Origin of the sequence: Deinococcus sp. YIM 77859 (assembly GCF_000745175.1) — a bacterium.
Taxonomy (GTDB): Bacteria; Deinococcota; Deinococci; order Deinococcales; family Deinococcaceae; genus Deinococcus.
Genome location: NZ_JQNI01000002.1, coordinates 2,205,001 through 2,316,829, shown reverse-complemented (window position 1 = coordinate 2,316,829; position 111,829 = coordinate 2,205,001). Strand labels below are relative to the sequence as shown.

The 111,829-nt window shown below is 66.6% G+C and carries 105 protein-coding genes, 6 tRNA genes, 1 other RNA gene and 1 pseudogene (2 of these 113 running past the window's edge); 51 read left to right on the top strand and 62 right to left on the bottom strand.

The features are described from left to right. From pgl to EI73_RS11385, 4 genes are all read left to right on the top strand, one after another. Nucleotides 1-544 carry the 3' portion of a 6-phosphogluconolactonase gene (gene pgl, locus EI73_RS11400; RefSeq protein WP_034386806.1) on the top strand. It extends 131 nt beyond the left edge of the window, so 544 of the gene's 675 nt are visible here — the last part of the coding sequence; the start codon falls outside the window, past its left edge; its stop codon occupies nt 542-544. Between the two features lie 67 nt (nt 545-611). Then, nucleotides 612-1,715, top strand: coding sequence for a tRNA epoxyqueuosine(34) reductase QueG (gene queG / locus EI73_RS11395; RefSeq protein WP_034386804.1), 1,104 nt, complete (start codon nt 612-614; stop codon nt 1,713-1,715). A gap of 59 nt (nt 1,716-1,774) precedes the next feature. Continuing rightward, nucleotides 1,775-2,155 (top strand): nuclear transport factor 2 family protein, encoded by a 381-nt coding sequence (locus tag EI73_RS11390; RefSeq protein ID WP_034386802.1) that lies wholly within the window; start codon nt 1,775-1,777, stop codon nt 2,153-2,155. A 50-nt stretch (nt 2,156-2,205) separates the two neighbouring features. Further along, on the top strand, nt 2,206-3,060 hold the full coding sequence (locus EI73_RS11385) for a glutaminyl-peptide cyclotransferase (protein ID WP_081909018.1): 855 nt from the start codon (nt 2,206-2,208) through the stop codon (nt 3,058-3,060). Between the two features lie 3 nt (nt 3,061-3,063). Here the strand turns inward: EI73_RS11385 and tmk are convergent, their stop codons facing one another. After that, nucleotides 3,064-3,681: a dTMP kinase gene (gene tmk, locus EI73_RS11380; RefSeq protein WP_034386800.1), complete on the bottom strand. Its 618-nt coding sequence runs from the start codon at nt 3,679-3,681 to the stop codon at nt 3,064-3,066. Nucleotides 3,682-3,710: 29 nt separating this feature from the next. After that, on the bottom strand, nt 3,711-4,502 hold the full coding sequence (locus EI73_RS11375; protein WP_034386798.1) for a Nif3-like dinuclear metal center hexameric protein: 792 nt from the start codon (nt 4,500-4,502) through the stop codon (nt 3,711-3,713). Nucleotides 4,503-4,758: 256 nt separating this feature from the next. Between EI73_RS11375 and EI73_RS11370 the strand changes: the two genes are divergently transcribed. From EI73_RS11370 to EI73_RS16335, 3 genes are all read left to right on the top strand, one after another. Continuing rightward, the gene (locus tag EI73_RS11370; RefSeq protein ID WP_051935505.1) at nt 4,759-4,968 is read left to right on the top strand and encodes an integrase core domain-containing protein; all 210 of its coding nucleotides are present in this window, start codon (nt 4,759-4,761) and stop codon (nt 4,966-4,968) included. Nucleotides 4,969-5,010: 42 nt separating this feature from the next. Then, nucleotides 5,011-10,167, top strand: a complete 5,157-nt coding sequence (locus EI73_RS11365) for an AAA domain-containing protein (RefSeq protein ID WP_034386796.1) — start codon at nt 5,011-5,013, stop codon at nt 10,165-10,167. Nucleotides 10,168-10,466: 299 nt separating this feature from the next. Next, nucleotides 10,467-10,880 (top strand): hypothetical protein, encoded by a 414-nt coding sequence (locus tag EI73_RS16335; RefSeq protein ID WP_156103527.1) that lies wholly within the window; start codon nt 10,467-10,469, stop codon nt 10,878-10,880. Between the two features lie 298 nt (nt 10,881-11,178). Here the strand turns inward: EI73_RS16335 and EI73_RS15975 are convergent. The 6 genes from EI73_RS15975 to EI73_RS11325 form a co-directional block, all read right to left on the bottom strand. Continuing rightward, a protein-coding gene (locus EI73_RS15975) for an IS5 family transposase (RefSeq protein WP_156103526.1) occupies nt 11,179-12,038 on the bottom strand; the annotation gives its coding sequence in 2 pieces (ribosomal slippage) (nt 11,179-11,669 and nt 11,669-12,038; 861 coding nt in all). Nucleotides 12,039-12,195: 157 nt separating this feature from the next. Beyond that, on the bottom strand, nt 12,196-13,020 hold the full coding sequence (locus tag EI73_RS11345) for an alpha/beta fold hydrolase (RefSeq protein WP_051935504.1): 825 nt from the start codon (nt 13,018-13,020) through the stop codon (nt 12,196-12,198). Continuing rightward, nucleotides 13,007-15,751, bottom strand: coding sequence for a PAS domain S-box protein (locus EI73_RS15655; protein ID WP_051935503.1), 2,745 nt, complete (start codon nt 15,749-15,751; stop codon nt 13,007-13,009). The genes EI73_RS11345 and EI73_RS15655 overlap by 14 nt, the downstream gene beginning before the upstream one ends. Nucleotides 15,752-15,911: 160 nt before the next feature. Then, a tRNA-Met gene (locus EI73_RS11335) sits at nt 15,912-15,988 on the bottom strand. Between the two features lie 40 nt (nt 15,989-16,028). After that, nucleotides 16,029-16,104, bottom strand: a tRNA-Ala gene (locus EI73_RS11330). 37 nt (nt 16,105-16,141) lie between these two features. Then, complete coding sequence (locus tag EI73_RS11325; RefSeq protein WP_034386789.1) at nt 16,142-16,816, bottom strand: TrmB family transcriptional regulator; 675 nt, start codon at nt 16,814-16,816, stop codon at nt 16,142-16,144. A gap of 170 nt (nt 16,817-16,986) precedes the next feature. Between EI73_RS11325 and EI73_RS11320 the strand changes: the two genes are divergently transcribed. Continuing rightward, nucleotides 16,987-17,808 carry a transporter substrate-binding domain-containing protein gene (locus EI73_RS11320; protein WP_034386787.1) on the top strand — a complete coding sequence of 274 codons (822 nt, stop codon included), beginning with the start codon at nt 16,987-16,989 and terminating at the stop codon, nt 17,806-17,808. Nucleotides 17,809-17,835: 27 nt separating this feature from the next. After that, entirely contained in the window at nt 17,836-18,543 is a 708-nt protein-coding gene (locus tag EI73_RS11315; protein ID WP_051935502.1) for an amino acid ABC transporter permease, read from the top strand. Here EI73_RS11315 and EI73_RS11310 read toward each other — a convergent pair. Together EI73_RS11310 and EI73_RS11305 are read right to left on the bottom strand one after the other, a co-directional pair. After that, nucleotides 18,544-18,618 (bottom strand) — tRNA-Val (locus EI73_RS11310). It lies immediately after the preceding gene. 26 nt (nt 18,619-18,644) lie between these two features. Next, a tRNA-Ile gene (locus EI73_RS11305) sits at nt 18,645-18,720 on the bottom strand. Nucleotides 18,721-18,787: 67 nt separating this feature from the next. Between EI73_RS11305 and EI73_RS11300 the strand changes: the two genes are divergently transcribed. Then, entirely contained in the window at nt 18,788-20,155 is a 1,368-nt protein-coding gene (locus EI73_RS11300) for a glycogen synthase (RefSeq protein WP_034386785.1), read from the top strand. On the opposite strand, the gene EI73_RS11295 is transcribed toward EI73_RS11300, so the two are convergent. Then, nucleotides 20,124-20,834 carry an alpha/beta fold hydrolase gene (locus tag EI73_RS11295; protein WP_034386784.1) on the bottom strand — a complete coding sequence of 237 codons (711 nt, stop codon included), beginning with the start codon at nt 20,832-20,834 and terminating at the stop codon, nt 20,124-20,126. The genes EI73_RS11300 and EI73_RS11295 overlap by 32 nt on opposite strands. Before the next feature lie 86 nt (nt 20,835-20,920). On the opposite strand from EI73_RS11295, the gene EI73_RS11290 reads away from it, so the two are divergent. After that, nucleotides 20,921-21,655 (top strand): RNA methyltransferase, encoded by a 735-nt coding sequence (locus EI73_RS11290; protein ID WP_034386782.1) that lies wholly within the window; start codon nt 20,921-20,923, stop codon nt 21,653-21,655. A gap of 95 nt (nt 21,656-21,750) precedes the next feature. Beyond that, nucleotides 21,751-23,472, top strand: a complete 1,722-nt coding sequence (locus EI73_RS11285) for a GAF domain-containing sensor histidine kinase (RefSeq protein WP_034386780.1) — start codon at nt 21,751-21,753, stop codon at nt 23,470-23,472. Between the two features lie 16 nt (nt 23,473-23,488). On the opposite strand, the gene EI73_RS16330 is transcribed toward EI73_RS11285, so the two are convergent. Both EI73_RS16330 and apaG read right to left on the bottom strand, forming a co-directional pair. Next, the gene (locus EI73_RS16330) at nt 23,489-24,037 is read right to left on the bottom strand and encodes a hypothetical protein (protein ID WP_156103524.1); all 549 of its coding nucleotides are present in this window, start codon (nt 24,035-24,037) and stop codon (nt 23,489-23,491) included. A 94-nt stretch (nt 24,038-24,131) separates the two neighbouring features. Further along, on the bottom strand, nt 24,132-24,524 hold the full coding sequence (gene apaG / locus EI73_RS11280) for a Co2+/Mg2+ efflux protein ApaG (protein WP_034386778.1): 393 nt from the start codon (nt 24,522-24,524) through the stop codon (nt 24,132-24,134). Nucleotides 24,525-24,560: 36 nt separating this feature from the next. On the opposite strand from apaG, the gene EI73_RS11275 reads away from it, so the two are divergent. Continuing rightward, entirely contained in the window at nt 24,561-25,622 is a 1,062-nt protein-coding gene (locus tag EI73_RS11275; protein WP_034386777.1) for a M20/M25/M40 family metallo-hydrolase, read from the top strand. Between the two features lie 32 nt (nt 25,623-25,654). Here EI73_RS11275 and EI73_RS11270 read toward each other — a convergent pair whose 3' ends face one another. From EI73_RS11270 to EI73_RS11250, 5 genes are all read right to left on the bottom strand, one after another. Then, nucleotides 25,655-26,815, bottom strand: a complete 1,161-nt coding sequence (locus EI73_RS11270) for an acyl-CoA dehydrogenase family protein (RefSeq protein WP_034386775.1) — start codon at nt 26,813-26,815, stop codon at nt 25,655-25,657. Between the two features lie 91 nt (nt 26,816-26,906). After that, nucleotides 26,907-28,109: a CaiB/BaiF CoA-transferase family protein gene (locus tag EI73_RS11265; RefSeq protein ID WP_034386774.1), complete on the bottom strand. Its 1,203-nt coding sequence runs from the start codon at nt 28,107-28,109 to the stop codon at nt 26,907-26,909. Between the two features lie 47 nt (nt 28,110-28,156). Next, nucleotides 28,157-29,623 carry an NAD-dependent succinate-semialdehyde dehydrogenase gene (locus EI73_RS11260; RefSeq protein WP_051935501.1) on the bottom strand — a complete coding sequence of 489 codons (1,467 nt, stop codon included), beginning with the start codon at nt 29,621-29,623 and terminating at the stop codon, nt 28,157-28,159. Next, nucleotides 29,620-30,732, bottom strand: coding sequence for a tRNA dihydrouridine(20/20a) synthase DusA (gene dusA / locus EI73_RS11255; RefSeq protein WP_231557326.1), 1,113 nt, complete (start codon nt 30,730-30,732; stop codon nt 29,620-29,622). The genes EI73_RS11260 and dusA overlap by 4 nt, the downstream gene beginning before the upstream one ends. A 66-nt stretch (nt 30,733-30,798) precedes the next feature. Then, nucleotides 30,799-32,055, bottom strand: a complete 1,257-nt coding sequence (locus EI73_RS11250) for a glucose-1-phosphate adenylyltransferase family protein (RefSeq protein WP_034386772.1) — start codon at nt 32,053-32,055, stop codon at nt 30,799-30,801. 422 nt (nt 32,056-32,477) lie between these two features. Here EI73_RS11250 and EI73_RS11240 point away from each other — a divergent pair, with 422 nt between their 5' ends. Further along, a complete protein-coding gene (locus EI73_RS11240; protein ID WP_034388164.1) occupies nt 32,478-32,717 on the top strand; it encodes a hypothetical protein in 240 nt (79 codons plus the stop codon). 41 nt (nt 32,718-32,758) lie between these two features. On the opposite strand, the gene mqnC is transcribed toward EI73_RS11240, so the two are convergent. The 3 genes from mqnC to topA are packed head-to-tail and all read right to left on the bottom strand — an operon-like array spanning nt 32,759 to nt 37,179. Beyond that, nucleotides 32,759-33,940, bottom strand: a complete 1,182-nt coding sequence (gene mqnC, locus EI73_RS11235; protein WP_034386769.1) for a cyclic dehypoxanthinyl futalosine synthase — start codon at nt 33,938-33,940, stop codon at nt 32,759-32,761. Continuing rightward, nucleotides 33,937-34,293 carry a hypothetical protein gene (locus tag EI73_RS11230; RefSeq protein WP_051935500.1) on the bottom strand — a complete coding sequence of 119 codons (357 nt, stop codon included), beginning with the start codon at nt 34,291-34,293 and terminating at the stop codon, nt 33,937-33,939. Before EI73_RS11230 ends, mqnC begins: the two co-directional genes overlap by 4 nt. A 9-nt stretch (nt 34,294-34,302) precedes the next feature. Then, the gene (topA, locus tag EI73_RS11225; protein ID WP_034388160.1) at nt 34,303-37,179 is read right to left on the bottom strand and encodes a type I DNA topoisomerase; all 2,877 of its coding nucleotides are present in this window, start codon (nt 37,177-37,179) and stop codon (nt 34,303-34,305) included. A gap of 137 nt (nt 37,180-37,316) precedes the next feature. Between topA and EI73_RS11220 the strand changes: the two genes are divergently transcribed. Both EI73_RS11220 and EI73_RS11215 read left to right on the top strand, forming a co-directional pair. Beyond that, on the top strand, nt 37,317-37,886 hold the full coding sequence (locus EI73_RS11220) for a YdcF family protein (protein ID WP_034386768.1): 570 nt from the start codon (nt 37,317-37,319) through the stop codon (nt 37,884-37,886). Nucleotides 37,887-38,087: 201 nt separating this feature from the next. Further along, entirely contained in the window at nt 38,088-38,447 is a 360-nt protein-coding gene (locus EI73_RS11215; protein WP_156103523.1) for a hypothetical protein, read from the top strand. A gap of 3 nt (nt 38,448-38,450) precedes the next feature. On the opposite strand, the gene murJ is transcribed toward EI73_RS11215, so the two are convergent. After that, entirely contained in the window at nt 38,451-39,929 is a 1,479-nt protein-coding gene (murJ, locus tag EI73_RS11210; RefSeq protein ID WP_034386766.1) for a murein biosynthesis integral membrane protein MurJ, read from the bottom strand. A gap of 322 nt (nt 39,930-40,251) precedes the next feature. On the opposite strand from murJ, the gene EI73_RS11205 reads away from it, so the two are divergent. Then, nucleotides 40,252-40,341: transfer RNA gene (locus EI73_RS11205), tRNA-Ser, on the top strand. 40 nt (nt 40,342-40,381) lie between these two features. Here EI73_RS11205 and EI73_RS11200 read toward each other — a convergent pair. After that, nucleotides 40,382-40,915, bottom strand: a complete 534-nt coding sequence (locus EI73_RS11200; RefSeq protein WP_197050760.1) for a VUT family protein — start codon at nt 40,913-40,915, stop codon at nt 40,382-40,384. 3 nt (nt 40,916-40,918) lie between these two features. Further along, nucleotides 40,919-41,377, bottom strand: a complete 459-nt coding sequence (gene queF, locus EI73_RS11195) for a preQ(1) synthase (protein ID WP_034386764.1) — start codon at nt 41,375-41,377, stop codon at nt 40,919-40,921. A 342-nt stretch (nt 41,378-41,719) separates the two neighbouring features. Here queF and hflX point away from each other — a divergent pair, with 342 nt between their 5' ends. The 7 genes from hflX (at nt 41,720) to EI73_RS11165 (ending at nt 49,193) form a co-directional block, all read left to right on the top strand. Beyond that, the gene (hflX, locus tag EI73_RS11190; RefSeq protein ID WP_231557325.1) at nt 41,720-43,408 is read left to right on the top strand and encodes a GTPase HflX; all 1,689 of its coding nucleotides are present in this window, start codon (nt 41,720-41,722) and stop codon (nt 43,406-43,408) included. A gap of 80 nt (nt 43,409-43,488) precedes the next feature. Continuing rightward, entirely contained in the window at nt 43,489-44,448 is a 960-nt protein-coding gene (locus EI73_RS11185; RefSeq protein ID WP_051935499.1) for an endonuclease/exonuclease/phosphatase family protein, read from the top strand. Between the two features lie 251 nt (nt 44,449-44,699). Beyond that, nucleotides 44,700-46,871, top strand: coding sequence for a family 1 glycosylhydrolase (locus EI73_RS11180; RefSeq protein ID WP_034386761.1), 2,172 nt, complete (start codon nt 44,700-44,702; stop codon nt 46,869-46,871). 70 nt (nt 46,872-46,941) lie between these two features. Continuing rightward, nucleotides 46,942-47,886 (top strand): diacylglycerol kinase family protein, encoded by a 945-nt coding sequence (locus EI73_RS11175; RefSeq protein ID WP_034386760.1) that lies wholly within the window; start codon nt 46,942-46,944, stop codon nt 47,884-47,886. A gap of 2 nt (nt 47,887-47,888) precedes the next feature. Then, complete coding sequence (locus EI73_RS11170) at nt 47,889-48,614, top strand: PHP domain-containing protein (protein ID WP_034386758.1); 726 nt, start codon at nt 47,889-47,891, stop codon at nt 48,612-48,614. Between the two features lie 97 nt (nt 48,615-48,711). Continuing rightward, nucleotides 48,712-49,059, top strand: a transfer-messenger RNA (tmRNA) gene (ssrA, locus tag EI73_RS15970). Between the two features lie 47 nt (nt 49,060-49,106). After that, nucleotides 49,107-49,193, top strand: a tRNA-Leu gene (locus EI73_RS11165). A gap of 49 nt (nt 49,194-49,242) precedes the next feature. Here EI73_RS11165 and EI73_RS11160 read toward each other — a convergent pair. The 3 genes from EI73_RS11160 to EI73_RS11150 are packed head-to-tail and all read right to left on the bottom strand — an operon-like array spanning nt 49,243 to nt 51,456. Beyond that, the gene (locus tag EI73_RS11160) at nt 49,243-49,641 is read right to left on the bottom strand and encodes a hypothetical protein (RefSeq protein ID WP_231557324.1); all 399 of its coding nucleotides are present in this window, start codon (nt 49,639-49,641) and stop codon (nt 49,243-49,245) included. Nucleotides 49,642-49,677: 36 nt separating this feature from the next. After that, nucleotides 49,678-50,700 carry a cell division protein ZapE gene (zapE, locus tag EI73_RS11155; RefSeq protein ID WP_034386755.1) on the bottom strand — a complete coding sequence of 341 codons (1,023 nt, stop codon included), beginning with the start codon at nt 50,698-50,700 and terminating at the stop codon, nt 49,678-49,680. Nucleotides 50,701-50,754: 54 nt separating this feature from the next. After that, on the bottom strand, nt 50,755-51,456 hold the full coding sequence (locus EI73_RS11150; RefSeq protein WP_034386754.1) for a S4 domain-containing protein: 702 nt from the start codon (nt 51,454-51,456) through the stop codon (nt 50,755-50,757). 38 nt (nt 51,457-51,494) lie between these two features. Between EI73_RS11150 and EI73_RS11145 the strand changes: the two genes are divergently transcribed. From EI73_RS11145 to EI73_RS11135, 3 genes are read left to right on the top strand one after another with little or no spacing between them, the layout of a single operon-like run. Continuing rightward, nucleotides 51,495-51,926 (top strand): DUF3197 domain-containing protein, encoded by a 432-nt coding sequence (locus EI73_RS11145; RefSeq protein WP_034386753.1) that lies wholly within the window; start codon nt 51,495-51,497, stop codon nt 51,924-51,926. A 20-nt stretch (nt 51,927-51,946) separates the two neighbouring features. Further along, nucleotides 51,947-52,663, top strand: a complete 717-nt coding sequence (rlmB, locus tag EI73_RS11140) for a 23S rRNA (guanosine(2251)-2'-O)-methyltransferase RlmB (RefSeq protein WP_034386752.1) — start codon at nt 51,947-51,949, stop codon at nt 52,661-52,663. After that, complete coding sequence (locus EI73_RS11135) at nt 52,660-53,571, top strand: aldose 1-epimerase (protein WP_034386750.1); 912 nt, start codon at nt 52,660-52,662, stop codon at nt 53,569-53,571. The genes rlmB and EI73_RS11135 overlap by 4 nt, the downstream gene beginning before the upstream one ends. A gap of 86 nt (nt 53,572-53,657) precedes the next feature. Here EI73_RS11135 and EI73_RS11130 read toward each other — a convergent pair whose 3' ends face one another. Further along, nucleotides 53,658-54,731 carry a S1C family serine protease gene (locus EI73_RS11130; RefSeq protein ID WP_034386748.1) on the bottom strand — a complete coding sequence of 358 codons (1,074 nt, stop codon included), beginning with the start codon at nt 54,729-54,731 and terminating at the stop codon, nt 53,658-53,660. Between the two features lie 79 nt (nt 54,732-54,810). On the opposite strand from EI73_RS11130, the gene EI73_RS11125 reads away from it, so the two are divergent. The 9 genes from EI73_RS11125 (at nt 54,811) to EI73_RS11085 (ending at nt 63,119) form a co-directional block, all read left to right on the top strand. Beyond that, nucleotides 54,811-55,305 carry an EVE domain-containing protein gene (locus EI73_RS11125; protein WP_034386746.1) on the top strand — a complete coding sequence of 165 codons (495 nt, stop codon included), beginning with the start codon at nt 54,811-54,813 and terminating at the stop codon, nt 55,303-55,305. Between the two features lie 290 nt (nt 55,306-55,595). After that, nucleotides 55,596-56,291 (top strand): FAD-dependent thymidylate synthase, encoded by a 696-nt coding sequence (gene thyX / locus EI73_RS11120; RefSeq protein ID WP_034388153.1) that lies wholly within the window; start codon nt 55,596-55,598, stop codon nt 56,289-56,291. A 150-nt stretch (nt 56,292-56,441) separates the two neighbouring features. Then, nucleotides 56,442-57,200 (top strand): ABC transporter ATP-binding protein, encoded by a 759-nt coding sequence (locus tag EI73_RS11115; protein ID WP_034386745.1) that lies wholly within the window; start codon nt 56,442-56,444, stop codon nt 57,198-57,200. Next, on the top strand, nt 57,197-57,937 hold the full coding sequence (locus EI73_RS11110; RefSeq protein ID WP_051935498.1) for an ABC transporter ATP-binding protein: 741 nt from the start codon (nt 57,197-57,199) through the stop codon (nt 57,935-57,937). Before EI73_RS11115 ends, EI73_RS11110 begins: the two co-directional genes overlap by 4 nt. A gap of 45 nt (nt 57,938-57,982) precedes the next feature. Then, complete coding sequence (locus EI73_RS11105) at nt 57,983-59,212, top strand: ABC transporter substrate-binding protein (RefSeq protein ID WP_231557323.1); 1,230 nt, start codon at nt 57,983-57,985, stop codon at nt 59,210-59,212. A gap of 76 nt (nt 59,213-59,288) precedes the next feature. Next, nucleotides 59,289-60,179, top strand: coding sequence for a branched-chain amino acid ABC transporter permease (locus EI73_RS11100; RefSeq protein WP_034386742.1), 891 nt, complete (start codon nt 59,289-59,291; stop codon nt 60,177-60,179). Beyond that, the gene (locus EI73_RS11095) at nt 60,176-61,132 is read left to right on the top strand and encodes a branched-chain amino acid ABC transporter permease (RefSeq protein ID WP_034386741.1); all 957 of its coding nucleotides are present in this window, start codon (nt 60,176-60,178) and stop codon (nt 61,130-61,132) included. The genes EI73_RS11100 and EI73_RS11095 overlap by 4 nt, the downstream gene beginning before the upstream one ends. Before the next feature lie 83 nt (nt 61,133-61,215). Continuing rightward, the gene (locus EI73_RS11090) at nt 61,216-61,977 is read left to right on the top strand and encodes a 3-hydroxyacyl-CoA dehydrogenase (RefSeq protein WP_034386739.1); all 762 of its coding nucleotides are present in this window, start codon (nt 61,216-61,218) and stop codon (nt 61,975-61,977) included. Beyond that, nucleotides 61,974-63,119: a thiolase family protein gene (locus EI73_RS11085; protein WP_034386737.1), complete on the top strand. Its 1,146-nt coding sequence runs from the start codon at nt 61,974-61,976 to the stop codon at nt 63,117-63,119. Before EI73_RS11090 ends, EI73_RS11085 begins: the two co-directional genes overlap by 4 nt. Before the next feature lie 3 nt (nt 63,120-63,122). Here the strand turns inward: EI73_RS11085 and nrdR are convergent, their stop codons facing one another. The 4 genes from nrdR to dnaB all read right to left on the bottom strand — a co-directional run bounded on the left by nrdR (nt 63,123) and on the right by dnaB (nt 67,792). Further along, the gene (nrdR, locus tag EI73_RS11080) at nt 63,123-63,575 is read right to left on the bottom strand and encodes a transcriptional regulator NrdR (protein WP_034388147.1); all 453 of its coding nucleotides are present in this window, start codon (nt 63,573-63,575) and stop codon (nt 63,123-63,125) included. Nucleotides 63,576-63,585: 10 nt separating this feature from the next. After that, a complete protein-coding gene (locus EI73_RS11075) occupies nt 63,586-64,299 on the bottom strand; it encodes an SDR family NAD(P)-dependent oxidoreductase (protein WP_051935497.1) in 714 nt (237 codons plus the stop codon). A 317-nt stretch (nt 64,300-64,616) separates the two neighbouring features. Continuing rightward, a complete protein-coding gene (locus tag EI73_RS11070; RefSeq protein ID WP_034386735.1) occupies nt 64,617-65,312 on the bottom strand; it encodes an NUDIX hydrolase in 696 nt (231 codons plus the stop codon). Next, nucleotides 65,312-67,792, bottom strand: a complete 2,481-nt coding sequence (gene dnaB, locus EI73_RS11065; RefSeq protein ID WP_034386734.1) for a replicative DNA helicase — start codon at nt 67,790-67,792, stop codon at nt 65,312-65,314. Before dnaB ends, EI73_RS11070 begins: the two co-directional genes overlap by 1 nt. Nucleotides 67,793-68,126: 334 nt before the next feature. Between dnaB and EI73_RS11060 the strand changes: the two genes are divergently transcribed. The 4 genes from EI73_RS11060 to EI73_RS11045 are packed head-to-tail and all read left to right on the top strand — an operon-like array spanning nt 68,127 to nt 70,885. Further along, entirely contained in the window at nt 68,127-68,516 is a 390-nt protein-coding gene (locus EI73_RS11060) for a type IV pilin protein (protein WP_034386733.1), read from the top strand. Nucleotides 68,517-68,575: 59 nt separating this feature from the next. Beyond that, nucleotides 68,576-69,973, top strand: a complete 1,398-nt coding sequence (locus EI73_RS11055; protein ID WP_034386732.1) for an O-antigen ligase — start codon at nt 68,576-68,578, stop codon at nt 69,971-69,973. Beyond that, on the top strand, nt 69,945-70,316 hold the full coding sequence (locus tag EI73_RS11050) for a prepilin-type N-terminal cleavage/methylation domain-containing protein (protein ID WP_034386731.1): 372 nt from the start codon (nt 69,945-69,947) through the stop codon (nt 70,314-70,316). Before EI73_RS11055 ends, EI73_RS11050 begins: the two co-directional genes overlap by 29 nt. Before the next feature lie 17 nt (nt 70,317-70,333). Then, nucleotides 70,334-70,885, top strand: coding sequence for a DUF1802 family protein (locus EI73_RS11045; protein WP_034388142.1), 552 nt, complete (start codon nt 70,334-70,336; stop codon nt 70,883-70,885). A gap of 61 nt (nt 70,886-70,946) precedes the next feature. Here the strand turns inward: EI73_RS11045 and EI73_RS11040 are convergent, their stop codons facing one another. After that, nucleotides 70,947-71,417 (bottom strand): hypothetical protein, encoded by a 471-nt coding sequence (locus tag EI73_RS11040; protein WP_034386729.1) that lies wholly within the window; start codon nt 71,415-71,417, stop codon nt 70,947-70,949. A gap of 164 nt (nt 71,418-71,581) precedes the next feature. On the opposite strand from EI73_RS11040, the gene EI73_RS11035 reads away from it, so the two are divergent. The 5 genes from EI73_RS11035 to EI73_RS11015 are packed head-to-tail and all read left to right on the top strand — an operon-like array spanning nt 71,582 to nt 75,306. After that, complete coding sequence (locus tag EI73_RS11035) at nt 71,582-72,337, top strand: class I SAM-dependent methyltransferase (RefSeq protein ID WP_034386727.1); 756 nt, start codon at nt 71,582-71,584, stop codon at nt 72,335-72,337. Then, entirely contained in the window at nt 72,316-73,299 is a 984-nt protein-coding gene (locus EI73_RS11030; protein WP_231557322.1) for an NAD(P)H-dependent glycerol-3-phosphate dehydrogenase, read from the top strand. The genes EI73_RS11035 and EI73_RS11030 overlap by 22 nt, the downstream gene beginning before the upstream one ends. Next, nucleotides 73,292-73,858, top strand: coding sequence for a phosphohydrolase (locus EI73_RS11025; protein WP_034386724.1), 567 nt, complete (start codon nt 73,292-73,294; stop codon nt 73,856-73,858). The genes EI73_RS11030 and EI73_RS11025 overlap by 8 nt, the downstream gene beginning before the upstream one ends. A 54-nt stretch (nt 73,859-73,912) precedes the next feature. Then, complete coding sequence (locus EI73_RS11020; RefSeq protein ID WP_051935461.1) at nt 73,913-74,386, top strand: helix-turn-helix transcriptional regulator; 474 nt, start codon at nt 73,913-73,915, stop codon at nt 74,384-74,386. A gap of 38 nt (nt 74,387-74,424) precedes the next feature. Continuing rightward, nucleotides 74,425-75,306 (top strand): hypothetical protein, encoded by an 882-nt coding sequence (locus EI73_RS11015; protein WP_156103521.1) that lies wholly within the window; start codon nt 74,425-74,427, stop codon nt 75,304-75,306. Nucleotides 75,307-77,822: 2,516 nt separating this feature from the next. On the opposite strand, the gene EI73_RS11010 is transcribed toward EI73_RS11015, so the two are convergent. The 14 genes from EI73_RS11010 to EI73_RS10945 form a co-directional block, all read right to left on the bottom strand. Beyond that, nucleotides 77,823-78,491 (bottom strand): V-type ATP synthase subunit D, encoded by a 669-nt coding sequence (locus EI73_RS11010; protein WP_034386721.1) that lies wholly within the window; start codon nt 78,489-78,491, stop codon nt 77,823-77,825. 76 nt (nt 78,492-78,567) lie between these two features. Further along, complete coding sequence (locus tag EI73_RS11005) at nt 78,568-79,980, bottom strand: V-type ATP synthase subunit B (protein ID WP_034386719.1); 1,413 nt, start codon at nt 79,978-79,980, stop codon at nt 78,568-78,570. Next, nucleotides 79,977-81,725 (bottom strand): V-type ATP synthase subunit A, encoded by a 1,749-nt coding sequence (locus EI73_RS11000; RefSeq protein ID WP_034386718.1) that lies wholly within the window; start codon nt 81,723-81,725, stop codon nt 79,977-79,979. The genes EI73_RS11005 and EI73_RS11000 overlap by 4 nt, the downstream gene beginning before the upstream one ends. Before the next feature lie 82 nt (nt 81,726-81,807). Then, the gene (locus EI73_RS10995) at nt 81,808-82,155 is read right to left on the bottom strand and encodes a V-type ATP synthase subunit F (RefSeq protein ID WP_034386717.1); all 348 of its coding nucleotides are present in this window, start codon (nt 82,153-82,155) and stop codon (nt 81,808-81,810) included. Continuing rightward, nucleotides 82,152-83,129, bottom strand: a complete 978-nt coding sequence (locus EI73_RS10990) for a V-type ATPase subunit (RefSeq protein ID WP_034386716.1) — start codon at nt 83,127-83,129, stop codon at nt 82,152-82,154. Before EI73_RS10990 ends, EI73_RS10995 begins: the two co-directional genes overlap by 4 nt. An 11-nt stretch (nt 83,130-83,140) precedes the next feature. Continuing rightward, complete coding sequence (locus tag EI73_RS10985) at nt 83,141-83,698, bottom strand: V-type ATP synthase subunit E (protein ID WP_034386715.1); 558 nt, start codon at nt 83,696-83,698, stop codon at nt 83,141-83,143. Between the two features lies 1 nt (nt 83,699). Next, nucleotides 83,700-84,008: an ATP synthase subunit K gene (locus tag EI73_RS10980; RefSeq protein ID WP_034386714.1), complete on the bottom strand. Its 309-nt coding sequence runs from the start codon at nt 84,006-84,008 to the stop codon at nt 83,700-83,702. Between the two features lie 18 nt (nt 84,009-84,026). Continuing rightward, a complete protein-coding gene (locus EI73_RS10975) occupies nt 84,027-86,081 on the bottom strand; it encodes a V-type ATP synthase subunit I (RefSeq protein WP_081909012.1) in 2,055 nt (684 codons plus the stop codon). Next, entirely contained in the window at nt 86,078-86,395 is a 318-nt protein-coding gene (locus tag EI73_RS10970; protein WP_034386712.1) for a V-type ATPase subunit subunit G family protein, read from the bottom strand. The genes EI73_RS10975 and EI73_RS10970 overlap by 4 nt, the downstream gene beginning before the upstream one ends. Nucleotides 86,396-86,643: 248 nt before the next feature. Then, complete coding sequence (locus EI73_RS10965) at nt 86,644-87,942, bottom strand: ammonium transporter (protein WP_034386710.1); 1,299 nt, start codon at nt 87,940-87,942, stop codon at nt 86,644-86,646. Nucleotides 87,943-87,944: 2 nt separating this feature from the next. Beyond that, entirely contained in the window at nt 87,945-88,337 is a 393-nt protein-coding gene (locus tag EI73_RS10960) for a P-II family nitrogen regulator (protein WP_051935495.1), read from the bottom strand. Nucleotides 88,338-88,744: 407 nt separating this feature from the next. After that, entirely contained in the window at nt 88,745-89,791 is a 1,047-nt protein-coding gene (locus EI73_RS10955; RefSeq protein WP_231557321.1) for a M42 family metallopeptidase, read from the bottom strand. Beyond that, nucleotides 89,778-90,431, bottom strand: a complete 654-nt coding sequence (gene pth, locus EI73_RS10950) for an aminoacyl-tRNA hydrolase (RefSeq protein WP_034388136.1) — start codon at nt 90,429-90,431, stop codon at nt 89,778-89,780. The genes EI73_RS10955 and pth overlap by 14 nt, the downstream gene beginning before the upstream one ends. 5 nt (nt 90,432-90,436) lie before the next feature. Next, complete coding sequence (locus EI73_RS10945) at nt 90,437-90,847, bottom strand: hypothetical protein (protein ID WP_034386708.1); 411 nt, start codon at nt 90,845-90,847, stop codon at nt 90,437-90,439. A gap of 77 nt (nt 90,848-90,924) precedes the next feature. Here EI73_RS10945 and EI73_RS10940 point away from each other — a divergent pair, with 77 nt between their 5' ends. Beyond that, nucleotides 90,925-91,707, top strand: coding sequence for an alpha-hydroxy acid oxidase (locus EI73_RS10940; RefSeq protein ID WP_231557320.1), 783 nt, complete (start codon nt 90,925-90,927; stop codon nt 91,705-91,707). 60 nt (nt 91,708-91,767) lie between these two features. On the opposite strand, the pseudogene EI73_RS15960 reads toward EI73_RS10940, so the two are convergent. Next, nucleotides 91,768-92,916 (bottom strand): annotated as a pseudogene (locus EI73_RS15960) (RNA-guided endonuclease InsQ/TnpB family protein); the annotation flags it as partial. A 100-nt stretch (nt 92,917-93,016) separates the two neighbouring features. Here EI73_RS15960 and EI73_RS10935 point away from each other — a divergent pair. Further along, a complete protein-coding gene (locus EI73_RS10935; RefSeq protein WP_369699462.1) occupies nt 93,017-93,487 on the top strand; it encodes an alpha-hydroxy acid oxidase in 471 nt (156 codons plus the stop codon). Between the two features lie 103 nt (nt 93,488-93,590). Here EI73_RS10935 and EI73_RS10930 read toward each other — a convergent pair whose 3' ends face one another. The 12 genes from EI73_RS10930 to EI73_RS10875 all read right to left on the bottom strand — a co-directional run bounded on the left by EI73_RS10930 (nt 93,591) and on the right by EI73_RS10875 (nt 104,378). Next, nucleotides 93,591-94,640, bottom strand: coding sequence for a DNA topoisomerase IB (locus EI73_RS10930; RefSeq protein WP_034386705.1), 1,050 nt, complete (start codon nt 94,638-94,640; stop codon nt 93,591-93,593). Then, nucleotides 94,640-95,308, bottom strand: coding sequence for a uracil-DNA glycosylase (locus EI73_RS10925; protein ID WP_034386704.1), 669 nt, complete (start codon nt 95,306-95,308; stop codon nt 94,640-94,642). The genes EI73_RS10930 and EI73_RS10925 overlap by 1 nt, the downstream gene beginning before the upstream one ends. A 189-nt stretch (nt 95,309-95,497) precedes the next feature. Further along, complete coding sequence (gene carA, locus EI73_RS10920) at nt 95,498-96,682, bottom strand: glutamine-hydrolyzing carbamoyl-phosphate synthase small subunit (protein WP_034386703.1); 1,185 nt, start codon at nt 96,680-96,682, stop codon at nt 95,498-95,500. Nucleotides 96,683-97,033: 351 nt separating this feature from the next. Continuing rightward, entirely contained in the window at nt 97,034-97,579 is a 546-nt protein-coding gene (locus EI73_RS10915; protein WP_034386701.1) for an N-acetyltransferase, read from the bottom strand. Between the two features lie 82 nt (nt 97,580-97,661). Beyond that, on the bottom strand, nt 97,662-98,132 hold the full coding sequence (locus EI73_RS10910; protein ID WP_034386699.1) for a GNAT family N-acetyltransferase: 471 nt from the start codon (nt 98,130-98,132) through the stop codon (nt 97,662-97,664). Nucleotides 98,133-98,248: 116 nt separating this feature from the next. Continuing rightward, entirely contained in the window at nt 98,249-98,740 is a 492-nt protein-coding gene (locus EI73_RS10905) for a GNAT family N-acetyltransferase (RefSeq protein ID WP_034386696.1), read from the bottom strand. 26 nt (nt 98,741-98,766) lie between these two features. Continuing rightward, nucleotides 98,767-99,270 (bottom strand): HIT family protein, encoded by a 504-nt coding sequence (locus tag EI73_RS10900; RefSeq protein ID WP_034386695.1) that lies wholly within the window; start codon nt 99,268-99,270, stop codon nt 98,767-98,769. Further along, entirely contained in the window at nt 99,267-100,676 is a 1,410-nt protein-coding gene (gene argH, locus EI73_RS10895; protein ID WP_034386692.1) for an argininosuccinate lyase, read from the bottom strand. Before argH ends, EI73_RS10900 begins: the two co-directional genes overlap by 4 nt. After that, nucleotides 100,673-101,143, bottom strand: a complete 471-nt coding sequence (locus EI73_RS10890) for a GNAT family N-acetyltransferase (RefSeq protein ID WP_034386690.1) — start codon at nt 101,141-101,143, stop codon at nt 100,673-100,675. Before EI73_RS10890 ends, argH begins: the two co-directional genes overlap by 4 nt. Before the next feature lie 55 nt (nt 101,144-101,198). Then, the gene (locus tag EI73_RS10885; protein ID WP_034386688.1) at nt 101,199-102,443 is read right to left on the bottom strand and encodes an argininosuccinate synthase; all 1,245 of its coding nucleotides are present in this window, start codon (nt 102,441-102,443) and stop codon (nt 101,199-101,201) included. A gap of 256 nt (nt 102,444-102,699) precedes the next feature. Beyond that, on the bottom strand, nt 102,700-103,167 hold the full coding sequence (locus tag EI73_RS10880) for a hypothetical protein (RefSeq protein WP_034386685.1): 468 nt from the start codon (nt 103,165-103,167) through the stop codon (nt 102,700-102,702). 80 nt (nt 103,168-103,247) lie between these two features. Next, on the bottom strand, nt 103,248-104,378 hold the full coding sequence (locus EI73_RS10875) for a pyridoxal phosphate-dependent aminotransferase (protein WP_034386683.1): 1,131 nt from the start codon (nt 104,376-104,378) through the stop codon (nt 103,248-103,250). A 73-nt stretch (nt 104,379-104,451) separates the two neighbouring features. On the opposite strand from EI73_RS10875, the gene EI73_RS10870 reads away from it, so the two are divergent. The 4 genes from EI73_RS10870 (at nt 104,452) to EI73_RS10855 (ending at nt 109,430) form a co-directional block, all read left to right on the top strand. Continuing rightward, nucleotides 104,452-105,066 carry a LysE/ArgO family amino acid transporter gene (locus EI73_RS10870; protein ID WP_034386681.1) on the top strand — a complete coding sequence of 205 codons (615 nt, stop codon included), beginning with the start codon at nt 104,452-104,454 and terminating at the stop codon, nt 105,064-105,066. Between the two features lie 58 nt (nt 105,067-105,124). After that, a complete protein-coding gene (gene carB, locus EI73_RS10865) occupies nt 105,125-108,214 on the top strand; it encodes a carbamoyl-phosphate synthase large subunit (RefSeq protein ID WP_034386679.1) in 3,090 nt (1,029 codons plus the stop codon). A 104-nt stretch (nt 108,215-108,318) separates the two neighbouring features. Further along, the gene (locus EI73_RS10860; protein WP_156103519.1) at nt 108,319-108,537 is read left to right on the top strand and encodes a hypothetical protein; all 219 of its coding nucleotides are present in this window, start codon (nt 108,319-108,321) and stop codon (nt 108,535-108,537) included. Between the two features lie 131 nt (nt 108,538-108,668). Next, nucleotides 108,669-109,430 carry a DsbA family oxidoreductase gene (locus EI73_RS10855; RefSeq protein ID WP_034386674.1) on the top strand — a complete coding sequence of 254 codons (762 nt, stop codon included), beginning with the start codon at nt 108,669-108,671 and terminating at the stop codon, nt 109,428-109,430. Between the two features lie 87 nt (nt 109,431-109,517). Here EI73_RS10855 and EI73_RS10850 read toward each other — a convergent pair whose 3' ends face one another. After that, nucleotides 109,518-110,966: a carboxylesterase/lipase family protein gene (locus EI73_RS10850; RefSeq protein ID WP_051935494.1), complete on the bottom strand. Its 1,449-nt coding sequence runs from the start codon at nt 110,964-110,966 to the stop codon at nt 109,518-109,520. 203 nt (nt 110,967-111,169) lie between these two features. Next, nucleotides 111,170-111,829: the 3' portion of an ATP-dependent zinc metalloprotease FtsH gene (ftsH, locus tag EI73_RS10845; protein WP_034386672.1), read on the bottom strand. Its footprint extends 1,206 nt past the window's final position; only the last 660 of its 1,866 coding nucleotides appear in the window; its start codon lies off the right edge, out of view; the stop codon is at nt 111,170-111,172.

Below are 111,829 nucleotides of genomic sequence, written 5' to 3'. Positions count from 1 at the left end.
CCGGTGGATGTACCGGGCCCTGCGTGAGCTGCCAAACGTTCCCTGGGAACAAGTCCACATCTACTTCAGTGACGAACGCAGCGTGGGGCCGCAAAGCCCCGAGAGCAACTACCGGCTTGCCCATGACGAGCTGCTCACGCACGTTCCCATTCCCGAAGCCCAGGTGCACCGCATGGAGGGCGAGCGCCGCCCGCTCGAGGACGCCGCACGGGCCTACGCGGCCCTCCTTCCCGCGCGGCTCGACGTGGTGTTGCTGGGCATGGGTGACGACGGCCACACCGCCAGCCTCTTTCCCGGGACGCAGGCGCTGACCGCCACTGACAGAGTCGCCGCGAACTGGGTCCCCCAACTCAACACCGCAAGGCTCACCTTGACCTTTCCGGAGATCAATGCGGCCCGAGCACGCTGGCTGCTGGTGACTGGGGCGGGCAAGGCAGAGGTGCTGCGCGCGGTGCAGCTGGGTGAGGAAGAGTACCCCGTCGCGCGGGTGCAGGATCCGGTGTGGTTCCTGGACGCGGCGGCGGCAGCCAAGCTGAGGGACTAGGAGCTGGGGAGGAGGCACTGTTCTCTACCTGCCACAAGGAACGCGCCCCAAGCCCCATACTCCCCCCGTGACCGCTGCCGAAGTCCTTGCTGATCTCGCCGTCTCGCTGGGCGCAGACGCCGTGGGCTGGGCACCCGCGCTCATTCCTACTGCGGCCGTGGACGAGTATGCCGCGTGGCTCGCCGCCGGACGGCACGCGGACATGACGTACCTCGAGCGGCAGCTGCCTGCCCGGACGGACCCGAGCTCGCGGCTGGAGGGGGCAGCGAGCGTTCTCGTGCTGGGGGTATCGCACGCGTTCGCAGACCCCGGCGTTCCCACAGGGGGCGTGCGCGTGGGCCGGGTGGCCCGCTACGCCTGGACACCCGACTACCACGACCAGCTTGGGCCGGTCCTGACCCGACTGGAGGAGGAAGCCGCGCAGCTGGGCGTGCGCGCGCGTGGATACGTCGATCACGGCCCGGTGATGGAACGCCTCTTCGCGGCGGGGGCCTTCCTGGGCTGGCGCGGGCGCAGCGGGATGCTGGTCAGCACGCGGCTGGGGGCCTTTGTCACGCTGGCGGTGCTGCTGACCGACCTGCCCTTCACGGGAACGCCGCCAGCCCATCCTGACCGCTGTGGGCGCTGCTTCCGCTGCGTGACGGCTTGCCCCACCCAGGCCATCGGGGAAGACCGCGCCATCGACGCGCGGCGCTGCATCTCCTACCTGACCATCGAGCACCGGGGGCCGGTGCCGCACCAGCTCAGGGCGAGCGTGGGCGACTGGCTTTTCGGTTGCGACGTCTGCAGCGAGGTCTGTCCCTGGACGGGACGAGCCGGGCCGCTGGCCCGCTTCCTGAAGGCCGACCCCGAACTCGCCCACCCCGACCTAAGCGCCTTTTTTGGCGTCAGCGAGCGGCAGTTCGAGCGCCGTTTTGCGGGCACGGCCTTGTTGCGCCCCCGCCGCAAGGGGATGGCCCGCAATGCCCTCACCGTGCTCGGCAATACCCGCCGCCCGGAAGGGTGGCCGCTGCTGCTTGCCGGAGCACAGGACCCGGCCTGGGAGGTCCGCGAGGCTGCGGCCTGGGCGCTGGGCCAGTGGAACGAGGTCGGGCACGTGCGGTTCCTGCTGAACGACCCGCACGAGGCAGTACGGGAAAGCGCCGCGCGGGCTTTAGGCGTCGCTTCATGATGGCCCAACCTGGGTGCTGGGCCACGCTCTTCCCTGCACCACCCGTGGTGAGGTGAGGTATGGCCAACCTCACAGAGCAGTTTATGCAGGCCCTTCAGACCGCCGAGGCAAGCCGTGACCCCGCCCCCCTCGTGGCGCTGTTCGCAGAGGACGCAACGCTCCAGAACCTCACCACGCACACCTGGCGTGGCCAGGAGGGTGCGCGAACGTTCTGGCAGGCCTACTTGGACAACTTCCAGACCATCCACAGCGAATTCACCCACCACACCGACGATGGCCGAACCGGGCTGATGGAATGGGAGGCGACCGGGCAGCTTCAAAACGGCACCGACATCGCGTATCGGGGTGCCAGCGTGATCGAGCACAACGGTCAACAGGTCAGCGCCTTTCGCACGTACTACGATTCGGCCGCCTTCGTGAAGCCGGCGCTTCAGGAATAAACGTCACCTCAACACACGCACCTGAGGCGGGCCCGCTACCATACGAACCGATGCGCGCCCGCCTTCCGCTGCCTGTCCCCCTCACCACCCTGCTCCTCACGGTTCTCTTGCCCGCCGGAACGGCCCTCGCCCAGGAAACGCCGGTGCTGCGGCCCACCGTCACGGCCCGTTTCCCGCATGACCACGCCGCGTTTACCCAGGGCCTGCAGTACCTGGGACAGAGCACCCTGATCGAGAGCACCGGGCAGGTCGGTTCGTCGGGGGTGCGCCAGGTGGACCTGCGAACGGGCCGCGTGCTCAAAGACGTTCCCACCCCCATCGCCAGCGCCTTTGGCGAAGGCGTGACCGTCCTCAAGGGGGTGGCCTATCACATCACCTGGCAAACGGGCGTAGCCTTTGCCTTTGACGCCGCCACCCTGCGCGAGGTCGGGCGGTACCGCTACCGGGGCGAGGGCTGGGGCCTGACGAACGACGGCAAGCAGCTCATCATGAGTGACGGCTCCAGCACCCTGTTTTGGCGCGATTCCCGGACCTTTGCGGTCACCCGTACCGTCCGCGTGACCGACGGGGGACAGCCGGTGAAGAACCTCAACGAACTGGAGTATGTGCAGGGCAGCATCTACGCGAACATCTGGCTGACGAACCGCATTGCCCGCATTGACCCCAGAACCGGAAAGGTGACTGCCTGGCTGGACGTGCAGCCGCTGATGCAGGAGGCCAGCGCCGAGGCGACCCGCGCCGGGCACCCCCTCACCTTTGACGACGTCCCCAACGGCATCGCCTTTGTTCCCGAACGCGGCACCCTGCTGCTCACCGGCAAGCGCTGGCCGGTGCTTTTTGAGGTGAGGGTACCCGGGGTCAAGCCTGAGGCCAGCGCGACCGGCCGGGCCGCTTCGCCACGCTGAACGCTAGCCCAGCCGCTCCGCGACCGCTCGCCAGATGTCTTCTGCCAGGGCGTCCGCGTCCCGCGCGCCATCAAGCACCAGAAAGCGTTCTGGGTCGCGGGCCGCCAGCGTGAGAAAGCCCTTTCGCACCCGTGCGTGAAAGCCGAGGTCGGCGCGTTCCAGCCGGTCGGGTTGCCCCCGTGCGGCGACCCGGCTGAGCCCCAAGGCGGGATCGAGGTCCAGGAGGACCGTCAGGTCTGGAGTGAGGCCGCCCGTCACCTCCCGCGTGAGGGCCTCCAGAAATGCCCCGTCCAGCCCTCGCCCAAACCCCTGATAGGCGGCGCTGGAATCGGCGTAGCGGTCACAGACGACCACCTTACCGCGTTCCAGGGCGGGCCGGATCACCTCCCGCACGAGCTGTGCCCGGCTCGCGGAGTACAGCAGCAATTCAGGCAGGGGTTCGATGCTCAGCTCCGGATCAAGCAGCACCTCGCGGACCCGCATGCCCAGCGGCGTGCCCCCCGGCTCGCGCGTGACCACATGCGGCACGCCCCGGCCGGCCAGCCGCGCCGCCAGCCGCGCGAGCTGCGTGCTCTTGCCCGCCCCCTCCGGCCCCTCCAGGGTGATGAAAAGGCCGGGCACCTGACCGGGAGACCGGGCGCACGTCTCCCTCACAGCCCGGTCGGGTGATGCAGGAACTGCCACGGGAGTCCGAATTCCTCCTCCAGCCGAGCGGCAAGGGCCCGGACACCGAACACCTCTGTCTCATAGTGCCCGGCATACACGACGTTCACCCCGTACTCAAAGGCGTCGTGGAAGTGCTTGTGTTCCGGCTCGCCGGTCAGCAGGGTATCAAGGCCTGCCGCGGCCGCCTCAGCGATCGCCCCTGCCCCGCTCCCGCTGACGATGCCCAGGCGGCGCACGTTCGGTTGCCCGCCCCCGTGCACCAGACAGATTTCTCCGGTGAGTTTTTGCACGCGGTCAGCGAAGTCCTGCAAGGACTGCTCAAAGGGCAACTCGCCGCAGAGGCCGATCTTGTGGCCCCGCCAGTCGCCGAAGGGACGAAGCCCTTCTAAGCTCAGCGCGCGGGCCATCATCGCGTTGTTGCCCACCTCAGGATGGGCGTCGAGGGGAATGTGGGCGGCATAGAGGTTCAGATCCGCCATCAGCGCGGTGCGCAGGCGCTCACGGTGCGGCCCGGTCACCGCAAGAGGCTGACCCCAAAACAGGCCGTGGTGGACAAGCAGCAGGTCAGCGCCGCTATCAGCGGCGTCCCGTAGGGTCTTGACGCTGGTGTCCACGCTCGCCGCAACCCGCCGGATCACTTCCGTCCCCGCGATCTGCAAGCCATTCAGGCTGGGGTCGGGATAGGCGTCAAGCTTCAGGTACTCATTCAGCCAGCGCACCAGCGTATCGCGGTCCACCTCGCCGCGCCGGGCCTGAGGGGAAACTATCTCGGTCATCCCCGCATTCTAGGTGCCCCGAGCGGTCGGGACCGCACGCCGCGCCCACTGGGCCAGGGCTACCGCAAAGTCAGGAGGTGGAGGAGAGAGCGGGGATCCATGGCGGCGCGGTAGTGCTAGGAACGCAGACTGCCCTTGTACGCGGTATCACAGCGCAGTGTTGCCAGAACCAGGTGACGAAGGGCAATGCTCGTCTGTCCCTTGAGGGTGCGGGGGGGTACTGCTCCAGGAAATCCTTCCAAAATCACCCGCCCACTTGCAAGGGCGAGGCATCCTGGAGAGAACCCATTGGACCTTCAACTATGAGTTCGTCTTCCGTGAGGACTTTGCCAGCCTGATGGAATTGCAGGCAGGCGTGACGACCTTCTACACCTGGTACAACTACGTCCGGCTGCACTCCGCCTTGAGCTACGCCTACCCCTGGGCTAAGCTGCTGGGAACGGCGAAGTCTCGCAACGCCGCCTGAAGGGTTTCCTGGAGCAGTACCCCCTCAGCAAAGGTCACCCGCATGGATAGCACCCTCCAACACGATCAGGCCCGGCGTTTCTTCCAGTACCTCAAGGAGTTCACGGGGCTCAAATACAAGCCCCAGCGCACCAACGAGGGTGACAGCCTGCTGTGGCTGCACAGCCTCCCAGCAGACAAATGGATCGTCAACGCTGCCAGTCAGCGCGCCAACGAGGTAGGGGACGACTGGTTGAGCATCCAGAAGCCCCGCTTTGTGCCTACGCCCGCCCTGCCGGATGAGCTGTCTGCCTGGGTGACCGGGCCCTTCGACAAGCCCGACCGACCCCCAAGCATCCGCTCACAACTTGTGATCGAGAGCGAGGTGCTCGACGACGACCTTCAACCCCAGAAAATTAAGGAGACCCTCTTCCTCGACCAGGAGGAGGGCGTCCGCAGAGCCTGGAGTGCCTACGACACTCGCTGGCAGGCCTGGGCGCAGGAGGAGCGCCGCGCCCTCGAGGTGCAGCGGCACTACTCGCAGCTCTTCGACTTCCACCAGAAACTGAGTGCCGAGAGCGAGAGGTACGAACTGCGGCTTGGGCTGGGCCACCTGACGTGGAAGGCGCCCTCCAGTGGCGAAGTGCGGCGCCACCTGCTGACTGCTCGGGCAGCCCTACACTTCGACCCGCAGCGCGGCATACTGAGCGTCACCGCCGCCGGGGACGGGGCGCGCACGGCTCTCGAGCAGGACATGCTCGATGCCGAAGACCGCGTGATGCCACAGGTCCAGAAAGCCATCCAGGATGCACTGCTTGAAAACGGGGAGGATCTGTGGAGCGGGGAGACGCTCCCCGAGTTGCTCAAGACCTGGGTAAACGCTGCGGGTGACCGAGGGGTGTACGAGGACGACCTGAAACCCGTGCAGAGCGTAGCTGACCATCCCCAGGTGCACTGGGCGCCCGCCCTGATCCTGAGGCGGCGCGACGAGCGGACCTTGGCCGAGGCCTACGAGGGCATCTTGGATCAGCTCGGTGGGATGCCAGAGTTGCCCGACAGCACCCGGCGCTTCCTCGGGGACCGCTCAGTCGTGACCCACCCAGCGGAGCCGGGAAATGGGGATCAGACGGTGTACTTCCCCCTCCCCGCAAACGATGCCCAGCGGGAGATCATCCACCGTATTCGGCGGGAACAGGGCGTGCTGGTACAGGGCCCTCCGGGCACCGGGAAGTCGCACACCATCGTCAACTTGGTCAGTCACCTGCTCGCCACCGATCAGAAGGTGCTCGTCACGAGTCATACCGCCCGCGCCCTGAAGGTGCTGAGGGACAAGTTCCCCCAGGAACTCCGCAGCCTGTGTGTCACGCACCTGCGCGGCGAGGAGGGAGCCCAGGCCGCCCTGCAAGGCTCGGTGGGTGAGATTCTGCACCGCTTCACCAACCGCCGCCCCGAGCAGGAGGACGCCCAGGAAAAGCTGCTCTTCAGCAGCCTGGAGAGTGCCCGGCGGCAGGAGGACCGACTGCTCGACACCCTGCGGACGATCCGTGAGGCGGAGACGGGCCAGCTGAACCTTTACGGCTACCAGGGTTCTGCCCAGCAGATCGGAGCACTCCTTCGGGCACAGGAGGCGGAGTTCGAGTGGCTGAGCGACTACGGTGACCCCAACAGGTCCGTACCGCTCACGAACGCGGAGGCCCTGAGGCTGCTCGCGCTGCTGCGCGAGGTCAGTGCTGAGGAGGCCCGAGACCTGAAGCTCCGCCGTCCCGAGGTGGCTCGCCTGACCAGTCCCGAGGAGTTCCTGCGCTTCGTTCAGGCAGAGCGCAGCGCCGAGGAGCACGCCGCCATCCACGACCAGAGCCGCAAGAGCAGCGTCTACCCGCCTCTTCAGGACAGCACACCGGAAGCCCGGACCAAGCTGGTACAGAGCGTGCAGGCCCTGATCGCTGCTGTGGAAACACAACGCCGCCGCCCTGTTCACTGGATAGCGGGAGCGGTGGATATGCTCCTCAAGGAGCAGTTCGGTCGCTGGCAGGAGGTCTTCCGCCAGAGCGAAGAAGTTCTTCCGGAGCTGCTCCAGCAGGCTGAGTGGCTGGAGCAGAACACACCGAGCGGGCTGGAGGGCCGGGACCTGCCCGTCTTGCGGGGTGACGCGCAGGCTGTCCTCGACCATTTGCGGGGTGGCGGGAACTGGGGCAACTTCCTATTCAAGCCCGCTGCCGTGAAAAACCGCCAGTACCTCCGGACGGATGTGAAGGTCGGGGGTCGCTCCGCGGACACACCGGAGGCGCTGCAAGCACTGCTGGACCACTTCCGCCTGACAGACAGGTTGGAACAGCTCAAGGGGATTTGGACCAGCCAGGGGGTGCAGGTCAGTGGCCCCCTCAGGATGCAGGTCACGGAGCTGGAGGAGCAACACCAAGTTCTGGCACGGGTGTTCGAGCTGCGCTCCCTACTGGACGCGGCCCAGAAAGCCGTGCAGGGCATCCCAGGTCTTCCTCAGCCGCAGTGGTGGGAACTTCAGGAACTGCGTGACCTGGTGGCGGCGGCCCGAGCTGCCGATGCCGCCGTGGACGCCCAGGCGAGCAGGCGGACGCTCGAAGCGCTGCTGCCCTCCCTACAAGGAATGCAGGCCGCCGGGGAGGCGCACGAAGTTGTTCGGCAGCTCATTGAGGCCATTGAGGACAGGAACGCCGAAGCGTATGGGCACGCCTACTCGCAAGCGCAACACCTCGCCGACCGTCAGGCCCTGACCGAGGAGCAGCAGGCCCTCCTGGGTCGGCTGCGGGCGGGCTCGGCGGGACTGGCCGAGGAGTTGCAGCGCTCCTGCTCTGAGGCGGAGTGGGACGCGCGGTTGGCCTCCTTCGAGGCGGCCTGGAACTGGGTGCGGGCCGACGCGCAGATGAAGGAGCTCGCCAACCCCGACACCGAGGTGGACGTGCGGGAACAACTGGCCTCCGTACGGGAAGTGCAGCGCAAGACGCTCGGAGAGCTTGCGGCGACGAAGGCCTGGCGGGGCACCCTGAACCGCATGACTCCCAATGAGCAGGCGGCCCTGGTGCGCTGGCAGAACGCCGTGCGGAAGATCGGCAAGGGCACCGGGAGGCACGCTGGGAAGTGGAGACAGGTGGCGCAGAAGGCCCTGGATGAAGCCCGGACGGCGATCCCAGCCTGGATTATGCCGCTGCACCTCGTCGCCGAGAACTTCGCGCTTAGCCCCGGTATGTTCGACGTGGTGATCGTGGACGAGGCCTCACAGGCTGGCCCGGAGGCTCTATTTCTGACCTTTATCGCCAAGAAGATCATCATCGTTGGGGATGACAAGCAGATTGAGCCCGAGGGCGTCGGCATTCAAATCGCCCAGGTGAATGCGCTGGTGCAGCGTTACCTGTACGACTTCCCTGCCCCGGAGGTGATCGGTGATCCCAAAGCCAGCCTGTTCGGCTTCGGCAGCTACACTTACCCAGCCCGGATTAGCTTGCGGGAGCACTTCCGGTGCATGCCGGAGATCATCAAGTTCTCCAGCGATCTGAGTTACCCCCAGGAGCCCCTAATCGCCCTCCGGCAGTTCGGGGCCGAACGGCTCCAGCCCCTGGTGGCCCGGCAGGTCGAGGGCGGATACACCATGCCCGTGCGGGGCGACAAGGTGAATCCGGTCGAAGTACGGGCTATCGTCGATCAGATCAAGGCCTGCATCGCCAACCCGAAGTACGCCCGGAAGACCTTCGGGGTAATCAGCCTGATCGGGGACTCCCAGGCCGAGGAGATCTCGACCCTGTTGCGGGCCGAGGTCAGCGAGGCCGAGCTGGAGGAGCGCAAGCTGGTGTGCGGGAACGCCTACAGCTTTCAGGGCGACGAGCGGGACGTGATCTTCCTGAGCATGGTCGCCAGCCCGAGTGACGGTCGCCGCGAGCCCAAGGTGGGTCGGGACCACGCCATCTTCCAGCCCCGCTACAACGTGGCGGTCAGCCGTGCCCGCGACCAGCTCTGGCTCTTCCACAGCCTCGACCTAAGCGACCTACACCCTGACGACCTGCGCGCGTCCCTGATCCGGCACGTCCGCAAACCGGAGCTGGAGGGATGGCAGCCGCTGCCGTCCGATGAGATCGTCGTGCTGCGGGAACTGGCGGCGCGGCCAGGACGGGGGAACAGTACCCCACCCGGGAAGTTCGATAGCTGGTTCGAGGTCGATGTGTACTTGGACCTGGTCGCCCGGGGCTACCGCGTGATCCCGCAATACGAGCTGAATGGCTACCGCATTGACCTGGTGGTCGAGGGTCTGCGTGGGCGGCTGGCGGTGGAGTGCGACGGCGACTACTGGCACGGCCCGGAGAAGTACCTGGACGATCTGGCCCGGCAGCAGACCCTGGAGCGCGCCGGGATGGAGTTTTGGCGGGTGCGGGGTAGCACCTACGCCCGTGACCCGGAAGGCGCCCTGGAGGACCTCTGGCATACCCTCGAGCGGCGTGGCGTCTTCCCAGAGGGCGACCCCCGCAACTTCGCCCGCGCTGGGGAGAGCCCCGCACTTGAGGTGCAAAGCGCCGTGATGGTCGATGAGGAAGCCGCCGCGCAGGCCGAGGACGCCGCACAGGAGGAGGTCGTCGAGACGGCCAGCGAGGTCGTGCCGCAGGTCGAGCATTCTGTAGGGGCTCTGCTTCAGCCGTATGTCCGCTGGACGGCCCGCCCCCTGCCCGACCCCCGCACCCTAAGCAGCCTGGAGCCCATCATCGAGGGCCTGCGAGAGATCGTCGAAGCCGAGGGCCCGATGACTGCCCGACAGGCTTACCAGGTGTACTGCCGGGCTGCAGGGGTGCGGTTCGGCCAGACCACCAAGAGCCTACTGAACAAGGCCATGACCCGCGCCCTCCGAACCGGCACGCTGCTCTCGGCGGACGAGGCGGGCACGCCAGGATTGCTGGACAAGATCATCCGTGGATCAGGCAGCCCAGAAGTCAAGCTGCGTGAGGCTGGGCCACGTAAACTCACGGATATCCCGCTGTCCGAAGTTAGTGCGCTGATGGCGAAGCTCATCGAGTCCGAACCCGACCTCGGCGAGGGGCACCCGGAAGCCCTCTACCGGATCGTGCTGTCCACCTACGGAGCGCAGCGACTCACGGAGAGCGCCCGCAGCATGCTGGAACGCGCCCACGCCCTATACCGCCAGCCCAAGCTCCCTGGGGAGGAAGTGACTTTGCCCGTCGGCGGAAGGGAGGCCCGACCCTAGAGAGTTTCAGAAACCTTCGTCCTTCAGGGCCTCGTCGATCCAGGGCTGGTGCTGCTTCTCCTGGCGCGTCTCTGGAGACCAGCGGTGCCTGTCGAACTCCTCAGAGCTCGCTGAGGAGATGATGAGCCAGTTGTACGCTCTCCAAACTGCCGGAGGCAACTGGTGGATGTTGGGATCATGGTCCGGGCGCTCGGACATACACACCAACACCGGCCAGGTGATACCCCGGAAGTCCTCGAGGGCGAAGTCATAGACTCTCTCTTCACCAGCCCGTGACGTGACCCCCATTTTGAGGTCCAGTGCTGATACCCCAGGCAGAACAGGGGGAGCGTATAGGGAAAGAACGACACAGTGAGGAAGAAGTCCTCGAAATCCTGGACCGCATCGAGAACGGCGAGACCACCCTGGGCGGTGAGCCGCTCGAGTGGCATCAGTCGGAAAACCATCCAGGGCTGGAAGGCGACCTACGGTCGCCAACCCAAGACCGACGTGCCAAGCGACTCAAGCAGCTCGAAGAGGAGAACGTCCGGCTCAAGAAGCTGGTGGCTGACCTGGCGCTCGACAACGTTATGCTGAAGGATGTTGTAGGAAAAAAGTGGTCGCGCCCGTGCAGTGCGCTACCTCCAGGACCATCACGGCGTCAGCGAACGTCGAGCCTGCCGGGTCCTTGCCTTTGGTCGCTCATCTCACCACTACAAGGCCTGCAAAGATGATCAACAGTTGGGGGAAAAGCTCAGGCTTTTATCTCAACCCGGTTGAGGCATAAGGAGGCGGAGGGCGGCCAGGGGTTGAGGCGGAGCTGGCGAACAAGTGCGGTGACGTGACGGGTTTGTGAGGTCAGCAGGGCTAGGACCACACCATTGAGAACAGCGCGCCCCTGAGCGCCCTTTCGCAATTGGCAGCGATTGGCAGCGATCCTCGTGCAGCACGGTGTCTCGGCAGTGATGGCTGCGGTTCTCGATCCCCCAGTGGCCTCGCCAATAGTCCTCTAGGGTCTGTCTGGCTGAAGGTTCAGAGCCAGAGAAGAATGCAAGCGACGTGGACACCGGCCAAAAACTGGTGACCACGCTTCTCGTACCGGGTGGCAATGGCTCGAAAATCCTTGAGGCGATTGATGCCCCTTTCGACGACCTGGCGGCCCTGGTCGGCTTGTGCGTCAAATTTCGGGGGTCTCCCCCCCCGCTGGCCCTTCCGCAGCCGAGCCTTGCGGGCATCCTGACGTTCTGGACAGACGCACCTGATCTTGCGTGCCCTGAGGGCACGCCGGTATTGCCGCGCGCCATACGCCCGATCCATCCGCAGGGTTGTGGGACGCTTCCGGGGGCGTCCCCGAGCCGAACGCCCGACCCGCACCGCATCGAGAAGCGGGACGAGGTCGGTTGGGTCGCTCGCCTGTCCAGCGGAGATCAGCACACTGAGGGGCCGACACTTCCCGTCCATCAGGACGTGAATTTTGGTGGTCCGTCCTCCACGACTGATGCCGAGCCACTCGTCTTCGAGTACCCCCTTTTTTCCAGCTTGGCCGGTTCTTTTCGTGCGCCCACCGCACTGCGGTGGGCTTTCACATGCGTGCTGTCGACCGCTGCACCTTCCCAATCCATCTTTCCCCCAGCATCGGCTTTCAGTTGCGGGGCGGCTAGAATCTCGGCCCAGACCCCATTCCGCGACCAGCGGGTGAAGCGGTCATGGCAGGTCTTCCACGACCCGTACCGCTCTGGGATGTCTCGCCACGGCGCCCCCGTCTTCTCACGCCAAATGATGCCGTTCAGGACGGGCTTATAGTCCTTGTAGGCGTGTCCCTTCTTTGGGTTCTTGGGGAGCAGCGGGGCCAGAGTGGCCCACTGCTGCTCCGTCAAATCCGTCCGTCCCATCTCGCCATCCTGCCAAATTCAGCCAGACAGAGCCTAGTCACACCAGTCGAAGATTTGGGTTCAAAAGGGCAGTGGACTAATGGGTGGTCGCACAACTCCCTATCAGCCCTTTTCCTTGTCCTCAGTCAAGAGAAAAGCCTGAGTTCCCAGGGCCACCCTAGGGCTCCTCGGCGGCTGAGGTGCGGGCGAGGAACTGCCGAAGCACCCCGTTGAATGGATCGGGTTCAGTGAAGTGGGGGAGGTGGCCCACACCGGGGAGAAAGACCAGGTCCGCGCGCGGCAGGTTGTCCCGCAGGTACAGGCCCACGCTGACCGGCACGGCGCTGTCCGCCCGCGTCTGGGTCACGAGCACCGGATGACGCACCTGGGCGAGCAGGGGGCGGTAGTCGGACTCGAAGATCGCCCGCGCCACCACACGGGCCACCTCCGGCTTGACGCCCCGGACACTCTGCGCGATCTCCTGAAGCGGCAGGGAGACAGGCTGGTTGAGCAGCAGGCCCGTCAGGGCGCCCTGCCAGTCTCCCTGCTGCTCGATCAGGCGGTAAAAGGCATCGACCTCCGCCCGCTCAAACCCCCCGTGGTACGCGGCGCCGTTCAGATACCGCGGGCTGGCCCCGATAAACACCAGGGCCTCGAAGCGCTCGGGCCGTTGCAACGAGGCCAACACGCCGATCATGGCGCTCATAGAGGCGCCCAGCAGGATGATACGCCGCAGATCGAGTTCGTCGATCAGCCGCACCAGGTCGGCGGCATAGCCGTCGAGTCGGCTGTGACGCTCGGCGTCCCACAGCTCCGGAGCCGACTGCCCGAAGCCCGCGAGGTCGTAGGCCACCACTCGGTGGGTGGCCTGAAACGCCTGCAGCTGGTGCCGGAAGATGCCCTGATGGGAGCAGAACCCGTGGGCACACAGCAGCGTGCGGGAACCGGAACCGGCGAGGGTCACGTTGGACTGCCGGGCAAAGGGAGCGTCAATCCAGGGCACCGCCAACCTCCTCTGGCACAACAGTATGGTCGAGAATCCGGAGAAAGACGTCCACAACACGCGCGTCCAGCAGGACCCCGGCTTCCTTGCGCAGCTGCTCGGCCGCCGCCTCATGGGTCCAGGCCCGCTTGTAGGGCCGCTCGCTGGTCAGGGCGTCGTAGACGTCAACGACTGCAAAGACCCGGGCCGCAAGTGGAATATCCGTGCCGGCCAACCCCTTCGGGTAGCCGCTGCCGTTCCAACGCTCCTGGTGGTACAGGACGATTTCCAGGGCGGTGGGAGGCAGGGAAGGGATGTGCGCGAGCATCTCGTACCCGATGGTCGGGTGACGCTTGATCACGTCCCATTCTTCGGGCGTCAGCCTGCCCGGTTTCAGCAAAATCGCGTCGGGAATCGCCACCTTGCCCGTGTCGTGCAGAAAGGCACCCCAGCGCAGGGCGTCGAGGTCCTTTCCTGAAAAGCCCAGCGCGCGTCCCAAACGCTCGGTCAGGTGAACCACTCGGTCGGTGTGTCCCTTGGTTTCGTAGTCGCGGTATTCCAGGGCCAGCCCCAGGGCACGCAGGGTCTCCTCGCGCGACTGCTGGAGTTCTTCTAGGTGCACGCTGCGCTCGATGGCGCGGCTGGCCTGTTCGCTCACGCCCAGCAGCAGCCGCCGGCTCTCCTCGCTCACCTCCACCCGGTCGTTGGTTCCAAAGGCCATGAATCCCCGCAGGACTCCGTGGGCCACCACCGGCAGCACCGCCAGCGACGTCCACACGGGGCGCGGCAGGGGTTCGGGGGGAGTCAATACCGGCTCATAGGGTCCAGCAAAAAAGGCCGCGTGCCGCCGCAGGGCCCGGCCAATCTCTCCGTTGCGGTGGAGCTGCTCTAGCGGCGCCGTCCAGACAAACAGCTCGTCCGCCGCCTGTCCGGCCCGCAGCGGCTCACCCAGGCAGCCACCCCTGAGCGGAAAGTAGAAGCCGTAGTTATACTCCGTCAGGTCCAGGCAGTGCTCCAGGGCCGCTTGAATGGGCTGCTCAGAAGCCTCTTGCGTCGCGAATTCCGCTGTCAGGTTCACCAGGTGCTGAAAGCGGCAGAGCTGCAGCCTCAGGGCCTCCTCGGTCTCCTGCCGAGCGGTGATATCCCGCGTGGTGGTATGCACCTCTCTCACGGCGCCCGTCTCGTCGGTGATCCAGCGAATGCTGCTTTCCACCCACAGGTACCGGCCGTCACGGTGGCGCAGACGGTAGGGCGGAACAGGTGTATGGGTCACCCAAGCTCTTTGCACCGCAGGTTCGTCTTCCGGGTGAATCAGCTCGTTCATTCGGTAGGTCAGCAGCTCCTCGGGTGTGTACCCGAGCATGCTCTGCGCCGCTGAGGACACGTAGAGGCAGGTTCCGTCGTCACTGAAGATGCGAATCAGGCTTCCGGACTGCGCCTCGAACAGTTGCAGGCGACGTTCACTGAGCCGGCGGGCCTCCTCGGCCTCGATGCGAGCCGTGACGTCGCGCGTGTTGATCACCACGCCGCAGATGTCCGGGTCCTCCAGGGCGTTCGTGCCGGTCGATTCCAGCCAGACCCACCGGCCGTCCTTGTGCTGAAAGCGGTACGTGACCAGCAGCGGCGTCTGAGCGGCAAGCGCCTGCTGAAACACCTGCATCACGCGGTCACGGTCATCCGGGTGGATGCCTTCGAACACATTCACGCCCAGCCGCTCCTCCGGGGTGTAGCCCAACAAGTGCTGCACGGCCGGGCTGATGTAGAGCGTCTCACCGCTCAGCGCCACAAGGGTCACCAGGTCATAGCTGTACTCGGCCAACTTGCGGTAGCGGCGTTCCTGCCGCTGCAGCTGCGCGTTCAGCTCACCGCGTTCCAGCGCCAGCGCACACTGAGCCGCCACCGCACGCAGGTGCTGGCGATCGGTTTCGCTCAGGGCCCGGTCCTCCCGAAAAGAAAGCGTGATGGCGCCGGTCACCTGTCCCCGCAGCCTCAGGGTCAGCACGGCATGACTGCCCGTTGCAGAGCCACGGGCGTGTTGCAGGTGCGGATACAGGGTGGCCCAGTCCTCAGCGGTCAGAAACAGATCACGGCCCTCACGGATGGCGTCCGCGGCGGGAATGCCAGCCATCAGGGAGAAGCTGCGCCAGGGACGCTCGACATCCTCGGGGTATCCGGCGCTCCCCAGAACGTGGACCTCTCCCCCATCCACCCGCAGCACGCCCCCAGCCACCGCCCCCATGGCCGTCAGCCCTTGCAGCAGAATGACCTGCACGACCTCGGCCGTGGTGCTGGCACCGGCCAACGCGGTCGCCAGCCCTTCCAGGGCGCGCGCACGCTGCTCGGCCTGGAGGCGTACCGTCACGTCGCGCACCTGCACCAGCACAGCGCTCACCCGGGGATCATGCCGCAGGTTGACGGCGGTACCCTCCAGCCAGCGCCAGGCGCCACTGACATGCCGTATTCGGTAGGGACACAGGGTCACGGTGACACCGGGCGGCGAATGCAGCACCTGCCGGACCAGGCGTTCGCGGTCCTCCGGGTGCAAGGAGGCGACCTGGCCACAGTCCGAACCGGCGCCGAAGTCGTGGTTACCGCCCAGGCACTGCCGCACCGAGGGGCTTTGGTACAGGACATGGCCCTGCCCATCAAGCAGGATGATCAGGTCCGTGCTGTGTTCGATCAGGGCCTTGAACGGCGTGTCACTGCTGTAGAGCGCACTGAGGGAAAAGGGAGGTGTCGGAAGGTCAGTCACATAAACCTCAATGCGGGCCGCAGCCCGAGCAGAAACCGCTCACAGGATGAAGAATAGATAAAGACGCCTCACAGCGGCCTTACTGGAGGAGTTGGCCTCCAGGTCCCTATGGGAATAAAAGCAAGAGACCCGTTCTGGCGGGTCCCTTGCTGATGCGTTTTGGTGGCGATGGACGGACTTGAACCGTCGACCTAACGATTATGAGTCGTTCGCTCTAACCAGCTGAGCTACATCGCCTTCCGAGAGGAATGCCCCGCGCGCTGGCGGGGCCTCTCTTTGGTGGAGCTGAGGGGATTCGAACCCCTGACCTTCTGAATGCCATTCAGACGCGCTCCCAACTGCGCCACAGCCCCGAAGGCCCGGTCAGATTACCAGCGCCTCCTCTCCTTGTCAACGGTCCGGGGCGGTGCGCGTCGCTGCCAGCTGAACATAGCCCTCAATCAGGTGCACCACAACCGGATTATGGGTATGAACGCCGTGCGCCTCACCGCTTCCTCCCCCCTCGATAAAGTGGGCGATAACCGCAGCCTCCCCGTCACGGGCAAGCAAAAAAGCCCGTTGTCCCTCGGCGGCGATCGAGGGCAGGCCCTCCAGGGAGGCGCGGTGCAGTTCTACGCCGCGGGGCGTGAGGCGTTCGAGGCGGTCAGCAAGCACAGGCTCACCCGCGAGGTACACGCTGCGGCGGGCATTGAGGGTCAGGTCCTCACACAGGCTGCGGATGGCCGCCTCGCCGTAGAGGTGATAGACGGCCTCGGGAGCTGGATCGGGGGCCAAGCGGGAAAGGTCGCGGTCGAGGGCCCCCAGGCGGTCGTCAAAGGACCGGCGGGCACGGGCGAGGTACTCGCGGGCACTGAGGGGAGCGTACTCCAAGGGATTTTGCCCGACCCGCGCGGCCAACCCCCGGCCTTCCAGGCGTTCGAGCGTCTCGTAGATTTTGGGGCGTGGAATGCCGGCCTGCCGTGCGACACGGGCAGGCACGGCTCGTCCCAGGGCCAGCAGGGCAGTGTAGGCGCGGGCTTCGTACTCGGTAAGACCCAGCGCCTGGAGATGAATAACGGCACTCATGATCGTTCAGCATACGGGAAAAGGTCGGCCCGCAGCGGTCTCAGCGGGGCAAGACGCCGGTGGGCAAGCGTTCCCTTCCTTCAGAAACAGTCAAGACGCGCGCTCTTTTGCAGAAGAAAGTTGTTCGAAACTTCTGACGTCGCGCCATACGCGGCAGAAACGAGGTTCCGATGCGTTTCCTGCTCCTGCTCACAACCCTGGCCCTGGCCCTCACGGCCTGCAAGCCCAACGAGTCCACAAGCCCTTCCACGTCGCCGGATACAACAGGCGAGACGAGCACGGCGGTGACTCCTCCACCCACCCTGCGGGCGGGCACCCTGCAGATCGCGATGGAGGGCACCTACCCGCCCTTTACCTTCCGAGATGAGCAGGGCAACCTCACCGGCTTTGATGTGGACATCGCGCGGGCGCTCGCGGAGGAGATGGACCTGCGGCCTGAGTTTGTGCTCACTGAGTGGAGCGGGATTCTGGGCGGGCTCCAGGCGGACAAGTACGACGTCATTCTCAACCAGGTGGGCATCACCCCCGAACGGCAGGAGACCATTGGCTTCAGCGAGCCGTATGCCTATAGCCAGCCGCAGATCATCGTGCGCAAGGGCAGTGACTTTCAGCCCCAGACGCTGGAAGACCTCCGGGGCAAGCGGGTCGGCGTAGGCCTGGGCAGCAACTTCGAGCAGCAGCTGCGGGAGGTGGGCGGCATCGAGGTGGTGACCTACCCCGGCGCGCCGGAGTACCTGGCGGACCTGGCGGCTGGGCGCATCGACGCCGCGTACAACGACCGTCTGCTGGTGGGCTACCTGATCAACAAGGACAACCTGCCCGTCGAGGGGGCCGGAGTGGTCGGCGAGCCCGAGCCCGTCGGGGTGGCCTTTAAGAAGACGAACACGGCGCTGGGCGAGGCGATCAACCGCGCGCTGAAGGAGATCAAGGCGAACGGCACCTACGCCCGGATCAGCGAGCAGTGGTTTGGTGAGGATGTGAGCCAGCCTTGACGCCTCCTGCCCCCAGAGCATCTGCGCATGATCTCGGAAGCTGAGCGCATCCTCCAGAGTGCCTGGGCGGCGCTGCCCACCCTGCTCGCCGCCGCGCCCATCACGCTGGGCTACGCGCTGGCGGCCATGCTGCTGGGGCTCCCGCTGGCGCTGCTCGTCGCCCTGGCCCGGCTCTCGGAAGCCGCACCCTTGCAGGCCGTCAGCGGCGTGTACGTGTCCTTTATGCGCGGTACGCCGCTGCTGGTGCAGATCTTTATGGTGTACTACGGGCTGCCCGCCTTCGGTGTCACGGTCAGCCCGCTGGTGGGCGGCGTGACGGCCCTGACCCTCAACACGGCCGCCTACCTCTCGGAAACGATGCGCGCAGCCATCCTCAGCGTGCCGCGCGGACAGTGGGAGGCGGCCTACAGCCTCGGCCTCACCCCCCGGCAGACGCTGCGGCTGATCGTGCTCCCTCAGGCGGCGCGGGTGGCTCTCCCCAGCCTGGGAAATACGCTGATCGGGCTGGTGAAGGACACATCGCTCGTTTCCGTCATCACGGTGGTCGAGCTGCTGCGCAGCGCTCAACTGGTGATCGCGCGCACCTTCGAGCCCTTTGGGCCGTATCTGGCCGCGGCGCTGATCTACTGGGCGATCAGCAGCCTGCTCGAACTCGTGCAGCGGAGCCTGGAAGCCCGGCTGGCGCGGCGCGGGGAAAAGGCAACAAAAAGCCCCGGCCGAAGCCGGGGTCTTTGATGGTGGGCGGTACAAGATTTGAACTTGTGGCCCCTCGCGTGTGAAGCGAGTGCTCTACCGCTGAGCTAACCGCCCTTACCCTTGCCGCACCCTTGAAGCTGTGGTGGGCCCTGCCGGATTTGAACCGGCAACCAATCGGTTATGAGCCGACTGCTCTGACCGTTGAGCTAAGAGCCCGGGGCCTGGAGCGAGGGGAAGTGTAGCAGTGCATGCCCAGCTTGTCAAACGGGGTAGAGTACGGGTCATGCGGGTCGTGCACGTGGCGTCGGAAGTGTTTCCCTTTGCGCGTTCGGGAGGGCTGGGCGACGTGCTCGCGGCCCTGCCCGCCGAGCAGGCACGGCTGGGCGCGGAGGTGACGGTGCTGTCACCGTGGTACGCGTCCCTCGCCGGCACGCCCGAGGAGGTTTGGCGCGGCGAGGTGTCTGGCCTCGGCCCGGTCAGGGTGGGCGCGCTCCGCGAGAGGGGCGTCCGCTTTCTGTTTGTGCGGCTGCCCGAATTTGAGCGCCCTGGGCTGTACCACCCCGACGACGTGGAACGCTTCTGTGCCTTTGGTCGGGCGGTGCTGCCGGTGCTGGAGGCGCTGGACCTCACGCCGGACCTCCTGCACGGCCACGACTGGCAGGCGGGGCTGGTGGTCGCCCACGCGCACCTTGCGGGCTGGCACACGGCCTTTACCATTCATAACCTTCAGTACCAGGGCCGCTGGAATCTGGGCGAGGCGCGGGCGTGGACAGGACTGCCCGACTGGGCCTTTTCCCCGGAGGGAGTGGAATTCTACGGCGACCTGAACCTGATGAAAGCGGGCCTGGTGTTTGCCGAACAGGTCACCACCGTGAGCCCGACCTATGCCCAGGAGATCACCACCCCGCAGTACGGCGAGGGCCTGGATGGGGTGCTGGTTCGCCTCGCACGGGCGAGCCGCCTCAGCGGGATTCTGAACGGGCTTGACCAGGACCGCTGGAACCCGCGCACTGACCCCGAGATTCAGCCCTATGCGGACCCGGCGGGCAAGGCGGCCAACGGCGCCCGGCTGCGGGCCGAGTTCGAGCTGGACGGGGCGCCCATCCTGGGTGTGGTGAGCCGCCTGGCGGACCAAAAGGGGATGGACCTCCTGATCGAGGCGCTGCCGGAACTCACCGAGCGCTGGAACGTGGTGGTGCTGGGGGGCGGCGATCCCCTGCTGACCGCAGCGCTACGCGGGTGGAGTTATCATCCGCGCGTCGCCTTTGTGGCTGGCCTGAACGAGGCTTTGGCGCACCGCATCTATGCCGGGGCGGACGCTTTTGCCATGCCCAGCCGTTTCGAGCCCTGCGGCCTATCGCAGATGATCGCCCTGCGCTACGGCACCCTGCCCATCGTGCGCGAGACGGGCGGGCTGGTGGACACCGTGCCGAGTGAGGTGGGCTTCCGCTTTGCCCCCGCGACGCCGCAGGCTCTGGCCGCCGCCTGCCAGGAAGCCCGCGCCGCGTTCGAAGACCGTGCTGCCTGGCAGACCCGCATGGCACGCGGCATGGCGCTCGACTTCGGCTGGGAGAACCCTGCTCGGCATTACCTCGCGCTGTATGAGCGCCTGAGTGGAGTCAGCACAGAAAGTCCAGCAGCGCCGCGGTAAAGGCTTGTGGCGCGTCCAGGTTGGCGAGGTGCATCGCCCCGGGAATCACGTGCCGCTCGCCGCGCCCCAGTTCGGCCAGCTCCTGCGCCAGGTCCGGCGGCGTGAGCGTGTCCTCTGCGCCGACAAGGACGAGAAGCGGCACATCCAAACCCCGCAGTGTCTGGCGGTGGTCGGCCCGGTCTGCCATCGCCCGCAGCGCTCCCGCAATGCCCTGCGGCGTCGCGGACTCGATCATGGGACGGATACGGGCGAAGGTTTCGGGCCGGTGTTCCTCGCGGGCGGCCTCGATGATAAAGCCCTGGCCCTCTTGCAGCACGCGCTCCGCCTGCTCGCGGCGGTCCTGCTGCTTCTGCGGGTCATCCGCTCGGGCGGAGGTGTCGGCAAGCACGGCGCGCCCGAAGCGTTCCGGCGCCTGCGCAAGCAGTTCCAGCGCGAGGTAGCCCCCCATGCTGAGGCCCACCACCGCGACGGGCTCCGGCGGCAGGGTCGCCAGCAGGTCACGGGCCGTCGCCGCGAGGGAGGTGATGGCCCCCTTGGCCCCACCGAAGCCGGGCAGGTTCGGAGCCAGGACGTTCAGGCCCGCCCCCTCGAGCGCAGCCTGCTGCTCCTGCCACATGGCGGCGGAGAGGGGGTAGGCGTGAAGGAGGAGGGCGGTGCGGGGGCGATCAGGGGCAGGCATAGGCTCCAGGCTAGGGCTGGCGAGGGCCGGTCGCCTTAAGCGCCTCTTGAGCTCCCTCGCCCCCTGCCCGCGCTAGCATCGGAACCGTGAATCTCGCCGTTGTCCTCGTGTCCCCCAAAACGCCTGGCAACATCGGGGCGGCCGCCCGCGCGATGTTGAATATGGGCGCGCGGGAGCTGCGGCTGGTTGCGCCGCGCTGCGACCCCCTGGACAGTCAGGCGGTGGCGATGGCGGTGCACGCCGCCGACCTGCTGCGGGAAGCGCGCATCTATCCCACCCTGCGCGAGGCGCTCGCCGACCGTGACCTGACTGTAGGCACCTCCGCCCGCGTTCGCGCGGACCTGCCTCCACCCCGGCACCCCGCCCAGGTCAGGGGCCTGGTGCGCGCGGCCTCGGCACCCGCGCTGGTGTTTGGGCCGGAGGAGACCGGACTCGTCAACAGCGACCTGGAGCAGTGTCAGTTCACGGTACGGGTCCCGACCGCCGCGTACGCGAGCCTCAACGTCGCCCAAGCCGTCTTGCTGGTGTGCTACGAGTTTTTGCAGGCACAGGACGAGACGCCTGCCTACGAACGCAAGACCGCCACCCGCGAGGAGATGGAGGCCCTCTACGGCCACCTGCACGCCACGATGGAGCTGATCGGCTACACCGACGCGGTGCGCGCCCGCCACACGCTGCGGCTGTGGCGCGCGATGCTTGACCGCGCCCTGATGAGCAGCGCCGAGAGCCGCCTCTTTCGGGGCTTTCTGCGGCAGGTGGCGTGGAAGGTGGCGGATGCCGCTCGGCGCGGGACGGTGACGGGGCCCGAGACCACGGAGTGATAGAGCGCCGTTTCCGCCTCTCCCGGGGCGAAGGCGGCAGGCGGTCTCCCAACTCCGGTCACGGTTCGTGGGCCCCGCATCCCTAGACTGTCCTCATGACCGACTCGCCCGCCTCCCTGTCCTCGCCGCCACCTGCCCCACGGGGGGTGCCGCTGTCGGACCGGGTGAAGCTGGTGCGGAATGTGCTGCCGCCCCTGATCGTGCTCGTGGTGGCCGTGGTGGAGTTTGGCATCGCGCAGCTTGCCCATCCGGTGCGGGAGATCTGGGCGCACCTGCTGTTCTACGGCCTGGTGGGGCCGTCGGTGACCTTTTTTACGGTGGAATGGATTGCGGAGGGCACCCGGGCCCGGGAGCGTGCCGAGCAGGAATTGCGCCTCACCTACGCCCAGCTCAGCGCCTCGCACGGGCGGCTTCAGGCGGTGCAGGAACTCATGCGCGACCTGACCGACGCCCCTGATATGGGTGCGGTGGTGGAGGTCGCGGCGCGGGGGGCGGTGCGGGCGACCGGGGCAGCCCGCGCCACCCTGACCATTCCTGGCGGGCTCAGCGCCTCGGCCACCCGGGAGGAACCGGAGCGCCCCGGCACCCCGCTCTATCCCCTGCGCGTCGCCATTCCGGGGGGAGGCGCGCTCGCGCTGCATTTCGATACCCCCCCCACGCCGGAAACGGAGGCGCTCGCGCAGGCCCTCGCCGCCGAGGTGGCGACCGGGGTGGAAGCCGCGCGGCAACGCACCCTCGACCTGATGACCCTCCACAGCGTAGACCAGTCCATCCGCGCCGAGCGCAACATGCGCCGGCTGCTCGCACGCGTCACGCACAACATGGCCGAGCGGGTGGGGGCCGGGGCGCGGGCCGTGTACCTGCGGGACCAAGACGGCCTGTTGCGACTGGAGTACTCCGGGCACGCGGGCGGTGAAAGCGGCGGCGGCGCTCCAGCCCCCGCCTTTGTGGCGCGGGTGGCCGAAGCGGGCACCCCGCTGGTGGCCAGCCCCCAGGAGGCGGCCGAGGTGTTTCCCGAGGCCAAAAGTGCTTTGGGCCTTCCCATGCGCGACGAGGAGGGCCTGGTCGGCGTGCTGGTTCTGGGAGACGCCCGCCCAGACGCCTTTGCGGAGGCGCGCCTCCCCCTGCTCGCCCTGCTGGTGGGGCAGGCCACGCTGGCGGTGCGCAATGCCCGCGCCTACCTGTACTCCGAAGAGCTCGCCATCAGTGATGAGCGGGCCCGCATCGCCCGCGAGATTCACGACGGCGTGGCGCAGTCTCTCGCCTTTTGTGCCCTGAAGCTCGACCTGGTCGCTCGGCAACTGCACAGTGATCCGCAGGGGGCGGAGGCGGAGGTGCGGGCCGCCACCGCCCTACTGCGCGAGCAGATCCGCGAGGTTCGCCGCTCGATCTTCGCGCTGCGCCCCATCGACCTCGAACGCTACGGCCTGCTGGAGACCGTGCGGCGCTACGTGGAGGATTTCGGCCAGCAGAACAACCTGCGCACCACACTCAACGTGACCGGCGATATTCACCTTGCGCCGGGGGACGAGGCGATGGTGTTTCGCATCCTGCAAGAAAGCCTCAACAACGTCGCCAAGCACGCCCGTGCCCGTGAGGTCACCGTCACCCTGCACGGTGGCGAGCGTGTCACCCTGCGCGTGCAGGACGACGGCGCGGGGTTTGACCCCGAGCAGATTTCTGGGCGGGTCAGCAGCGCGGGGGGCCTGGGCCTGATGCAGATGCGCGAGCGCGTCGAGAGCCGCGGCGGCCGCTACCGCATCCTCAGCAGCCCCGGCCACGGAACGCTGGTGGAGGCGGAGGTGCCGCAGGCGTGAGAGGCGCGGTTAATCTCTATCCACAGCCACACGCACCACAGGAACATTTTAGCCAACCGCAAGTACTACACTTGGGGAAGACGGGAAAATCAGGGTGTGGCTTCGGTCTTTCATAGCTACTGATAACCCAGTCCTTGTATGAATAAAGAGATTTCCAACACCTCCAGCAATGCGTCCTCCTATCAATGTATTTACGTTCGTACTCTTCTCTCTCTTCCTGATGTCTACGACGCTCCTCTTCTTCAACAGCAGCAGCTTCGGCACGCTGCTTTTGCAATCGTTCAAAGTCTGTCATAGGTCTAGGCTTGGATAGTTTTTCTCGAAGTAAAGCCTTAAGTTCCCAGTTAAAAATATCCTGAGGCTTTAAGAACTTAATATTACAATTGCATGCAGCCTCCAAAAGTACAGTAAGCGGTATTTGCTCAACTCTGCGATGACGACGCACGTAAGTTAAGCAAACGTCATCATCTCTAATTTCGGATAGATCAACGACTGCTCCAATGTCCAGTCCAGGCCAGAAATACCCAACTACTCTGAACTCCGCATTTTCCAACTTCTCAAGCATCCTTCTAGGAAGATAGCTTTCGAGAGGAGGTTTTACGGACGCAAAGCCATATCACCCCAAAAGGGGATTGACAAGAGCCACCAGGCCAACTCCTCTAATTCAACATCCTCTCCCCCGGCACCTCCAGCACGAAGGGCAGAATCGGCACCTGCGCCCGCATTCCCCAGGCGTCTTGCATCACGTAGTGACCCTCCATCCGGCCGGGCGTGTCCTGCACAGTCACAAAGGAGTCGTACACGAAGACGCCGCCGGGCGGGATCACGGGCTGCTCGCCGACCACGCCCTCACCGTCCACGACCGTCTGGCGGCCCCCGGCATCCACGATCTGCCAGTGGCGGGCGAGGAGTTGCCAGGTCTCCTCGCTGTGATTCTCGATACGGATCACGTAGGTAAAGACCTGGCGCCCAGGGGTGGAGTGCGCGGAAAGGTGGAACACGTTCACGTGAACGCGCACGTCGGGCGCTGGGGGGGAGGTGGAATGGCCCATACCGCGAGGATAGCGGCAGGGCGTACACTCGCCCCCGTGAGTTCCCAACAACAGCACATCAACCGCGAGTTCCTGTTCGCCCTGCTGCGCGAGGCAGCACCCAGAGGCTTCGAGCGCCGCGCCGCCGACGTGTGGAAGCGGGAGGCGAGTGGCTTCGCCCGCGTCAGCGAGGACCACTACGGCAACGTCTACGCCGAACTTGGCCCAGAAGACGCGCCCGCCATCGCCCTGCTGGGGCATCTCGACGAGATCGGCCTGATCGTCAGCCACGTGGGTGACGAGGGATTCCTCAGCGTGCTGGGCATCGGCGGCTGGGATCCACAGGTGCTGGTGGGCCAGCGCGTTCGCCTGCTCGCGCCGGATGGGGACATCATCGGGGTGGTGGGCAAAAAGGCGATTCACGTGCTCGACCCCGAGGAACGCAAGCAGGCCAGCAGGCTGGAAGACCTCTGGATTGACGTGGGCTTGAGCCAGGAGGAGGCGCGGGCCCGGATCCCCGTGGGCACACCCGGCGTGATCGAGCAGGAGCCGCTCTGGGTGGGAGACAAGATCGTGAGCCGTGCCCTCGACAACCGAGTGGGCGCGTTTATCGTGCTGGAGGCGCTGCGTGCCCTGGGGGGCGAGGACCTGAAGCACCGCGTCGTCGCTGTCGGCACCAGCCAGGAGGAGATCGGCAGCTACGGCGCGCAGGTGGGGAGTCACCGCCTCAGGCCAGTCGCGGGCGTCGCCGTGGACGTGACCCACGAAACGCGGCAACCCGGTGTCAGCGAGAAGAAGTACGGCGTGGTGCCCTTCGGCTCCGGTGCCAACCTCGCGGTCGGCCCGCTCACCAGCCCGGTCATCCTGCGGCAGATGATCGCCGCCGCACAGGAAAAAGAGATTCCCTACACCCTCAGCGCCAATCCGCGCCTGACGTACACCGACGCAGATACCATGATCCTCTCCCGCTCCGGTGTCCCCGCGGCGGTCGTCAGCGTTCCCAACCGCTACATGCACTCCCCCAACGAGATGGTGGACGCGCGTGACGTGCGGGCCTGCATCGACCTCATCGCCGCGTGGGTGAGGAGCTTGGACGCCGAACCCGACTTTACCCGCTGACCCCCGCAACGGGACGCGGAAGGAGCGCCTCGCTATTCCAGCGCGTTCAGGCCCGTCACGTCCCGGCCCACGATCAGCGTATGGATGTCGTGGGTGCCCTCGTAGGTGTCGACCGTTTCCAGATTGAGCATGTGGCGGATGACCGGGTATTCGGTGGTAATGCCGTTGCCGCCCAGCATCTCGCGGGCAAGACGAGCACCATTGAGGGCCACCCGCACGTTGTTCCGTTTGGCCACAGACACCCGCCCGAAGGTCATCCGCCCGCTGTCTTTGAGGCGGCCCAGCTGTACGGCGAGAAGCAGCCCTGCCGAGTGGTCCGTGACCATCCGCACCAGCTTGTCCTGCACGAGCTGGCGCTGAGCGATGGGCTTGCCGAAGGTGGAGCGGCCCGTCGTGTACGCCAGCGCCGTCTCGTACACGGCCTCCAGCGCCCCCATCGCGCCCCAGGCGATGCCGAAGCGGGCGGAGGTGAGGCAGCCGAGCGGGCTTTTCAGGCCGTCCGAACCGGGCAGCAGGTTCTCGGCGGGAATGCGGCAGTCTTCCAGCACGATCTCGCCCGTCACCGAGGCCCGCAGGCTCATCTTGCGCTGGATCTTGGGCGTGGAGAAGCCCTTCGCGTCCCGGGGGACGATAAAACCGCGCACCACGCCCGCATCATCCTTGGCCCACACGACGGCGAGGTCCGCGACGGGGCTGTTGGTGATCCACATCTTGTTGCCGTTCAGGACGTAGTCACCGCCGTCCCGGCGGGCGCGGGTGCGCATCGCGCCGGGGTCGGAGCCGCCGTCGGGCTCGGTGAGGCCGAAGCAGCCGATCAGCTCGCCGGAGGCCAAGCCGGGAAGGTACTCCCGCTTCTGTTCCTCAGAGCCGTAGACGTGGATGGGATGCATCACCAGGCTGCCCTGCACGCTGGCCGCGCTCCTGAGGCCGCTGTCACAGCGCTCAAGCTCGTACATCATCGCCCCGTAGGCGCTGTAGGTGGCGCCTGCGCCGCCGTACGCCTCGGGAACCGTGGGGCCCAGGAGGCCCATCTGGCCAAACTCGCGCATCACCTCGCGGACGGGCAGCTCCTCGCGGTCCCACCACTCCGCGATCCGGGGCATGAGTTCGCTGTCCACGAACGAGCGGACACTCTGCATGACGAGCTGCTCGTCGGGGCCGAGCAGGCTGCGGGCCTGAAAGTAATCGAGCATGGGGACTCCTTGAAGGGCGAGCGGCCAGCTTCCAACCGCAGGAAGAGATGGGGAAGGTCGCGGTCTTTCTATCAGATGTTCCGGGAGAAGATCAGTCTGCGTTCCCGGCGGGTTCCGCGAGGCCGAGTTCCCGCAGCACCTCCGCCGTGTGCTGGCCCAGCGTGGGCGGGGCGCGGCGCACCGGGGGCCTTGCCCCGCCGATGTCCCAAGGGGGCGCGGTGACGGTGGTGGTGCCCAGCGAGGCGTGCGGGACCGAGACGGCGACGTGACGCGCCCGCACGTGCGGATCTGCAAAAACTTCCGCCAGGTTATTGACCGGGCCGCAGGGCACCCCCGCCGCGTCCAGCCGCGCCATGATCTCCGCGCGTGTGAAGCGCGCCAGCCCGCTCAGCAAGCGGGTATCCAGCTCCTCGCGGTGCCGCACCCGGCCCTCGTTGGTGGCAAAGCGGGGGTCGCGCCCCAGCTCGGTCAGCTCCAGCGCCTGGCAGAACCTGCGCCACAGCGCGTCGTTGCCCACAGCGACATTGATCAAGCCGTCCCCGCACTTCAAGGTGCCGTAGGGGACGATGCTGCGGTGATCATTGCCGATGGGCACCGGCACCTCGCCGGTCGTAAGGTAGCGCCCGACCTGGCTGCTGCCCAGCGCGATCACGCTTTCGAGCAGGTTCACGTCCAGCCGCTGTCCCCGCCCGCTGCGTTCCCGCCCATAGAGGGCCGCCAGGATCGCCTGGGTGAGAAGCGCCCCCGAGAATACGTCCGCCACCGCCACGCCGACCCGAACGGGCGGCCCGCCCACGTCGCCGTTGTAGCTCATCAGGCCGCCCATGCCCTGCGCGATGACGTCGTATCCGGCGCGGTCGCGGTACGGCCCGTCCTGCCCGAAGCCGGAGACGCTGGCGTAGATCAGGCGGGGAAATTCGGCGTGCAGGGCGTCCCAGCCAAAGCCCAGGCGCTCAAAGGTGCCGGGGCGGAAGTTCTCGACCAATACGTCCGCCTGCGCGATCAGGCGCCGCGCGGCCTCCCGGCCCTCCGGCGTCTTGAGGTCGAGGACGACGCTGCGCTTGTTGCGGTTCACACTCAGGAAGTAGCTCGACTCCTTGCCCCCCTCCGAGGTCTGAAAGGGTGGCCCCCAGGCGCGGGTGTCGTCGCCCCCGGGGGGTTCCACCTTGATCACGTCGGCGCCCAGGTCCCCCAGCAGCATGGTGCAGAAGGGGCCGGTCAGTACCCGGGTGAAGTCCGCCACCTTCACCCCGGCAAGCGGCAGGGCGGCCACGTTCGGTTCCTCAGGCAGCATGCTCCAGTCTCCCACGTTCCCAAGGAGGAGCCCGGAGAGAGTGGGCCTCAGTCCAGCCCCATGCTGATGAACTTGGTCTCCAGGTACTCGTCCAGGCCCCAGTGACCGCCCTCGCGGCCCACACCGCTGTTTTTCATGCCGCCAAAGGGCACGTGGGGTGAGGCGGCACTCGGCACACCGTCATTGATGCCCACAATGCCGTACTCCAGCGCCTCGGCCACCCGCCAGGCGCGGCTCAGGTCGCGGGTGTAGGCGTAGGCGGCCAGGCCGTACTCGCTGTCGTTGGCGAGGCGCAGGGCCTCCTCCTCGGTGCCAAACACCACGACGGGCGCCACCGGGCCAAAGGTTTCCTCGCGCAGGATCAGGCTGCCTTCAGCCACATCGGTCAATACCGTGGGCTGAAAGTACAAGCCCTCCTTCACGTGGCCACCGACGGTGACCTTCGCGCCGCGCCGCAGGGCGTCCTCCACCTGCGCCTGAATCTTGTCCAGGCCCGCCTGCTCGACCACTGGGCCGACGTTGGTGGTGTCCAGGAGGGGATCTCCCAGGACGAGCTGGGCCGTCTTCGCGGTGAGAATGTCGGTAAACTCCTGCGCCACCTCGCGCTGCACGTACACCCGGTTGGTGCTGATGCAGGTCTGTCCGGCGTTGCGAAACTTGGAACCGATCACCTCGCGCGCAGCCTTCTCCAGATCGGCGTCCGCGAAGATCAGGAAGGGCGCGTGGCCGCCGAGTTCCAGCGAGACGCGCTTGATCGTCCTCGCGGCCTGCTGGTAGAGCAGCCGTCCGACGGCGGTGCTGCCGGTAAAGGTGAGCTTGCGGACCCGCTCGTCCTCCATGAAGGGGACCGTGAAGGCCGCCGCGTCGCTGGTGGGCAGGACTTGCAGGGTATTTGCCGGGCCGCCCGCCTCCAGCCACAGTTCGGCCAGGTAGAGCGCGGTCATCGGGCTCTGCTCGGCGGGCTTGAGGATCATCACGCACCCGGCAGCCAGGGCGGGGGCGGCCTTGCGGGTGACCATGCCCGCGGGGAAGTTCCAGGGGGTGACGGCGTAGACGATGCCGACGGGCTCTAGGCTCGTCAGGCCGCGCTTGTGGTCAAACCGCATAGTGATGCGCTCGCCGCTGATACGTCCGGCCTCCTCCGCGCACCACTCGATAAAGGAGGCCGCGTAGTGCACCTCGCCGCGCGTCTCGGTGATCGGCTTGCCCATCTCCAGCGTCATCAGGCGGGCAAGCTCCTCCTTGTGCGTCAACATCAGGTCGTGCCAGCGGCGCAGTACCTGGCCGCGCCTGTACGGGTTGACCCGGCGCCATTCCCTCAGGGCAGCCTCGGCGGCGTCGATGGCCCGGCGGGCGTCGTCGGCGGTGCAGTCGGCCACTGCGCCGATGGGTTCCAGGTTGCCGGGGTGAATGACCTCGAAGGTCCTGGGCGTGCTGCGCCACTCGCCAGCGAAGTAGGCCCGGCTGCGGGTCACGGGGTCACTGTTCCGTTCGTTCTGGGTCGGGGTGGTCATACGGGCTCGCTTTCTGCGGGCGCCTGGAAAGGGGCGGGAACGGGGCGCCGCGCACCGGAATCTCCGGCAGGTCTTGAGTCCCAATGTGAGGTCAGCGAGGAAACCACGTCAAGCCGGGCGTCCAGCACGCTGTCCGGCACCCCGCTCAACGCCTCCCGCACCACCTCCAGCCCCGCGCCGGGCCGGTGCCCCCACTCGCTGAGGGTGCGCTTCCAGTGACGAGCGCCGGGCTGACCTGCAAAAAGGCCCAGGGTATGCCGCATCATTCGGTGGAGGGGCTGGCCCTTGGCGAGCTGTGCGGCGACGTAGGGCAAAAAGGCTTCGATGGCCTCACGGCGGGTGGGTGGGGTGGCGTCTTCCCCGAATACGTCGCGGTCGGCGGCGGCGAGAAGGTAGGGGTCCTGGTACGCGGCGCGGCCGATCATCACGCCATCCGCCCAGGTGAGGTGCTCCCGCGCGGCCTCCAGCGTGAGCACGCCGCCGTTGAGCACGACCGTCAGGTGAGGAAAGTCGGCCTTGAGTTGCCGCACCACCTCGTAGCGCAGGGGCGGGATTTCGCGGTTCTCCTTGGGAGAGAGACCCGAGAGCCACGCCTTGCGCGCGTGGACGATAAAGGTCTCGCACCCGGCCTCCGCCACCGTTCGCACGAAGCGCGTGAGGTGCTCGTAGCTGTCCAGATCGTCGATCCCAATGCGGTGCTTCACAGTGACGGGGAGGGACGTGCCGCGGCGCATCGCCTCCACCGCGCGGGCCACCACGTCCGGCGTCCCCATCAGGCAAGCCCCGAAAGAGCCGCTTTGTACACGGTCGCTGGGGCACCCGCAGTTCAGGTTCACTTCACAGTAGCCCCAGTCCTCGGCGATCCGCGCGCATTCGGCGAGTGCCGCCGGGTCGCTCCCGCCCAGCTGCAGGGCGACGGGCTGCTCGGCCGCACCGAAGCCTAGGTGCCGCTCGCGGTCGCCATGCAGAACCGCTCCGGTGGTGACCATCTCGGTGTACAGCAGGGTCCGCCGGGTCAGCGTGCGGTGGAAGGCCCGGCAGTGCCGGTCAGTCCAGTCCAGCATGGGCGCGACCGAAAGCGTGTGGGGGGCGGGGGTGGGGGCCGTCATCAGCCCGCCAGTGTACGGGAAAGGCACGGGGGCAAAAGGGGATACAGGCAGCGTTTTCTGGCGGCTTTATTTCCCGGCTCGGTCATCCCCCTCCGGCTCCTTCGTCACCTGCGCCTCCTCGCCCGCGCGAACGGTCCGGCGTGGCTCGACGATCAGGCCCGCCTCCACCTTGGCCCCGGCCTGAACGGTCGTGCGGGCGCCGATCACGGCGGGCGGGCCGTCCGCACCCCCGCCCCCCACCTCGGCCCCCGCCTCCACGGTCACCTCCTGGTCCAGGATGGCGCGGCGCACCCTTGCCCCGGCCCGCACGGTCGCGCCGGGTTGCACAACGCTGTCCCGCACGACCGCCCCCGCCTCCACCACCGCACCCGGACCGACCACGCTGCGGATGACCTCGCCCCCGATCACCGCCCCCCCGCACACCAAGGCCTGCTCCAGACGGGCGGTCCCCTCGATCCGCGTGGGCGGCCGCGAGATGCTGCTGGTGATAAAGGGCCAGTCCGGCGTGTCGAGCGGAAAGCCGCGTCCGTCCAGGAAGTCCTGGTGGGCTTGCCAGTAGGCCCCCAGTGTACCCACGTCCATCCAGTACCCCTTGAGCGGGAAGGCGTAGGCGTCACCCCTCTTGACCAGGGCGGGCAGAAGCTGCTCGCCGTAGTCTCCGAGCTCGCCCTGGGCCTCGAGTTCGGCCAGGGTCTCCAGCAAAACAGCGGCGTCGTAGGCGAAAATCTCGGCGGTGACGGTGGGGCCCAGCGGCTCGTCCGGCTTGTAGGCGAATTCGGTGACCTTGCCCTGCGTCCCCGCCCGCACGTTGCCGAAGCGGCTGGCCTGCGCCTCCTCGACCTCGGTGGTGACCATCGTGACGCTCGCGCGGCGCTCCACGTGGGCACGGATCACGTCAGAATAGTCGAGCTTGTAGATGTGGTCGGCGCTGAGCACGAGCACCACGTCCGGTCCGAACTCGCGGATCAGCCCCGCATGCTGGGCGAGGGCGTGCGCGTTGCCCTGCGCGAACTCTCCCTCCTCGTTCTGAGGACTGGAAAAGGGCGGCATGACCACCAAGCCGCCGCGTGTGCGGTCCAGGTCCCAGGGCCGCCCGCCCGAGAGGTGGTCGTTCAGGCCGTGGGGGAGGTACTGCTCGATCACCCACACATCCTGAAGGCCGCTATTGACCAGGTTGGAAAGGGTGAAGTCGATCAGCCTGTAGGTGCCCAGGAACGGCACGGCAGGCTTGGCGCGTTCGGTGGTGAGGGGCGAAAGGCGGCTGCCCTTGCCCCCCGCGAGCACGATGGCGAGAACCTTCTGACCAGCGATACGAGGGGCCACGCCTGCGAGTGTGGCGGATCGGGAGGGGAGGTGCGTGAGCGCAGGCTAGGGGGCGCTTCATCACGGGCCCACCGCTGAAGGCGCGCACTTCACACGACGAGGTCAGTCTCCCCTCCCCCCCCTCCCTTCAGGAACACGAAAGGTACCGTTCGGTCTGGCCCCCTAGGCTGGTCCGCAGGAGGCCCGAGATGGTCTGGATGTTCTGGTTTGCCGCAGCGGTCCTGGCGGCCATGACGTACTTCGCAGCGAGACAGGCTCGCCACAATCTCCGGCTGAACGAGGGGGGCTCCCGGCCGAGCCCGGCCCCTCCACTGCAGACGCGGCCCCTTCACTGGGGGCGTGTCTCCCCCCAGTCCCGTGCCCGCTGAGCCCTCATCATTTTGGCGGATGCGCGCCTCACCCCTGGCCCCTACGCTCGTGGCATGAAGGTAACCCGTCACTTCAGCGACACCCGAACCGGAGAGGGCCGCGTCCGGTTCCTGATCGGGGCGGGAGGCGTGCGGCTGGTGGTGGAAGGCCCGGGCTGGCAGCACGGCAGCACGCACGCCACGCTGGAGGATGCGGCCACCTTTCTCGCGGTGGTGCCGGGGCTTTCCCAGGAGCTCTACGAGCAGGCGCTGGATGACCTGGAACAGCGGGCGCAGTTGGGCGGCGCAGCGTAGCCAGGCCAACAGGCCAGCGCGTTCTGCCCCAGCTCCTTTTCCTACCCCGCCGCCCCCACGGCACGTTCCGCCTCGGGGTTCGCCTCGGAGCGGCCCAGGTACGCCGCCACGTCGGGCCACTCGATGATGCCAAAGCGGCTGTTGCGGATGGCGGGCGTAAAGCCGGCGTCGACGGCAATGCGAATCAGCTCGCGCACGGTGGCCTTGTGCCGCCCGTGCCCTCCCGCCGCGCTGACGACGTTCTCCTCCATCATCGTGGAGCCGAGGTCGTTCGCGCCGTAGTACAGCGATGCCTGCGCGACCTTGAAGCCCTGCCCCGGCCAGGACGCTTGGATGTTGGGCACGTTGTCCAGGGCGATGCGGGCAATCGCGAGCTGCTGAAGGTACTCGTGGGCGCTGGCACCGGGGGCTTTGCCGTGCAGGCGGGTGTGCTCGGTCTGAAGGGTCCACATGGCGAAGCCAGAAAAGCCATTCCCGCCGTACAGGGCGTTCGCTCGGTCCTGCTGCTCGCGGAGCTGCACGAGGTGGCGGGTCCGCTGCGCGTACGTCTCCCCAAAGCCGATCACCATCGTGCTGATGGTGTACAGGCCCCTCCGCTGCGCCGCGTCGATGATGCGAAACCAGTCCTCGGAGCGGATGCGGGCCGGAGCTGCTCGCTGGCGCACCTCGTCTTCCAGAATCTCACCGCCCGCCCCAGGCAACCCGTCCAGGCCCGCCTCGATCAGCGTGCTCAGCACGTCGTCCAGCGTGAGACCAAACGCCCTTTCCATAAAGAGCACCTCTTCAGGAGAAAAGGCGTCGATCCTGATGCCGGGGTGACGCGCCTTGATGTGCCGCAGCAGACCCGTGTAGTACTCGAGGCCCAGTGCCGGGTTCACGCCGCCCTGCAGCAGGATGCGGGTACCACCTGCGGCCTCGAGCTCGGTGATCTTGGCACTGATCTGCTCGTAGGTGAGGGTGTAGCTGTCCGGTTGCCGCCGAGTGCGGTAAAAGGCGCAGAAGTTGCAGCCCACGTTGCAGATGTTGGTGTAGTTGATGTTGCGGTCAATCAGGAACGTGACAACGTCCGGGCGGGTGCGCGCCAGGCGCAGCTCGTGAGCCACAGCAGCCACCTCGGGCAGCGGCAGGTGGTACAGCGCTTCGATTTCGGGGGCGCTGAGGCGCTCGCCGGACGCGGCCTTGTGAAGAATCGCGGTTCCCGCAGCAGGCATCGGCGCAGTCATGAGGGCAGGCTAGCACCGGCCGGGGGCGGCAGGCGTCCCGCCGGGGCGTCCGGCACCAGCAGCAGCACCGTGCCGGTTTTGAGGGGAAGCGCCTCCCAGGCTTCGGTCACGGTGAGGAGGTACCCTTCCGCTGCTCGCAACCGCACAAACTCACGGTGCGGCAGGTCCACGAGCGCTTCTCCAGTCAGGCAAGTGAGCCAGCCGGATACGGCCGGGCCGCGCACCTTCCCACTCAGGGCCAGCACGCGCAGCAGACCGCCGGGCAGCGTGATCCACTCCCCCGGTGTGCCCTGGGCCAGCCGCGCCAAGTGCAGCGCCTGTGGGGGCTCCGGCCGTGGCAAGCGCGCAGGCACGTTCCGTTCCTACGCTCCGCGCGCCGCCTGGTTCAGCTTCTTGCTCGCCTGAAGCGCCAGGCCCTTGGCTTTGTTCACGTCCAGACCAAGCGCGGGAGCCACGTCCTCCACTCGGCGGCCCTGTTCGCGGGTGGCGGTCAGCAGCAGGCGCTCAGGCTCGCTCAGCACCCCCAGGTACGGCTTGAGGTCGGCCCAGGTGAAGGCGGGTTTGGAGGCTGTCGGGCGGGAAGCCGTCCGTTGGCTCGCCTGAGCCGCCGTCTTTTTGGGAGCGGCCTTGGTGACCGTCTTGCTGGTCTTCGCCCGAGACGACGCCCGGTTCGTCTTGACCGGCTTCTGTGCGGCCTTTTTCGGCGCCTTGCCGCGTTCTTCCAGAATCTCCAGGGCACGCTCGGCGGTCAGGCTCGCCCCCTCCTCGCTCGGGCGCAGGGTCGCATTCTTCTCTCCGTCCGTCAGATAGGGCCCGTAGCGGCCCGACTTCAGCAGGATGGGCGCGCGCCCCTCATACTCAAAGGTTTTGAGGGGGGCAGCCGCAGTCCCCCGCGCCCGAAAACGCGGTTGCAGAAAGAGCGCTTCGGCCTCGGGCAAGGTGATGGTCAAAAGCTGCTCGTGGTGAGCGAGGCTCCGCGAGTCATTTCCCCGCTTCAGGTACGGCCCGAACTTGCCGTTCATCGCCCAGATTTCTTCGCCCTCCGACACGCCCACCAGGCGCGGGAGACTGAGCAGCTGTAGGGCACGCTCCAGCGTGATGCTGCCCAAGTCGTCGCCCGGAAACAGGCTGGCCGTACGCAGCGGCGGGTTCCCCTCGCCCAACGTGACGTAGGGGCCGTAGCGCCCGGCACGGGCCACCACCGGCTCCCCGCTGGCGGGATCGGTGCCCAGCACGCGGTCACCGGTGGGGCGGCGCAGCAGCTCCTCGGCCTTTTCGGCCGTCAGCTCATCGGGCGCGAGGTCTTCGGGCAGGTTGGCCTTGTGTTCACCGCGCTGGATATAGGGGCCGTAGCGGCCCACCCGGACCTCAATCCCGGTGCCTTCCAGCCTGGGCACCTGGATGGTGGCAATCCCCCGCGCGTCGATCTCCCCCATCTTGGAGTCGATCAGGGGGCGCAGCGCCATCCCCTCGCCGCCCTCACCCAGGTAGAAGCGGCGCAGATACGGCACCCGCCGCGCTCGCCCGCCCGCGATATCGTCGAGGTCTTCTTCCATCCGCGCGGTGAAGTCGTAGTCCACCAGTTGTCCAAAGTGCCCTTCCAGCAGGGCGGAGGTCGCAAAGGCCGTCCAGGTCGGAACGAGCGCCTGGCCCTTTTTGACCGCGTAGCCCCGGTCCTGAATGGTGCCCAGGATCGAGGCGTAGGTGGAGGGCCGCCCGATACCCGCCGCCTCCAGCGCCTGCACCAGGCTGGCTTCGGTGTAGCGGGCGGGAGGCTGCGTCTCATGGCGTTCTGGTTGCACGCCCTCAGCGGTCACGCGCTCGCCCTCCCGCAGGGGCGGCAGCGGCGTCTCACGGTCTTCCAGGGCGGCGGCGGGGTCATCACTCCCTTCCACATAGGCGCGCAGGAAGCCGGGAAAATCGATCGTGCGCCCCGAAGCGCTGAGGCCTACCGTTTCTCCGCCTGCCGTGCCGGTCAAACGCACCCGCAGGCTGCGGCCCCGCGCGTCCGCCATTTGTGAGGCGACCGTTCGCTTCCAAATGAGGTCATAGAGGCGCCACTCGTCACCTGTGAGCTCGCCGCGCAGCGAGTCGGGCGTGCGAAAGCTGCTTCCGGCAGGACGAATCGCCTCGTGCGCCTCCTGCGCGTTCTTGGCTTTTTTCGTGTACACACGCGGCTGCGGGCTCAGGTACTCCGGGCCGTACATCGCCTGAACCTGCGCGCGGGCTGCGTTCACGGCCTCCCCCGAGAGGGTGGTGGAGTCGGTGCGCATGTAGGTGATGTAGCCTCCCTCGTAGAGCCGCTGCGCCGCGCGCATGGTGCGGGTGGCGGCAAAGCCCAGCTTGCGGCTCCCCTCCTGCTGCAGGGTGGAGGTGATAAAGGGTGGATAGGGCCGCTGCGTAAAGGTTTTTTCCTCTGCGCTCGTCACGCTCAGGCGCTCTCCCTGGAGGCTTTCGGCGAGTGCGCGCGCGGCCGCCTCGTCCAGCAGCCGCACCTCCACCCCCGGCCTGAGCTTGCCGGTGAGGGGGTCAAAATCCTTGCCGGTCGCGAGCCGCCGCCCAGCCACGTCGGTGAGGCGGGCGGGAAAGGTCGCGCCCTGCGCCGTACGGGCGGTCACCAGCAGATCCCACCACGTCCCGCTTACAAAGCGCATTCGCTCGCGCTCACGCTCGACAAGCATGCGAGTGGCCACCGACTGCACGCGGCCCGCGCTGAGTCTTGGTGCCACCTTTTTCCACAGCACCGGGCTGACCTCGTAGCCGTACAGCCGGTCGAGCGCCCGGCGGGCCTCCTGCGCCTCGACGAGGTTGATATCGATGTCGCGGGGATGTTTGATCGCCTGCTCGATCGCCTCTTTGGTGATCTCGTGAAAGACCATTCGTTTGACCGGCACCTTGGGCTTGAGTTCCTGGTAGAGGTGCCAGGCGATGCTCTCGCCCTCACGGTCATCGTCGGTCGCGAGGATGATCTCGTCGGCCTCCGCCGCCAGCTTCTTCAGGCGAGCGACGTGCTGGCGTTTTTCAGGCGAGACGACGTACAGGGGCCGGAAGTCGTCCTCGATGTCGAGACCGAGCCGCGCCCAGGCTTTGGCGCGGTACTTCTCAGGGATATCGGCGGCACGCTTGGGCAGGTCGCGGATATGCCCGATAGACGACTCCACCGCGTACCCCTTTCCGAGGTACTTCTCGATGGTTTTGGCCTTGGCGGGCGACTCGACGATGACGAGGGTTTTGGGCATAGGCAAGAACACTCCCCGAGCAGGGACGAGGTGAGCGTAGCACGGTCTTCCAACCGCACAAGGGAAGACCTGTCACGAGGCGTCCCGCCACCGGCTCGGCAGGAGGCTCTGGTTTTCTTCATGCTACGCTCGCCGCGATGCGTGCCCGCGGCTCCACCGCTTCGCTGCTGCCCCTGCTTCTGCTCGCGGCGCTCGCCTTCGGTTTTCTGCTGCTGCCCCGCTCGCCTGCCCCCCGCGCCGCGCACCCGCATCCCACCGTGGTGGTGCTGGGTGCCGCGCAGTACGCAGGACGGCCCAGCCCGGCTTTCCAGCGGCGGCTTGATCAGGCCCTTGCCCTCTACGAAGCAGGCGGCGTGCGCCGCGTGGTGGTGACGGGTGGCCGCAGGCCTGGCGATCCTCACAGCGAGGGTGAAGTTGGCGTGACCTACCTGAATCGGCGGGGCATTCCCCGCAGCGCCCTCATCGCCGAGACGCGCAGCCGCACCACCGCCGAGAACCTGCGGGGGGCCCGGGTACTGCTGCCGCCCGGCACACCCGTCACCCTCGTGACCGACGAGGCCCACGCTCCCCGTGCCCTGGCCCTCGCCCGCGCTCTGGGCCTGGAGGCCAACGCGAGTGCCAGCCCGCTGGAGCACCCGAACCGGCGCTACCTGCTGCGTGAACGGTTGGCGCTGGTGGCCTATGCGCTGCTGGGCGTGCGGCGCTGAGGCGCGGGCCCTTCCCCACTCCCCCCGTTCCCAAACCGTAGACGCCGCGGCAGGTCAGGAGTACCCTAGAGATGTCGCGACGCGCCTTTCTCTGGAAGAGGCCTGGCCTCCCGGGACGCTTTTCCTGTGGCGCGTGTTTCGATCTCGTCAGCGGGGGCTCTACGCCCACCCGGTGCTCCTGGAGGGGCACCCTCGGAGGTCATGATGAAATTCCTGGTGACCGCCACCCCCAGCCAGGTTCCTCTGCTCGACCTAGGAACCCTGAGGCGGGTGGGGGACTGGCATACCGAGCACGCGGCGAGCGGGTGCATGGTCACGGTGCTCGCGACCGGCTGTCTCGCGGGAATTCTGGAGGCCGAGAGCCCGGCGGCGCTGCATCTCCTCCTCGCCTCCTACCCGGACCGGAACTGCTACACCTGGGAGGTGCAGGCGGTTCAGCCCATGGCCGAACGCTGCGCGCAGGAGGTGCGGGCACGCACCACCCTCCGGAAAGGTCGGCCCCTCAAACCCCAGTTGGAAGGCAGCGTGTTCCCCGCCTGGATGAACCTGCCGCCCGCCTAGCCCTTAGCTCGAGCGCCGCAACCGCCGCAGCACTCCCCTGACCTCCGGGAGCCGCAGGGCCACTGCCCCAGCAAGGTACACGCCCAGCCCCACGCTTCCCGCGACCGCCAACCCCAGCACACCGGGCCCGATGGAACCGGGCTCGGGCAGCGGGCGCGAGACGAGCCAGGCGGCCAGGCCCGCCAACGCGGCGAGGGGCAACACCCGGATGAGGTGCCCGGCGACCGCTCGACCAGGAAACCCCAGTGCCCGGCGGTACAGCAGGGCCAGTGTTCCCCCAATCACGATGCCGCTCACGGTGGTGCTCAGGCCGAAGCCAAGGAGACCCAGGCGGGGAACAAGCAGGCGGTAGAGCAGCACTTCGAGGACAAACCCGGCGGCGCTGACCACCACAGCCTCACGGGTGCGCTCGCGGGCATAAAAGGTGCGCAGCAGGATGGTCACGACCGCCCAGGGGACAAGGGCGAGCGCCCAGCCGGTGAGAATCCAGGTACCGGCGGAGAAGCGGGTGACGCTGTAGTCTCCACCCAGGTTAAAGAGGCTCACGGCGTAGGGGGCCAGCGCGACAAGCAGCGCGCTCATGGGTGCAGCAAGGAAGGTGGTGGTGCGCAGGGCCTGCACGGTCAGCGCCCGAAACTCTGGCCAGTTTCCCTCGGCGGCGAACTGCGAGAAGCGGGGAAAGAGGGCCAGGGCAGGCGAGACCACAAAGAGGCCATTGGCCATCGTAAAGAGCGCCTCCGCATTCCCGTATCCGGCGCGCGTGCCCTGCGGGAACTGCTGCGCGTTCGTGAGCAGACTCAGCACGTAGGCATTCAGAAACTGCCGCGCTCCTGCCGTCAGGGTAAAGGGCGCCATCTGCCGCAGCACACGTCTCAGCGCCGGGTGGCTTCCGAGGGCGGGCGTGGGCAGAAGCCCGAAGCGCGCGAGCGCCGGAAGCTGCACAACGAGTTGCGCAGTGCCGCCCACCAGCCAGCCGACCGCCAGCCAGGTGGCGGTCCCCGGCAGCAGCAGCAGGGCGGCGATGGCGGCCAGGTTGAACGCGACGGGAGCAAAGCTACTTTCTCGGAAGTGCTCGTCGGCGTTGAGAAGCCCCATCGCTACCGCCGAGAGGCTAATCAGCATCAGAAACGGCATCACGAGCCGCGTCATGTAGATCGCCAGCCCACGGTCCACGTTCGACGTACCGGCAAGCAGCAGGTCCACGATCCAGGGAGCCGCCAAGACGCCCAGCGCGAGCAGAACCAGGTTGACCGCGATCAGCAGACCGCTAAAGACACGGGCGAGCTGCCGCCGTCCCGCCTCGTCGAGCGTCTTGTAGACCGGAATAAAGGAATTGACAAGCGCCCCCTCTGCGAGGAGCTCGCGCAGCAGGTTGGGGACGGTGACGGCCACCAAAAAGGCGTCCAGCAGGGTATCGCCGAAGCGGTTGATGATCTGCTGGCGCACGATGCCCGAAAGCCGTGATCCCAGCGTACCGGCCATCACAATCAGGGTATTGGCACGCAGCGACCGGCGCGGGACCGGGGCGGGTGAGGCGGGGCCGCGGGGGGCACGCCGGGATCAGGAGCGGGAGGCGGAACGGTCACGCGGCCAACTGTAGTGCGGGAAGCGGCCAGCGGCCAGCCCTGGTCAGTTCCCCGGCCGCACCGGGAGCGGCTCATACACGCTCTTCACGCTGCCATTCCCGAAAGTGACTCTCGCACATGCGGCGCGGGTCGGAAGCCGCAACTCTGCACCCCTCCCCAAGTTCCCGCACCTGTGCTATATTTTCCGGTGCCCACCGGCCAAGGCCGGAGCCACCTGCGGAGAGGTGCCAGAGTGGTTGAATGGGTCGGTCTCGAAAACCGAAGTAGTCGCAAGGCTACCGTGGGTTCGAATCCCACCCTCTTCGCCAAGAACGCCGCCCCTGACCTAGGTCAGGGGCGGCGTTCAGCTCAGGCGACGGCGCTTCGGCGGGTGGAGGCGTGCAGCAGCAGGCTCCAGGCGAAGCCGCCCGCCGCCTTGGCCACGAACTGGAGCAGGATGATGCCCAGCGGAAAGCCGCCAAACGCCAGCACTGGAAACACCAGGCTGTCCACTGCGGCGCCCACCACATTCGAGGCGTTGCTGCGGTCCAGAAAGGGCCGCTGCCGCCGCAGGTGATAGACCAGGGCATCGGCCGTCTCGCTGAGGGCAAAGGCGACCACGCTCGCCAGGGCCACCCGGCCCGCCCCGGCGTTCAGCGCGGAGGAGAGCGCGCCGCCCGTGATGATCAGCAGCAGCATGTTGCGGCCCACCCGGCGGCCCCACAGGTCGTGGAGGCGGTCACGGGTGGCCAGGTTGAGGCCGATGAACAGGAAGGCGACCAGCGGGGCCAGGGCCGCGCCGAACGCGGCAATCACGAGGTTGGCGGCCACCACGGCCGCAAGGTACACCGCCGTGAGCAGGGCGGCCTGGCCGCGCCACCCGCCTAGGGAGGAAGCCCGCACGGGTTACGCGCCCTGCCCGCCCTGGTCGGGGGCCACGTAACGAACGGTGCAGACCGTGTTCAGGCCGCCGCGCATCCCGTAATCACAGCGGATCTCCATCCGCAGCGGGTCGAGGAGCCGCACCAGATCCGCCAGCAGGCGGCGGGTGGCGTGCTCATGGTAGATGCCTACGAACCGGTAGCTGGTCAGGTAATACTTCAGGCTCTTGAGTTCCACGCACTTTTCACGCGGGAGGTAGCGAATACGCAGTTGCCCGAAGTCCGGTAGGCCGCTCCAGGGGCACACCGGGCTAAACTCGTCCGTAGAGATCTCAATCTCCATCGGCTCGCCGGGGTACGCCGCTGGATCGTCTTCGCGCACGTAAGGGAAGGTATCGAGCACGGCCACGTCGATGGCCTCGAGGCCCTGAACGTCGTAGCGGCGGTCGAATCCCGCCTGGGCAGGCTTCTCGGTCGTCTTCATGTCTCCTCCTCGGTTCCGCCGGAAGCAGAACAGACCAACAGAACAGGTCGGTCCAGCGGGCAGGGTAGCGCACCCCGGGGGGCGAGTGTGACCGGAACCTCCGCCAAGCGGCGGATGCGCTTCCCCTCTCCCCATGTCACCCTGACCCCACAATGCTGAAGAATCTCCAGTAAAGGCACACCTTCTGCCGCCCGCACCCGGTTTACCCTGGGTCGATGCCGGAACGTGCCTCAGCCCCGCCGCGCGGACCGTGTCCGGGTGGCGCCGAGCGCGTTCTTTTTCCCTCTCTCACCGCAAAGGAAGTGACCCACCATCGATAAAGTTCACGGCAACACGTCGGGTTTGAAACCGGCACAGCTCAAGGCCCTCGGCAACCTGTACCGCCGCCGCATCGAGCCCGGGCGCATCGGCTCGCCCGAACTCGCGCGCAACCTGGCCGAACTCTCGTCGGAGATCCGGCGCGAGGTCAGCGTGCTCATCGACCGCCGCGGCCGCGTGATCAGCGTCTCGGTCGCGGACGCAAAGGGCGCCGCGCTGCCTGACCTGCGCCTGGGTGAACGCCGCCTGGCAGGCTTTCACCTGCTCCACACCCACCCGCGAGGCGGGGCGCTCAGCAAGGGGGACCTCTCCACCCTATTCCTGAAGCGGCTGGACGCCGTCAGCGCTCTCGAGGTGCGCGAGGGGGGACAGCCCGGCCTGGTCCACACCGCGCACCTCACACCCCCCGGCACGGTGGGCGAGGAAGAGGACTGGCGCATCCTGCCGCCGGTACCTTCCTTCCAGATCGGTGACTTCGACCTGGGGGCACAGGTGTCGGCGCTGGAGGAGGAAATCGCCCGCGCCGCTCGCACGCGCGAGGCGCAAAAGGAGCGCGAGCGCGCCATCCTCGTCCAGATCGACCAGGGCGAGTTCGACGCCGAGGAGCGGCTGGACGAACTCGCGGAGCTGGCCCGAACGGCGGGAGCCGAGGTCGTCCACCAGGAGCTGATCTACCGCCGCAACCTCAAGCCGGGCACCCTGGTCGGGGCAGGCAAGCTGGAGGAACTCACCAGCCGGGCATACCACCTGGACGCCGACCTGCTTATTTTTGGGCAGGAACTCGGCCCGGCCCAGGCGCGCGAGATCGAGGCGGCGACCGGCCTCAAGGTCCTGGACCGCACCCAGCTTATTCTGGATATCTTCGCGCTCCACGCGCAGGGGGTGGAATCGCGGCTTCAGGTGGAACTCGCGCAGCTCCGTTACATGAAGCCCCGGCTGCTGGGCGCAGGGGCGGCCTTATCGCGCATCGGCGGCAGTGCGGGAAGCGCGGCGGGCGGGGCGATCGGCACGCGCGGCCCCGGTGAAACCAAGCTGGAGCTGGACCGCCGCCGCATCAACGACCGCATCTCCTTCCTAGAAAAGCAGCTGGAAGCCGTGGCGGTACGCCGCGAGGAACGCCGCAAGGGCCGCGCGCGCAATGACGTGCCGGTGATCTCGATCGTCGGCTACACCAACGCGGGCAAGTCCACACTGCTGAACGCCTTTACCCACGCCGCCGAGGAACCCCGCCGCGTGTTGGCCGAGAACAAGCTGTTTGCCACCCTGCGCCCAACCAGCCGTCAGGGGTACATCGAGGGCATCGGCCCGGTCGTCTTGACCGACACGGTGGGCTTTATCCGCGACCTGCCCCGTGACCTGGCGCGGGCCTTCCGCGCTACGCTGGAAGAAATCGGGGACGCTGACGTGCTGCTGCACGTGGTGGATGCGGCGAGTCCTGGTGCGGACCTGCGCCAGGCCGCTGTGAACCGCATTCTGGAAGACCTCGGCCTGCGCGAGATGCCCACCGTCATCGCGCTGAACAAGGCGGACGCCGCCGACCCCGAGACGCTGGAACGCGAGGCCAGGCACACCGGGGGCATTCCGGTCAGTGCCCTCAGGAACCTGGGGCTGGCGGACCTCAAGGAAGCTCTGGCCGACGCCATCGCCGGGGTGCAGCGGCAGGAGCTCGCGCAGCGGGAGGAGGCGCGGGAGCGGGCGGCGGAGTACCGCTAAACCGGAACGTGGCCAGCGGGCAGTACCCCCACCTCTACGGACCACCCCAAGCCTCTCACCCTCCCGTGAGAGGCTTTTTTATGCGCCTCGCCTGGACGTACCTTCTTGCCGTCGCAGCCGTCTGGTTCCTGGGCAACTTCGTCGGGGAAGGGGCGGTGCCGACGCTGCTCCTCGCCTACGCACCCCCGCTGCTGTGGCTGCTGCCCGCGCCGTTCGTGCTGGCGTGGGCGCTGTGGCGGCGGCGGGGTGCGGGCGTCGCGCTGGCAGGAATGCTGCTGGCCATGTGGGGCGCGGGGCTTCTCCACTGGCGGCCCCAGCAGGACGGCACGCTGCGGGTGACGACGTTGAACGTCTCACGCGGCAGGCTGGGCACGCCGGAGGGAATCGCGGCGGCCCTGCGAGCGGCGGATGCCGACCTGCTGCTCCTTCAGGAGACGAACTTCACGCGGCCGGAATTCAGGGCGAAACTGCTGGCGGGGTTGCCGGGCTACACCGTCCAGACCGGGCAAGAGGTGATGACGCTCTCACGGCTGCCGGTTGAGGCCGCCCACAGGTACGCCCTGCCGGGGAGCGAGCGGACCATTCTGGAAGTGCGGGTGCGCTGGCGGGGGCAGAGGCTCCGGGTGGTGAACGCGCACCTGGGGACCGTGCTGGTGTCCAGCGTACTGAAGGGCGACTTCGCCAGGGTGCGGCGGACCCGGGACACGCGGACGGGGCAGGTGAGGGTGCTGTCAGGCCTCGCCGGGCAGGAGCCGGGGCCACTGCTGCTGGGCGGCGACCTGAACACGCCGCCACGTGGTCTGCTGTACCGCCAACTTCAGCGGGCGTTCGGCCCCGACGCCTTTGACCGCGCCGGACGCGGCCCGGGCTGGACCTTTCCCAGCCTCCTCCTGCGGATTGACCACGTGATGGCGCGGAACCTCAGCCCCACGCGGGCACAGGTCCTGCCACCAGCGGGCAGTGACCACCGGCCGCTGCTGGTGGAATACCGTGAGGGGAGGCTCTTTTCCTCAGGCTCCCGCTCTCCCTCCTCACCTTGAGCCGAGGCTGAGCAGAGCAAACGTTGGCATCAGAGAACGATTAAGTTTTTTGCACGGCCGTTGGAGCCCTCCACCTCGCCCTACCCGGCAGAATGCTCCGAGGTCTTTCGCTCGCAGAGCCGGGTGACTGCCGCCTTTCCGTTTTGTCTGGGTTCGGTCCTGGAGCCTGCTGAAGGTGTGGATGCCCGAGGCGGTCTCAGCGTCCGGCGGAACGCTGCGGCAGCCAGCACCCGGGAGAGAGGGAGGTTGACTTGCGAAATCTGGAACTGTGGGCAGGCGTCGAACCGACGGTCAGCCGCGTAGGGAATGAGTACCTCGATCAACTGGCCCTCAGTGGCTTTGACCGCCGCCTTTCTGATCTCGACCGACTGGCCGGGCTGGGGATCACCGCCATGCGCTTTCCGTTGCTGTGGGAACGCACCGCGCCGCAGGGCGTAGCGCAGGCCGACTGGCGCTGGGCCGACATGCGCCTCTCCCGTCTCGCACAGCTTGGCGTAGAGCCGGTTGTGGGGCTGGTGCATCACGGGAGCGGGCCGCGGCAAACCCACCTGCTTGATCCCGGCTTTGTGGAGGGCCTGAAGGCCTATGCCCGCGCCGTCGCCGAGCGCTATCCACACGTCACGGCGTATACGCCCGTCAACGAACCGCTCACCACCGCCCGCTTCTCCGCCCTGTACGGCCACTGGTACCCCCATGCGCGGGACGAGCAGAGCTTCTGGAAAGCGCTTATGCACCAGTTGCGCGCCACCGTGCTGGCGATGCGGGAGATTCGCCAGGTGAATCCGCAAGCGCGGCTGATTCAAACGGAAGACCTGGGTCACGTGGCCAGCACGCCGGGCCTACGCTACCAGGCGGACTTCGAAAACGAGCGGCGCTGGCTGAGTTTTGACCTGCTGCTGGGCCGGGTGGACGAGGGGCACCCCCTGTGGAGCTACCTGCGCTGGGCGGGCGCCAGCGAACGCGAAGTGCTGTGGTTTGCCGAGCATCCCTGCCCACCAGACATCCTCGGCCTGAACGCCTACGTCACGAGCGAGCGCTTCCTCGACGAGCGCGTCCACCTCTACCCGCCGCACCTGCATGGCGGCAATGGCCGTGATGTCTACGTGGACGTGGAGGCCGTGCGGGTACAGGGCGAGCCCATCGGTGGGCCAACCGCGCGGCTGCGCGAGGCCCATGCCCGCTACGGCCTCCCCCTGGCGGTTACCGAGGTTCATCTGGGCTGCACCCGCGAGGAGCAGTTGCGCTGGCTGCTGGACACCTGGCAGGGCGCGCAGCGGGTCCGGGCAGAGGGGGCGGACGTGCGCGCCGTCACCGCCTGGGCCGCCTTGGGCGCCTTTGAGTGGAATAGTCTCCTCACCCGGCGGGAGGGCCACTACGAGAGCGGGTTGTGGGACGTGCGCGCACCCCAGCCCCGCCCCACTGCCCTCGCGCACCTTGCCCGCCAATTGGCCAGCGGCCAGCCTCCGAGTCACCCGGTGCTCGCCGGGCCGGGCTGGTGGCGGCGCGAGGAACGCTTTCTCTTCACCCCCTACGGCCCCGTGCAGACGGAACCGGCAGCCGGAAAACCGCTGCTGATCACCGGAGCGACGGGAACGCTGGGGCGCGCGCTGGCCCGTGCCTGCGAACTGCGGGGCTTGCCCTTTCACCTCCTCTCCCGGCAGGAACTCGACATCGCCGATTCGCGGTCGGTCACGGCGGCTCTGCGGGAGTATGACCCCTGGGCCCTCCTCAACACCGCCGGGTATGTGCGTGTGGACGACGCGGAGGACGACCCCCGCAACGACCGTGAGAACGCTCGGGGACCGCAGGTGCTTGCCGAGGCCTGCGCCGCAGCCGGCGTGCAGCTTGTCACCTTCTCCTCTGACCTGGTGTTCGACGGACGCAAGGGCGCACCGTACGTCGAGTCGGATACACCCGGCCCCCTGAACGCCTACGGCCGCAGCAAACGCGCGGCGGAAGAGGCGGTCTTGTCGCTGTTGCCCGGCGCGCTGGTCGTGCGGACGAGCGCCTTTTTCGGTCCCTGGGACCCGTACAACTTCGCGGCGTACGTGGTGCGCGAACTGCGGGCAGGCCGCACGGTGCGGGCCGCCACCGACCAGATCGTGTCGCCAACCTATGTGCCCGACCTGACCTGCGCCGTGCTCGACCTCCTGATCGACGGCGAGGGCGGCGTATGGCACCTGGCCAACCGGGGAGCGGTCAGCTGGGCGGATTTTGCTCGGCAGGTCGCGGCCGTATCGGGCCTGGACCCCGCCCGGGTGGAGGGTGTGCCCACCTCCACCCTGGGGCAGCGGGCGACGCGTCCAGCCTACAGCGCGCTGGGAAGTGAACGGGGCTGGCTTATGCCAGACCTTGAAGACGCGCTGCACCGCTGGAGCCATCAGGCCGAAGTGACCGGCGAAGAGCGGCTGGCGGCGGACTGAAGGCTGAGGGACGCCCCATGTGGTCTCAGAGGTTGTCCTCCGGTGGAGTGAGATCGGGTACTTTGGTTCCATGACCCAAGGCACTGCGGTCGTGGGACCGGGCTCCGGCCCTGATGTCACCAACGCCACGCTGATTTTCAACGCCAAGGCAGGCGGCAGTGCCCGTGCGAGCCCGGATCACCTGGTGGAGGCCCTGCTTGCGATCGGCTACCACCCGGTGTACCGAGCAACCGACGATGAATCGGCTCTGGTGGCGGCCCTCCGTGGCGTGCGGGGTACCGTGTTTGTGGCGGGGGGAGACGGCACCGTTCGGGCCGCTGCCCTGCATCTGGCTGGCCGGGACGGCGTGCGTCTCGCCCTGATCCCGATGGGTACCGCCAACAACGTCGCCCGGACACTGGGGATCGAGGGTGAGCCGCTGGACGTGATTGCCGCCTATGCCGACGCCCGGACACTGCCGCTCGACCTAGGACGCGTGACGGCCCCCTGGGGCAGTGACCTCTTTCTGGAAGCCTGTGGCTGTGGAGTCTTTGCAGACGTCCTTGCCGAGTATGACCCCCAGGAAGGCAAGAGCCCGCTGCGGGCCGTTGGGGCGCTGGCCACAGCCGCAACGAACTTTGAGCCGCTGCCCCTTGCCCTCACGCTGGACGGGAAGGCGCAGCCGGAGGCCCGCTACGCTCTTGTGGAGGTCATGAACACGAAGGCGACCGGCCCCCGGCTCAGCCTCGCGACAAGCGCTGACCCGACGGACGGACAACTCAACGTGATCCGCGTGAACGCCGAGGAACGGGAGGGGCTCTTCCGCTACGCTACCGCCCTCGCTGGGGACACGTTCGAGCAGCTGAGCAGTGTGGTGAATGATTCGGTTCGCTGCGCCGAGCTGCCCTATCTGGGACAAGCTTTTCATGTGGACGGCGAGGTACGGCCCGCACAACCCGGCGTCACCGGCAGCGTACGGATAGAGGTCTGGGCGGGTGCCCTGTCGGTGTTGGTGCCGAATGGGCAGGAGGGCTAGCTATGGCCGTTTGGCCCAACAACATCGTGTTTCGAGAGGGCGTGCAGGTGATGCGCATGGACCTGCATACCCATACCGAGGTCAGCCACGACTGCCGCACGCGGCTCCGCGACATCCCCGGCTGGATGCTGCGGACCAACACCCGCGTGATCGCCGTGACCGACCACGACCAGCAGCGCGGCGGTCCTCTCCTCGCCCAGATCGTGGCTGATCTGGGGCTAGAGAGCCGCCTGAGCATCATCCCCGGCGAGGAGATCACCACCTCGCAGGGCGAACTGATCGGCCTCTTTCTGCACGAGCGCATTCCGCCGGGGCTCACGCCCGAAGCCACCGTTCGCGAGATCAAGGCGCAGGGCGGCCTGGTGATGCTCCAGCACGGCTTCGACCCCCTCAAACGCTACCGCCTCCGGCCCGAAGCAACCGCGCGAATTGCTGATCAGGTCGACATCGTAGAAAGCTTCAACTCGCGCGTCTCGCGCCACCGCTGGAACCTGGTAGCAGCCCAATGGGCCCACGAACGCCGCCTCCCCGTCTGTGCCGGAAGTGACGCCCATACCCTCCACGACATCGGTGAGGCGTGGGTGGAAACCCCTTTCCGCCTGGTTCGCACGCCCGCCGACCTGCTCGCCGCGTTGCGTGAAGGCGTGGTCGCTGGAAGCTGGACCCACCCGGTGTACGCCTACGGGCGCAAGCAGTGGCGGAACCTGCGCGGACGCTGGTCACGCTGACGCCTCTCTGAGAGAACATCGTGCTCAAGATCAGCGTTTGGTCAGCAGTCTTCTGCTACACTTCCTCTTGCCGGAGTGATCCGGCGCTGCAGGCACTGGGGGTGACCCGGTTTCGACAGGGGAACTGAAGGTGATGCCGCGTGTCGAGGTGCCGTTGGCCTCGTAAACAAACGGCAAAGCCATTAACTGGCAACCAGAACTACGCTCTCGCTGCTTAAGTGAGACAGTGACCGCGAAGCCCGGCCTTTGGCGTCGCGCGAGCTGAACCAAAAGAAGGCTAGCCCCGGCGAGGTTCCATAGCCGCAGGCGAAACCACCTGGAACTAAGGTGAGAGGAAACCTGCCCGCTGGTGGCCTCTGACCTGACAATGAAAGAGCGGGCTACACACGTAGACGCACGCTGGAAGGACTCTTGGACGGCGGTTCGACTCCGCCCACCTCCACCACCAGGCCCCGCCCCAGGAGGCGGGGTTTTTTCTATACTGCTGCTTATGCCGGGATGGCGGAATCGGTAGACGCATCCGACTTAAAATCGAACGCCCACCAGGGCATGCGGGTTCAAGTCCCGTTCCCGGCACCAGTTCTAGCCCCGCTGCGGCGGGGTTTTTCTGAAAAGGTCCTCAGCGGGCTCAGTAGGCCAGGCCGCCGCGCCGAAGCTGAAAGCCTGTTTTGGTAAAGGCGACCATCACCGTACGGCCGTCCGCTTGGAAGGTGAGTTCCGAATTCTGAAAGGTGGCGCTGTCTTTGCTGAGGCAGGTCGCCTGCAGGTTGTAGGTCCGGCCCTTTTGAAAGCGGGGAAGAGACGCGTCTTTTCCCCCTAGGGGTTTGACCTGCCCGTCGGGCAAAACGGCGACTTGGGCCGTGAGTTTCCCGCCCTCATACACCTTGACGGCGACACTCAGGCAGGGCGAGGAGCTGTCATACACGGCGAGCAGCCCGTCCAGCTGAAGAGAGGCAGCGCCGGACAGAGCGGCACCGCTCAGGAGGACGGCCAGACCCACCCGCCCAACAGGAAACGGCGTAGACATTTCCCCGAGCATAGGCAGGCGGCTCATGCAACGCTCTTACAGCTCGGCTCGTGCCTCGTGGAGCAGTTCGGAGAGGCGGCTGAGGCAGCGGCTGTACTTCTTGGCGTAGGCGCCGTGGCGGTAGGTTTCGCAAAAGAGGCTTCCCAGCGGGGCCCCCGTAAAGGCAGCGCGCAAGCCTAGATCGTACAGTTTGTCGACGAAGTGCACAAACCGCAGGGCGACATTCTGGTCAGGCATGGGGGAGAGGTCGGTGACGGCCAGGGCCTCGACCCCGGCCAGCAGCTTCGTGAAGCGGCTGGGATGCACCTCCAGCAGATGGCGGTTCAGGTCTCGGTGGCGCACCACCGCCAGGGTGGCTTCGGGCTGACGGGCCAGCCACGCCTGAAACTCCTCGGGAGTCAGGGGCTGGGCCGGAGTTGTGCCGCGCTGGCGGTAGTCGGGGCCATCCACTCGGTGCGTCTCGAAGCGGCGAGCGATGCCCTGGATCTGCCGCTGAAAGTCCGCCGCGTTGAAGCGGCCCTGCCCCAGCGCGCCGGGCTCGGTGTTGCTGGTGGCGACCACACTGGTTCCGGCGGGCATCAGTTGCCCCAGGAAGGTGTTGGCCATGTGGGTGTTGCCGGGGTCGTCCAGCTCAAACTCGTCGATCAGCAGCAGGTCGTGGTCCCGGAAGGCGTCGACCGCGCGGGCCATTCCCAGCGCGCCGATGATGTACATCAACTCCTGAAAGCTCATCAGGGCACGTTTGCCCTCGGCGGCGTGGTAGGCGCTGGCCAGGAGGTGCGTCTTGCCCACACCAAAGCCCCCGTCCAGGTAAAGGCCACGGCCCTCGGTCCGTTCCGAGGAGAACAGCCTGCGGCGAAACAGCCGAAAGCCGCCGGGACGCACCTGCGCGCCCTTCAGGAAGGCCTGGAGGCTCGCGCGGGCCGCTTCCTGGCTGGGAAACTGCGGATTCGGACGGTAGTTCTCGAAGCGCACATGCTGAAAGCGGGCGCTGGGCGCAAGGCCCGCCGTCAGTTCGTCGGGGGTGAGCCCGGGGTTACGGGAGAGAAGATCAATCATGGATGCAACAAGACCTGAAACCGAGCCGCGGTGGCCGCGAAAACGTCTTTCCCCTCAACGGTGAACCTCCAGTTCTACCCTGAAATTCCCGCGCCGCGTCTCGTTGACCACTCGCTTAAAGTCGATGCGGCCGATCCCCTCCGCGCTGAGGCTATCGCCCTCGCGAATCTCGCTGCTCGCGCGGGCCGGTTGGCCGTTGAGCCTGACCTTGCCGCCGTCGATGCCCTGTTGAAAATAGGCGCGGCTGACGCCGAAGCCCTTGGCGCCAACCACGTCCACCCGCATGGAGGGCACCACGACCTCGCGGGTCTTGCTGCCGCGCCCGGCCGTCTCGCCGACCGTCTCCACCGTGACCTCACGGCCACCCAGTTCGGTGAGGTCCGCCAGGGTCTGGGTGGCTTTGCCCGTCGCTGCGATCAGGAAGGCTCCGCCGCGTTCCTCGCGGACGTCCCCAAGCTGGTCTTCGGGTAGGCTCAGGCGGCGCAGCTGCACCGTGAAGTCCTGCACGTCCCAGGGCGGGCCCCCTGCCCCCGGGGTCACGCGCAGGACGGTCACGCCGCTGTCCACCTCAGGAATGTGGGCGGGGTACAGGGTGAGCACCACCCGCCGGGCGTCGGGAAAGCCACCCGCCAGCACATAGCGCACCTCATCATCTTGCAGTGAGCGGCGGTCGATGTCGTCGCCATCCACAAAGGGCGTGCGGACTACGCGCCCACCGCGCGCCTGCGCCACCAGCGTGGGGAGCTTCTGCTTCATACGGGCAGGATAGCGTCAGCAGCTATACACTGGCCCCCATGCACATTCCCGACCCATTCGGCGTGCCGGGCGCGCCGCTGGAGACGCTACAGGCCATGCTCGCCCACCTGGAGGGCCTGGGTGAGGTGGACGGGCAGCTCATCCTGATCACGGACCGGCAGGACGAGCAGCCCCGCGGGCGTTACGCGGCCCTGCTCACCGTGGGGGAAGAAGCCCTGGTGACGGCGCCCGCCTTTGGCCCGGCGTACGGTCCGGCAGGAGCGCAGGCCCTCGCGGACCTGACCCGCTGGGCGCAGGCGCGCGGGTGGCCGGTGCGCGAGACGGTGCTTCCCGGGTCGGACTTCGTGCGGGTGCTGGCCGAGCCCGAAGAGGCAGAGGTGGCCCGCCTGATCGCAGCGAGCAACCCCAGCGACCCCGCCATCTACACCGCGCCCCCCAAGCCGGCCCGGGATGAGGACGAGTGGGAGTAACGCCCCGCTAGACTGCCTCCATGCTGCTGTACGGACGGAACCCGGTGCTCGAAGCCCTCAAGGAAGGGCGCGTGAAGGAGGTACTGGTCGCGCGCGGCGTCGAGGAGGCGTTCGTGCGCGACCTGGGGGCATTTGACGTGCCCCTGCGTTTTGCCCCGCGCATCGAGCTCGACCAGCTCGCGGGCACCACGGCACACCAGGGGGTGATCGCCGAGGTTGAAGACCTTGCCTGGGCGACGGTAGACGACATTCTCGACCGGGCCGAGGCGCGTGGGGAAGACCTCCTGATCGTGCTGCTGGACGGCATCACCGATCCCCGCAACTTCGGCGCGATCATTCGTTCGGCGGAGGTGTTGGGGGCACACGGCGTCGTGGTGGAGGAACGCCGCAGCGCGCCCCTTTCCCCGGTGGTCGCCAAAACGGCGGCGGGTGCCACGAGTTACCTGCCGGTCGCGCAGACCAAAAATCTGCCCCGCTTGATCGATGGGCTCAAGGAGGAAGGCGTGTGGGTCTACGGTGCGGCGGGCGAGGCCGCGCAGGACGTGGGCCAGACCGACCTGAGCGGCAAGGTGGCCCTGGTGATCGGCGCGGAAGGCGAGGGTCTGCGCCGCCTGGTGCGCGAGAAATGTGACGCCCTGGTCCGCATTCCTACCCGCGGACAGGTCAAAAGCCTCAACGCCTCGGTCGCAGCGGGCATCCTGCTGTATGAGGCGGCGCGGGCACGGGGAAAAAAATGACCTGGCAGGTCGAGCGCATCGCCAGCGCACACCTGACGCTGGAGGTGCTCCCCGAGGTCGGCGCGAGCGTCCTAAACCTGCGCGCGGCATCGGGCCGTCCGGTGCTGCGCCACGTGAACCTGGCCGACGTCAACACCAGCAGCCAGTGTGCCAGCTTTACGCTGCTGCCCTACTCCAACCGCATCCGGGACGCCCGCTTCTCCTTTCAGGGCCGCGAGGTGCAGCTTCGCCCCACCACCAAGGACGGCCTCGCCCAGCACGGCGACGTGCGCAACCGGCCCTGGGAGGTCACGCGCGTCTCGGAAACGCACCTCCGCTGTGACTTCGACAGCCGAGCCTTTCCCGACATGAATTGGCCCTGGGCCTTTACGGCGCGTGTCGAATACCTCCTGCACGGCCCGCACCTCGACACCAGCGTGACGCTGACGAATGTGGACACGAGCGAGATGCCCGCTGGAATGGGGCTGCACCCCTACTTTACCCGCTGGCAGGACGGCATAGACCCGCGTCTCGGCTTTGAGGCGGCCCTGACCTACGACACGGACGAACGGCAACTCCCCACCGGGGGCGCGCGCCCGCTGCGCCCGGACGAGGACTACCGAACGCCTGCACCCGTCGGGGACAGGCAGCTCGACCGCGTGTATACCGCCTGGAACGGTGTGGCCCGCCTGGACTGGACCAGCACCAGCGGCGAGCGCCGGGCCCTGAGCCTCACCGCTGACCCGGTGTATTCGCATCTGGTGGTCTTTACGGCGCCTGATGGCAGCCTGGCGCTGGAACCCGTCACGCACGCGACCGACGCCTTTAACCTTGCCGCACGGGGCGTGAGCGGCACCGACCTGCGAACGCTTCTGCCGGGACAGAGCCTGGGGGGCGCGTTCCGAATCACGCTGGAAGGAGCGTGGTAGGGGGCCGGATGCGCGTGAAGGCCATACGGAGTCCTACAGGGATGGCATTCCCGTTCAACCACATCCGCATCAGGCTGTGGGGACACTCAGTTCAGATCAGGGAGGGTGCGCATGCCGACCAGCTCGATGCGGGCCTCCCGTTCCTGTCCGTCCCGCACGTACCCCAGCGTGATGGTGTCCCCGACCTTGGCGCGGCGAATGGCGCTGATCACCTCGTTGGCGTCGCGGGTGCGCTGACCGTTCACGCGGACGATGACGTCCCCGAGGCCCGTCAGGTTTCCATTTCGGTCGAAGGTCGCGCCGCGCAGCCCAGCGCGGGCGGCGGGACTGCCACGGGCGATGCGGTCCACGACGCCGCCGGGCGGGTCTGTGAAGCCGCTGTGACGCATGTCAAAGATTAGTCCGACCACCGGTACGTCCCGCTGCTCACCCCGCCGCAGTGCGGCGATGAGTTCATTCCCTTCGGTGACGGGGACCGCATAGCTGGCGCGGGTCTGACCGCTCCCATCCAGCCGGATATAGCTCACCACGCCGATGGCCTGCCCGTTGCCGTCGATGATCGGCCCGCCGCTGTCGCCCGGCGCGAGGGGAGCGTCCATCTCCAGCGTGCCCTGCGGGAAGTCGGCCCGGCCCGCCTCCGCCCCCAGCCGCAGCAACCTGCCCCGGCGCGGTTGCAAGAAGTCGCCCCCGCTGTTGCCGATGGCAAGGACCGTCTCGCCCACGCGCGGCGGGCGGGTGGCGAGCTTGAGCACTGGAAAAGGCCCCCGCCCCCGCACCTGGAGAAGCGCCACGTCGGCCTGCGCGTCATAGGCAGTCACACGGGCGGGCAGGGTCTGGCCCGAAAGGGTGCGGATCTGAAAGAGCTGCCCGCTGCCCACCACGTGGTACGCAGTGAGGACCTGCCCGTCTTCGGAGATGAAAAAGCCGGTGCCGATCCCACCCTCGCCCGTACGCGCGTTCAGGGACTCCACCCGCACGACCGCCCGGCGCGACCGCGTAAAGAGTTCCCGGGTGTTCTCGGGAAGCGAGTTGGGCAGGGTCTGCTGGACGGCGGGCGGGGAGGCGGTCTCCACCGCACCCGGTGCCGTCCACCGTTCCGGCAACAGGTAGGCTGCCAGCGCGAGCAGCAGCAGCACGGGAAGCCAGGGCAGGGGGCGCACGCCGCCAGTCTAGAGCGGGCCCGGATGAGACAGGGTGCGGGAAGGCACGGAGGCAGGCCGGGGCGCTACCCTCTCCCCTATGTCTCCCACTCCGCCGCGTTTCTGGCTTCTGAAGTCCGAACCCGACGTGTTCGGTTACTCCGATCTTGTGCGGGTGGGGCGCGAACCCTGGAACGGCGTGCGAAATTACCAGGCGCGCAACTTCCTGCGCGCGATGCGGGCAGGAGACCTCTGCCTCTTCTACCACTCGAACGCGCGGCCGAGCGGCGTTGCGGGCGTGGCGCGGGTGGTGCGGGAAGCCTACCCCGACAACCTGCAATTCGACCCTGAGAGCCCGTACTTTGACCCCACCAGCACTCCGGAAGATCCGCGCTGGAGCATGGTGGACGTCGCCCCGGTGCGAGCTTTTCCGGCGGTGCTGCCGCTGGCGGTGCTGCGGACGCTTCCCGAGTGGCAGGACTCGCCGCTGACCCGCCAGGGCAGTCGCCTCAGCGTGCTTCCCGTCACCCCCGAACAGTTCCGGGCAGCGCTGGAGGCAGCAGGCATAGACCTTCCCGCGGTCCATCCCGTTTGAACCGCTCGCCCCCACGCGGCTTGCCTCTCCGCCTTAGGGCCCGTCAACCTTCTGTCAGAGGCGGACTGCAAAACTGATGCATGGAACTGCTCTTTGCCGGACTGGTGATCACCCTGCCCTTGCTGCTGGCCACCCGGCAGGAGCGTCCTGGTCCGCCACGTGCCCCGGTGCGCGTCCGCTCCGGCCACCGCTGAAGTTCTCCTCCTGCCCCTCCACGCCGGGTGAGCCGGGCCGCCTCCCCCCTCATCCGGAACCGCCCCTTGACCCGGGTGGGCGTTAAGCTGGCGCGGATGACCACGCCTCCCTCCCCCATCCTCTACCCCCTCGGGGACCAGATCGGTTCCGTCACCCTCATCCAGCATGTGGGCGACGACAAGATGATCGTGAATGCCGCGCGGGTCTCCTTGGGCGGAGACTCGGACGCACCGCTTTCCGAGCGCGACGAGCGACTCATCCGCTACCTGCTGAAGCATCAGCATGGCAGTCCTTTTGAACATAATCTGCTCACCTTCAAGATCGTGTGTCCGATTTTTGTGGATCGGCAGCTGGTGCGCCACCGCGTCGGCGTCTCCAAAAACGAGATCAGTGGCCGCTATGTCGAGCTCCAGGAGCGGAACTACACCCCGTCCGCCTTTCGCCTGCAAGCCCCCTCCAACCGGCAGGCGAGTGTGGACGACGACGGCACGCTCGACCAACAGGAGGCGGCGCGGGTGTGGGAGGCGGCGTGGCGACACGCCTACGCGGCCTACGAGACCCTGCTGCGGCTCGGCGTGACGCGGGAACAGGCGCGCGGTGTGCTGCCCCTGAGCCTGTACACCGAGTCGTACTACACCTTCAACGTGCGTTCGCTGCTGCACTTTCTGGCGCTGCGCGACCACGAAGGCGCGCAGTGGGAAACCCGGCTGTATGCCCGCGCACTGCTCCAACTCGCCGAGCCCCTCTTTCCGGTGACCTTCCGGGAGTGGCGGGCCCTGCAGCAGCGCTAGCGGGGCGAGCTGGTGCCGTGGGCGGCCCGTGTCACGTCTCTGTGACCAACCCCTGCTAGACTTCTTCCTGCACCACAATTCGGAGAAAGGGGGAAGGATGCCCAAGGAGTTGTCCATTCGTCGGCCGGACAAGCACAGTGGCGACAGGCCATGACGGCCCCTGCCGCCTTAGAAGCTCGCCACCTCGTCAAGGACTTCCGGGGATTTCGCGCCACCAATGACGTGAACCTGACGGTTCAGGCGGGAGAAATTCACGCGATTATCGGCCCGAATGGGGCCGGCAAGACCACCCTCTTCAACCTGCTGTCGGGTTTCCTGCGCCCGACGAGCGGCGAGGTTCTTCTCTTTGGAGAACGCATCGACATGCTCCCGCCCTACGCGATCGTGCGGCGGGGCCTGAGCCGCTCTTTTCAGATCAGCAGCGTCTTTCCCACCCTGACGGTGCGCGAGAATTTGCTCGTCGCCCTGGAGGCCCCAACTCGGCTGCCGGGGCAGTTCTGGACGCCCCTCTCGCGGCTAGAAGCCCTGGGACCGCGCGCCGATCAGATCCTGAGTGACGTGGGGCTAGAAGGCGCCCAGGACCGGCTGGCGGCGGACCTCAGTCACGGCGAGAAGCGGCAGCTGGAGATCGGGATCTCGCTCACGCAGGACCCGCGCGTGCTGCTCCTCGACGAGCCGACCAGCGGCATGGGGTCGGAGGGGGTCAGCCGCGTGATCGCGCTTGTCCGGCAGGTCGCACGGGGCCGCACCATCGTGCTCGTCGAGCACAACATGAGTGTCGTTGCGGAGCTCGCTGACCGCATCACCGTCCTCCAGTACGGCCAGGTGCTCGCCAGCGGCCGCTACGACGAGGTGCGGCAAGACCCGCGCGTGATCGAGGCCTACCTGGGCGAGGAGGCGCACGCATGAGCGCACCTGCCGTCTCCCCCACTCGGCGCGCCTCGCCGCAGGCACCCCTGCTCGAAGTCCGCGACCTGCACGCTTTTTACGGACAGAGCCACGTCCTGCACGGCGTCAACCTCCAGGTGATGCCCGGCGAGGTGGTCAGCCTGATCGGGCGCAACGGCGCGGGCAAGACAACCACCCTCAAAAGCATCATGGGGGTGCTCAGAAGCCGCACCGGGCAGATCACCTTTGAGGGCCAGGACATCACCCGGCTGCCCAGCCACCGCATCGCGGCGCGGGGGCTCGCGTGGGTGCCGGAAGAGCGAGCGATTCTCAGCAGCCTGACCGTGCGCGAAAACCTCGAGCTGCCCCCCGCGCGGCCCGGCGGCTGGAGCACCGAGCGGGCCCTCGAAGCCTTTCCGGTGCTGCGCGAACGCGGTCACCACCCCGGCTCCAAGCTGTCGGGCGGCGAACAGCAGATGCTCGCCATCGTGCGGGTGCTGCGCAGTGGCCCGCGCCTCCTCCTGCTCGACGAACCCAGCGAGGGCCTCGCGCCCGTGATCGTGGGGCGCATCGGGGACATGCTTCAGGAGCTGCGCCGCGAGGGCCTCAGCGTGATCCTGGTCGAACAGAACCTCAAATTTGCTACCCGTCTGGCCGACCGTCACTACGTGCTCGTGGACGGGCAGGTGGTGGACGAGGTGCGCGCCGACGAGGTCGAGGCGCGCCGCGCCGACCTGCTGCGGTACCTGAGTGTGTAGGGGAGCGGGCCCGTCGCCATCAGCACAAAGATCCCACCGGGAGGAATGAATATGCAGAAAAAGACCCTGGCTGTCCTCGGTTCCACCGCCTGTTGCGCCGCCATGACAGTCGCGCTTGCGCAGAACCTCAAGCTCTCGGACAACGTGGTGCGGGTGGGCGTTCTCACCGACCTTTCCGGGGTGTACTCCGAGCTCTCGGGGCAGGGCAGCGTCAAGGCCGCGCAGCTGGCCGCTGCCGATTTCATGGCACAGAACCCCAGCTTCAGGGGCAAGGTGCAGGTGATCGGCGTGGATCACCAGAACAAGGCTGACGTGGCCAGCAACAAGGCCGCCGAGATGATCGACCGCCAGAACGTGGACATGCTGGTGGACCTGCCGACCAGCAGCGCGGCCCTCGCCGCCTCCGAGATCGCCCGGCAAAAGAAGGTCCCCACGCTGGTGGTGACCGGCGGCACCACCGCCCTGACGAACGAGAAGTGCAACAGGTACACGTTCCACTACGCCTACGACAACTACATGCTGGCCAACGGCACCGGGAGCGCCGTGACCAAGCGCGGCGGCAACAGCTGGTACATCATCTATCCCAACTACGCCTTTGGTCAGGACCTCAACCGGCAGATGACGGCGGCCATCCAGGAAAACAAGGGCCGCCTGGTCGCGCCGAGTGACGCCACCCCCTTTCCCAACACCGACTTTTCCTCCTACCTGCTCAAGGCCCAAGGCCTCAAACCCAAGGTGTTTGGCACCATGCAGGCGGGCGCGGACCTGGTGAACGTGGTCAAGCAGTACAACGAGTTCGGCCTGCGGCAGCAGGGGATCGGTCTGGGCATCGGCCTCTTGTTCGAGACGGACGTGGCCGCCCTGGGGCAAGACGCCTTTGCGGGCGCGCTCGCTACGGTGCCGTGGTACTGGAACATGGACCAGCGGGCGCGAACCTGGGCGGCCAAGTTCGAGAAAGCTTTCGGCAAGAAGCCCACCTGGGCACAAGCAGGCGTCTACTCCGCCACCATGAGCTATCTCCAGGCCGTTGCCCGCGCCAAGAGTGACGACGGCGACGCGGTGGTCAAGGCCCTCGAAGGCCACCGCTTCAGCGATTTCTTCGCTCGCAACGCCTACGTACGCCCGCAGGACCACCGCGTGCTGCTCGATGTCTACACCGTACAGGTCAAACCCAAGGCACAAGCCAAGGAATCGGGGGACTACTTCACCAAGATTGCCACCATTCCCGCTGCACGCGCCTTTATGCCGCTGTCCGAGAGCAAGTGCCGGATGTAAGGACGGTCTAACGGTCAAACCGTCTAACGGCCTGAAGAGGTTCCCGACGGTTTGACCTTCGACCTCTAGACCTGCCATGAATACGCAACTTCTCCTGATTCAGGTGTTTAACGGGCTGGTGAACGGCGCCTTTTATGCGCTCCTCAGCCTCGGCCTCGCGGTCATCTTCGGCATGCTCCGGATCGTGAACTTCATGCATGGGGCGCTGTACATGCTGGGCGCCTTTGCGGCTTTTGCGCTCGGGCAGGCCTTTGGGCTGGGATTCTGGCCGTCGCTTATCCTCGCGCCGGTCCTCGTGGGGCTGCTGGGCGTGGTGCTGGAGCGCACCCTGCTCTCGCGGCTGTACGGCCTGGACCCCAGCTATAACCTGCTTCTCACCTTCGGGCTAACCCTCCTCACCCAGGATCTGGTCAAGCAGGTCATGCTTTCGCAGTACGCGGTGTCCAGTGCGCCCTACACGCCGCCCGCCGCCCTCGCGGGGGTGGTGAACCTGGGCTTTGTGGTGTTTCCCAAGTACCGGCTGTTCGTGATTGTGCTCAGCCTGGTGATCTGCCTGCTCACCTGGCTGGTGATCGAAAAGACCCGAGTGGGAGCCATCATCCGTGCCAGCACCGAAAACCCAAGCGTCACCCGGGCCTTTGGCATCGACGTGGGCAAGTGGGTGACGGGCGTGTTTGGCGTGGGCGTGGGTCTGGCGGGCTTGGCCGGGGTGCTGGCCGCGCCGATCTATTCGGTCGAGCCCTACATGGGAGCCGAACTGATCATCACGACCTTTGCGGTGGTGGTGATCGGTGGTATGGGCAGCATTCTGGGAAGCATCGTCACAGGCTTTGCGGTGGGCGTGCTGGCTGCGGTGGGCGCCGCGCTCTATCCGCCCATCGCCAACACGCTGGTCTTTATCCTGATGGCGGCTGTGCTGCTGGTGCGCCCAAGCGGCCTCTTCGGACTGCCGGAGGGGGCAAGATGACCGCTCTTCCCCGTACCACCACCCGCACGGACCGCCAGCGCCTGACCCGCGCCGCCTGGCTGATCGGCCTGGGGACCGTGCTGCTGATCCTGCCCCGGCTGATCTACCCGGTCCTGGCGCTCGATATCCTCGCCTGGGGCCTCTTTGCCGTAGCCTTTGACCTGCTGTTTGGGTTTTCGGGCCTGCTGAGTTTTGGGCACGCCGCCTTTTGGGGCACGAGTGCGTATGTCACGGCCTTTTTGCTGGGGCACGGCCAGAGCGTGCCGGTCGCCATGCTGGGCGGGACGGCCTCGGCGCTGCTGATCGCCGTGCCCATCGCGTTCCTCAGCGTGCGCTCCATCGGCATCTACTTCTCCATGATCACCCTGGCCTTTGCCCAGATGATCTCGTTCCTGGCCCTGCAATGGACGGACGTGACCGGCGGTGAAAACGGCCTCCAGGGCTTCGCGCGGCCGGGTTTCCTGGGGCTCGACTTCAGTGACGCCCTCACCCGCTACTACTTCTGCCTGGTCCTGTTCGCAGTCGGCTTCTCTGTTGCCTACCGCACGGTTCGCAGTCCCTTTGGCCAGGCGCTTCAGGCGGTGCGTGACAATGAGGGGCGGGCACAGAGCATCGGCTACAACCCCCTGCGCTTCAAGTTCACGGCCTTTCTGATCAGCGCGGCCCTGGCGGGCCTGGCCGGAAGCATGTACACCTTTGGACACGGGGTGGTTAGCCTGGAGGTCGTCAACTGGCGCACGTCCGGCGAGGTCGTGATGATGACGCTGCTGGGCGGCACCACCACCCTCTTCGGCCCGGTGATCGGTGCGGGCCTGGTGCTGCTGCTGCGCGACGTGCTGACCACCGCCAATCTGCCGGTCGGCATCGTGACGGGCCTGGTGTTTGTGCTGGTGGTGCTGTTTTTCCGCCGAGGCGTGGTGGGCACGGTGCAGCACTGGCTCAGGCGCAGCTAACCGGCTCCTCTCTCCCCGCCCCGCGCGGGGGTTTTGCTGCGGGGAGGCGCCAGAACGGGCGCAAGTCGATCACAGGAGGACGCATGAACCTGAGCGGCAAGACGGTCCTGATTACGGGCGGCGCGTCCGGGCTGGGCGCGGGCACCGCACGCATGGTGGCGCAGGCGGGTGGGCAGCCCGTCTTGCTCGACCTGAACGCCGAGGCCGGGGAGACGCTTGCCCGCGAGCTGGGCGGCCTCTTCCAGCGCACGGACGTCACCAGTGAAGACGACGTGAAGGCCGCCATCAACACGGCGCGGGAACACTTCGGTGGGCTGCACGGCGCGGTGAACTGCGCGGGCATCGCCCCCGCCGAGGTCACCGCTGGAAAACGCGGTCCCCACCCACTCGACCTGTTCGAACGCGTGATCCGGGTCAATCTGATCGGCACCTTCAACGTGGTGCGCCTCGCCGCCCAGGCCATGCTGGACAACACCCCGAACGAGGATGGTGAGCGCGGCGTGATCGTGAACACAGCTTCTGTCGCGGCCTTTGACGGTCAGATCGGGCAGGTGGCCTACGCGGCGAGCAAGGCGGGAGTGGCCGGGATGACCCTTCCCCTCGCCCGTGATCTCGCGCGGGGCGGCATCCGCGTGATGACCGTTGCGCCGGGGATCTTTGAGACGCCCATGCTCGCCGGGTTGCCCCAGGAGGTGCAGCGCTCGCTGGGCGCGCAGGTGCCCTTCCCGCCCCGGCTGGGCCGTCCGGACGAGTATGCCCGGCTGGTGCGGCAGATCTTCGAAAACCCCATGCTGAATGGCGAGACGATCCGGCTAGACGGGGCGATCAGGATGGCCCCCCGATGAGCGAAGCCGTGATTCTGGAAGCTGTTCGTACCCCCTACGCTCGGCGTGGCGGCGCCTACCGCGAGGTGCGGCCCGACGCGCTGCTGGCCTTGGCCTTAAGGGGGCTTATGGACCGCGCCGGACTCGATCCTGCCCGAGTGGAGGACGTGGTGACCGGGGCCGTCACCCAGACGGGCGAACAGGGCGCGAACATCGGTCGCCTCGCGGTGATGCTGGCGGGCTTTCCGCAGGAGGTTCCGGCGGTCAGCCTCAACCGCATGTGCGGCAGCGGGCAGCAGGCGATTCACTTTGCCGCCCAGGGCGTAGACGCCGGCGATCAGACGTACGCGGTGGGAGCGGGCGTCGAGTCCATGACCCGCACGCCGATGTTCAGCGATATCGGCGGCGGCTTTGAGCGGCTGAACCCCGAGCTGCTGGGCAAGGTCAACCTCATTCACCAGGGCGAGAGCGCGGAACGCATCGCGGAGCGCTGGGGCTTCAGCCGCGCCGACCTTGACGCCTACTCGGCCGAGAGCCACCGCCGCGCCGCAGCCAGCCGCAGCCTCCACGCCGAACTGTTGCCCGCGCCCGGCCTGAATGCGGAGGGTGAAGCTTTCACCCTGACGTATGACGAGGGCGTGCGCGAGCAGGTCTCCCCCGAGAAGATGGCCGCCCTGAAACCCGCCTTCCGCAAAAACGGCGTGATAACCGCCGGAAACGCCAGCCAGATCAGCGACGGGGCGGCAGCGGTGCTGGTGGGAGACCGGGAGGCGGCCCTGGCAGACGGCCTGCGTCCTCGTGCCCGCTTTCGCGCTCGGGTTGCGGTGGGGGATGACCCCACCCTGCAACTGATGGGCGTCTTGCCCGCCACCCGCCGGGCCCTGGCCAAGAGCGGCCTCACCCTCGCGGACCTCGACTGGATCGAGATCAACGAGGCTTTTGCCTCCGTCGTCCTCGCCTGGATGCACGAGCTGGGCGCCGATCCGGCAAAGGTGAATCCCTGGGGCGGCGCCATCGCCCACGGGCACCCGCTGGGCGCAAGCGGCGCAGGGCTCACCGCCAAGATGCTCGCCGGACTAGAGGCCACCGGGGGAACGCTGGGCCTTCAGGTGATGTGCATCGGGCACGGGATGGCCACGGCAACGGTGATCGAGCGGCTATGAGCCTTAGCTCTCGCCCCGGTCCTTGAGGCCCTGAATCTCCTCGATGAACCGTTCCAGGCTGTCAAAGTCGCGGTACACGCTGGCAAAGCGGATATAGGCCACGTCGTCCAGCGGGCGCAGGAAGGTCATCGCACGGCGGCCGATCTCTTCCGAGGCGATCTCAGCGGCCTGCACCTCGTCCTCAAAGCTGTAGGCAAAGGCACGCAAGCGCTCGGGGTCCACCGGGCGTTTCTCGGTGGCGAGGGTGAGGCCGCGCAGCAGCTTGTCGGGGTTAAAGGCCTCGCGCTGGCCGCCGCGTTTGACCACCATCAGCGGTTCGAGCTGCGCGCGTTCGTAGGTGGTGAATCTCCGGTTGCAGCGCAGGCACTCGCGGCGGCGGCGGATGCTGGCCCCGTCGTCACTGGGCCGCGAGTTGACCACCCTGGAATCAGGGGCCGAGCAGTAGGGGCACTTCAAACCCAGCACCTCACCGGCTGTTCACTTCCGTGACCCTGAGTTTGGGCACCGGGGGCAGCGGCACCTCCAACACCGCGCCGCGCAGGTGGCGCAGGGACGGCATAGCGAGGGCCAGCACCGCGTCAGCCAACGGACGGTCCAGGGCCTCGTCACCGCTGCTGGCCCGCGAGGGCAGCACCAGGTTCACGCGCAAGTCCTCGTCGTGGGCATGCTCAACCAGGCCGCGCAGCGCCCCGCGCTGGGGGTGCGCCTGCAGACCCGGCTCGTCCAGGTGCGGCCCCACGAGAGTCAGCCAGGCCCCGGTTTGGCGGCGGCGCACAATCTGGGCGATGGCAACGCTGCTTTTCACGTTGCAGCTAAAGAGATCCATCCACTCGTTCTCACTGAGCAGCGTGAAGTTGGTGTGCGTGCGCTTGTCGGCCAGGTGTACGATGCCGTGCAGGGCGCCAAAAATCTCTAGGATGCGGGTTTGTGCGCTGATCCAGTCCAGGGGCACGCTCACATCCGCCTTGATCGGGATGGCGGTACCGCCCGCCAGTTCCAGGGCGCTGGCTGCACCCGCGAGCGTCTCGCTGTTCCCGCCGATCAAGACGACACTCGCACCCGCGCGGGCCAGCGCGGCGCTGATCGCTCGGCCGTACCCCTGGTCGGCACCCGTCACAGCGATGACCTGCCCGCCGAGCAGCGGGCCGGGGGCAGGGGGAAGGGCAGAGGCATGGGCCATACCTTCAGCATACCGCCCCTACCGAAAGAGGCAGGGGCCGAACCCGCTCAGCCCGCGTGGGGCAGGGGCCTCAGCGCGCCCTCTGGCAGCTCTCCGGCGCGGTGGCCCTTGCCGCAGGGCTCGCACCAGTAGGCCTGGTCGCCGTCGCGCAGGTCGTAGAGGACCAGGGACTGTCCACAGGAAGGGCAGACGTGGGCGTACCCGCGTCCACTGGCAGGAGAAGGCTCTTTTATACGTAATGCCCGCTTCATATTCTGATGATAGCAGAAACAAGAGGGGGAAGCAGCCCCTCCTGCACGCAGTTTTGACGCTGCGGGTCAAAGATCAGCCTCGTCGGTGGGGACATCCGTCAGGTCCGGCTCCACCGCCCCGACGCCGACCCGCCGCCGCTTACGGAGCATCGCGGGCTCCTTGTCGAGGTTAAACACGAAGTGGCGGGGCCGCCGCTCGCGCAACCAGGTTTCCAGTGCCACCAGCCGGGGCCGGAAACGGATGAATTCACGCAGCTGACGAATAGGAACGAAACGCGCCTCCTGTACGTCGCGGTCGGGGTCGCGCGGCCCCAGCATGCCTCCGACCTCGCGCCCGGTGTAGAAAAACTGGAGGTGATGCCCCCAGGTCTGCGCCTGAAACTCCACGATAAAGGCCAGGTCGCGCAGTTCGACCACCAGACCGGTTTCCTCGTAGGTCTCGCGCCGCGCGCCCTCCTGCACAAGTTCTCCGGCCTCCAGCCCTCCCTTGGGCAGGGACCAACGGCCCCGCTCACGCACCAGCAGGATTTCTTCGCCGCGCAGCACGACGCAGCCCACGCCAATGCGCGGCTCGGCAAGCGGCCGCTTGTGCCCCCGCTTGCTGGGTGGAGCGGGAACCGGGACGTTCACTCCTTTGGTCGCTGAAGCCGCCGGGCTCGCCTGACCTGTTCCTCCCTGACCAGCTCCGCGCCCACCCCGACGCCGCCGCCGTCGCCGCTGCCCACCCGCGTTGCCGGGGGTCAGCTTTACGTCCTCCGGCATCAGACACCCTCCGGCGCGAGATCGTTGAAGCGCACGTGCGCGCTATGAAACTGCAGTTTCACCGTTCCCACAGGACCGTTGCGCTGTTTGCCAATGATGATTTCGGCAATCCCCTGCTGATCGGTGTCCTTGTTGTAGTACTCGTCCCGGTAAATAAACATCACAATATCCGCGTCCTGTTCGATGGCACCTGATTCTCTCAAATCCGACAGCATGGGCCTGTGATTTGGCCGCTGCTCCACCGCACGGCTCAGCTGACTGAGGACAATCACCGGCACATTCATCTCACGCGCGATGCCTTTGAGCCCACGCGAAATCGCACTGATCTCCTGTTGGCGGTTGTCGCCGCCGCCGCTGTTCTTGCCGCCCGACATCAGCTGCAGGTAATCGATCACCACCAGGCCCAATTCCCCGTACTGGGCCGCAATCCGCCGCAGCTTACTCCGCAGGGCGTTGAGGGTGAGGTCCGGCTCGTCATCGATCACCATGGGCGCTTCCGCCAGTCGCCCCGCCGCGTGCGCAAGACGCTCGAAATCCCGCTCGTTCAGCTGCCCTGAGCGAATCCGGTTCATATCAACCCGCGCCTCGCTGCACAGCATCCGGAGGGCCAGCTGCACGCTGGGCATCTCCAGGCTGAACACCGCGACGGTCTTCTCAGCGCGGAGGGCGACATTCTGAGCGATGGAGAGAGCAAAGGCCGTGTTGTGCAGGCAGATGTCCGCCGCGATGAAGTTCGCGTCCCCCGGCACGGTGAGGTCGTACACCTGCCGCTCACCCACGTCCTCGATGCTCACGATGTCATCCCAGTACAGGTCGCCGTGACCCAACGGGGTCAGGGGCGGACCGTCCAGCACGGCGGCGGAGCGGGCGGCACAGGCGAGCGCATTCCGCTCTCCCGCCGCATGCCGTACGTAGCCCCACGCCCCGGCACTCAGCGAGATATCCCGCCGGGCCTTTTCACCCAGCCACCCAACCTGCATCTGGTAGTCCGCGACGCTGCGTTCCTCGGTGATCTCCACCCGCCAGGAACGCTCCCCCTGGCGCCACAGCTCGCTCACGATGCCGAAGCGCACCAGGGCGTGGTGAACGTCGCGGGCCAGCGCCTCACTCATCACGGTGAACTCGATGCGGGGCTTGTCGGCCAGGGCAGAGACGGTCCCGTCACAACTCAGAAGCACGCGCAGGAAGGCGGCCAGGGACTCGCGGGTGAGCGTCCAGACGACGTCCGGGAAGCGCTTCTCTTCTGCCCGCCGACCCCATACGCCCAGGTCCCGCAGCCACTCCGTGAGGGGACTGAGCCGGTCCTGGCGCTCGCCCGGCGGCCAGCGACAGCTCAGGCGGTCGTCAGTAGCCGTTGGCGCGTCGGCCACCATCTCCACCTCTGGAAACTCGGCGGCGAGGCAGGCACGGAAATCCTCCACCAATGCCGGGTCCGCGTTCGTCCAGCGGGGGTGACTCTGCGTCAGGCCGCCTTCCGCCAGCAGGTAGGCGAGCAGGCGCACCCGCTGCGGGCTCAGGGCATCCTCCGTACCGAACACGGGCACAGCGCGGGGCACGGCGATGCGGTCTCCCACCCTCAGGTCGTACAGGGGCGTCCAGCCGTCCACACCCAGAAAAGGATGGTGCGGCGTGGTCTCCACCACACGGCCCGTGCGGGTCGTTACCCGGCGCACCGCCTTCACGCCGCTATCGATCCAGGCACCCACCCGGGATTCACGCACGGTTCCCTGCGGCGTCACACTGAGCACCGTCGGCAACCGCCGCCGCACAAACGCCTCCACCGTGATCCGCTCCCCGGTACCCGGCACGTCGATCAGCGTGTCTGCCGTCACGCACTTGCCCATACTCGGCCTGGCCGCCAGCACGTTCAGGCTCCCCTTCTGGAACCCCGAAATCTGCTCGTCGAGGTCGCGAAAACCGCTGCTCACCCCGTCGGGAATGCCCTTGTTCTGATGCAGCAGGGTGATGTACTCGAAGGTGTCGTGGACGATCTCGCCCATCGCCTGATACGACTCGCTCCCCTTCTTCTGCTCAGCCACCTCGAAAATCAGCTTCTCGGCCCGGTCGAGCAGGTCCTCTAGCGGCAGCTGCCCGTCGTAGGCGAGCTGCATCGCCTTGCCCGAGGCGCTGATGAGTTGCCGCAGGGTGTGCTTTTCCTGCACGATGCGGGCGTAGTGCTCTGCGTAGGCAGCAGTCGGCACCTGATCCGAGAGACCAATGAGGTACGTGAGGCCGCCCACCTCATCAAGCTGGCCCTTCACGCGCAGGTCCTCACTCAGGGTCACCAGGTCGACTGGCTCACCCCGTTCTTGCAGAGCGCGCATCGCCGCAAAGATCTTGCGGTGGCCCTCGCGGTAGAACATCTCGGGCGTGAGGGTGTCCCCGAGCTGAATCAGGGTGTCGTTATCGAGCAGGACGCTGCCCAGCACGCTGATTTCTGCTTCATTGCTGTGCGGGGGAACGCGTGGTGTCAGTTCCATGCAGGCCTTTCGGGCACGCGGCAAGAGAACGCGCCGCCCTTAGGAGAGCAGGGCGCGCCGCGCATACAACGGTGAAGTCAGGCTGGGGGCAAGTGGCCCCATTCGCCCAGAACCTCCCCAGCGGGGCAGCTCCCGGGCCGAACTGCCGAGCATCATACCACTGTCCCCCCTCCCCCAACACCCCCACCGCCCGCCCGGAACGTAAGAGTCCTGTTAGGGCCTCCTGAATACCCTCATCTCAGCAAGGACGGGAGATACCCGCACCTGCAACGCCATTCCCGGCCCGAGGGACTTCTCCCGATTCCTTAACCCGAAGGCCCCCAGAGGAGAGACCATGAAGAACGGAACCCAAGGCTTTACCCTGATCGAGCTGCTGATTGTGATCGCGATCATCGGGATTCTGGCGGCGGTGCTGATCCCCAACCTGCTGAACGCCCGCAAGGCAGCGAACGACAGCGCGGCCCAGAGCCTCCTGCGCAACGCCGTGACCGCTGCCGAAGCGAGCCGCGCCAATGGCACGACCATCACCACCGAAACGGACTGCAAAGACGCCAATATCCTGAACATCACCTCCTACCCCACCAGCGTCACGGCCTGCCAGATTAAGCAGACCGCCAACGGCACCTACGGTTACGTCACCTCCAGCACGAACAACAACTACCAGTTCGACGGGACGACCATCAAGAAAGTCTCTTCTGCGGGTATGCCCAGCAGCATGCCCTAAGGCCTCAGCTTCTTCTCCAGCCCCGTCTCAGCGGGGCTTTTTCTTTTCTCGAGGAGTTCATGTCCCTGTTCCGGTTGGCCCTGGCCCTGTTCGTTCCTCTGTTTTGCCTCTCCTTTTGGCCTGCTGCCGTAGCCGTTCCCCAGGCCAGTCTGTACCCCCTCCGCTTCTGGCTGCTGCTGGGCCTGGTGTTTTTGGGAACGCTCGGAGCCGTGGCCTTGCAGGGCAGGGGCATGACGGTGACCGAGTACCTTCGCCGCCACCCGCCACGCCTCGGCCTTCTGGGAGGACTTACCCTGCTATATGCCCTTTGGGTAGCCCTTTCCGCTGCAACCTCGCCTCTTCCCTGGATTGCCTGGCTTGGTCAGCCCTACTCCCAGTTCGGTGCCCTGATGCTGCTGCTCTGTCTGGGGGCAGCGGCCCTGTATGCCCGCTCTGCGCCGGTCGAACTGGTGATTCGCGCGTGTGCCCTCACCACACTCGCTATGTTTGTGCTCGCTCTTGCCGAGGCCGTGGGGTGGCGACCGCTCGCCCACCTGATCTCTTCGCCCCGCATGACCTACCCTGCTGGCACGGTCGGCTTGCGTCAGCACCTGGGCGGATGGTTTGCCATCATGGCGCTTGCCCCCGTGTTTTTCTTTCGCCGGCGGCCACGCACCCTCTGGTTTTGGAGCTGGCTTCTCTCCGGACTCCTGGGGGTCTCGCTCTGCACCAACACGGCTGCCACGCTCGGTGTGGCCCTGGGTCTGGCCCTGTGGTTGCTGCTCGGTATCTTTCGCAGGGCTTGGGTTCTCCCACTGCTGACCGCAAGCCTCTTTGCCGTGAGTACGGTGGCCTTCCCCCCCCTCATCACGGCCCAGAGTAAAGCCCTTGGCCTTTTGCCCCCCCACTTCAAGGACTACGGCTCGACCCAAACCTTCACCACGCGGCTCTACCTCTGGCGAGCCGCCTGGCGCGCGGCGCAGACGAGGCCCCTCCTGGGCTGGGGGGATGAAACCTTTGCCTCCGCCGTCTATGAGCACCTGAGCCCCTCAGAAATCAGCGCACTCCTGAGGTCAGAACTGGGATTGGACAGCAACTACCATGCCGAGCCGGCCTGGCCAGGATTTTATCTGATCAACCCTCTCCAAAAGGACCGGCAGTATGTTCATGTTATCTATGTCCACCCCCACAACATCTGGCTTGATGAGGTGTATGCCCACGGCTTTGTAGGCGCCGCCCTCGCCCTCCTCACAGCGGCTCTCTTCTTGTGGAGGGTGTGGCAACAGGAACCCTCAGCCTTGATCCCCCTGCTTGTTGCCGTTTTGCCCTACACCGTGTTCCTCACCGCCTGGTTCTATGTGGCCACGGTCACGCCCCTCTTTTTTCTTCTCCTCGGAACAGCGCTGGCGGATGTGGTTCCCCTACGCTCTGGCCCGCACAGAAACGCCTATGAAGAGCCAAGGTCTAACCCTGCTTGAGCTACTGGCCGCAGCGACCCTGCTGGGCCTGCTGTCCGCACTGTTCCTGTTAAGCCTCCTCCAGGCTCAACGGGGCGCAGTCTCCACCCAAGCCCAACAACTCGCCCGACACGCGGCCACTCTGGCAGAAATCAAACGGAGCGTGACGAACACGCCGTATTCCTCGCCCACACCCTGTGTCCCCGCGCTTCTTGTCGACCTGCCCGCTTCCGTGCCGCAGTGTGTCTTTCGGCAGGACGAAAACACCACCTACGTCTTGACCCAATCCTCGTCCGGCAAGTTCTTCCTGTTTGATGGGAAAGGCTTGCAAGGCCCCCTTGGGGCACTCCCCGCCTCGTGGTAGGCTATACCCTGCGCGCTATGTCTTCCCGCTACGCCCTCAAGGAATGGGACACCCAGTGTCAGGCCCTGACCTCCGGCTCTTCGGCCCTCCTGATTCGCAAGGGGGGCATCATGGAGACGCACGCGGGCTTCGAGGTGGAGCACCGTGAATTTCTCCTCTACCCGACGTTCCTGCACCAGAATCCCGATGAGCTGAGGCCCGAATTCAGGCCGCTGCTGCGCGACGACCCTCAACCGGGCCAAATCGTCCTTCCGGCGCTGGCAGAGGTGGTGGCGGTCCATCAAGTGGAGTCGCTGGAGCGGGCGCTGGCGCTGGCGCCGTACCAGGCGCTTACGTCAGGAGCCATCGAACGGCGCTTCCACTACCGCAACCGGCCCTGGGTTCACGCGCTGCTGCTGCGGGTGCGCCCACTGCAACAGTCGCTGGTGCTGGAGGAAACGCCCCAGATGCTGGGCTGCGTGAGCTGGGTGCCGCTGCCGGACCTTTCGGTAGAGGCCGGGCCACCCGTGTTGCCCGAGGCCGAACTTGAACGGCTGCGGGCGGCGGTCGAGGCAGCCCTCAGCGCTTAGCCCTCCAGAGGGGCCAAAGAAGAGGGAGGCGAACCCCTCCCCCTTCGTGCGGTGTACTCGACTACTGTGCGCCCACCGCCTGGAGGTCGTAGTTGTTGAGGATGGTCGTCTGCACCTCACGGGTCGCCGTGTTGTAGATGTTCCAGCCGTACTTGGTGCCGCTAAAAAAGTCGTTGTCACGTCCGGCGTACACCAGCAGCTTGCCGTTGTCGCGGCTCAGCACCACGTCGCCGGTGTTGAAGCGGCCATCATTGTTGGCGTCTCGGAAGACAATCACTCGGTAGGTGCCGTAAGGGACATTCCGGGGCAGAGTGAGGGTATAGCCGCCGGTCAGGAACTTGTCGATCAGCTGCGGCTGGGTGCCGTCGGCGGTGTACTGGCCATTGTTAAAGCCCACCACCGCCAGGCCGAGGTTCTGGTTGGGGCTAAAACCCTGCAGCTGACCGGAGACGGCAGCGCTGCGGGTGCCGAAGACGCTGCACGAACTGAGGGCGACGGTCCCGAGAGCGGCAATCGCAAGCATCTTGTTCATGGAGAACCTCCTTACAGAGCATGTTCACCGTACCGGCCAGGGGGAGGGGACGCTACGGGGCATCCTTTCCCGCTGAACTCATGCCGTCCTCATGGAGGAGCACCGTGCCCGAGCAAACCTGATGGAGCCTTTAGGGGAGGAGACACAGGGCTATAGTGACCGCTATGCAAAGGCCGCCTTTCACTGCCCTCGCTGCCGTTTATGACGCGATTATGGCGGACGTGGAGTACGAGCACTGGGCGGACTTCGTGCTGACCTACAGCCGGGATGGAGGGCTGGAGGCGAGCACCGCTCTTGATCTCGCCTGCGGTACGGGGGGCTTTACCCGGGAGCTGCTGCGGGCGGGCCTGCGGGTGCACGGCGTAGACGCCAGCCCCGAGATGGTAGCGGTGGCGCGGGAACGCCTGCCAGCGAGCGTTACCCTGAGCATAGGGGACCTGCGAACCTTTGCGCTCGCCGAGACATTCGACCTGGTCACCTGCGTCTTTGACAGCCTCAACAATCTGTTGACTCCCGCAGAGCTTGGCGCGGCACTGAGGCAAGCACGGGCACACCTGCGACCTGGCGGACTGCTGGCCTGCGACCTCAACACCCGTCTGGGTGTGCGGGAGCTGTGGGAGGGGAACGCCATCGAGGGCCTGGCCAGGACACCAGACGGACGCGAGGTGCACTACCACTGGTCTCACCACTACGACGCGGCCGCGGAGGTCGGGGTGGTCCAGGCGTTTTGCCGAGTGGAGGACCGAGCCGGTGGCTGGGAAGAGTTTACCGAGGAACACCGTGAGCGCGGCTACGACCCGGCGGACCTGGAACCCTTGCTGGCGGCGGCGGGCTTTGCGCGCTGGGAGATCGTGGAGTACCCGGATTACGCGCCGCCGTCGGCGAATACACCGCGGGTATGGGTGTTCGCATGGGCCTGAATGTTCCCGTCCTGGGTGCGGGCGGATGGGGAACTGCCTTGGCTGTGGCGGCGGTGCGAGCTGGCCAGCAGGCGACGCTGTGGGCCCGCCGCGCCGACTTTGCCGCCCAGCTCGCCCGCGAGCGTGAAAACCGCGAGTACCTGCCCGGCGTGGAATTGCCGAGCGGCGTCAAGGTGACGTCAACGCTGAGGGAGGCAGTGATGGGAGCGGACTTCGCCCTGGTCGTGGTGCCCAGTGTGGGCGTACCGGACCTGCTCGCCCAGCTGCCGCGCACGCTGGGCGTGGTGCTGTGCGCCAAGGGCCTCGCGCCGGACGGGGGGCGGCTCACCGACCTGGCGCGGGCATTGGGCTTTACTCGGATTGCCATTCTGAGTGGCCCCAACCACGCCGAGGAGATCGGGCGAGGCCTGCCCGCCGCGACGGTCGTCGCGAGTGCGGACGCGGCCCTGGCGCGGGGGGTCCAGGCAGCCCTTCTCTCCCCCACCCTACGGGTCTACACCAGCGGGGACGAGGTCGGAGTAGAACTGGGCGGCGTGCTGAAGAACGTGATCGCCCTCGCGGCAGGCATGGTGGACGGCCTACATCTGGGGGACAACGCGAAAGCGTCGCTGATGACCCGGGGCCTGCGCGAAATGCGCCGTTACCTCGTCTCGCAGGGCGCGCATGAGGACACGGTCTACGGCCTGAGTGGCCTGGGTGATCTGGTGGCCACCGCCACCAGCCGCCACAGCCGCAACCGCGCGGCGGGCGAGGCCATCGCGCGGGGCCAGAACCCGGCCCAGGGCGGGAAAGTGGTGGAGGGCCTGCGAACGGCGGGCCTCCTTGATGCCTGGGCCACCGCCCACGGCCATGACCTCCCTATCGTGCGAGCGGTGGCACGGGTCGCAAGCGGCGAGTGGACACCCGAGGAGGGGATCGCCAGCCTGATGGAACGGGACGCCAAGGCAGAACTCGATGCCTGACGCAGCCCTTCTTGCCCGTGCCGAAGCATTCGCGCGCCCCTTCTACACGCAGGCCTACCGCGTATACCACACAGCGGCCCACATCGAGGCGGTGCTGAGCGCCCTTCGCTCGCGCCAGGTCCTTACTCCAGCGCTCACCCTCGCTGCCTGGGGTCACGACCTCGTGTACGACCCGCAGAGGCTGGACAACGAGGAACGCAGCGCGGAGGTGTTCGGGGCGTGGCTGCGTGGGCAGGGCATTCAGCCCGAACTGGAGGGGGAGGTCCGGGCCCTCATTCTCGCCACCCGTCACGCGGCTCCTCCGGCGACACGGGGCGAGGCGCTGCTCGTGGACGCCGACCTCAGCATTCTGGGCGCGAATCCCGAGGCCTTCGCCGCCTATGACGCGGCCATCCGCCAGGAATACGCCTTCGTCCCAGAGGAGGCGTACCGAGTCAGGCGGGCGCGGGTTCTCCAGGGCTTCCTCAACCGAGAGCGCATCTTCACCACGCCAGAGTTCGCGGAGTTGGAGGAGCGGGCACGGGTGAATTTGAACACAGCTCTTCAGAACCTGGGATGAAGCCGGTGGGCACATTGGTCCACGCCGTCACACCTGAACAAGTACCATCGCCCCATGCAGCCCCTCCCCCCCATCGTGCTTGACGATCCGCCGGGAAAGGTTCTGCACCTGGACCTCGCGGGACAGGTCGTTCTGACGCGTACCCGGGGGCTGCCCTACCTCTGGGACGTGCTGGAACGCAGCCCCTTGGGCCTCCTCGTTCAGGAGGCCCTTGATCCCCGCCACGTTCACGCCATCCTTGAGCGTCTGGACTTGCAGCAAGGCAAGTTCTTCTACCTGGGGCCAGCACTGGCGTACTTACCGCTGACCCCCTGCGAACGCCGCGCCCTGCGGATGATCGCCTTCGGCCTCAGCAACGCCGAGATCGCCAGCAGGATCGGCACCAAAACCAGCACGGTCCACACCCAGGTCAGTGCAGTGCTCGCCAAACTGGGCGTGAACAGCCGTCACGCGGCCAGGGATCTCTACTGGGGCTACCCGTCTTCCCCCTTATCTAGACAACTAACGACGAGTCCTCCCCAGGGCTGAGGATGCGGCCCAAGTCGGTCTCTCCCTAAGCTGCGGTCATGCAGAAACTTGTGCTTCTGGGCGCATGGCTCGTCAGTAGCTCGGCTCTCGCCCTCAGCGGCACGCCCCGCCTGGACTGGTTAAACAAATCGGTCAAGGCTACTTCCCTCCCCCACAATGGAAGACCCACGGTCTCTGTGTTCGCCCAGCCCGACTGCGCCGCGTGCAGCTTACAACTGGGCGCACTCTCGGCCCTCCAGAAGAGCAACCCCAAGCTCCAGATCACGCTGGTCACCGAGCAGAACAGCGCCGCCCTGCGCGAGTACCTCGCTGGGTTCGCCCTCAAGCCCACCGTCTACGCGGATACAGCGGGCAAGAGCATTCAGGCCCTTGGACTAAAAACTCTTCCGGCGGTGATGTATGTCAACGCTGCTGGGACTGTTGAGGGCTTTTACGAGGGCACGCTGACCAACGCCGAGACACGGGAACTGGGCACGGCACTGCTGGCCGGAAAGCCCGTGCCGAGGTTAACGGTGCCCGGCGGCGTGGGCAGCCCGGCCCCGGCCCTGCCCGGTGTGAACTGGGCGAGCAGCCGGAATCATCTGGTGATCTTCCACTCGGCCAGTTGCCGCTTTTGCACGGACCAACTGCCGCACCTGCTGAAGTACGCGCGGGAGAATCCGAAGGTGGCAGTGTGGATTGTGGCGCCGGGCGAACTGGACGCGGTGAGGAAGCAGTTTGCGGGGGCTTCAAAAAATGTTCGCATTGTAGAGGACAAGACCGACGTGAGCATAGGGGTAAAGCTCGCTAGCGCCTACCGCGCCCAGGGCACGCCTACCCAGATCTTGGTCAACAGCGCCGGGACGATCAAATGGCGCGGCGAGGGCTTCGATGTCCAGCGCGCCAATCCGTTCCAGGCAGGGAAACTACCGTTGGAGTAAATGGCCGGGTGGACAAACTCAAAGGAGAGACCATGAAAGGGATTGGGAGAGCAGGACTACTCGCAGCTATGTTGATGGGTGTGGGAAGTTCATCAGCGAGTTCTTGGGATGATGTTGCACAGGAATCGGGAGTGTGGGCAAGCCTGACTCAAGATCAGTCAGATCAAAAAAGTAACGACGGCGCAGACAGTGTAAGTACTACTTCTCAGGAGTGCATTGATCCAGGAACAGGGGCGCCCGCGTACTGTGGATGTAGTAATAAAGTCCAATACTGTTGAACAGAGAAACAGTATAGTCCTGTTTGTGCATGGACAGTGGCTGCCTGTGCAACTCGTGAATGGGTCTGCTCAGTGTGGGGCAAGACGCCGCAAGGTGCCTCCGTTTGTTTAGTGGGCGCCATGACCTGCGTCGCAGGATTGGTGTACAATTGTACGAATGCCGTAACGGAGGTTACGAAATGTACATGGAAATGCCCTTAAAGAAGGCTCTGTTTTTATCACTCAGCATTACTCTCTTTACCCTAATTTCCTACTATGCAACCGAGCTCCTTCTCTATTCACAAAATATTTCTCCCATTTTAGGCACACTATCTTTAGCAATACTACTTGCAACTTCCCTGAGAAGGTTCTTTGGGAAGGAGCCGTTTTACTTGTCAGCTTACCTTACCGGCATTCTAATATCCTTAATACCATATCTAACAAGATTGATTTAAGATGGTCATGAGAACCCCTACAGGTGGTAAGAAGATGCTCAACAAAATGCCCTTAAGCTCCTTAAAACGCTCCCAGATAGTCGTGCTTATTTTAGGAGTCGTCGGTCTATGCAGCCTGGCAGAAAATGCACCTGTATATCTCTCTACAAAGAACGGCTTCTATCACGGAGTGTTTCATATAATTTGCCTGACCTGTGCAAGTTTTGTATTGATCCGAAGACTAGGTATAGTAGGATGGACAGTACTTGGATTATTCATAATCTTTTTTATCAGCGGGTATCTTAGTTTGGGTTTCCCAGCTGAGTAATTCATTTTTCAAGAACGAATAGGCTAGTCAGGAGCAGACAAAATCAACATCGCCAAGCTCAAACATCTACCATACTCAGGCAACACCTACTCAAATTCTGGTGGGCAGCACAGGAACGATGAGATGGCGCGGCGAGGGGTTCGACGTTCAGCGCGCCAATCCGCTCCAGGCAGGGAAACTACCGTTGGAGTGAATGGCTGGATAGCCATACTCAAAGGAGGAGTTACGTACTTAGGTAGATGGTTACTAATGACGGCCTCCCTCATCTTCTCTCTATCGCCAGCACTGAATAACGCAAAGGCCTCTTCATGGAATGACACAAAGCAGGAGAATGGCGTCTGAGGCAGGTTGCCCGAACAACAGGAGGGCAGTCCAGATACAGAGAGTTCAGAAGGCACCATCCCTTGTTATAGCGATGGCTCGGGGGGAGGGTCGTGCAGATGTACACATGTTACTGTATGTCGTGACAAGGCACCGGTATGTACAGCCATTCAGGGACCATGTACTGCTACTGCCCTGGTGTGCCTTGCCACTCAGACACTTACAGGAGCATGTACGGGGTGGGGATGGGTATGTCTGGCCTACAGCAGTGAACTTCTTTGCAAAAATTCGGGTCAGGAATGCGTGACATACTGTCGATAGCATTCTGTTATGAAAGCCATGAATCTAGTAGTGCCGGTTTTGTTCCTAATATTCCTAGCAGGGCTACTAAAATCATCTCTATCTAATGATGATGTCCTTATGTCGCTTATAGCTTATATAGGAATTTTTACAGCAATATACCGTATAGCGAGTGCAGCTATACACTATATTAAGAACAGATCGAACAAAAATTAACGGCGAGGCGACGGGGTTCGAGCGGGCAGTGCCCAGCGAGGAGGGGACAGAGGCTAAGTCGCTGGTGGCTGCGGTGACGCCCTTCCCAGGAAGGGCACCGAGAGGCGCTTCACCTCCACCACCAGCTACTTTTTGCCTTCTCACTCCGCTCGGGGTGATGCCCCTGTCATCACCCGGCAGCTACTTAGATCGCAGAAAACACCCTACAGGAGCTGACCTCTCCTGTCTTGATCTGCCTTTCGACCCCTCGAGAGGGGTTCGATGCCCAGCGTGCCAATCCGTTCCAAGCAGGCACATTACCGTTGGAGTAAATGGCCGGGTGGACAAACTCAAGGGGAGAGTTATGAAATTATTGCAATTCTACTCCTAGAAATGGAAGGGACACTTGTGACCCAGCTGGATGTACGGAAAATTAGTAGATGGTTGATGGTCTTAATCTCCGTCTCATATGCAATTTATGTTCTTTTTGAAAGAGGTTGGGGAGACTTCTTTACTATTCTAATTACGGGTTCGGTGGCATTCGCTTTTATCACTTATTTCAAGGAAATGAATAAGTAAATTTCCAAGCGCCAACGATTTTGTTGCAGAATCCAGCAGAACACATTTGACAGCAGAAAACCGCCCTACAAGGGGCGGTTTTCTGCTCTTTTGAATCTATTTCTAATCGGCGGCCGTGCCGTGCTGCCCAGCCTGAGCGTTTTGCTCTTCCTTGTCGCGCTCCAGCTTCGCCTTGATCTTCTTCAGGCGGAAGCTCTCTTCGCGCTCGCGCTGGTCCAAGACACCGCGGATAAAGCGGATGTCATCCTGAATGCCGGGAATCACAACCTGCTCCAGGGCGTTCACGCGCCGACTGGTCTTCTTGATTTCCTCGCCGATGCGGCGCAACTTCGTTTCGGTCGCAGCCACCTTCACAATGGCTTCAAGCACGCCGCCGAAGTCCGTCGCGGCCTGGATGGTACGCGCGCCGACATTGATCGGGCTGAAGTTCACCTGCTGCGTACGCTCGGGGATGTTGATGCGGGGCACCTTCACGCCGTAGATGCTCTCGATCTGCATATCCACGGCGTAATCACCCGTGCCTGCCAGGCTGAGGCTCTCGACCGCTTCTGGACTGTCCCACGCTTTTGCGCCGAACAGGCTGGTATAGGCTCCCTTGCTCACGCTCGCAAGCTGCTCGCGCGCCGCAAGAGCATCCCGCACCAGCGCGAAAAACTCCCCGATGAGCGCGTCACGCTTGCGCTTGAGGAGGTCTGCGCCGCTTGTGGCCGTCTTGAGGCTGGCCTTGCTTGCCAGAAGGGCAGAGCGGGTGGGGCTGATCTGTCCTGCCATGATTCCACCTCCTTGGTCGGTGGCGGAAGTGGGAAGTGACGGGTGCAACCGGCAACTTCCCACTCACCAGTGACCGTTAGATCCGATTTCCCCGCCACATCTCGTCGAGCTTGGTGCCGTAGAACTTGTCGATGTGGTCCCTCGAGAGTCGGGTGAGCTGGCTCTGCGGCAGCTTGGAGAGAATCGCCCAGGCAACCGTGAGGCTCTCTTCGATGGAGCGGTCCTGATCGCCCTGACCAATGAAGTACTGCTCGAAGTCATCGGCAAAGCGCAGGTACAGCTTGTCCGTCTCGGTGAGCGCGTCCTCGCCGGTGATGGCGACAAGCTTCCGCAGGTCAAGGCCGTTGGCGTACGCGGCAAAAAGCTGGTCAGAGACGTTCTTGTGGTCTGCCCGAGTCTTGCCCTTGCCGATGCCGTTGCCCTGGAGGCGCGAGAGGCTCGGCAGGGGGTTGATGGGCGGGAAGATGCCCTTGGCATTCAGCGCCCGGTCCACCACGATCTGACCTTCGGTGATGTAGCCGGTCAGGTCGGGAATAGGGTGCGTGATGTCGTCGTCGGGCATGGAAAGAATCGGGATCTGAGTCACCGAGCCAGGCTTGCCCTGCACCACGCCCGCGCGCTCGTACAGTGACGCCAGGTCGGTGTACATGTAGCCGGGGAAGCCGCGGCGACCGGGGATCTCCTCACGCGCCCCACCGATCTCGCGCAGCGCCTCGCAGTAGTTTGTGAGGTCGGTCAGGATCACGAGCACGTGGTAGCCGTGCTCGAACGCCAGGTACTCGGCGGTCGTGAGCGCCATCCGGGGGGTGAGCAGCCGCTCGACCGCGGGGTCGTCCGCGCGGTTGAGGAACAGCACGCTGCGGGCCAGCGCTCCGGTGCGCTCAAACTCCTGGGTGAAAAAGGACACCTCACGCTGGGTCAGGCCCATCGCCGCGAACACGACCGCAAAGTCGCCCTCGTGGCCAGGCACCTTCGCCTGCCGGGCGATCTGCGCAGCGAGTTCGTTGTGCGGCAGACCCGAGCCGGAGAAGATGGGGAGCTTCTGCCCACGGATCAGCGACGTGTTCACGTCGATGGTGCTGATCCCCGTCTGGATGAACTCTTCAGGCTTGGCACGCGCGGCGGGGTTCATGGGCTGCCCGTTGATATTCAGCCGCTTCTCGGCCACCACCTGGGGCAACCCGTCGATGGGGCGGCCCAGGCCGTCGAAGCGGCGACCGATCATGTCCTTGCTGACACCCAGACGCGCGACATCCTCGACCAGGCTCACACTGGCGGTCGCGAGGTCGAGGCCACGGGTCTCCTCGAACACCTGAATAACGGCGTTCTCTTCGCTCACCGAGATGACCTGACCGCCACGGGTCCGGCCCGTACCGTCCTTGATGTCCACGATCGCGCCGTACGCGAGGTCCGAAGCCGCATTCACAAAGAGGAGCGGCCCGGAGATGTAGGCGACATCGTTGTATTCCTTTTTCAGGAGAGTGGTCACGCCTTCACTCCTTTGAAGGTGCGGTCGAGCTCGTCCATCACGCTCTCGGCGTAGGCCATAAACTCAGCCTCAGGCACGTAGCGGGCGCGCGACAGCCGCTCGATCACGGGGTTTTGAATGATCTCATCGATGGTGACGCCCTGACGCAGGGCCGCTTCCGCCTCGTCGTAGAACTTCAGCATCATCTTCATCAGGCCGTAGTTCTTGGGCATAGAGGCGCTGGCATCAACCGGGTCGAAGCCGTTCTGCTGGAGGAAGTCCTGTCTGAGCATGCGGCCCGCCTCGATAATCAGGCGTTCCTGGTCCTGCAGGGCGTCGGGACCCACGAGCTGTACGACTTCCTGCAGGGCCGCTTCCTGCTGAAGGATGTTGCTGATGCGCTGGCGCAGCTCCGGGAAGTCGGGGCCGACGTTCTCGCGGTACCAGCGGTCCAGGATGGGCGTAAAGAGGGAGTACGACCCGTTCCAGTTGATCGCCGGGAAGTGACGGCGCCGCGCGAGGCCCGCGTCGAGACGCCAAAAGGCCCCGGTGATGCGCAGGGTCGCCTGGGTGACCGGCTCGGACATGTCACCGCCCGCCGGAGACACCGCGCCGATGATGCTGACCGCACCGTCCTCACCCGCCAGGGTTTTCACGGCACCCGCACGCTCGTAAAAGGCGGCGAGCTTCGCGCCCAGGTAGGGCGGGTAGCCTTCTTCTGCGGGCATCTCCTCCAATCGAGAAGAAATCTCACGCAGCGCCTCGGCCCAGCGGGAGGTCGAGTCGGCCATGAGGGACACGCTGTAGCCCTGGTCGCGGAAGTATTCGGCGAGGGTAATCCCGGTGTACACCGAAGCTTCACGCGCCGCCACCGGCATGTTGGAGGTGTTGGCGATCAGGATGGTGCGGTGCATGAGAGGCCCGCCGGTCTTGGGGTCTTCCAGTTCCGGGAACTCGACGAGCACGTCCGTCATCTCGTTGCCGCGCTCGCCGCAGCCCACGTACACCACAATGTCCGCGTTGCCGTACTTCGCCACCGACTGCTGCGTCACCGTCTTGCCCGAGCCAAAGGGACCGGGAATCGCCGCCGCGCCGCCCATCACCAGGGGAAACAGCACGTCGAGGATGCGCATCCCGGTGAGGAAGGGCAGGCTAGGGTCGAGCTTCTTGGCGACCGGACGCGGCGCGCGCACCGGCCAGTAGTGGGCCAGACGCAGCTTCGTGCCGTCTTCGAGCGTGGCGATGGTGTCGTCGATGGTGTACTCGCCCGCAGGCGCCACCCAAGTCAGCTTGCCCCCCTTGTCGGGCGGCGTCAGAATCTTGTGGGTGAAGGAGAACTCCGGCACGGTCCCCAGGATGGCGCTGCCACCCACGGTGTCTCCGGCCTGCACGCTGGGGGTAAAGGCCCACTTCTTCGTTCGGTCGAGACTGGACACCTCGATGCCGCGGGCGATGAAGTCCCCCGACGCCTCGCGGATTTTGTCCAGCGGGCGCTGAATCCCGTCGTAGATGCCATTGAGCATGCCTGGCCCCAGCTCCACCGAGAGCGGCAGCCCGGTCGTCTCGACGGGTTCACCCACGGTCAGGCCGCTGGTGTCCTCGTACACCTGCACGAAGGCAGTGTCGCCGTCGAGGCGGATAATCTCACCCACCAGGCGCTCTTTGCCCACGCGCACGATGTCGTACATCTTCGCGCCGTACATGCCCCCCGCGATCACGGCCGGACCGGCGATGTTCTGCACGACGCCTCTTTGCTGTTGCGTCATTTGATCTCCTTGGGAGAGGGATAAGGGGTGAGGCAGGAGGGATTAGGACGGTGCTAACACCCCAAACCTAATCCCCAACACCTTAAAGCTTGATGTCAAACCCGATGGTGTCCCGCACCAGTTTGCCCATGTACGCCTTGGCATCCACCGTATCGGCGGCAAAGGCGTCCCGCAGGCTGGGAATGGGCAGCAGAATGGGGAGGTCGCGGCCACGCATGACGCGTGCCGTCGCCGCGGCGGGGTCAGGGATCAGACCCGTATCCACCGCGACAAGCCCGTAGCGATTTTCCTGAATGATGCGTTCAAGTTCCGCCACAGCATTCTCGGGAGTGGCCTCGATCACCTCGGCGCCCGCCAGGCGGTAGCCCGTCGCGGTTTCGGCGTCCGAGAGGATCACAACGCGCTGCATCTGGTTGCTGCCCTGCGTCATGCCATCACCTCACGGCGAATCTGTTCGGTGGGCAGGTTGTAGTACTTGCCGCGCCCGATCAGCCGGAGCTTGGCGATTTCGATCTCCTTGCGCCGCAGGAAGTCGAGGATGATGCCCACGCCTTCGGGGTCCCCGGCGGCGATGTTGCGCGCCGCGTCATCGAGAATCCTGCGGGCAGCCACCTCGGCCTCCTCCAGGCTGGGGGCGTCCAAAATCGCCGCCACCTCCGGCACGCCGCTCGTATCCCCGCTTGCCAGGCGGCTGTAGCCTGCGGCGTCGAGGCGTCCTCCCGGCACAAACAGCTGGGGGTCCACCGGCTGCCCCCGCGTGCTGCGGGCAATCAGGGCGTTGCGCACATCGATCTCGCGGCCGAGATAGCGGCGCAGGCTGGTGTTGCGCGCCACCTGGAGTGCGTGGCGGTAGTAGCCCTGGTCGAGCGCGACCTCGAGGTCGAGCAGGCGACCCGTCGCGGCGTAGGCTGCAGCTGCCTCGCGCATCGCCCGAGCAAGCGGATGACCACTCACGGCGATGGTCGCGGCCGCGCTCGCCAGATCGGTGCTCTGGGCGGCCGTACGCAGCGTGGCGGGCCGGATGGTGCCACCCGGAATCAGGCTTTCGAGAATCGCCTCGGGACCCCGCCCGCTGACGATGCCACGGGCGATGGTCTTGAGGTTCACCAGATCCCAGCGCATCAGCAGCACCTGAATCTCGCGCCGCGCCTCGCCGTCCGCGAAGCCCAGCACCTTCTGGGTGGTGGCAAAGAGATTTTGCGAGAGGGCGCGGTCAAGTTCGGGAAGGCCTGCCCCCTCGGCCGTCGTCTCGCGCATGTCGGGCGCGAGATCCGTCTCGGTGAGAACGCGCAGGAATTCCTGGTAGCTGCCCGCCGCGAGCGCCGATTCAAGGGCGCGCCCACCCAGCAGCTTGGTCCGCATCACGCGAACGCGCGTGTTGATGTAAGCGTAGTCGTCGGGCATCGCTCCTTACCTTACTCGCTGAGGATGCGGCTGACCTGCGGCGCGAGCTCGCTCCGCAGCCGTTCCAGGCGCCCTGCCAGCGTGTTGGTGATGCCGCTCTTGCCACCGCGCGCGACCACGCGCACGCCGCCCACAATGGCGGGGTTCTCGCGAACGGGCAGGTCGGTAACCACCTCGCGGGCCAGCGCCACCTCGGCAGGATTCACCTCGACGGCTTCCGCATCGGGAACGGCCTGACGGGCCTCGGCCAGCAGGCGGCTGAGAATCTCGCGGTACTCGGGCAGGCGGGTGATGTCGCGCAGGTGCCCCTCAACAAGCCCGTACACCTCGCGCATGCCCTGCTCGCTGGCCGTCAGCCGCGCGGCGCTGAGTTCGAGGTCGGCGGCGGAGCGGGCACGCACCAGCCCGGCCTGCCGCTGCGCCTCCAAGGCGCGGGCGCGGCTTTCGAGGAGGGCTTGCGCGCGTTCGCGGGCCCCCGTCAGGATCTGCTGGACGCGGTCACGGGCCTCGGCGCGGATGCGCTCGATCTCGGCCTGTGCCTCTTGTTCGAGAAGCTTGTCGAGCGCCATATCAGGCCAGGATGAACAGCGCGAGGAAGCCGAAGATCACGAGCGTTTCCGGAATCAGGAAGTACAGCAGCAGGCTACCGGCCTTGCTGGGGTCTTCGGCGACCGCGCCCACCAGGCTGGAGCCGATGCGGGCCTGCGCCACACCGGTGCCCAGCGCGCCAAGGCCAAGGGCGAGGCCCGCGCCAACCGCACGAAGGCCGCGGTACAGCTCATCGGTCGCGGCCTCAGCGCCGGCCGTTTCCTGGGCGAGACCGCTGGTCGCGAGGGCGAGAACGAGGGACGCGAGGACGATCTTGTGGTACTTGGTCATGGGGAACACTCCTTGAAGTTATTTACCCTGCCCACTCACGGGGCTGAGGCGGCGAAGGGGGTTGTAGGCCGGGCTGGTCTCGGCGTTGAAGCCGGTCGGGTTGAGGAACTCGACCATGTGCAGACGCAGCGGCTGGACGATGTGACCGATCAGGGTCAGCGCAAGCACCAGGAAGTGCAGCAGCGCCCCGACCAGAATGCCCAGGATGATGCCGAGGAAACCGATGCGCTCGAAAAGACTCCAGCCCAGGTCGGTGCAGAGGCGGGCCAGGATGGCCGACACCAGGCCGACGGCGAAGATACGGGAATAGCTCATGACGGCCCCGCCCTGCGAGAGCAGTTCGATGGGCAGCATGGGGAATGTGCTGAAGACACGCAGGTACCCGACGATAAAGGCCGCAAAGCCCAGGTACATCAGCAGGATCAGCGGGTTGGCGAAGTTGGTGAACTGGCCGAAGTCCTGCCCGGCGCGGGTGGCAAACGCCATCATGATCAGGGCGAACACGCCGCCGAAAAGGGCGACGCCTTCCCAGGTGTGGACAGCGTCACGGTGCTTGAGGCCCTGCTGAATGCGGATGCCCCAGCCCCACAGGACCTGGAGAATGCCAAAGAGCAGCGAGAACACGAGCGCGATGTTGCTGAAGTAGCTCGTTTCCAGGCGGGGGAACAGGATCGGAATCAGACCGCTGTGCGCTTCCCCTTCCGCCACGTAGCGGGCACCCGTCCAGCCCCACAGGCTGTTGAGCAGTTCCGGGTTGACGTAAAAGACGTGTAGGTGTTCCAGCAGGGTGCCGAAGAACTCGCCGGTCAGGAAGCCCCACACGATGCTCCAGGCGGCCATCACATTCGTGACAAAGCCCAGGTCGCGCAGGGTAGCGGGCGGCACGTACGCGCCGAAGAAGCTGAGGTCCCAGCCCTCGCCCCGCCGGGCCTTGCCCAACAGCCACAGGCCAAACAGCAGGAACAGTAGCCCGTACCCGATGTCCGCGATGATGATCCCGAAGAAGAGGGGGAAGAACACCGCGATCACCCAGGTAGGATCAAAGGTGCCGTACTTGGGGAGGCTCATCAGCCCCATCACGACTTGGAAGGGCCGCACGTAGCTGTTGTTCTTGAGCTGCACCGGCACGGCCTCGTCGTGGTGCTCGTCGACGGGGTGCAGTTCGTAGACGACGGCGTCGCCGAAGCGGTCAAGCGCCGCTTTCAGCGTGGGCACGCGGTCTACCGGGACGTAGCCCTGCAGGGCGAGGCTGTACTTGCCGCGGGCAGACACCGCACGCACGTCGTGAATCGCGACGCGGTCCTTGAGAGCGTCACGCACCGCATACAGGGCCGGACCGTGCGCGCGGGCCAGCTGATCGCGCTGCTCGTTGAGCTGCCGCTGCCGCTCCGGCCCGCTCTGACGGATACGCTCGAGTTCAGCCGCCGCCTCGGAGAGGGGCAGGCCGTCAAAGCGGCCCGGCAAACGCAGCTCGCCCAGGCGGGCGCGGGCAAGTGCCGCACGAGCGGCCTCCCGGTCGCTGCGCAAGACGGCGATCAGGCCAACGCGGTTGGTTCCCACGGCTTCGGTCGCCAGCGCGTAGCGCTCGGGAAGCGCGTTCCGCAGCGCGGCCTCCAGTTCAGCCAGGGTGTCGGTGGGCTGCAGCAAAAAGGGCACCACCGTCAGGCGGCGGCTGCGGTCCAGTCCCCCCGCCAGGCGTGCCAGCGCCCGCACGGCGTCCCCATAGGCCGCCTCGGTCTCCAGGTCCGCCTGAAGTTCCTGACGCTGACGGGCCAGGGTCGAAACCGGCGAGGCCGCGTCCTCCACCACCTGCTCCCACTGGCTCTGCGGCGGAAGGGGCGCGGGGGCGGGACGGTAGGCCCCGAGTTCAGCAATGGTGCTTTCGGCCCGAGCCAGAAGCCGCTCGTCCTCGCGGCGGGACTGGGCATCCTGCCCGGACAGCGAGCCGGTCGAGAGGGGGCCGCCCACGATGGGCTTGAGGTGCAGCACCCCGGCATCTTGCAGCGCCGTGATCACAGCCTCGCTGTCGCGTTTGCGCACGGCGATCACGACCTGCTGCATGGGGTTAATCACGGCAGCACCGCCCTCAGGATGTACTCGGCAGCCTGCTGCACCCGGCTTTGCGCGCGGGCCTGGGTGGCCTGCGCCTCCTGCTCGGCCCGAGCACGGGCCTCCTGGCGGATGCGCTGGGTTTCGGCTTCGAGCTGCGCGTCACTCTCGGCCTGCATCGCCTGTGCCTGTGCCTGCGCCTGCGCCAGGATACGGGCCGCCTCGGCCTCGGCAGCCTCGACTTCCCGCCTGGCCTGCTCGCGGGCCGCCTCAATCTGCGCGTCCAGCGCCGCCTCACGGCTCGCCAGTTCACTCAACACTCGACTTGAGACGTCCAAAATCCCTCCTCCTTTCTTTCCCATAACACAGCCCCTTCGTGACTCAGGGCACCCGTAGGAAAAGCCCCGTCCATGCGGGCGAGGGATCTTCTGGGTGCTGTGAGCTGCTGTGGTGGCCCGACCCTTTGTTGGTATGCGTCAGACTCGTGCAGCATCCTAACACACGCTTCATTCATGCTCGGGAGGGCAAGCGTCCCGCTCCTGGATTCCTGCCAGGAGCGGGACGCTTGCGAGGACGGGGCGCCTGCCTAGTCGCCCCCCACCAGCACCGGCGTGCCCAGGCCGGTCTCGTTCTCGCTGTAGCCCTGCTCGCTGTGGGCACTGACGTCGATGCCGCTGATCTCCTGAGCGGCGGGAATGCGCAGCGGCAGCAGCAGATTGACCAGTTTCAGCAGCACAAAGGAGCCCAGGCCCGCAAAGGCGACCGCCGCCACGACGCTGACCAGCTGGGTCAGCAGCTGTTCAGGGAGGGGTTTGCCCTGGGCCGTCGTCCAGGCCAAAGCTCCAGTCAGCAGCGCGCCAACGATACCCGCGACCCCGTGGCAGGCAAACACGTCAAGCGCGTCATCGGCCCGCAGGGCGCGTTTGGCCTGCACGGTCCAGAAGCTCGCGGTCGCCCCCAACACGCCGACGATGACCGCTGCCCAAGGGGACACAAAGGCACAGGCGGGCGTGATGGCGACCAGACCGACGACCAGGCCGGTCGCGGCACCCACGGCGGTGGGCTTGCCGCCCCGCAGACTCTCCCAGCCCAACCAGGTGAGCAGCGCGGCGGCGGGCGCGACCAGGGTGGTGATCAAGGCCAGGGCCGCCGTCCCATTCGCGGCGAGGGCCGAACCCGCATTAAAGCCCAGCCAGCCAAACCACAGCAGGCCCGCGCCCAACAGCACGAAGGGCACGTTGTGCGGAACGTGCGCCGCCCTAGGGTAGCCGAGCCGCGGCCCGACCAGAAACGCAGCCACAAGCGCGCTCACGCCTGCCGAGATATGAATCACCGTGCCGCCCGCGAAGTCCAGCGCGCCGTCCTTGAAGAGCCAGCCGTCGGGGCTCCACACCCAGTGCGCCAGGGGCGAGTAGATCAACAGGCTCCATAGACCGCCGAAGAGCAGAAACGCACCGAAGCGCATCCGCTCCACAACCGCACCGCTGATCAGGGCCAGCGCGATGATGGCGAACATCGCCTGAAACGCGGCAAAGACGAGGGTGGGAATGGTGCCGGTCACGCTGCCTTGCAGGCCCTCTAGCCCGAGGTGAGACAGCCCGCCGACGAACGCGTTCCCCCCCGGACCAAAGGCGAGGGTATACCCCAGGCCCATCCAGAGAAGGCCGACGAGGCCCATGCTCGCAAAGCTCATCAGCATGGTGTTCAGGACGCTGCGGGCACGTGTGAGGCCACCGTAGAAAAAGGCCAGGCCGGGCGTCATCAGCATCACGAGCGCGGCGGAGATGAGCATCCAGGCGGTGTCACCGCTGCTGAGCGCAGCTTGGGAGTTCTGGGCGAGGGCCACGCCGCCCAGCAGCAGGATGAGGGGAAAGCACCTCTGCATCGTCAGGCCCTCCGCGAACCCGGCAGGCCGGGCGTGAGCTTCGTCTCGGTGACGGGTGTGAGGGCGGCGTGATCCTCCTCGCCGGTGCGAATGCGGACCACCCGTTCCAGGGGCTGGATAAAGATCTTGCCGTCACCCACCTCCCCGGTCCTCGCCCCACGCAGGATCGCGTCGATGGCGGGCTGCACAAAGGGTTCCGAGACGGCCATACGGAATTCCACCTTGTCGCGGAACTCCACCATCACCCGGGTGCCCCGGTAGTACTCCACCACCTCCTGTTCTCCCCCGTGTCCCGACACGCGGCTGAGCGTAAGACCACTGATGCCCGCTTGGAAGAGGGCTTCTTTCACCTGCTGCACCCGCTCGGGGCGCACGACGGCCGTGATCAGCTTCATGGCGTCTCCTTTTTCCCGTTCAAGTTGCAGGCCACCGAGCCCTGCATGGAGGCAGTGTGCAGGGAAAGCTGCGGGATGTCAACGCAAAACTTGCAATTTGTCCATAATCCTCTGGACAAATTGCAGACTTTCTCGAGGCTTTCCCCACCTCGGACACTACAACGTGCGTCTTGTGCAGGAAAGGGACGACATCCAGCAAGAAGGCACAGAGGAAGGGGAGGGCTGCGCCGCCTCTCCCCTCCTCACAGACATGCTTTGCTCAACCGCTCGGCGACCCCGCACCCTTCCCCACAGGCGGGAGGCGAGCCGCAGCACGCCCGACAGGCCCAGCGAGGACAGCAAACCGGACAGCAGTTCCATACGTCCTCGAGGACGCGCCTGCCCGCGCAAAGCCAGCCGGTCCGACCTCAGCGCAGGTACGCGACGAGCAGGTCTACCCCTGCCCGCAGGTCGTCCTCGTGGACGGCCTCGACCACCGTGTGAATGTAGCGGGTGGGCACGCTGAGGGTGACGCTGGGCACGCCCGAACGCGTGCGCTGGATCGCCGCGCCGTCTGTGCCGCCCAGCGGCAGCACCTCCAGTTGGTACGGGATGCCCTCGCGCTCGGCGAGGTCCACCAGTTCGTCCACCAGCCAGCGGGTCGAGATCATGGAGGAATCGAACACCTTGATGCCGATCCCCCCGCCCACCCGCGTGACCGCCTCCTCCGGGCCGACGCCCGGCGTGTCCACCGCCAGGGTCACGTCCAAGCCGATGCCCAGCGTGGGCGCGGCACCGTACGCCGCGACGGTGGCGCCGCGCAGGCCCACCTCCTCCTGCACGCTGAAGACCGCGACCACGTCATGCCGGGGACGGGCCTCACGGAAGTGGCGCAGCACCTCCAGTCCCAGAAACACGCTGGCCCGGTCGTCCATCGCCTTACCGACGGTCAGCCGACCCACCTGCCGGGCCTTCTGGTCCAGGGTGACCATATCGCCCACCCGCACTCGGCTTCGCACCTCGTCGGCCGGGAGGCCCAGGTCCACGAAGAACTCCTTGAGCTCGGGTACCTTCTTACGGTCTTCGGGCGTGGCGAGGTGAACGGGACGTCCCCCCGGCGTCAGCACGCCCGGCAGTGGGCCGCCGCGCGTCTGCACGGTCACGTTCCGCGCAAAGAGATTCCGGGGATCGAAGCCGCCCAACGCCTGCACCCGCAGGAAGCCCCGGTCGTCGATGAAGCTCACCAGAAAGCCAATCTCGTCCATGTGGGCGCTGAGCATGACGCGCTCGCGTTTGCCTTCGCCCTGGCCGTAGCGCAGCGCGATCACGTTGCCCAGCGCGTCGACATGCACCTCGTCGGCCAGGCCCTCCAGTTCGCGCAGCACAAAGTCGCGCACGGCATCCTCGTTGCCGGGCACCCCGTTGAGGTTCGAAAGCTGCCAAAGAAGCTCCAGCCGCAGTTCAGTTGTGGTCACGCGGCTCAGCATACGCCGCGGCGGGCTGATCGGGCGGCTCGTCCCCCCCCGAAGAAGGAGGAGGCCGCAGGTCGGTCCCGTTGAAGCGGCCCTGCGCCTCCGCCAGCCCCGCTGTGGCCCAGACCTCTACCGCGTCGGCTCCCCGGCGCACCAGTTCTGCCAGTGTTCCGGCCTCCTCGTCGCGCCAGCGGCTCAGCACCCAGTCGGCGGGATTCCAGCCCGCCGGGGGCCGCGAGATGCCGATCTTCAGGCGGGGAAACTCCTGGGTGCCCAGGACGCGGATGAGGTCACGCACCCCGTTTTGCCCGCCGTGCCGTCCGCCCAGCCGCAGCTTCAGCAAGCCGAAGGGGCTATCGAGGTCGTCTTGCACAACGAGCAGGGACGCTGGGTCCAGCTTGTAAAAGGCGTAGAGGGGCGCGACCGCCTGGCCGGAGGCATTCATAAAGGTCTGCGGCTTTACCAGCAGCACCCTCGCGCCCGGCGCAGGGCCGACGCGCACCTCCGCGACCTCCGCGTCCTTTTCCCGGCGCCACACCGCTCCCCAGCGGCGGGCCACCTCGTCCACGACGAGCCAGCCCACGTTGTGCCGGGTCCGCGCGTACGAACTGCCCGGATTGCCCAGGCCCACAACCAGCTTCACGGCGCTCAAGCCTCCAGGCTGTCCAGCGTCGCGCGCCAGCGGGCTTCTGTCTCGCGCACGCGGGGATCACCCTGTGCACGGGCATACCCGGCGCGGAACTCGGCGAAGCGGGTGTCGGAGCCAGCAAACAGCAGCCCCAGCGCCTGCCGCACGTCCTGTACATTCCGCTCGGTGAGGGTGGTCTCTTTGGCGTCCAGCACCTCATCCAGGGTCGCCATCAGCCCTGAGAGGGGCCGCAGCCACTGGAAGGCGGGATCATTGACCACCAGGGAGTACAGCGCAAAAGGTCCCTTGACCGGGCCGTGCAGGAACTCGTACTCGCCCCGCGCGAAATCAAGCAGCGCCGAGTGGAAGTGCCGCAGTGCTGCCGCGAGCGCCGTGAGCTTGTGCCGAACCGCGGTGTCTGGAGCCGTCATGGGGAGAGGGTAGCAGGGGAAAGATCGGGGATTGGAAGCTCAGGCGCTCGTCTTCTCCCGGCCTGTTACCCTGACGCATGACCACCAACCTGCCGGAGCTTGACGGCACGGTGAACCTCGCAGACCTCGAGGCCATCGGAAAAAGCCGCCTGGACCAGGGCGCGCTGGAGTACTACGCCAGCGGGGCAAACGACGAGGTGACGCTGCAGGAAAACCGCGCGGGCTTTCGCCGCCTGCGCCTGCGCCCCCGCGTGCTGGTGGACGTCTCGGACGTAGACACCCGGACGGAGGTGCTGGGCCTACCCCTGAGTTTCCCGGTGGGCATCGCGCCAAGCGCCTTTCACGGCCTCGCCCACCCGGACGCCGAACTCGGCACCGCGCGGGCGGCGGCTTCAAAGGGCAGCCTCCTGACGCTCTCGACCTTCAGCAACACGCCCATCGAGGCGGTGGCGGCAGCTGCCCCCGGGCGGTTCTGGTTTCAGCTCTACCTCTACACCGACCGTGAGGCGAGTGCAGACATCATTCGCCGGGCCGAGGCGGCAGGAGCGCGGGCCCTTGTCCTGACGGTGGACACGCCCTTTGTGGGCCGCCGCGAGCCCAACGAACGCCACCGCTTCGCCCTGCCGCCGCACCTGAGCGTGCCGAACGCCGGAAGCCGCGAGCAACTCACGGCCCTGGAATCCGCGTCGGGATCGCAGCTCGTCATGACCCCACGCCTCAAGGCGGGGGCTTGTGTCTGGACTCCACCGCAACTCCGAGTACCTTTGCAGGCGTGCGGCTTTGGTTTCAGCGTCCGACACATCTCGCCCAGCAGACCCAGCGTGCGGGTCTGCGCTTTCGGGGCGACTGGGGGTGCATGACAAACACCCCGTGCTGGCCCAGTCTTGCCGGACCAGCAATGCCCTGAGTCCCACGTTCCTTGCCCCCACCAGGTCGGCATGCAACGAATACCCGCAACTCTCGCAGACGAACATCAGTCCCTTTTGAGGCCGGTTGCCCTGAGAGCAATGGCCGCATTGGGGGCAGGTTTGCGAGGTGTAGTGCGCGTCCACCTTCACCACCACGCTCCCGACAATCGGCGCTTTGTACGCCAGAAAGCCCAGCAACTCGGCGTAACTCCAGCGCGCACGGCGGCGGTTCGCCTTCCTCTGCTTCTCGGAACTGCCCTTCCGGCTGCGCCGTTCGGTGCGTTCACGCGCTCCGGTCAGTTCCTCGATGCCGATCAAAGCCTGGGGGAAGGAACGAAGGATTTGGGCGGAAAGCGAGTGGTTGGTATCAGCAATAAACCGTCTTTCCCGGCCCGACAGCGCCACAAGACGGCGCACGGCGGAACGGGTGCCTTTTTGCTGAAGCGACTTGCGGGCTTTCGCGTACCGCTCCGCTTGGCGAAGCGTCTCCTTGCCCGATTTGAAGAAGGCTTGATTGGAGGTGCTGCTTGCCACGGCGAAATACCGCATCCCCACGTCCACGCCCACCACCTGCTTATGGGTGGAAGGCTCCGGGTCGGAGAGTTCGATACTCAGCGGGACAAGCAAGAAGTATTGCTTCTTGCGCTTGTCGTACCAGAGCTTGCCCGCACCGACTTCAGCACCTTGTGCGATGTATTCCAGGTGCTTGGCGTACCCCTCGTAGGAAAGCACCAAGCGGCCTTGCAGCGTGGAAATGCTCACCCGTTGGCCGCTCTTGAACGAGTAGTCGCGCCCGTACTGGTAGCTGAGGGTGCGAGAGACGAACTTTGGCGGCGCGTCGAGACCCTTATACCCGCGGGCTTTGGGGTTGCGCTCCCGTGCGGCCTTCGCTTGCTTCGCCCGCGTCCAGAGGGTCTTGTACGCCGCCCCAACGGCGCGCGGGACAGAGCAGGCCATCTGAGCGCCCAACCCGAACCGCTCCCGGAGGGTGGCGTACACCTCCTTCTGAATCTTGGCCTGATTGGAGCTTTTGCCCATCTCAAAGGCCACTTGCGACGTGTAGTTCAGCGCGTCCCGATAGCTCAACGTCACCGCGTCCAGGGCGGCTTTCTGCTCCCTGGTGTGGTTCAGCTTGAGCTTGGCGGTCAGCGTCAACTTCACAGAAAGGGTTTAACATGCGAGCTGGTGAAAACCTAGGCCGCTTCGCGGCGCTCCGGTTCCTCCCCAGCCCTAAAGGGCGGGGCTTCCCCGGAGCATTTCGGTGAACTATTTCCAGGGCCTGGTTGACCCGAGTGTCCGCTGGAAAGACCTCGCCTGGCTGCGCGGGCTCACCGCCCTGCCCATCGTGCTGAAGGGCATTCTGACCGCAGAGGACGCTCTGCTCGCCGCCCACCACGGCTGTCACGTCTGGGTCAGCAACCACGGGGGACGGCAGCTGGATACCGCCGTGAGCAGCATCGAGGCGCTGCCGGAGGTGGTCGACGCGGTGGGGGACCAGGTGGAAGTCTACCTCGACGGCGGCGTAACGCGCGGAACAGACGTGCTCAAGGCGCTTGCCCTCGGGGCCCGCTGCGTCTTCCTGGGCCGCGCGGCGCTGTGGGGGCTGGCCGCGGGCGGTGAGGCGGGCGTGCGCCGCACCCTCGACCTGCTGGAAGGAGAGGTGCGGCTGGCCCTGGCGCTGTGCGGCAAGCAGAACCTGAGCCAGGTGGGGCGGGATCTGGTGCGGCGGTAAAGCTCAGCGCGGGGTGACCAGAGCTGCACGCTTTGGCCGGCCCACCCCATTGCGGTGGACCGCAGACAACCCCGACCAGCGGGAGAGGCAAAGCCAGTTGGTCTCAGGCCGCCTCTTTCTCCTTTTTTCGTGTTCGGCGTGTCCGCAGCGCCTTTTCACTCTCCAGCATCCGCTTCAGCGCGGCCTCGCTGCGGCTGAGGCCCTCCAGCTCCGGCTCCTCACGGCCCGCGCGCGGTTCGTAGTCGTCGAGCACCTTGCCTTCCTGGTAGCGGTCGAAGATCACCGGGCAGATGTAGCTGCCCCGCGTGACGGCAGGCGTGTTGCCCAGGTCGGTGGCGACGAACTTCACGCATTCCACGATGGTCTTGCGGGCCTGGCGGTCGGATTCGGGCGCGCCCGCCTCGGCCAGAAACTCGGCGGCAAGCAGCGTGCCTCCCCAGGTGCGAAAGTCCTTGGCGGTGAAGGGGCCGATCACCTCCCGCAGATAGGCGTTGAGGTCCGCAGCACGGACGCGGGTGCGCTCGCCCTCGTCCACACTCTGGAAGAGCCAGGGGCCAGGCAGCGTGAGCAGCCGCTCGATGTTGGTCGCCAGGGTGCGGCTCCGGACCGTCTTCTCCTGAAGGATGGCGTGCTTGCCCCGAAAGCGAAAGGTGATGTCCTGCCCCACGACCTTCACATGCCGCTGCCGCAGGGTGGAGAGGCCGTAGGTCTTGTGCGCGCGGGCATAGGCGTCGCTGCCCACGCGGAAATGCGCGACGTGCAGCAGCCGGGTCATCACGGCGAGCACCTTGCGCCGGGGCAAGCCGGAGAGACGCAGGTCCGCTGCCGTCACCGTGCGCAGGGTGGGCAACACGCCCGCAAAGCGCGCCAGCCGTTGCCACTTTTTGAGCGCGCCCGCCTGCACGAAGTCCGGGTGGTAGCGGTACTGGAGCCTTCCCGCAGCGTCGCGGCCAAAGGCCTGAAGTTCTGCGTCCGGATCGGGCGAGACATACACGTCCGTGTAGGCGGGCGGCACCGCGAGCGAGGCGATGCGGGCCAGGCCCTCCGGGTCGGTGTACTCGGTGCCATCCGGCCAGAAGTAGCGGAACTCGCCGGGTTTATTTCCCTCGCGGCGCAGGTACTCCTCGTGGAGAAGGTCGGTCCGTCCCGCCATCACGCCACCTCCGGCTCGGCGGGGAGCTGCCAGTCGATGGGCGTCTCGCCCGCCTCCTCCAGCGCCGCGTTGATTCGGCTAAAGGGCCGTGTTCCCCGGAATTTCGCCACGCTGAGGGGGCTGGGATGGGCGGACTCAAGGACCACGTGCTGCGGGTTGGTCACCAGTTTGGCCTTTTTGCGGGCATACGCGCCCCACAAGACGAACACCACCCGGGTGGGCTTCTCGTTCACGGCGCGCAAAATCGCGTCGGTAAAGCTTTCCCAGCCCTTCCCGGCGTGGCTGTTCGGCTCACCCTGCCGGACCGTGAGCACGGCGTTGAGCAGCAGCACGCCCTGCCGCGCCCAGGACACCAAAGAGCCGTGTCTGGGCGGCTTGAACCCCACATCCTCCTGCAACTCCCGGTAGATGTTCTGGAGGCTGGGAGGCACGCGCACTCCGGGCCGCACGCTGAAACTCAGGCCGTGCGCCTGCCCCCTTCCGTCTGGTGTGGTCCCGTGGTAGGGATCCTGGCCGAGGATCAGCACCTTCACTCGGGCATAGGGCGTCAGGCGCAGCGCGCTGAACAGGTCTTCGGGCGCCGGATACACCGGGCCGGCTTCCCGCTCGCGCTCCACAAAGGCCCACAGGTCGCGGAAGTAGGGCTTGCTCGTCTCGCCCCGCAGCACCTCGTCCCAGTCGCCGGGGAGGTGAACGGGGGCGGGCCGAAGAGGGGAACAGGGTCACTCATGGGTTCCCTTCAGTCTTCCGCGCCGGGCAGGGAAGGCCCTTTCGGCTCAAGGAACGCTCAAGCGGTCAGCAAGAGGGCGAACACCTGAATTGGCGTTCACCCTCTCTCGCTGACCGCTGAAAGCTTCCTACACCCCCAACCGTCCCGCCGAGGCCTTGAGCACCGGCGAACCGTTCGCGCCCTCAAAGGCGTCAATCTCCTCGATGAAGCGGTCAAAGAGGTAGCGGCTGTCGTGCGGCCCTGGGGACGCTTCCGGGTGGTACTGCACCGAGAAGACCGGGTAGCGGCTGTGGGCCATGCCTTCCAGCGTGCCGTCATTGAGGTTGACGTGGGTGGCCACAAACGCCCCGTTCGGGATGGAATCGATATCCACCGCGTAGCCGTGGTTCTGTGAGGTGATCTCCACATTACCGGTGAGCAGGTTCTTGACCGGCTGGTTGCCTCCGCGGTGCCCGAACTTCATCTTAAAGGTGCGCCCGCCCGCCGCCAGGCCCAGAATCTGGTGACCCAGGCAGATGCCGAAGGTGGGCAGCAGCCCCATCAGTTCCCAGGCTGTCTTGTGCGCGTACTCCAGCGGGGCGGGATCACCCGGGCCGTTCGACAGAAAGAGGCCGTGGGGCTGAAGGGCCATGATCTGCGCCGGGGTGGTGTGTGCCGGAACCACGATGGGCTCGATGCCCACTTCTGCCAGCCGCTCGATGATGGTGTGCTTGATTCCAAAGTCCATCAGCACCACGCGCTTGCCGTGGCGCAGGGTCGGGAAGGCATAGGGCAGCGGCGTGGTGACCTCGCGGGTCATGTCGTGCCCATCGATGTCCTGATGGTCGCGAGCGCGCTGAACATACACCTGTTCCTCGGCGGGCGTGAACTCGCCGTAGGGGTCTTCGGGGTGCGTGTAGGAGCGGTGGGCGATCACACCCTTCACCACGCCGCCCGTGCGCAGGCGGCGCACCAGCGCCCGGGTGTCGATGCCCTGAATGCTCACCACGCCGTACTGCTGCATAAAGGCTTCCAGCGACTGCTGCGCGCGGTGGTTGGAGTACTCGCTCGAGAACTCACGGGAGATAAAGCCTCGCACGTACGGCTTGTTGCTCTCCATGTCGTAGATCGCAACCCCATAGTTGCCCACGTGCGGGTAGGTGATCGTCACGATCTGCCCGTTGTACGAGGGATCGGTCATGATCTCCTGGTAGCCGGTCATGGAGGTGTTAAAGACGACCTCCCCGACCGTCTCCCCGCGGTGCCCAAAGGCGTAGCCGCGGTACACCGTGCCGTCTTCGAGCGCCAGAATCGCGCGTTCTTTCCGAATCATAGGGACCTCCATTCGCGCCTCACGGGACGCGTTTTATGGCGGAAGCTGTCAGCGGTCAGCCGTCAGCTTTCAGCCACAGAGCTTAGCAGGGTGTTTGGAGACGCGCGGTGAAGGCGGCCAGCATTCGCTTGATCTCCTGGGTCTGAGCGAGGAGGTCAGCAGCGGCTTGCGGCGGGAGACAGCCGAAATCGCGCGCCAGCACAAGCAGAGATTCGGTTTCGCCCGCAACGGCGAAGTCAGCCCAAACCGCTTCTCCAAGGGGAAGGAACCGCCGACCGGGTCGACCGCCAGCGTCAACGGACGCGCCCTCGGCCACATCGCAAGCGAACGAACATCACGCACCCAAACGTCCTACGGACCGCTGACCGCCGACAGCTCCTTGAACATCGCAATCTCGTTGCAGTTCTCGAAGAAGGCGCAGCGCTGACACTCGCTCCAGACCTTGGGGTGAAGGTTCGTCTTTTCGATTCGGTGAAAGCCGCACTTCTCGAAAAAGCCCTGCTGGTACGTCCAGGCAAAGAGAGCGGGGAGGTCGATCTCCCGCGCTTCCCGCTCGCAGGCTTCGACAAGCTGCCGGCCCAGCCCACGCCCCTGCATGTTGGGGTGAACGGCGAGGCCACGCACCTCCGCCAGGTCGGCGGCGAGGAGGTGCAGACCGCAGACGCCCGCCAGACCACCCGGTTTTCCCTCGTGCGCCTCTGCCATCACGAGGTGAAAGTCCCGAATGGTCTCGGCCAGCAGCGCCCGCGAGCGCACCAGCATCAGGCCCCGCGCCGCCCAGTAGCCGATCAGCTCGTGAATGGCCCCGATGTCCGAGAGCCGAGCTTTGCGCCCATACAGTGGGGCCTGCGGGTGCAGGTCGGGAACAGCGATGGAATCGAGGGAGAGGAGGGTCATCGTCTCTCCCCCTGTACGCGGAGCGAACGAGCCGCGCGGCATTCAGCGGCGACGCCGCACGGCCTGCGCTCCCTTTGCCGTGCTAGGCCCGGCTGACCTTTTGGTCGAGCGGCCGCATCCAGGTGGTGCCGCCGGGCCGCTCGCTGCGAGCGCGGTACGCCTGGATCTGCGGAGCACCGGGCACCTCGCCCATCACCACCGCAAGGGGCACCTGCTGAAAGCCGAAGCTGCTCCAGTCGCCACCCTTGCTGAACATGTAGAGGGCGCGGTCGCCCCGGGCCTGGGCATACTCCACCGCGCTCATCACCAGACGGCGACCCAGCCCCTGCCCCCGCGCGGAGGGCACAACTGCCGCGCCACGCAGCAGGGATGCGCCGTCCCCATGCTCCAGGCCGATGGCCCCCACCGCCTGTCCGCCGCGCTCCAACACCCAGTAGGTGGTGCCGGGGGCGAGGGCTTCCTCGGTCTCCAGCCCGGCCTCGTGGAAGATGCGGCAGACCGTGTCCTTGTCCTGGGGACCAGCGAGGCGAATCTGAATGTTCGAATCGGTCATGGGTATGCCCTCCGGGTTCGGTCGCGCCGGGATCGCCCGCGCGGACGTCCGGCACGGCTGGATGTTGCGTGCGCGCAGCATAGCGCAACCCGGCCCCGCTCAAGGCCACAATGTCTTCAGTCACCTCCCCCCTCCTCTCCAGCCGCGTGGAGCGTTCGCTTCCACGCCTGCTCCTGCGCGATCCAGCCCTTGAGAACGCCGCTTCTTACCTGCGGCACGTCCGGCAGTGCGGCGGCGATCTCTTCGGCGCTCACCGGCGCGAAGCCGAAGCGCCGCCAGTAGCTTCCCGCCTCCTGCGAAAAGAGGTACACGGTGCGGTCACCCCGCAGGGTGGCGTACGTGAGGGCCGACTCGACAAGCGCTCGGCCCAGGCCCTGGCCCCGCGCGTCCGGCACCACCGCCGCCGAGCGGATCAGCGAGGCCCCCGCGCCGTGTTCCAGGCCGATGCAGCCGCCCGGCACACCGTCGAGTTCGGCAATCCAGTAGGTGCTCATCTCCGGGGTCACGCTGGAGGTGTGCAGGCCGCAGCGCGTCAGCAGGTCAAGGATGAGGGGAAAATCGGCGGGCGCGGCCTGCCGCAGTTTGACGTGCATGTCAGTCAGGGTCATTTCGGAGGCCTCCTTGGGGGCAGAGTTCAGACAGTGTCGGGGGGAAAGGGTTCGGGACGGCGTTGCCGCTCGGCCTCCCGCGCCGCCTCCTTGAGGAAGTACCGCAGGCCCACCCCAGCACTCGCGTCCGTGTTCCAGCGGGGAATGACGTGCAGGTGAACGTGCGGGATGTGTTGTCCGCCCGCCGGAAAGACGTTCCAGCCCACCGTATACCCGTCGGGGCGAACGGCGGCGTCCAGGTGCGCCCTCACCTCGGCGAGCAGGGCGTGGGTCGCGGCGACCTCCTCGGGCGTGAGGTCGAAGACAGTGGCGCAAGGCCGCTTGGTGACGATCAGGCCGGAAAAGGGCAGGCCGTCACTGTAGCGGCTGTCCTGGATATAGACACACAACTCGTGTTCGAGTGTCAGCTCTCCGCCCGCAAAGTCGGCTCGGGTGGAGAGCGGGTTCTCGTCCGGGTGAGCGAGCCAGTACGCCCATTCCTCCTCACGCTTGCCCAGGAGGGTCCCGTCCAGGTTCACGGTCACCTTCACGAGAGCGCCGCCTTTGCCAGTTCCACCTGCTCGCGCACCCGTTCGGGCGCCGTGCCGCCGTAGCTCTGGCGAGCCTTGACGCTCTCCTCCACGGTGAGCGAGCGAGCCACGTCGGCATTCAGCAGCGGGTGGGCCGCGCGCAACTCCTCGTCGGTCAGGTCCCAGAGCTGCCGCCCCGTCCGGCTGGCGAGGCCAACCAGCCCACCCACCACCTCGTGTGCCTCGCGGAAGGGGACCCCCGAACGGGCGAGGAAGTCCGCAAGGTCGGTGGCCGTAGAAAAGCCGCGCGCCGCCGCCGCTTTCGTCACTTCCGCGTGCCACACCGTCTTCGGCAGCATGTCGGCGTACAGCCGCAGCACGGTGGCGAGGGTGTCGTAGGCGTCAAAGACCCCTTCCTTGTCCTCCTGAAGATCCTTGTTGTAGGCGAGCGGCGTGCCCTTGACCACCGTCAGCAGGCCCATCAGGTGGCCGAAGACGCGGCCTGCCTTGCCCCGCGCAAGTTCGGCCACGTCGGGGTTTTTCTTCTGCGGCATAATCGAGGAGCCGGTCGTGTGCGAATCGGGCAGCGTCAGAAAGCCGAATTCAAAGGTCGAGTACAGAATCAGCTCTTCGGAGAGGCGCGAGAGGTGGGCGGCGAGAATCGCACCGGCCGCGAGGAACTCGAGGGCGAAGTCGCGGCTGCCCACCCCGTCCAGGCTGTTCGCTGTCGGGCGAGCAAAGCCGAGCGCCTGGGCGGTGAGGTGGCGGTCAATCGGCCAGGGCGTGCCGGCCAGGGCCGCACTGCCCAGCGGCGACTCGTCCATGCGGGCGGCGGCGTCGCGGAAGCGGCCCTCGTCGCGCTCCAGCATCGCGGCATAGGCCATGAACCAGTGCGAGAGCAGAATGGGCTGCGCCACCTGAAGGTGCGTGTAGCCCGGCAGGAGAACGGGCTGACCACCGTCCGAGGAGAGGTGCCGCTCTGCCTCCGCGACCATCACGGCCCGCAACGCCCGCGTCTTCTCCGCGAGATCAAGGGCGGCTTCCTTGGTGAACAGTCGAAAATCCACCGCCACCTGGTCGTTGCGGCTCCTGGCCGTGTGCAGCTTGCCCGCAACCGGCCCGATGCGGTCGCGCAGCGCAGCTTCTACGTTCATATGAACGTCCTCGCGGTCGAGCCGCCACTTGAACTCACCGGCGCGAATCTCGGCCAGGATGGCCCCTAGCCCCTCCTCGATCCGGGCCACCTCGTCCGGAGTCAGGATGCCGGTCTGTCCCAGCATGGCCACGTGCGCGAGCGATCCACGAATGTCCTGCTCGGCCAGGCGTTGATCGAAGGGGACCGACGCGTTAAAGAGCTCAACCAGGCGGTCGGTGGCTTCGGCAAAACGGCCACCCCAGAGTTTCTTGTCCTGTGTCTTGTGGGTCATAGGGTCCTTTGGAGCGCTTTCACCAGCACCACGGGGGGCGGGCTCTGCGGATTCGCGTGGGCGTACACTGCCCCCTCGTCCACGCGGTAGCCCAGGCGTTTGTAGAAAGGCAGCACGGCGAGGTTGTACGCACTGACGGCAAGCAGCAGGCGGGCATAGCCTCCACGGACCGCGAGGTCCTCCACTGCCCGCACCAGCGCTGTGCCGATGCCCTGGCCGCGCACTTCGGGACGAGTCGCGAGCTTGTTCAGGGTCAGCGTCTGTGGGCCGTCCGGTCGCCAGCCCACACAGCCCACGGCCTCCCCGTCCTGCCACGCGAGGAACCCTCCCCCCTGCCCCAGGCTCCAGGCCACGTCCTCGACCCGGGTCCGGCTCCAACTGGAGCGGGGGTCCATACCCGCCGCCATCATCACGGCGTGGAAGGCAGGAGCGTCGGCGGGGAGGGCGGGGCGCAGGGTCAAGGTCATCGTGTACGCTCCAGGGTCAGGGGCCTCCGGTGGACGTGCCCCGGCACCGTCATCTTCAAACCGTCTCGACTTCCTTCGGTGCCGACTTGGCGTCCACCCGCGCCTGCACCCGCATCCGCAGGGCATTCAGCTTGATAAAAGCCCCCGCGTCGTGCTGGTTGTAGTCGCCGCCCGCCTCAAAGGACACGAGGTCTTTGTCATACAGGCTGCGCGGCGCCCGGCGACCGACCACGATGCAGTTCCCCTTGTAGAGTTTCAGGCGAGCGGTGCCGGTGACCGAGCGGGCCACGTGATCGAAGTACACCTGAAGCGCCTCGCGTTCAGGGGCAAACCAGAAGCCGTTGTAGACGAGCTCGGCGTACTTGGGTGCGAGCTGGTCCCGCTGGTGCAGCACCTCGCGGTCGAGGGTCAGGCTCTCGACGGCGCGGCGGGCGTGGTAGAGCAGCGTGCCGCCGGGCGTCTCGTACACGCCGCGCGACTTCATGCCCACGAAGCGGTTCTCCACGAGGTCAATGCGGCCCACGCCGTGGCGCCCGCCGATCTCGTTCGCCTTCGCCAGCAGCGCGGCGGGCGTCAGGCGCTCGCCACCGATCGCCACCGGATCACCGTTCTCAAACTCGACCTCGACGTATTCCGGCTCGTCGGGCGCCTCCTCGGGGCTGACGGTCAGCTTGAACATGTGGGCGGGCGGTTCCGCCCAGGGGTCTTCGAGGATGCCGCCCTCGTAGGAGATGTGCAGCAGGTTCGCGTCGGTGGACCAGGGGTCCTTTTGGGTGGTGGGCACCGGAATGCCGTGCTCGCGAGCAAAGGCTTCAAGGTCGGCACGGCCCTGGAAGTCCCAGTCCCGCCAGGGAGCGACCGTCACGATGTCGGGCTTGAGCGCATAGGCCGTCATCTCGAAGCGAACCTGGTCGTTCCCCTTGCCGGTCGCCCCGTGCGAGACCGCCACCGCACCTTCCTTCTCAGCGATCTCAATCAGTTTCTTGGCGATCAGGGGACGGGCGATGGAGGTGCCCAGCAGGTAGTAGCCCTCGTACAGGGCAGCGGCGCGAAACATCGGAAACACGTAGTCGCGCACGAACTCCTCGCGCAGGTCGAGCGCGTAGGCGGCCACCGCCCCGGTGTTCAGCGCTTTGACCCGCGCCGCTTCCACCTCATCCCCCTGACCGAGATCGGCGGTAAAGGCCACCACGTCGTAGTTCCGCTCCGTCTGGAGCCACTTGAGGATGATGGAGGTATCGAGGCCACCGCTGTACGCGAGGACGATCTTGTCTTTCTGGCCCTGCTGAACGTTCGCCATGCTGCATTCTCTCCTGTTTCTGGGGGGGCGCACCGAGACACACAGACACCCCGACGGGACGGGCCCGGCCTTTCCGTGAAGGGGAAGGCCGGAGCGTCAGCGTCGGGGAGTCAGGATCGGCATAACTGTATGGATATACGCTAGGTGCGTATAGCTATGCAGTAGGGTAGCAGCGCCGGGCAGGAGGGTCAAGGGAAACGTCCAGCATGGCAAAACCCCCGGCCACGCGGGACCGGGGGCCAGGAAGGCGCGGACCTTAGGGCAGCTGGTAGTTCACGCCCAGGCGCACGCCCGCGCCCAGCCCGATGCCCGAACCGGCGTTCGATAGGGCGATGGCCGGGCCGATGTTGCCTTCCACGAACACGCCGAGAGGGCCGCCCACGTTGTAGGCCAGGCCGCCCAGCACGTGCGGATACGCAGAGACGCCCGTCACCGAACCCAGCGAGGCGTTCACCCCCAGGCCGAAGCCGTAGTAGGGGTTCAGGCCGCCGAAGTTCTGGTTGCTCGCGTTGCGCAGATAGGCGACCTCACCGCCCAGGGCGAGCGAGCCGCCCCGGAAGAGGTTAAGCGCGCTGAGGTTGAGCCCGTAGCGCACCGCAGCGTCAGCCGTCAGCTCCGAGCGGTAATAAATCCCAGCGTCCGTGCCGATGTATCCGCCCACGGCATCCGCAGCGGCAGAGGAAACGGCGGAGAGGGCCAGCAGTCCGAGCAGCGTCTTCTTCATAGCCGGATCATAGACAACCTTGAGGAGCAGATGTCAGAGAGGCACCTTTACAGCTTGCGGGGTTGCCTTTGACCTTCCCTTCATGCTGAGGAGGACTTGGCCCAACGGGCGAGGCGCGTCAGGGCCTCCTCGAGCTCCGTTCGCTCCTTGCAAAAGGCGAGGCGCAACAGCCCGGGGGGTAGGGCTGCTTTGGCGGCAAAGGCCCCAGCGGGAATGACGGCGACCCCTGCCGCCTCCAGCAGCGTCTCGGCGTTCCAGTCAGGGCGGCAGGCCATCAGGAAGTAGGTCCCGCCGGGGAGGTAGACCCGTGCGCCAAGCTCACGCAGGCCGTCCGCCAACAGAGCGAGCCGCGCCGCGTAGCCCTCCCGCAAGCCCTCGTAGAAGCCACTCTGACGCGCGACGGGCAGCGCCGCCGCAACCGCCGCCTGCAAGGGCGTGGGCGCGCAGAAGGAGGCCACCTGCCGAAGCCCCGCCAGATGGCCCGCCAACCCCGGTGGGCAGGCCACCCAGCCGACGCGCCAGCCCGTCGCCTCCAGCCGCTTGCCCGCGCTGCCCACCGTGAAGGTCCGCTCCGGTGCGAGCGCCCGCAGGCTGAGGGGCCGCTCCCCGAAGTACAGTTCGTCGTACACCTCGTCGGAAATCAGCCAGAGATCGTGCTCGCGGGCAAGGGCGACCACGGCTTTCAGTTCCTCTCGGGTCAAGACCCGTCCGGTGGGATTGTGCGGGCTATTGAGAAGTAGCGCCCGCGTGCGGGGCGTGACCGCCGCGCGCAGCTCATCCAGGTCCAGCATCCAGCCGTCCTCTTCTGGAAGGCGCAGCGGCACCGTGACGGGCGTTGCCCCCGCCAGCCGTGCCTGGGGCAGGTAGATGTCGAAGACGGGTTCGAGCATCAGCACCTCGTCACCCGGGCCGTAGAGGGCCTGAGCAAGCAGGGCCATCGCCTCCGTCGCGCCGGTCGTGACCACCACATCCGCCCCGTCCACCCCCAGATCGGTCCCCAGCGCGTCCCTCAGGATGGGAAGGCCCACTGGGGGCGCGTACTGGTCCAGGGTGCCCACCGCCCGCCGCGCGGCCTCCAGCAGGAAGGCAGGCGGGGCAGCGGAGGGAAAGCCCTGCCCGAGGTTGATCGCCCCGCGCTGCGCGGCGAGGCGGCTCATGCGGGCAAAGATGCTCTCCTGGGACGAGCGGGCACGCGGCACAAGGTCAGGCATGGGGGCAGTTTGGGCGCTGGGCGGCAAGAGCGCAGGGCGCGGGTCAGACAGGGCCCGGCGCTATCTTCCAGCGGTGTCCCCCTTCCTGCGCGGCCTGACCCTGGGCCTCTCCCTCATCGTCGCCATCGGGCCGCAGAATGCCTTTGTGCTGCGGCAGGGGCTGGCGCGGCGTCACGCGCTGCTCGCCGCGTTGGTCTGCTCGCTGGCGGATACGTTGCTGATCTCGTTCGGGGTGTTGGGCGTCGGGGCCTTTCTCGCGCAGAACCGGGCCCTGACGGGACTAGGAACGCTGGCGGGGGCGGCCTTTTTGCTGTGGTACGGGTGGCGATCCTTTCGGGCAGCGGGGCGGCCCGGCACGCTGGAGACGGGGGGGCAGAGCGTGGCCTCGCCCCGAGCCGTCGTCGCCACCGCTGCCGCCTTCAGCCTGCTGAATCCGCACGCCCTCCTCGATACGGTCGTGCTGATCGGCGGGGCAAGCGCGGGCCTGGGTGGGGAGGGACGCCGCGCCTTTCTCGTGGGAACGGTCCTCGCCTCCTGGGGGTGGTTTTTTGGCCTCGCGCTCGCCGGGCAGCAGCTGGCGCCGCTGCCGCGCACGCCACGCGCCTGGCAGGTGCTGGACGTGCTGGTGGGGCTGATGCTGTGGGGGGTGGCCGCGGGACTGCTGCGAAGCTGGCTGGCGGGAGCCTGAAGCTGCATAACCTTGCAACCCCTCCCCTCCCCCATCCGTGCCATACTGAGGACTCGGAATGCCCAAGCGTACCGACCTCCAAACGATTCTGATCCTCGGCAGCGGCCCCATCCAGATCGGGCAGGCGGCCGAGTTCGACTATTCGGGCACACAGGCCCTCAAGGCGCTGAAAAAGGAGGGGTACCGGCTGGTGCTGGTGAACAGCAACCCGGCGACGATCATGACCGACCCCGACCTCGCCGACGCCACGTATCTGGAGCCCCTCACGCCCGAGTTTGTCCGCAAAGTCATCGAGAAGGAGCGGCCCGACGCCCTGCTGCCGACCCTGGGCGGCCAGACCGCGCTCAACCTCGCCATGGAGCTGCACGCGAACGGCACGCTAAAGGAATTCGGCGTGGAGCTGATCGGCGCGAATGCCGAAGCCATCCACAAGGGCGAAGACCGCGAAGCCTTTCAGGCGGCCATGAAAAAGATCGGCGTGGAGACGGCGCGCGGCAAGATGGTCCACTCCATGGAGGAGGCGATCGAGTACCAAAAGGAAATCGGCCTCCCCATCGTGATCCGGCCCTCCTTCACGCTGGGCGGCACGGGGGGCGGCATCGCCCACACCTACGAGGACTTCCTGAAGATCACGGAGGGCGGCCTGCGCGACAGTCCGGTGCACTCCGTCCTGCTCGAAGAAAGCATCCTGGGCTGGAAGGAATACGAGCTGGAGGTGATGCGCGACCACGCCGACACGGTGGTCATCATCACGAGCATCGAGAACTTCGACCCGATGGGTGTGCATACGGGGGACAGCATCACGGTGGCCCCGGCGCAGACCCTCAGCGACGTGGAGTACCAGCGCCTGCGCGACCAAAGCCTTGCCATCATCCGCGAGATCGGTGTGGATACGGGCGGCTCCAACATCCAGTTCGCGGTCAACCCGAAAGACGGACGGGTGATCGTGATCGAGATGAATCCGCGCGTCAGCCGTTCCAGTGCGCTCGCGAGCAAGGCGACCGGCTTCCCGATTGCCAAGATCGCGGCGCTGCTGGCGGTGGGGTACCACCTCGACGAGCTGCCCAACGACATCACCCGCGTGACGCCCGCCGCCTTCGAACCCACGATTGATTACGTCGTCACCAAGATTCCGCGCTTCGCCTTCGAGAAGTTCCCCGGCACGCCGGACGCGCTGGGCACCCAGATGCGCAGCGTGGGCGAGGTGATGGCGATTGGCCGCACCTTCAAAGAAAGTCTGCAAAAGGCGCTGCGCTCGGTCGAGGCGGACGTGCGCGGCGCCTATGCCGAGATGACGACCGAGGAGCTGCGCGGCCTGCTGTACGGTAACCCCCGCCGCCTCGAAGCCGTGATCGAGCTGCTGCGCCGGGGCGAAGACGTGCAGGCCCTCCACGACGCCACGAAGATCGATCCCTGGTTTCTCTCGCAGATTCAGGAGATCGTGGACGCCGAGAAGGAAATCCTCGAGCTGGGCCCCATCGCGGAGTGGAAGTATGAACTCTGGCGCGAGGTCAAGAGATTGGGCTTTTCTGACGCGCGGATCGGGGAGCTGGTGGGGCTCTCCGAACTCGAAGTGCGGGCGCTGCGCAAGGCCGCCAAGGCCACGCCCGTCTACAAGACGGTGGACACCTGCGCCGCCGAGTTCGAGGCGTACACGCCCTACCACTACTCTACCTACGAGTGGGAAGACGAGGTCACACCCACCGACAAGCCCAAGGTGGTGATTCTGGGAAGCGGTCCTAACCGCATAGGGCAGGGGGTAGAGTTCGACTACGCGACGGTTCACGCCGTGTGGGCGCTTCAGGAGGCTGGCTTTGAAACCATCATGGTCAACTCGAACCCCGAGACGGTGAGCACCGACTACGACACCGCTGACCGCCTGTACTTCGAGCCGCTGACCTTTGAAGACGTGATGAACATCGTCGAGCACGAGAAGCCTGTGGGTGTGATCGTGCAGCTTGGCGGACAGACGCCGCTGAAGCTGGCGCGTCGGCTGGCCGAAGCGGGTGCGCCCATCATCGGCACCTCCCCGGAAACGATTCACCAGGCCGAAGACCGCGCCTCCTTTGGCGCCCTGTGTGAACGCCTGGGCCTGCCGCAGCCCAGAGGCAAGGTGGCCCAGACGCCCGAGCAGGCCCGCGAGCTCGCCGCCGAACTCGGCTTCCCGCTGATGGCCCGCCCCTCCTACGTCCTCGGGGGCCGCGCCATGCGAACGGTGCGGAGCATGGAGGAACTGACCACCTATCTGGACGAGGTGTACGCCGCCGTCGAGGGGCAGCCCAGCATCCTGCTTGACCAGTTCCTGGAAGGGGCGCTTGAACTCGATGTAGACACCCTCTGCGACGGTGAAACGGCTGTGGTGGCGGGCATCATGGAGCACGTCGAGGCCGCCGGTGTCCACTCCGGTGACTCGGCTTGTGTGCTGCCCCCGGTCACCCTCTCCCCTGACCTGCTCGCCCGGGTGAAGGCCGACACCGAACGCCTCGCCCTCGAACTCGGGGTCAGGGGCCTGATGAACGTGCAGTGGGCGATCAAGGACGGCGTGGCCTACATTCTCGAAGCGAATCCGCGCGCCAGCCGTACCGTGCCCTTCGTCTCCAAGGCTGTCGGCCACCCGCTCGCCAAGTACGCGGCGCGCCTCGCCGTAGGACACACGCTGGCACAGATCGGCTTCACCGAGACGCCCACACCGGGCATGTACTCGGTCAAGGAAGTGCACCTGCCCTTCCTGAAGTTTAGGGGCGTGCTCCCGGTGCTCGGCCCGGAGATGAAGAGCACGGGCGAAAGCATGGGGATCGACACCGATCCGTATCTGGCCTTCTACCGCGCTCAACTCGGGGCCAAGAGCAACTTGCCCAGGGAGGGCACGGCGCTCCTCCTCGGTGATGGGCTGGACGACGTGGCCGCCACGCTGGAGAGCGCGGGGCTGCGGGTGATCCGCGAGCAGGAGGAGGGCACCTTGCCTGACCTCCTCATCGACGTGACCGGCTCGCCCCTGCTGCGCACGGCGCTGGAGCGTGGGGTGCCCATCGTCAGCACCCGCGAAGGCGCGGCGTGGACCGCAAAGGCCATCGCCGCCGCACAGGGGAAGACGCTGGGCGTGCGGAGCCTTCAGGAGTGGCAGAAGCTGGAGCCCGTCGCCTCCTGAGCCGGGCTGGAGCGCGTAAAGAAGCGTTGCGCGTCGCGAGCAGGTAAAGGCCAGCTTGACGGCGGGCACACTTCACCCTTTTGGTCAGCGCCTACCCTCGGGGCATGACCAATCCGCAAGACGGAACGGGCAACGAAGCCGAGCAGATGCAGGAAGGCTACATCGAGCAGCAGGAGCGCTGGCGAGAGACCGGCAAGACCAGCGCGGGCGGCGCTGGGCAGACGAGCACGCCCGGCAACGACGAAACGGGCGCGGCCCTCCCGGAGGAAAGCTCGGGAACGCCTCCTCCCCTCCCCGACGACCAGCACACACCCGGGCGCTGAGCCCTCCGCACGAGGCACGGGCGGGGACGAGGCCGCGGACTGCTTCAGGTGCGTTTGACGCCCTCGTCAGCAGCCCTTCGGGTCCGTCGCCCGCCTTTGCTTTATTTTACAAAGTACTTTATTATAGATGCATGACCCTCTTCCCTCCCTCTTCTCCCGACAAGCTGCGCGTGGATATCTGGTCGGACATCGCCTGTCCGTGGTGTTACATCGGCAAGCGGCGCTTTGAACAGGCCCTCGCCAACTTTCCCGCACGCGAGCAGGTGGAGGTCGTGTGGCACGCCTTCGAGCTCGACCCCGCGGCTCCGGTGCGGAGCGCGGTGTCTGTACGTGACGGCCTGGCGCGCAAGTACCGGCGCACGCCCGAGCAGGCGCAGGAGATGCTGGACCAGATGACCCGCACAGCTGCCGGTGAGGGCCTCGACTACCACTTCGAGCGAGTTCAGCCCACCAACACCTTTCTGGCGCATCAACTGATTGCGCTCGCCCGGGAAAAGGGGCTTCAGGCGGCCATGGAAGAGCGCCTCTTCGCCGCCTACCTCACGGAGGGAAAGCTCCTGGGGGACCCGGAGGTGCTGGTGCAGCTGGCGCAGGACGTGGGCCTGGACGCAGACGAGGCGCGCTCGGCGCTGGCCAGCGGGCGGTACGCGCAGGCGGTGCGGCAGGACGAGGCGCAGGCGCAGGCCCTGGGGATCAGCGGCGTGCCGTTTTTCGTGCTGGGCGGCAAGTACGGGGTGAGCGGGGCGCAATCCGCCGAGGTCCTGCAAGCGGCCCTCGCTCAGGTCTGGCAGGAGACGCACCCTGCCCCCCTCACCCCGCTGGGACAGCCTGCTTCAGCCCAGGGCTGCGAGGACGGACAGTGCGCGCTGCCCGGTGTGGCAGAACGGAGCTGAATTCCCACAGCGTGTCTCCCTCTCCACTGACCCGAGGGGGGGCGCTTTTTGACTGCCCCTGCCGTCCCAAGACCAGGGCGAGGAACTTCAGCGGTCCCACAGGTCGCAGCGGTGTTCCTGGCGAAACAGGGTGGTCGGGGCGACGCGGCCTGGTTCCAGGGTCAGCACCTGGCCTTCAACCGAGTTGAAGGGCGGCCACTGCGGAAGGCCGAGGCCGTTGGGGTTACCGCTGCGGGCGAAGTTGGCCCAGTAGGCGCGGATAATGCGGGCCAAATCCGCCTGCAGGGGCGTGAACTGGGCGGGGTCCGCCAGACCCGTGAGGGGCGTGCCAAACACGCTGATCAGCTCGGCAGCGTGGTAGGCCCCGTACCGGGGAATGGTTCCGGTGGGCTTGAGCTGGGAGGGGGCGTTCCGGTCGCGAAACTCGTAGGCATACACCGGCATAAAGCGGGCAAGGGCGCGGGTGATGTCGTTCACCGGGCAGGCGAAGAGGCCATCTGTGACGAAGGCGGCGGCAGCCAGACCCACCGTGTCGTAATCGCGGCTGGCGTAGTGGACGAGAAGCCGCGGCGCATTCCAGCGCTCCAGCAGGGCGACGAGCGCCCAGTACTGCCACACGGGCAGGTCCCTTTCCCGGCCCAGCGGCGCGACAAAGAGCGTCCCCTCATCCAGGTTGCTGCCGATCAGGACGGGCACCCGGTTCACGGCTCCCGTCTGGAAGGCTTCCTGCGGCGAGCGGGGCAAAACCGCGTCACCATACACGGGCGGCAGGGCGACGGAGCCGGGGGCGCGGCGCCCCGGCACCTCGGTGGCCAGAAGCCGCTCGGCGGGCACGGCGCGCAGGCACGTGGCGTCCCCCTCGGGACAGCCCAGGGCGCGGGCGTAGGCGGCCCCCGTCTTCAGCGCATCTGCAACCGGCACCGTGTTGATCGCGGGGGTACACGGCCCGCTCTGGAGGATCGCCCGGTCGAAGAGGCCAGCGGCCCCCGGCGCGGCAAGCTGGTCACAGATGCTCATGCCGCCCGCCGACTCGCCAAACACCGTCACGTTGGCCGGATCCCCACCAAAGGCCGCGACGTTCTCGCGCACCCAGCGCAGCGCGGCCTGCTGGTCGAGGAGGCCGTAATTGCCGGTGGTGCGGCCCTCCAGCAGGCCCGGCGCGGCCAGAAACCCCAGGGGGCCCAGGCGGTAGTTGAGGGTCACGACGATAACGCCCTGCTCACGCGCCAGCACCCGCCCGTCGTAGTCGCTCCCCGCGCCGCTGCGAAAGGAACCGCCGTGAATCCAGACCATGACGGGAGCGCGTGTGGCACCGGCTGGCGCGTACACATTCAGGTAGAGGCAATCTTCACTCCCGCGAGTGCCGCCGCTTCCCAGCTGGCCCCGCTGAAGGCACACGTTTCCGGGCCGGGAGGCGTCGCGTTCTCCCACCCAGATGGGGGCGGGCTGCGGGGCCCTCCAGCGGCGGTCCCCCACGGGCGGCGCGGCGTAGGGGATCCCCTGCCAAACGCGCAGGCCGCTCGCCTCGCGGCCCACCAGGATCCCGGTCCTGACCTGGGTGCGAACGGGCGTGCCGGGAGCAGCGGGGGCGCGGCCTGAATGGTCGGAGGCAGGGCGGGCGCGGGGCCGTGGTGTCCTGAGCGTGCGCGACGGTGAGCAGCGCGGCGGTCAGCAGGCTGAGCGTGCGGAGCATGGCCCCAGCGTAGGGGAAGCGGCGCGGCGCTGTGTGGGGAAGGGGTTCAGGCGGGGTTGGGCGTCAAGCCGGGCTGAGCCGCCGGGCCCTCCTCGTCGGGCGGCGTAGGCACGCTGCCGTCCAGCGTGCCCCCCGCCAAAACCGTCTGGACGTCCTCGCCGGTCAGTGACTCGCGGGCCATCAGCGCGTCGGTCAGCCGGTGCAGGACGTGGGCGTGCTCGGTGAGCAGGGCGACCGCGCGTTCATACTGCGTGTTGAGGATGCGAGCGATTTCGGCATCCACGCGCTCGGCGGTGTGATCGCTGTACACGCCCTGCTGCGGCCCGTACCCCAGGTAGCCTCCGCTCTCCTGCGCGAGGGCGACCTGGCCCACATCACTCATCCCCCACTCGGTAACCATGCGCCGCGCGAGGTTCGTCGCCTGCTGAAAGTCGTTCTGGGCGCCGGTGGTGACCTGCCCGGTGGCCACCTCCTCGGCGGCATGCCCGGCTAGCGCCACACAGATTCGGTCAAGGAGCGCGGCGCGAGTGTGATGCATGCGGTCTTCCGGCGTATAGAGTGCCGCCCCCAGCGAGCGCCCGCGCGGCACGATGGTCAGCTTGTGCGCCTTGTCCGCGTGCGGGAGGAGTTGAGCAGCGAGGGCATGGCCGACCTCGTGGTAGGCGGTGACCTTGCGGTCGGCTTCCCGCACCACCAGACTGCGCCG

Excerpts from the sequence above, each read along its gene's own strand:
- EI73_RS11390 (WP_034386802.1), top strand. The coding sequence starts at position 1,775 with ATGGCCAACCTCACAGAGCAGTTTATGCAGGCCCTTCAGACCGCCGAG.
- EI73_RS11385 (WP_081909018.1), top strand. The coding sequence starts at position 2,206 with ATGCGCGCCCGCCTTCCGCTGCCTGTCCCCCTCACCACCCTGCTCCTC.
- EI73_RS11375 (WP_034386798.1), bottom strand. The coding sequence starts at position 4,502 with ATGACCGAGATAGTTTCCCCTCAGGCCCGGCGCGGCGAGGTGGACCGC.
- EI73_RS11365 (WP_034386796.1), top strand. The coding sequence starts at position 5,011 with ATGGATAGCACCCTCCAACACGATCAGGCCCGGCGTTTCTTCCAGTAC.
- EI73_RS11325 (WP_034386789.1), bottom strand. The coding sequence starts at position 16,816 with ATGAGTGCCGTTATTCATCTCCAGGCGCTGGGTCTTACCGAGTACGAA.
- EI73_RS11320 (WP_034386787.1), top strand. The coding sequence starts at position 16,987 with ATGCGTTTCCTGCTCCTGCTCACAACCCTGGCCCTGGCCCTCACGGCC.
- EI73_RS11315 (WP_051935502.1), top strand. The coding sequence starts at position 17,836 with ATGATCTCGGAAGCTGAGCGCATCCTCCAGAGTGCCTGGGCGGCGCTG.
- EI73_RS11300 (WP_034386785.1), top strand. The coding sequence starts at position 18,788 with ATGCGGGTCGTGCACGTGGCGTCGGAAGTGTTTCCCTTTGCGCGTTCG.
- EI73_RS11295 (WP_034386784.1), bottom strand. The coding sequence starts at position 20,834 with ATGCCTGCCCCTGATCGCCCCCGCACCGCCCTCCTCCTTCACGCCTAC.
- EI73_RS11285 (WP_034386780.1), top strand. The coding sequence starts at position 21,751 with ATGACCGACTCGCCCGCCTCCCTGTCCTCGCCGCCACCTGCCCCACGG.
- EI73_RS16330 (WP_156103524.1), bottom strand. The coding sequence starts at position 24,037 with ATGCTTGAGAAGTTGGAAAATGCGGAGTTCAGAGTAGTTGGGTATTTC.
- apaG (WP_034386778.1), bottom strand. The coding sequence starts at position 24,524 with ATGGGCCATTCCACCTCCCCCCCAGCGCCCGACGTGCGCGTTCACGTG.
- EI73_RS11270 (WP_034386775.1), bottom strand. The coding sequence starts at position 26,815 with ATGCTCGATTACTTTCAGGCCCGCAGCCTGCTCGGCCCCGACGAGCAG.
- EI73_RS11265 (WP_034386774.1), bottom strand. The coding sequence starts at position 28,109 with ATGCTGCCTGAGGAACCGAACGTGGCCGCCCTGCCGCTTGCCGGGGTG.
- EI73_RS11260 (WP_051935501.1), bottom strand. The coding sequence starts at position 29,623 with ATGACCACCCCGACCCAGAACGAACGGAACAGTGACCCCGTGACCCGC.
- dusA (WP_231557326.1), bottom strand. The coding sequence starts at position 30,732 with ATGACGGCCCCCACCCCCGCCCCCCACACGCTTTCGGTCGCGCCCATG.
- EI73_RS11240 (WP_034388164.1), top strand. The coding sequence starts at position 32,478 with ATGAAGGTAACCCGTCACTTCAGCGACACCCGAACCGGAGAGGGCCGC.
- mqnC (WP_034386769.1), bottom strand. The coding sequence starts at position 33,940 with ATGACTGCGCCGATGCCTGCTGCGGGAACCGCGATTCTTCACAAGGCC.
- topA (WP_034388160.1), bottom strand. The coding sequence starts at position 37,179 with ATGCCCAAAACCCTCGTCATCGTCGAGTCGCCCGCCAAGGCCAAAACC.
- EI73_RS11220 (WP_034386768.1), top strand. The coding sequence starts at position 37,317 with ATGCGTGCCCGCGGCTCCACCGCTTCGCTGCTGCCCCTGCTTCTGCTC.
- EI73_RS11215 (WP_156103523.1), top strand. The coding sequence starts at position 38,088 with ATGATGAAATTCCTGGTGACCGCCACCCCCAGCCAGGTTCCTCTGCTC.
- murJ (WP_034386766.1), bottom strand. The coding sequence starts at position 39,929 with ATGGCCGGTACGCTGGGATCACGGCTTTCGGGCATCGTGCGCCAGCAG.
- queF (WP_034386764.1), bottom strand. The coding sequence starts at position 41,377 with ATGAAGACGACCGAGAAGCCTGCCCAGGCGGGATTCGACCGCCGCTAC.
- EI73_RS11185 (WP_051935499.1), top strand. The coding sequence starts at position 43,489 with ATGCGCCTCGCCTGGACGTACCTTCTTGCCGTCGCAGCCGTCTGGTTC.
- EI73_RS11175 (WP_034386760.1), top strand. The coding sequence starts at position 46,942 with ATGACCCAAGGCACTGCGGTCGTGGGACCGGGCTCCGGCCCTGATGTC.
- EI73_RS11170 (WP_034386758.1), top strand. The coding sequence starts at position 47,889 with ATGGCCGTTTGGCCCAACAACATCGTGTTTCGAGAGGGCGTGCAGGTG.
- EI73_RS11160 (WP_231557324.1), bottom strand. The coding sequence starts at position 49,641 with ATGTCTACGCCGTTTCCTGTTGGGCGGGTGGGTCTGGCCGTCCTCCTG.
- zapE (WP_034386755.1), bottom strand. The coding sequence starts at position 50,700 with ATGATTGATCTTCTCTCCCGTAACCCCGGGCTCACCCCCGACGAACTG.
- EI73_RS11150 (WP_034386754.1), bottom strand. The coding sequence starts at position 51,456 with ATGAAGCAGAAGCTCCCCACGCTGGTGGCGCAGGCGCGCGGTGGGCGC.
- EI73_RS11145 (WP_034386753.1), top strand. The coding sequence starts at position 51,495 with ATGCACATTCCCGACCCATTCGGCGTGCCGGGCGCGCCGCTGGAGACG.
- rlmB (WP_034386752.1), top strand. The coding sequence starts at position 51,947 with ATGCTGCTGTACGGACGGAACCCGGTGCTCGAAGCCCTCAAGGAAGGG.
- EI73_RS11135 (WP_034386750.1), top strand. The coding sequence starts at position 52,660 with ATGACCTGGCAGGTCGAGCGCATCGCCAGCGCACACCTGACGCTGGAG.
- EI73_RS11125 (WP_034386746.1), top strand. The coding sequence starts at position 54,811 with ATGTCTCCCACTCCGCCGCGTTTCTGGCTTCTGAAGTCCGAACCCGAC.
- thyX (WP_034388153.1), top strand. The coding sequence starts at position 55,596 with ATGACCACGCCTCCCTCCCCCATCCTCTACCCCCTCGGGGACCAGATC.
- EI73_RS11115 (WP_034386745.1), top strand. The coding sequence starts at position 56,442 with ATGACGGCCCCTGCCGCCTTAGAAGCTCGCCACCTCGTCAAGGACTTC.
- EI73_RS11110 (WP_051935498.1), top strand. The coding sequence starts at position 57,197 with ATGAGCGCACCTGCCGTCTCCCCCACTCGGCGCGCCTCGCCGCAGGCA.
- EI73_RS11105 (WP_231557323.1), top strand. The coding sequence starts at position 57,983 with ATGAATATGCAGAAAAAGACCCTGGCTGTCCTCGGTTCCACCGCCTGT.
- EI73_RS11100 (WP_034386742.1), top strand. The coding sequence starts at position 59,289 with ATGAATACGCAACTTCTCCTGATTCAGGTGTTTAACGGGCTGGTGAAC.
- EI73_RS11095 (WP_034386741.1), top strand. The coding sequence starts at position 60,176 with ATGACCGCTCTTCCCCGTACCACCACCCGCACGGACCGCCAGCGCCTG.
- EI73_RS11090 (WP_034386739.1), top strand. The coding sequence starts at position 61,216 with ATGAACCTGAGCGGCAAGACGGTCCTGATTACGGGCGGCGCGTCCGGG.
- EI73_RS11085 (WP_034386737.1), top strand. The coding sequence starts at position 61,974 with ATGAGCGAAGCCGTGATTCTGGAAGCTGTTCGTACCCCCTACGCTCGG.
- EI73_RS11075 (WP_051935497.1), bottom strand. The coding sequence starts at position 64,299 with ATGGCCCATGCCTCTGCCCTTCCCCCTGCCCCCGGCCCGCTGCTCGGC.
- EI73_RS11070 (WP_034386735.1), bottom strand. The coding sequence starts at position 65,312 with ATGCCGGAGGACGTAAAGCTGACCCCCGGCAACGCGGGTGGGCAGCGG.
- dnaB (WP_034386734.1), bottom strand. The coding sequence starts at position 67,792 with ATGGAACTGACACCACGCGTTCCCCCGCACAGCAATGAAGCAGAAATC.
- EI73_RS11060 (WP_034386733.1), top strand. The coding sequence starts at position 68,127 with ATGAAGAACGGAACCCAAGGCTTTACCCTGATCGAGCTGCTGATTGTG.
- EI73_RS11055 (WP_034386732.1), top strand. The coding sequence starts at position 68,576 with ATGTCCCTGTTCCGGTTGGCCCTGGCCCTGTTCGTTCCTCTGTTTTGC.
- EI73_RS11050 (WP_034386731.1), top strand. The coding sequence starts at position 69,945 with ATGAAGAGCCAAGGTCTAACCCTGCTTGAGCTACTGGCCGCAGCGACC.
- EI73_RS11045 (WP_034388142.1), top strand. The coding sequence starts at position 70,334 with ATGTCTTCCCGCTACGCCCTCAAGGAATGGGACACCCAGTGTCAGGCC.
- EI73_RS11040 (WP_034386729.1), bottom strand. The coding sequence starts at position 71,417 with ATGAACAAGATGCTTGCGATTGCCGCTCTCGGGACCGTCGCCCTCAGT.
- EI73_RS11035 (WP_034386727.1), top strand. The coding sequence starts at position 71,582 with ATGCAAAGGCCGCCTTTCACTGCCCTCGCTGCCGTTTATGACGCGATT.
- EI73_RS11030 (WP_231557322.1), top strand. The coding sequence starts at position 72,316 with ATGGGTGTTCGCATGGGCCTGAATGTTCCCGTCCTGGGTGCGGGCGGA.
- EI73_RS11025 (WP_034386724.1), top strand. The coding sequence starts at position 73,292 with ATGCCTGACGCAGCCCTTCTTGCCCGTGCCGAAGCATTCGCGCGCCCC.
- EI73_RS11020 (WP_051935461.1), top strand. The coding sequence starts at position 73,913 with ATGCAGCCCCTCCCCCCCATCGTGCTTGACGATCCGCCGGGAAAGGTT.
- EI73_RS11015 (WP_156103521.1), top strand. The coding sequence starts at position 74,425 with ATGCAGAAACTTGTGCTTCTGGGCGCATGGCTCGTCAGTAGCTCGGCT.
- EI73_RS11010 (WP_034386721.1), bottom strand. The coding sequence starts at position 78,491 with ATGGCAGGACAGATCAGCCCCACCCGCTCTGCCCTTCTGGCAAGCAAG.
- EI73_RS11000 (WP_034386718.1), bottom strand. The coding sequence starts at position 81,725 with ATGACGCAACAGCAAAGAGGCGTCGTGCAGAACATCGCCGGTCCGGCC.
- EI73_RS10995 (WP_034386717.1), bottom strand. The coding sequence starts at position 82,155 with ATGACGCAGGGCAGCAACCAGATGCAGCGCGTTGTGATCCTCTCGGAC.
- EI73_RS10990 (WP_034386716.1), bottom strand. The coding sequence starts at position 83,129 with ATGCCCGACGACTACGCTTACATCAACACGCGCGTTCGCGTGATGCGG.
- EI73_RS10985 (WP_034386715.1), bottom strand. The coding sequence starts at position 83,698 with ATGGCGCTCGACAAGCTTCTCGAACAAGAGGCACAGGCCGAGATCGAG.
- EI73_RS10980 (WP_034386714.1), bottom strand. The coding sequence starts at position 84,008 with ATGACCAAGTACCACAAGATCGTCCTCGCGTCCCTCGTTCTCGCCCTC.
- EI73_RS10965 (WP_034386710.1), bottom strand. The coding sequence starts at position 87,942 with ATGCAGAGGTGCTTTCCCCTCATCCTGCTGCTGGGCGGCGTGGCCCTC.
- EI73_RS10960 (WP_051935495.1), bottom strand. The coding sequence starts at position 88,337 with ATGAAGCTGATCACGGCCGTCGTGCGCCCCGAGCGGGTGCAGCAGGTG.
- EI73_RS10945 (WP_034386708.1), bottom strand. The coding sequence starts at position 90,847 with ATGACGGCTCCAGACACCGCGGTTCGGCACAAGCTCACGGCGCTCGCG.
- EI73_RS10940 (WP_231557320.1), top strand. The coding sequence starts at position 90,925 with ATGACCACCAACCTGCCGGAGCTTGACGGCACGGTGAACCTCGCAGAC.
- EI73_RS10930 (WP_034386705.1), bottom strand. The coding sequence starts at position 94,640 with ATGGCGGGACGGACCGACCTTCTCCACGAGGAGTACCTGCGCCGCGAG.
- carA (WP_034386703.1), bottom strand. The coding sequence starts at position 96,682 with ATGATTCGGAAAGAACGCGCGATTCTGGCGCTCGAAGACGGCACGGTG.
- EI73_RS10915 (WP_034386701.1), bottom strand. The coding sequence starts at position 97,579 with ATGACCCTCCTCTCCCTCGATTCCATCGCTGTTCCCGACCTGCACCCG.
- EI73_RS10910 (WP_034386699.1), bottom strand. The coding sequence starts at position 98,132 with ATGACCGATTCGAACATTCAGATTCGCCTCGCTGGTCCCCAGGACAAG.
- EI73_RS10905 (WP_034386696.1), bottom strand. The coding sequence starts at position 98,740 with ATGACCCTGACTGACATGCACGTCAAACTGCGGCAGGCCGCGCCCGCC.
- argH (WP_034386692.1), bottom strand. The coding sequence starts at position 100,676 with ATGACCCACAAGACACAGGACAAGAAACTCTGGGGTGGCCGTTTTGCC.
- EI73_RS10890 (WP_034386690.1), bottom strand. The coding sequence starts at position 101,143 with ATGACCTTGACCCTGCGCCCCGCCCTCCCCGCCGACGCTCCTGCCTTC.
- EI73_RS10885 (WP_034386688.1), bottom strand. The coding sequence starts at position 102,443 with ATGGCGAACGTTCAGCAGGGCCAGAAAGACAAGATCGTCCTCGCGTAC.
- EI73_RS10880 (WP_034386685.1), bottom strand. The coding sequence starts at position 103,167 with ATGAAGAAGACGCTGCTCGGACTGCTGGCCCTCTCCGCCGTTTCCTCT.
- EI73_RS10875 (WP_034386683.1), bottom strand. The coding sequence starts at position 104,378 with ATGCCTGACCTTGTGCCGCGTGCCCGCTCGTCCCAGGAGAGCATCTTT.
- carB (WP_034386679.1), top strand. The coding sequence starts at position 105,125 with ATGCCCAAGCGTACCGACCTCCAAACGATTCTGATCCTCGGCAGCGGC.
- EI73_RS10860 (WP_156103519.1), top strand. The coding sequence starts at position 108,319 with ATGACCAATCCGCAAGACGGAACGGGCAACGAAGCCGAGCAGATGCAG.
- EI73_RS10855 (WP_034386674.1), top strand. The coding sequence starts at position 108,669 with ATGACCCTCTTCCCTCCCTCTTCTCCCGACAAGCTGCGCGTGGATATC.